The organism is Flavobacterium sp. WG21 (assembly GCF_000335775.1).
In the GTDB taxonomy this organism is placed as follows: Bacteria; Bacteroidota; Bacteroidia; order Flavobacteriales; family Flavobacteriaceae; genus Flavobacterium; species Flavobacterium tructae.
Genome location: NZ_AMYW01000006.1, coordinates 1 through 115,343, shown reverse-complemented (window position 1 = coordinate 115,343; position 115,343 = coordinate 1). Strand labels below are relative to the sequence as shown.

Here is a 115,343-nt window from a genome sequence, read left to right as displayed (position 1 = left end):
TTGTACTTATAGGCACAACTGTCTAAGTATTTGACCTGAATAGCATCCTGAGCTTTATTTTTGGATACTTGTGCAAAAGAGATAATCGAAAAAAACAAACTGAATCCTAAAATAATGTTTTTCAAAGGTTATTGGTTTAAGTTAAATTTATTTGAAAGAAAAATCACTCTAAATAACGCTTTTATAAATGGCACTTTAGGACACTTTAAAATAACTTTAACATCCTCGATCAAAGTAGTTTCTTCGTCTAAGAATTTAAAAATTAATTGTGGATTTCCTTTTTTGAATAATGACGAAAAAATACCGCTTCCCAATTCGTTATGACGATACAGAATGTCCAAAAGCAGTAAATCGTAAAACCAGAATCGGCTTCTTTTATGAAAGGCAGTCATCTTAATTGAAGTCGAAGAATAGAGAAACTTCACCAAATCAGCTGATTTTTTATCGGCACTTTTAAAAGTATAACCTGTACTGGCTTTGGTCCACCCTCCGGCGGTTCCAATATTCAAAACTCTTTTGGTATTCTTCTTCCAGAACGGATAACAAGTCATCGGGATGCTTCCCTGCTCCTTCTCTACAATATCATACTGCTCAATACCTCGTTTTTCTAAATAGATCTGAATCTCGTTTTCATACTCCGCCGTTGAAAGCAATTTCTCCGAAAATAAGGTATATTCAACCAAAGCTTCGGTTTTAGAAACCGGCAGTACATACATGAATCTTGTGTTCCCTTTTTGTTCTACCGAAAAATCCATGAAAGTAGCCTGTTCCGGGTTGAAGACTTCCTTTTCAGATTTCAAATACCAACCTACAAAATGCTGTTGCAGAACGGGATATTTGGTTTGACTTAATGCAGTTGATGAGGTATAAATACTATTCAGCAAATAATGACAAGTATACCTATTCTCTTCTGAACCTACAAAAACATGGGTTTCAAGTTCGTTGATATCAGTTACTTTCTCGTTTGAAAAAGTGACATTGGAATGTTTTGACAGCTCTTTAAAAACAAAATCATAAAAGTCCAATCCCCGAATTTGATGGTACTGATAAGGTTTCAGGTTTAAATCACGTTTGAAATTTTCGTTGGCAAACAAAGCAGAATCCCATTTTTTAAGAACAATCGAACTCCAGACGGAATCTTCTTTCTCCCAAAAACACCAGGTTCGGTCATTGGTCTTTTTCACGCCCTGATCCAGTAATAGGATCGATTTATGGGCAAAATTCCCTGACAATACCATTTTGTAAACGGTCATCAGAGCTGCTAAACCCGTTCCGGTAAAAATGTAATCGAAGTGTTTGATTTGTGAGGATTGCATCTTCAAAAATAAGGAATTTTATTTTTGCAGCTTTTCTAAAAGCAGGTTAAAATCCTTTGGATTCAAGTAACTGTTATACTGAGCAATAATTTCATACTCTTCATTCAAAACACATAAAACCGGATAAACAAGCTGTCCGTTTATGGTGCCAAGCTGCAAAGCCAGTTCATGAACCCCAACATTGTTTCCTGAAGGTTTGTATTTGAAGGTGTTTTTATTAAACGTAATCGCTCTCTTTTCTTCGGCATTAAAATCAATGAAATAGAAATCGGAATTGAGTTTTTCACTCACTTCCTGATTTTTAAACGTCGTATTTTTCATTCTCTGGCAATACTGACACCAATCGGTATGAATGAAAACAATGATTTTTCGTTTTTGAAATTGTGCCAAGCTATCCACCTCCTCAAAAGTTCTGCTTTTTAACTGGCAGAAACCGCTTGAAGTTATTCCTAAGAAAAAAATAAGTAGAAATAGCTTTTTCATTGTTTTGTTTTTTTTCAACAGATTTTAAAGGATTGCTCTTTTGCCACGAATTCACGAATTAAATTGTAAACCTATATCTGAAAAAGGTGGCAATTCATGAATTCGTGGCGAATAAAAAAACTTTTATTAATCTGTGGCTTATCAATTTATCTAAAATTGTATCGCAATCCTAAGAATCCTCGAATGGTCTGGTTTTGTCCGTAAACATAAGTGGTGTCAAAAGTTAAACCATATGGATTATCCGGTGTAACCAATACTTTTCCCGCCGAATCGTACTGTACATTTTTGTCAAAAGGATCATTCGTTCTCGAAATCAAAAACGGATTATTCTGTTTTGGAGTAAAATTCAGCAAATTCTTGATTCCCCCGTAAAGTTCAAAATTCTTCCAGCCTGTAAACGTAAACTGAATGTTCTGAATGCTGTACCAAGGTGAATTTGGATTTCTCGGATCGTACTCATTCAACAATGGCAATTTCATCGGACTGTAAACATTTCCGGTGTAATCAAGCACTAAATTCCAAGGGTTTATTTTATACGAGACACTCCAGGTTCCGGTAAATCTTTCGGTTAAGAACGGTCGCTGTGAAATTTTGTCCTGAACATTTTTATTGTCTAAAACGGTTGCCCCTAAAATAAACTTTAAACCATTGGTGAAATTAACATCAACATTCGTACTGATTCCCTGACTGAGAGCATATCCATCGATATTGTCGTAAATGATCTTATTGGGATCGGTTTCGTAGTCTGAAATGATTTTATTACTGAAACGTGTATAAAAAGCCGTTGTTTCGATTCCGACAAAAACTCCGCTCTCAAAGTTTATTTTCTGAATATAATTCAAATTAACGTTTACTGATTTTTCCGGTTTTAAATCACTTTTAAGCACCACATCTCGTGATCCCGTAAGCGCTGCATGATCTTCGGTAAACAAATTCACCACTCTGAATCCTGTTCCGGCATTTAACCTGAAAATCGTATTTTCATTTGCCTTAAAACGATACGCAAATCGGGGTGTAAAAATAGAACCATGAATAGAATTATAATCGTATCGCGCCCCTAACAAAACCTGACTCTTTGGAGAAAACGTTATTTCGTCCTGAACAAAAATTCCCGGCAACCAGGTTTTTTCGGCAATTTTTGTTGCCGGCGTATTGTCGTCGTAATAGGAATATCGGCTTGCTATTCCGGCAAGGAAATCATTACTGCCTATCTTTTTATCCCAGGTTAATTGTAGGAAGCCTATTTTTTGATTCGCAATATACGATGTCGTTCCGTAACGGCTGTCCTGATAATGTACATTCCCCGAAAACGACAGCATCAGTTTTTCTTCAAAAGGCAGTTGGTAACTTCCAATTAATTCTCCTCTTTTCGTATAAATACTTTCACCGTAAATTTCATCACCTCCGCGATATTTTCTTTCCCAACGAACATCTCCTCCCCAACGGTCTTCATACATACCACGTGCTGCTATTGTAAAAAGACGGTTGTCGTTTCGATGAAAACTCCATTTATTAAAAACCGAAATCCTTTTAGAAAGTGTCACATCGGTGAAATTATCGTTGTCTTTATCGATAACCTGATCGTAATTGAAATAGTTAACTCCTAAAAGTGAAGTGGCCTTTTTTCCGGCATTAAATTTCATTCCCAGATCGAGATTGTTTTCTAGATACGTTGTGGTAAAATAATCTGCCGAAAAAACCGGAGCGTTTGTTGGGTTCTTGGTAATAATATTGATTAATCCCCCAACAGCTTCACTTCCGTAAAGGGAAGAAGCCGGACCCTTTACAATTTCTATTCTTTCTACCAGAGAATTCGGAATTCCGGACAAACCATAAACCGTTGAAAGGCTGCTGACAATTGGCATTCCGTCGATCAGAACCAAAGTATACGGGCCTTCGAGACCATTTATATGAATGTCTCCCGTATTACAAACACCACAATTTAACTGTGGCCGAACGCCATTTATGTTTTGAAGCGCATCGTAAATACTCGGTGTTGGATTCTTCTTAAAAAAAACAGGGGAATAAACCTCAACCGGAACAGCACTTTCCAAACGTTTAACTGCTTTTAAAGTTCCCGAAACTACTACTTCATTCAATTGATTGTCTGTATCGTCCAATTCAAAATCATACGTTTGAACAGCGTCCTTCCTTACATCGATTTTCTTTTTTGAAGTCTGAAAACCTACCAATGAAACCTGAAGCGTATAATTTCCAACCGGTACATTTTCGAAATTATAATATCCTAAACTATCCGTAACCGATCTGTATTTTGTTCCCAATAAATGTACGTTTGCCAACTGCAATTGATGGCCATCACCTGAAATAATTCCGGAAACAGAATTGGTTTCCTGAGCAAATGAAAACTGCAAACAAAAGAAAAGCAGCATCAAAAATAGTTTTTTCATTATTATAAAATTAAATTTAGACAAAACTAAAAATTAAATTTGACAAATAGTGTTCCTGACGCAAAAAACTTTAATCTAACTTCAATTCAAGGTTTTGCAGTTATTTTAATCACATGAAAAGGTTATCCGATTTAACCTAAAAATGATTCATCAATCAGTTCTTTATTCATCGAAGCCCCGGCAAAAGATCCGGAAGAAACAGCCATAGCAACAGATCGCGCCTGAATATGACAATCACCACTGGCAAAAACTCCGGGAATTGTTGTTTTTTGAAACGCATCTACTTTCAACAAACCTTGTTCTGTCAATTCGCAGCCTAAAGCTTCCGGAAGTGGGCAATGCTGCACAAAAGGTGCTCTGAAATAAATAGCTTTTACTTCAATTGTCGCTTGACTTTTGAAAATAAGCTGCTGAATATTTCCGTTTTCCTGTTTTACGTCAGCAATCTCATCTTCTATAACCTTAATTTTATGTTGCTGTAAAATTTGAGATTGCGCTACGGTAAAAGTTGATTTTCCGTTCGTTAATATTCTTAAATCCTTCGTCCAGTTCGAAATTAGTTTTGCATATTCGAACCCCATATCACCATTAGCGATAATCGCTGTTTTTTCGTTTTTGACTTCATAGCCGTGACAATACGGACAATGCAATATTGAAATTCCCCAGCATTCACTAAAACCGTCAATTTTGGGTAGTAAATCTTTTATTCCGGTTGCAAATAATAACTTTTTAGAAATGAACACTTTTCCGGATTCTGTTTTGATTTCAAATCCTTCTTTTGTTTTCATTGCCTGAATTGCTAATCCGTTATAAAAATGAACGGTATCGTAAAAATCGACCTGAATTAAGGCTTTCGCCGAAATAACTTCGGGTCTTTCACCATCCTGTGTGATGAAATTATGTGAATATGGCGTTTGTCGGTTACAAGGCAAACCACTGTCTATCACCAAAACCTGTCGCAAAGAACGCCCCAGACTCATTGCTGCCGAAAGCCCGCTATAACTACCGCCAATAATTATAACATCGTATTTATTGTTCTGTATCACTATATATTATTTTTAAGAAGTTCTTGGTATGGGAAAAAGATCTTTCTTCGGGAAAAATCCATCCTGATAATCTACAATCTCATCTGGTGTACAAAGGCACTTTTCAAGCTCTTCCAGAATTTCTGTTTCTTTTATTTTCTGACCAATAAAAACAAGTTCATTGAGTCTGTCGCCGAAATTAGAAGTCCACCGTTCTTCTATAATATCCTGAAATTCAACAAAATTATTAAAGGTCATTCGTTCACTTAATGGCATGCTTGCCCACCAGACTCCGGCCCCTTCGGCTTTCATTGATCCACCGGCCTGACTCCAGTTTATCGCTTGCTCCGGTCGGGATGCCATCCACAGCAGTCCTTTACTTCGAATGATGTTGGCGGGAAAATCGGATGTGAAAAAATTCCATAACCGATTGGGATGAAAAGGCCTGGGATCCCGAAATACAAAAGAACTAATTCCGTATTCTTCTGTTTCAGGTGTATGAATACCTTCTAATTCCCGAATCCAGCCCGCTGAATTCTCGGCTTCTTCGTAATTGAACAATCCCGTGTTCATAATTTCGTTTGGATCGACTTTGCCTGAAACCGAAGTGATTATTTTCGCCACAGGATTCAACTTTTGAATAGAAGCTCTCAAAAATTCTAATGATCTGATACTAACGAGATCTGTTTTATTCAAAATGATAACATTAGCAAATTCTACCTGATCTACCAGAAGATTGACTATTGTTCGATTGTCATTTTCAAGATCGGATAAGTTTTGCTCCCGCAGCGTTTTGGCCGAACCAAAATCTTTAAAAAAGTTAAAACTATCCACAACGGTCACCATAGTATCGATGTAACTAAATCTGGACAAGTCAATATTTTCCTCTTCGTTCACAAAAGAGAAAGTCTGCGCTACCGGAATGGGTTCGCTGATACCTGTACTTTCGATAAGCAAATAATCAAACCTGCTTTCTTTGGCCAGTTTTTCAACTTCAAGCATTAAATCTTCCCGCAAGGTGCAGCAAATACAGCCATTGGTCATTTCGACCAGTTTTTCTTCCGTTCTGGACAAGGTATACTCCTTCTTCACGAGCTGCGCGTCTATATTAACTTCACTCATGTCATTTACGATAACGGCAACTTTGAGGTTTTCTTTGTTGTGAAGAATATGATTAAGAAGTGTTGTTTTTCCTGCGCCAAGAAATCCGCTTAAAACGGTTACGGGTAGTTTTTTCATTACTAAAGGTGTTTGTGGTTTTTATAATTTAGAAGATGTCCGATAATCATTCCGATACCGCCAATAAAAATCAGATCCAAATGAACATCCAGTATCATTTCACTCAGAATACTGATCCAAATCAGAGATATCGATAAAATCAAAGTTATAGCGACCAAAAGACTTGATTTTTTAATAATTTTGACAATTGCAATTAAACCTATTGAAGCAAAGGTCAAATCGATAAACGGATTATGACTAATGCCCAAAGGCAAAATAGTAAGTAGCGGAAATATCAGACAATGAACCAGACAAATGGCAGCACTTGAGATTCCTAATATATCGAAAAAAGGCGTCGTTGTTTTCTTCATTTTCAGTACATTTGCTTAATGCAATTATGTTGCAAATATAGAATTTTATTTTTAATGCAACATTGTTGCATTAATTTTTTTTAATGCTCTAAAGATGAAAACAACAAGAAATACAGCAGCAAAGACAGCGGTTTTAGAGATTTTTGACAAATCTAAAACAGCCTTGTCTCATACCGAAATTCACAAACAGATTGATGATTTGTGCGATCGTGTGACCGTTTACAGAATATTAGACCGGTTAGTAAATGAAGATATCGTTCATAAAATTGTGAATCTTGACGGTACCGTAAAGTATGCCAAATGCCATCATCATGCACAAAGAGTACACATTCACAATCACGCTCATTTTAGCTGTGAAAAATGTCTCGAAGTCACTTGTCTGGAAAATGTAAAACCGAGCTATATTATTCCGCACAATTATAAAGTAAATGAGATAAACTTCACCTTGTCAGGATTGTGTCCGAATTGTTTGAATTCAAACAATTAAGATTTAGACTTGTCTAAAAATATTGTTGTGCAGATGTAATTTATCCCTATATTTGTTCAAACAACATTTTTACAATGACCAAATCTTTAGAAGAAGTACACCAATCGGTTGCGACACAACATAAAAAAACAGGATTTAGAAAAATATTAGCCTTTTTAGGACCGGCCTACCTGGTAAGTGTCGGTTATATGGACCCAGGAAACTGGGCAACAGATATTGCCGGCGGAAGTCAGTTTGGGTATTCTTTACTTTGGGTTTTACTAATGAGTAATTTGATGGCGTTGCTGCTTCAGAGCTTAAGTGCAAGGCTTGGAATTGTGACTCAACGTGATTTGGCGCAGGCATCGCGGGAAACTTACTCCAGATCTATCAATTACATTTTATACTTTTTAGCCGAAATTGCTATTGCCGCCTGTGACCTTGCCGAAGTTCTGGGAATGGCGATCGGAATTAATCTTTTATTTGACATACCGTTAATCGAGGGGGTTTTAATTACCGTATTGGATACTTTCTTATTGTTATTCCTGATTAACAAAGGAATTCGAAAAATGGAGGCTTTTATTATTGTATTGGTGGCTATCATTGGATTCTCCTTTATATTTGAAATGATTTTTGCAGAACCTGAACTGGATAAAGTTATTTACGGTCTGGTTCCTTCAATTCCAAGTTCTGCCGCTTTGTACATTGCCATCGGAATTATTGGTGCCACGGTGATGCCTCACAATTTGTATTTACATTCATCACTTGTACAAACCCGAAAATTCGACAGAACTCCGGCCGGAATCAAGCAGGCATTGAAATACAACTTTATAGATTCGACTATCGCCTTAAACCTGGCCTTTTTTGTAAATGCTGCCATTCTAATCCTTGCAGCTGCTACCTTTTACAAAAACGGAATGTTTGAAGTGGCTGAAATTCAGGATGCGCATCAATTTCTCGAACCTTTACTGGGAACTAAATGGGCGCCTATTTTATTTGCGGTGGCTTTAATTGCTGCGGGGCAAAGCTCAACTGTAACAGGAACTTTAGCCGGTCAGATTGTAATGGAAGGTTACCTGAATTTACGCATCCAGCCTTGGGTACGAAGAATTATAACACGACTAATCGCTATTGTACCTGCCGTTGTGGTGATTTTAATTTATGGTGAAAGCGTAACAGGGAAATTATTGATTCTAAGTCAGGTTATTTTGAGTTTACAGCTTGGTTTCGCGATTATTCCGCTGATTCATTTCGTAAGCGATAAAACCAAAATGAAAGGTTTTCATATTTCAAGAACGACACAGGTAGCCGCATGGATTATTGCTTCGATTATCGTAACTCTGAATGCAAAGCTGGTGTATGACGAAATCACTTCCTGGCTGCAAAACTCTGATAACCCAACCGTACTCTGGTTGACAGTGGTTCCGCTTGCTTTTGGATTTCTGGCTCTATTACTTTACATTATTTTCAAACCTTTTGTCACTAGAATAAAGTTAAATATCGAGAATCATTCTCCACATCATTTAAAATTGGTCTATACGCCAAAAGAAAGTTATGGCAAGAAAAATATAGCCATTACAGTCGATTTTTCTAAGGCCGATGAAGTTGCACTAAACAATGCCTTTGAACTGGGCGGAATCGACGCGCAATACACCTTAATTCACATCGTTGAAACTGTTGGAGCCTTGATGTATGGAGGCAATGTCGACGATCATGAAACGACTGTCGACGAAAAACTATTATTAGAATACAAAGAGATGCTGTCCTCAAAAGGTTTCAAAATCGAAACGGAACTAGGCTTTGGAAAACCCAACAGTGTTATTCCGGAAATCATCAATCTTGGTAATTTTGACATTTTAGTAATGGGAACCCATGGCCACACCGGACTAAAAGATATTTTGTTTGGCACAACGGTAGACAAATTGAGACACAAAATTTCTATACCTTTGCTAATTGTTAAATAAAGTGGCTGAGGTTCTAAGCTGCTAAGGTACTCAGTTTTTTTAGAGTCCTTTCACTTAGTAACTCAGAACCTTAGATCCTTAGAATCTCAAAAAAATGACTTTTTCAGAAGAAAACTATCTTAAATCCATATACCACCTTACAGCTTCAAACGATGCCGAAGTGAGCACTAATGCCATTGCCGAAATGATGGAAACGAAAGCTTCATCAGTTACTGATATGCTTAAAAAATTGTCTGAGAAAGATTTAGTCAACTATAAAAAGTATCAGGGTGTTTCACTGACGGAGAATGGAAAACTGGCCGCCAAAATGATTGTTAGAAAACATCGCTTATGGGAAGTCTTTTTAGTAGAAAAACTCAGCTTTTCCTGGGATGAAGTTCACGATATTGCCGAACAGCTGGAACACATCAAATCGGAACAACTGATTAATCGTCTGGATGACTTTTTGGGAAATCCGACCGAAGATCCTCACGGAGACCCGATTCCCGATGCCAACGGACGGATTGTTAAAATCGAAAAACAATTGCTTTCAGAATTAACAGAATATCAAACCGGGGTTTGTGTGGGTGTAAAAGATACTTCCTCAGAGTTTTTAAAGTATCTGGACAAACAAGGAATTGCTTTGGGTTCTAAAATTGATCTTTTATCGAAAGAATCATTTGATTTATCCGTTAAAATTAAGGTTGATGGACGGGAATTGTCTATTTCGAATAAAATTGCCTCAAACTTGTTTGTGAAGCTGGTTTAGAGGTTTGTTATTCGTTAATGGATAAAGTTTTTTTTAGATCTCCATAAATGAGCCGAGCCTACGGGCTCTCAATCTTGTGGGAATTTATCGTTTGGACGGATTAAAATCCATCCTTACAAAATTAAAGAACGATCCTATGGCTCTCTTTTAATCATAACTTCAGAAAACTTCAGAGAAATGGCAAATGATATCGCAATAGATTTTAATTCGATAATCTGGAAACACACCATACCATTAAAGTTCCAAAGGAACGGAACATATTGTAGCAACGGATTTTAATCCGTTGATCCAAAAAATACAAAAACACAATAGAGTTCCATCGGAACGGGGCCTTTGCTTCAAACCATTTCTCTACACAATAACCGTAACGATAAATAGTATACTTTAAACAATCCCTTTCTCGATCATTTCCAGCATAACCGGAGAAGCGTTTTTAAACGTCGGTGGCTGTTCGATAATACTTCCAGCATTCTTCTTGTTCACCTTAAACGTAAAATCATTATCTGTGGTAAACAATAAAGCTGTTAAAAATGGATTTTTAATATAAGTTCCTAACACCAATAAAGCTTCATCCAGCGTATGAATACTTTCAATTTCCTCGGTTTTATATCTGGTTGTTAAAGAAATAGAGAAGGTATTATCCTCATTCAAAACTAAACGAAAATAAATATTCTTAATCTCGGTATCGCCCATTGTTTTAGCCAAAGTCAATTTTGCGAAAGTTCCCGCCTGGATGCTTTCTTTAACTCGTTCACAAAAAAGGGCAAATATTGGTTCGTACATTTTTTTAAGATTCTAAGGTTCTGAGATGCTGAGGTTCTAAGTCTTTTACCGCAAAGTTCGCTAAGATTTACGCAAAGGACACAAGAAAAATTAAAAACTTGGCGAACCTTGCGTAAATCCTTGCGGTCTTAGCGGTTATGAAAAAAAATTATTTTCCGGTAAATTCAGCTTTACGTTTTTCTAAAAATGCCGTTGTTCCTTCTTTGAAATCCTGAGTTCCGAAACATTTTCCGAATGATTTGATCTCAGTATCAAAACCATTTTTACCATCAGTATAGTTTGCATTGATCGCTTTTATGGCTTTAGCAATTGCAAATGGTGCATTTTTAATAATTTTTTGAGCGATTCCGGTAGTAAAATCCAAAAGTTCTGCTTGTGGTACTACATGATTCACTAAACCGTATTGTTTGGCCTCTTCTGCACCAATCATAGCAGCGGTCATAATCATTTCCATCGCGCGGCCTTTCCCTACTAATTGTGGTAAACGCTGCGTTCCTCCATAACCAGGAATCAATCCTAAAGTTACTTCCGGCAAGCCCATTTTAGCATTGTCTGAGGCTACTCTGAAATGACAAGACATTGCCAATTCCAATCCTCCACCAAGGGCAAAACCATTTACAGCCGCAATTACAGGTTTTTTCAAATTTTCAATAAGATCAAATAAAGTTTCCTGTCCTTCTGCTGCCAATTGCGCTCCTTCGATGATGGTATAATTGGCAAATTCCGAAATATCAGCTCCGGCTACAAATGCCTTCTCCCCACTTCCGGTGATAATGATAACACGAACATCATCATTTTTACCCAACAACTTCACTGCTTTACTTAAGTCACTGATCGTAGCTTTGTTTAACGCATTTAATTTGGTAGGTCTATTGATGGTTACGGTCGCAATTCTTTCTTCTATTGAGATTAAAATATTTTCGTAGTTCATGATGCTAATTTTATGAGTTTGTTATCGGTAAAGAAACTCTGAATGTGGTTCCTTTTCCGTAAGTTGATTCAAAGGTAATTGTTCCTTTGTAATTTTCGATGATGTTTTTGATAATTCCGAGTCCAAGTCCCATTCCACTTGTTTTTGTGGTAAATTTTGGCTCGAAAATTCTGCTGATATCCTGTTTCTGAATTCCGATACCGTTGTCTTTTACCGCAATTTCAACATCGTCGTCTATGCGTTTTACAGTCACTACAATCGATTTATGAAATTGGCTTTCCGGGATTGCCTGTGTCGCATTTTTAACAAGATTGGTGATAACCCGTATCAATTGTGTACGATCCATCTTGGAGATAATTTCCTCCTCTTCACTTTCGAAAACGATATAATCTTCATTGAAAATATCTAAAGCAAGCTCCACAACCTCAACCACGTTTAAGGTTTCGTTTTGTTGTGCCGGCATCGAAGCAAAGTTCGAGAATGCCGATGCCACCGCTGTCATGGTATCGATTTGCTGGATTAAGGTCTCTGAATAATCATTTAGTTTTTGCTTAACATCCGGTGCAGTTGGATCAAACTTGCGTTGAAAACTCTGCACAGTCAAACGCATCGGTGTAAGCGGATTTTTGATTTCGTGGGCTACTTGTTTCGCCATTTCGCGCCATGCCTCTTCACGTTCACTTTGAGCTAATTTTATAGCACTGGTTTCCAGTTTATCGACCATTCCGTTATAAGCCTTGATTAAGAAATTGACTTCCTTACTGTTAGCTTCTAAAACGATCTTCTCGTTCTTCTGGTCTAAATTAGTTTCTTCCAGTTTATCCGAAATTGTTTTTAGTGATTTTGTAATATAAGTCGATAAAAAATAAGCCAATCCAAAAGCCACAATAAGCATGAAGGAATATACCTGACTTAAACGAATCAAAAAGGTATTCAGCTCATTGTCGTAGTACCCATCGTCTTCTAAATAGGGAAGGTTTAGAATTCCTAACGGTTTGAACTTTTCGTCTTTAATCAAACTGTAAGACGATCTGTTTTTAACACCATCAATGGTTTTAATATCTACAAAACGTTTTTCGATAGAAGAACGCACTAATTTCAGAATGTATTCGGGAATTGGAGGAGCAACTTTATCAACGGCGAAAGACTCCTTTGAGGACTTCAATAATTTTCCGTCTAGACTGTAAATATTGATTTCGATTTTATGAATCTGAGCCAGTTCGTGTATTTTATCTTTAAAAATTAAATCCAGATTGGCAGTTTTTAAAGGATATGTTGTCGTGGAAAGCACATAATTAATATGTTCCTTCACTGCATTTTCTTTGCGCTCGAGACGTTCCTGATGGTATTCTTTTGCTTCGTTTTTAAACTGAATAATAGAAATAGAAGCCAATAAAAACGATGCCACAACAATCAATACAATCATCGACAGGAAAATCCTGACACGCAGCGAAAGCATAGACATTTTGAAGTTGTTAAACATAGTTTTTGTTTTGTTTGTTTCAGGTTTCAAGTTTCAGGTTTCTTTGCGTTTGGCAACTTGAAACTTGAAACCTGAAACTAAAAAACTATTTCCTCTCTCTTATTCTTTTATAAAATCTAAATCCTAACATGATCAGAACTGAGAATAAAATGATTCCGATCACACCAAAAATCCAGTTGATGGCACTTTTTAAAACTACTAAAAAAACGACCGCAAATAGTATGATGGTAGCACCTTCATTCCACAAACGCATAAAGTTATTGGAATATTTCACCTCGTCATTTTGTAATTGTTTAAAAATCTGATGGCATTTTAGATGATAGAGATACAATAGAAATACAAAACACAATTTCACATGCATCCATGGCATTTTAAGCCAGGCATTTCCTAAATCGGTAAAAAGCAGCATCCAAAAAGCAAAAATACTCGCCAAAACTGCTGACGGCCATGTAATAATGTACCACAAACGATAGGCCATTATTTTGTACTGTGCCTGCAAAATTTCTTTCTCGGGAGATGGTTTTTCACTGGCTTCAATTTGATATACAAACAAACGCACAATATAAAACAACCCTGCAAACCAGGTGATTACAAATATAAGATGTAGTGATTTTAAGTAATTGTAGTACTCCATCATAAAGTCTTTTTTCTTTACTCTTTATTCTATTTTCTATTTCGCCCAATCGTTAATCCAATTTCCAACGGTCTGGCACCACTCGTCATCGTCATTCAAACAAGGTATTGCCAAAAACTCTTCGCCTCCCTTTGCTTCAAAATCTTCTTTGGCACGCATTGCGATTTCCTCTAAAGTTTCTAAACAATCCGAAACGAAAGCTGGTGTTACAACCGCCAAATTTTTGATTCCTTTTGCTGGCATCTTATCAATCTCGACATCTGTATAAGGCTCCAGCCATTTGTCTCCCGCTAAACGTGACTGAAATGTTAAGCTATACTTATCTTCAGGAAGTCCTAATAACTTCACGACTTGCCTGGTTGTTTCATAACATTGATGACGGTAGCAAAAATCATGCGCAGGTGAAGGTGTATTGCAACAAGATCCGTCAATTTTACAGTGTGATTTCGTCACATCGGTTTTACGAATATGACGTTCCGGGATTCCATGGTACGAGAACAATAAATGATCGTAATCAAAACCAACCAAATGTTTCTGAATAGAATCAGCCAGATTCTTGATATAATCCGGTTTATTGTAAAACGCAGGAACATCTGTAAAAGTCATTTGTGGAAATTTCTTCTTACGAATTTCTTCTGCCTTAACTAAAATAGTCAAAGTCGAAGCCATCGCGTATTGCGGGTATAAAGGGAAAAGCAATACCTCTGTAACACCTTTTTCATGTAACTCCTGAAGTCCTTTTTCGATGGTCATACTTCCGTAACGCATTGCTAAAGCCACCGGTACATTTACCAAAGGCTGAACCTTTTTTTGCATTCTTTCAGAAAGCACGACCAAAGGAGAACCTTCATCCCACCATATTTTCGCATAAGCATGTGCTGATTCTTCCGGTCTTTTTCTTAAAATAATACCACGAACCAGCAAAGCTCTTAATAAATACGGAACATCGATCACGTATTTATCCATTAAAAATTCGTCTAAGTATGGTTTTACATCTTTTGGTTCCGGGCTTTCCGGAGATCCTAAGTTTACTAATAATACGCCTTTCATTATGTTTTTTTTGCTTTAGGCTTTAAGCTCTAAGCTTTAAGCTTTTAATATGTTTGTTTTAAAAAATTTCGTCAAAAGTAGCGCTTGCAGCTTTTTAGAAATATGATAAATGTTACTTTTTGTTTATGTTCTTATTTACAAAACTGATTCTTTAAAACATTATCAGTTTTTATCCTTTTTATATTTGCTGAATAGCTTTTTCAATGATTTATATTCTTCTTCTGTTCCAAAGTTATCTGTACTAATTTCCTTTTTAGAACTAATCAAATAAAACTGACTACAGGAAAGACAGATTTTAGCTACTCCTGAAATTTTTTCATTCTTTTTAAAAATTAAAATATCCCTATATTCAGGTGCACAAGCATATACATTTTCAAACATCTTTAAAGAAGATTTTTCCAAAAAATATCATTTCTTAAATATTCAACGTCTTTTTGAGATAATTCAAATTTAGAAAACCCATTAGAATTAATTGTTTTAACAAAAACATCATTATTTACTTTCTCAGGATAGTCATCAAAAAAAATCTTATCTTCAATAGTATCGTCAATTCCTTTACTATGATTATCATCCATTTCTACTTCTTTACTTTTATTCAATGAATAATATTCAACACTGTCAAAATCAAAAAACATTTTTTCTTCTTTTGATTTACAAGACAGAATTAAAAAAAGCAATAAAACTATTGAATATCTTTTAACCATTAAACATTTGCATTAATCGACATCAAATACTTTTTCGGAGTTGTAGCAAACTTCTTTTTAAATGCCGCAATAAAATGACTTCCTGTGCTATAACCAATTTTCAGTCCAACTTCGTTCACATTATACGAACCGCTATCGAGCAGTTTTCGGGCGAAATCCATTTTGTAATCAAACAGAAATCCGTAAACGGTATCGCCATAAATTTGTTTGAAACCCATTTTTAGTTTCTTCAGGTTTAGACCAATCTCATCTGCCAGTTCCTGCAAACCCGGTGGTTCAGCCATATTTGCGATGATAATTTCTTTGGCTCGTCTTATTTTCAAAACATTATCTTCATCAATCAAGAATGGACATTGTTCTGCATTTGGATCTTCGGTTCGGTTAAAATACAAACTCAGTAATTCATATCCTTTTCCCTTATAATAAAGGTTTTTTATGGACGGATGCAGGTTGTAATGAAACAGCTGACTCAACACAATAGCCATAGAGGGACTAATATTTCCTTCGTTATAATATTTTTTGTCCTTATTATCAGGACTTAAAAAAGTAATATAATCTGCTTCGGCAGAAAACAACGCGTGAAATTTTTTGATCGATACGATTACCGAAATCACCCAGGAATTTGGAGAAAGTTCTAAATTCAATGGTAATTCTTTTTGTGGATTGTACAAAAGGAGCGATTTTTCTTCTTTCAATTCCAGAGCGTACGTTCCCTGATTGAACAAAAATTTAGCGTTGCCTTTTATCCCGAAATGAAACTGTATCAGACCACTACCTACTTCGTGCTGCCCCAAAAAGAGCTCTGAACTGTCGTTTTGAAAACGGATCAGCGTAAAGTCATCTTCGATTTTAATAATTTCCTGAGAACTCATAGCGATATTTTTTTGAAACAAAAATTAGCGTAAACGGAGAATGTTATTTAGAATCACTCTAAACAAACCTTTTCTAACAACTTGATTTTGCTACAAAAATACTTCTTTTTGCATAAAAACAGCTGTTTAGAAACAAAAAAACATGTAGCGATACAAAAAGTACTTTTAGCGTTATTTTTCTAAACACTATAGTGATAATTTTGTTGCACTTTTATGAAAGTGAATTTATGGAAAACAATAACGTACCGAAACACCTTTATTTTTATTCAGTTGGTCTGAGTTATAAAAAAGCTGATGCTGAGGTCAGAGGTCAATTTAGTCTGGATGCAGTTGCCAAAACACATTTGCTGGAACAGGCTAAAAAAGAGGGAATAGAAAGTTTAATTGTCACTTCGACTTGCAACAGAACCGAGATCTACGGTTTTGCAGAACATCCTTTTCAATTAATAAAGTTAATTTGCGATAATAGTAACGGATCTGTTGATGCTTTTCAAAAAGTAGGATTCGTTTATAAAAATCAGGAAGCGATCAATCACATGTTTCGCGTAGGAACCGGCTTAGACAGTCAAATCTTAGGTGATTTTGAAATTATCTCTCAAATCAAAACCAGTTTTACCCATTCGAAATCAATGGGTTTAGCCAATGCTTTTTTGGAAAGACTGGTAAACGCCGTGATTCAGGCGAGTAAAAAAATCAAGAACGAGACAGAAATCAGTTCAGGAGCCACTTCGGTTTCTTTTGCCTCGGTACAATACATTCTTAAAAATGTAGAAGATATCGGAAACAAAAACATTCTGCTTTTCGGAACTGGAAAAATAGGGAGAAATACCTGCGAGAATTTAGTGAAACATACTAAAAACGAACACATCACCTTAATCAACCGTACGAAAGACAAAGCAGAGAAATTAGCCGGAAAACTGAATCTTATTGTTAAAGATTACTCCGAATTGCATCTTGAGCTTCAAAAAGCCGATGTGGTAGTAGTAGCAACCGGGGCTCAAAACCCAACGGTTGACAAAGCGATCCTGAATCTTAAAAAACCTTTATTGATTCTGGATTTATCTATTCCGAAAAACGTTAATGAAAATGTTGAGGAGTTAGAAGGCGTGACCTTGATTCACATGGATTATTTATCACAGTTGACAGATGAAACGCTGGAAAACAGAAAACTGCATATTCCTGCTGCCGAAGCCATTATTGAGGAAGTTAAAGAAGAGTTTATAACCTGGACTAAAGGTCGTAAATTTGCTCCTACCATTAATGCTTTGAAAGAAAAACTAAACGCGATTAAAAACTCGGAATTAGATTTTCAAAGCAGAAAAATTGCTGATTTTAATGAGGAACAAGCTGAGATTATCAGTAACCGAATCATTCAGAAAATCACTACTCATTTTGCCAATCACTTAAAAGACGACGATACCATGGTTGATGAAAGCATCGAATGGATCGAAAAAGTCTTCAAAATAAAAGCATCTTAAGGTTTTCACCATTAAGATATTAAGATTCATTAAACCAAGCTTTGTCAAGGGAATTAAGCAAAACTGATTTGAAACTTAACTTTCTTAAATTAATCACAATGCTTAATGAACCTTAATATCTTAATCGTTGAAATACAAAAAGTTCTATGACAAAAAAGGAGGTTACTCAATTGGCTTACGAAATTACCGGTTTTGCTATAAAAGTGCATAAAGCCTTAGGCCCGGGACTTTTAGAAAGCATCTATGAAAAGTGCCTCAAATATGAATTAGAACAAAATGGATACGATGTTAAACAGCAGCTGAGTGTTAAAATAGAATATTATAATCTTGAGTTGGAATCTGATTTAAGAATTGATCTTCTTGTTAATGATTGTGTCGTTGTTGAACTGAAAGCAATAGAAAATCTATTACCAATTCATGAAGCACAACTTTTAACTTATATGAAATTATTGCAAAGACCTCAAGGACTATTAATTAATTTCAATACTCTAAATATAACAAAATCAATGAAACCACTTGTAAATGATTATTTTGCAAGACTAATAGATTAACAGCTTCATTAGCTTAAAAAATCAACACAAAGCTAAATGAACCTTAATATCTTAATGGTTAAAATATAAAAATGGCAGAAAAAACAATCAGAATTGGAACCCGCGATAGCGAATTGGCACTTTGGCAAGCACACACTGTCGAGAAAAAACTAAACGATCTGGGTTATAAAACCGAAATTATTGCAGTAAAATCTACAGGTGATATTATCCTTGACAAACCGCTTTACGAACTTGGCATCACCGGAATTTTCACCAAAACGTTAGATGTTGCTATGATTAATGGTGATGTAGATATTGCCGTTCACTCGATGAAGGATGTACCTACAGCTTTACCAAAAGGTATTGTTCAGGCAGCAGTTTTAGAAAGAGCCAATGTTCTTGATATTCTGGTTCATAAAGGAAATCCTGATTTTGCCAATCCAAATACAATCGCAACCGGAAGTTTACGTCGTCAGGCGCAATGGTTCAACAAATACCCTAATCATACTGTTGTCGATTTACGCGGAAATGTAAATACCCGTATGCAAAAATTACAGGACAACAACTGGGACGGGGCTGTTTTTGCTGCAGCAGGTTTGGAGCGTATCAACTTAAAACCGGAAAATTATATCGATCTGGATTGGATGATTCCCGCACCGGCACAAGGGGCTATGGTGGTTGTGGCCATGGAAAACGACAATTATGCCCTTGAAGCTCTTTCACAATTAAACGATATTGAAACTGAGATTTGTACCTATATCGAACGTCAGTTTTTAAGAACTCTTGAAGGAGGCTGTACGGCTCCTATTGGGGCTTTGGTTCGCTATAATGAAGAGGAGGACACGCTTCACTTTCAAGGTGTTTTACTTTCGGTTGATGGAAAACAAAAACTCGAAATCAACAAGACTGTTGAAATTGGAGAGTGGAAAAAACTGGGATTCTTTGCTGCCCAGGAAATTCTGAACAACGGCGGAACAGAATTGATGCAAGCCATTAAAGAATCTTTGAAGAAATAATGAGTAAATCAATTCAAATAGTATCTACAAAAAAGCTTTCAACAGAGCAAAGACAAGCCTTAACAGCCGCTCATATTGAAGTTATTGAAGCCGATTTTATTCAAACCGAAAATAAACCTTTCGAAATAAAAGACCTCAACGATAATTTGATTTTCACAAGTCAGAATGCCGTTCATAGTGTTCTCTCCCATCCCAAATCGGAAGAACTGAAAAGCAAAAATGTATTTTGCGTTGGTTTAAAAACCAAGATCCTCTTATCAGAAAACGGATTCAATGTTGTAGCTTACACTGGTTATGCTGCCGATTTAGCCGAAATTATCACTTTAATATACCGCAGTGAAAGCTATACTTTTTTCAGCGGAAACCTGCGCAGAGAAACGTTACCCAAAGCCTTAAAAGAAGCAGAACTAAAATTCAATGAAATTCAGGTTTATGACACATCTTTGACCCCTCAAAAAATAAAAACTCCTGTTGATGCTATTCTGTTTTTCAGTCCATCAGGTGTACAAAGTTATCTGAAAGAGAATTCGATTAAAAAAGAAACCTGCTTTTGCATTGGAGAAACTACTGCAGAGGCTTTAGAAAAAATTACCAAAAATATCGTTATTGCAGATCAGCCAACGGTTGAAGATGTCATTGAAGATGTTTTACAAGAATATAAATAACAACAATAAACAAACCCGACAGGTTTTAAAAACCTGTCGGGTTTAAAATATAAACCTTATGTTAAAAAACGACCTATTTTTAAAAGCACTAAAAGGAGAAACCGTTCAACGCCCACCAGTTTGGATGATGCGTCAAGCCGGAAGATATTTACCGGAATTTAGAGCTTTACGTGATAAATATGATTTTTTCACCAGATGTGAAACTCCGGAACTGGCTGCCGAAATTACCGTTCAGCCAATCCGTAGAATTGCTCCGGATGCTGCTATTTTATTCTCTGATATTTTAGTGGTTCCACGTGCAATGGGTATTCATGTAGAATTGAAGGACAATTTAGGTCCAATTATTCCGGATCCTATTCGTACAATGGAGCAGGTGAATCAGGTTTTTGTTCCGGATGTAAATGAAACTTTAGGATATGTTTTTGATGCCATTAAATTAACAAAAGAAATGCTGAACGACGAAGTGCCATTAATTGGTTTCGCTGGTTCACCTTGGACCATCTTTTGTTATGCTGTTGAAGGAAAAGGTTCTAAAAGTTTTGATACTGCTAAAGGATTTTGCTTTTCAAACCCGGTTGCAGCGCACACTTTATTACAAAAAATTACAGATACGACGATTTTATACTTAAAAGAAAAAGTAAAAGCGGGTGTTAATGCCGTTCAGATTTTTGATTCCTGGGGAGGAATGCTTTCTCCGGTTGACTATCAGGAATTCTCCTGGAAATACATCAACCAAATTATTGATGCATTGGCAGAAGTTACTCCTGTTATTGTGTTCGGAAAAGGATGCTGGTTTGCCTTAGGCGAAATGGGTAAAAGTAAAGCTTCAGCACTTGGTGTAGACTGGACTTGTACTCCTAGAAATGCTCGTTATTTATCAGGTGGAAATATTACTTTACAAGGTAATTTTGATCCTTCAAGATTGCTTTCTCCAATTCCAACCATCAAAAAAATGGTTCACGAAATGATCGACGAATTCGGAAAAGACAAATATATCGTAAATTTAGGTCACGGAATTTTACCAAATATCCCTGTAGATCACGCTAAAGCGTTTATTGACGCTGTTAAAGAATACGGAAACTAGTTTTCAGTACGCAGTCTCAGTTTTCAGCTGCCTACCAGCAAACTGAAAACTGAGACCGAAAACTGGAACTGAGACCAAAAACTAAAAAAAATGCTCAACAAAGGCTTAAGAGACGAAGAAAAAATAAGAATTGATAACGTCCTCAAGACGTTACGATCACTTGTTTTTGTTCCTTATCCTTTGAATAATACGGAAAAAGAAAATATTGAAAATCAGCTGAAAGAAATCGGGCTAGATTTTGAAACTTTATCCTCTCAAAAAAATGAAGATTTGATCACATTCTTAATACAGCTTCATTTTGATTGGGAACATTTAGAGCAATTTGGAGACATTTTAATCGAATTCTCAAAAGATGAAAATCATAATTTTACCCATAAAGCTTTGGCTGTTTATGAATATATCCAACAAGAAAGTAAAGTTTTCTCTTTCGGGATAAATACTAAAATTGCTTCGGCCAAAAACAGATCCTAATGGTTTTTACAGATTGGAAAACAAATACGATTGCCAATATTCTTCCTGAGGAATTTTACAACCTCATCGAAAAGAATAGAAACCACATTCAAAAAACATTTCCCGTCACACTTTCTTACTGTACGGATCTCGAAAAAACGAAGCAGTTTCTTGCTTTCAACCAAGACAAAGAAAATCACAAAGAAGGATACTTTTTCTATCCAAGAGACACCAAAACCAATGCATTAATTGGCTATTTGTGCATCAAAAGCATTGACAATCGCATTTCAAAATGTGAACTGGGTTATTTTGTTGATGAAGATTATCAGGGAAAAGGAATTACTTCAAAAATGGTTTCCGAAACCTTAGATTTTTGCTTCAATACTTTAAACATGAATAAAGTATTTATCTGTACCTCAAAAATCAACAAGGCAAGTCAGCAGATTGCTTTAAAACACCATTTTAAACAAGAAGGAATATTAAGAGAGGAATTCAAAAACAGCGACGGAACATTAGAAGATGTTGTTTACTTTGGATTACTCAAATCAGAATACAATATCCATGAAAGATAAATTTTACGCTTACATACAACAATTACAAGACCAGATCTGTGCCGGATTAGAAGCGGTTGACGGAACTGCAAAATTCCGCGAAGATCTTTGGAAACGCCCTGAAGGCGGCGGTGGAAGAACACGTGTAATCGAGAACGGAGCCGTTTTCGAAAAGGGCGGTGTCAATATTTCGGCCGTTCACGGAAAACTGCCGGAAGCCATGCAGAAAATGTTTAATGTAGACGAGGCCGATTTCTTTGCCTGCGGATTAAGTCTGGTTCTTCATCCTAAAAACCCAATGGTACCAACGGTTCACGCGAACTGGCGTTACTTTGAAATGTATGATACTTCGTCTTCGCTCAGTACAGGTCCAAGAAAAGTAATTCAGCAGTGGTTTGGTGGTGGACAAGATCTAACTCCTTACTATTTGTTTGAAGAAGACGCTATTCACTTTCATCAAACCTGTAAAACGGCTTGCGACAAACATAATCCCGAGTTTTATCCTAAGTATAAAAAGCAATGTGATGCCTATTTCTGGAATGCACACCGAAACGAAGCCCGAGGAATTGGCGGTTTGTTTTTTGATTATTGCAAAGCAACCGAAACCATGTCAATGGAAGACTGGTACAATTTTGTAACCGAAGTGGGCAACAGTTTCCTGGAAGCTTATGTTCCAATTGTAGAAAGAAGAAAAAATCTGGAATACACAGCCGAAAATAGAAACTGGCAGGAAATCCGTCGTGGCCGTTATGTCGAATTCAATTTAGTTCATGATAAAGGCACGTTGTTCGGTTTGAAAACTAACGGAAGAATTGAAAGTATTTTAATGAGTTTGCCTCCGCACGTACAATGGGTTTACGATCATCATGCGGAAGCTGGAAGCGTTGAGGAAAAATTGATTCAGGTGTTAGAGAATCCAGTTGACTGGATTGAATTGCAATAAAGTCTATTTATTTTATTGTAGAAAATTTCTTTCAAAAAATAACATCCCATCAATAGATTTTTGTAGATTTAGTCTTTAAACCCATAAGGATGATTTCTATAAAAATCTGTTAGTATGGCAAGCACCTATTCTCAATTATACATTCATATTGTTTTCACCGTTAAAGGCCGGCAAAATCTGATTTCCAAAAATTGGAAAGACGAACTCTATAAATACATGACCGGCATTATTAGTAATAAAGGTCAAAAACTAATTGCTATTAACGGAATGCCGGATCATATTCATATCCTGATCGGGTTAAAACCGGATAAGTCAATATCGGATTTAGTAAGAGATATTAAGGCAAATTCTTCAAAATTTATAAATGACAGGAGGTGGGTAAATGGAAAATTTGAATGGCAAACCGGATTTGGAGCCTTTTCATATAGCCATTCCCATTTGACAAATGTTATACGATACATTGAAAATCAAGAAGAGCATCACAAAACAAAAACATTCAAAAAGGAATATATCGGTTTTTTAAAATTGTTTAATGTTGATTTTAAAAACGAATATTTATTTGATGATGTTAACGAATAATATATCATTACAAACATGCTATAAAATATATCGCTCCTCCGGAGCTTAAAAAATCTAATGCTCATATGCTATAGATATGCTGCTCCTTCGGAGCTCTGTAAAAAATAATGGAATTCTAAAACGAACACAATACCTCAAAAAAATTCTAAACCAATACATATCAGAGTCCCAACGGGATGAAATATTTGTAGATTTTTTTGTAGATTTAGTTTTTAAACCCCGAAGGGGTGACCTATTAAAAAATAATAATTCCCCTTTATTAAATTCTGAACCAATATCAGATAATTGCAATTTTTAACCAATGAATTTAAAACTGATTTATATCGTATTCCTCGGAAGCTTTTTTGGGTGTTTTGCTCAAAACGATTCACTGCTGAATCCTTATTTTAAATCCTATAACGATAAAATTACCGGCAGCGTTTATTATTTAGACACTTCAAATAGTTTTCAGATTGCTTCAGGTCCACAGGATTCACAAACATTTCTTAATCTTACTCCGAATAGAAGAGAACAGATTGGTTTTAATCTGAATTATAAAATCATTGATGTTTCTGTTGGTTTCGCTCCAAAATTTCTGAGCCAAAATAAAGGCGATTCCCATTCCAAGCATTTTAATTTCAATACCCGTTTTTACTATAAAAAATGGATGCAGTCCTTTACTTTTATCAATCAGAAAGGATTTTATATCAGTGATGATAATATAATGGCACAATTGCCCGATATGCGCACCACGAAAATTGGCGGATCTACGGCTTATGTTTTCAATCCTAAGTTTTCTTTTAAAACATTGGTAAGCCAAAACGAATGGCAGACCAAAAGCTCCGGAAGTTTTATTCCGACTTTTTCTTTTTATTATACCAATCTCAATCTAAACAATACACCGGATTCTTCAAACGCCGATATCTATGTTTTTTCGATAGCACCCTCCTATTTTTATAATTTTGTAATTAGTCAACGCGTTTTAATTGGTGCCGGAATTGCTTTAGGGGTTGGAATTAATGATATTGACGGCGATTCATCTGCGCTGTATCAAGCCGATTTTAATTTAAAACTTGCCTACAATAATGACCGTTTCTTTGCTTTTGCAAGCATCAATACAGTAAGTTTTGCCCAGGACGATAAAGTCAATCCGCGATTGAATGATAATGTTGCCACTTTAAAACTTTCTGCCGGTTACCGATTTGATCCACCCAAAAAAATAAAAGAAGTTTACGATAAAGTAAATCAGAAAATAGGTTTGTAATTTTTTAATCCAAAATCTTCATTCTAAAATCTAAAATAAAATAGTATGGCAAATGTGAGCAAAGAACAATTGAACCGCATGCAGACCGGAAAAGGATTTATTGCTGCATTAGATCAAAGTGGCGGAAGTACACCAAAAGCATTAGCACAATACGGTGTAGAGGAAAGCAGTTATACAACCGAAGAAGAAATGTACACCCTCGTACATGAAATGAGAACCCGAATTATTAAAAGTCCCGCCTTTAGCAGCAAATTTATTCTGGGAGCTATTTTGTTCGAAAATACGATGGACCGCAAAATCGATGGGCAATGGACTGCTGATTACTTGTGGGAGCATAAAAATATCGTTCCCTTTCTAAAAGTAGACAAAGGTCTTGCTGAGCTCGAAAATGGGGTACAACTCATGAAACCCATTTCTAATCTGAACGAATTGTTAACTCGCGCTGTAGAACGCAATATTTTCGGAACCAAGATGCGTTCCGTAATCAAAGAAGCCAATGTTACTGGAATTCGTGAAGTCGTTGAACAGCAATTTGCAGTAGGACTTCAAATATTTAACAAAGGCCTTGTACCAATTATTGAACCTGAGGTTGATATTTATAGCGCTGACAAAGAAAAATCAGAAGAAATTCTAAAAGCAGAAATCATCAGGCAGCTTAATTTACTGGACAAAGAAGTAAAAGTGATGCTGAAACTTTCGATTCCAACCGTAAATGATTTTTACGAAGAATTAATGTCCGATCCTCATGTGGTACGTGTAGTGGCATTGTCCGGAGGTTATACGCAGGATGAGGCCAACCAAAAACTGGCTCTAAATCACGGATTGATTGCCAGCTTCTCGCGAGCGCTTTCGGAAGGGCTAACGTTTGGTCAGTCTGATGATGAATTTAATTCAAAACTTGGAAAATCTATTAACGGAATTTATGAGGCATCGATCCTCTAAAATCAGAATAAAAAATCCCCGAAAAAGATTAGATCTCTTTCGGGGATTTTAGTTTTATATCGAGCTTTAGATTATTTACTCAATTCTTCTGCTAAATCCAACGTTTGCAGGATGATATTTTTATCTGATTTTGAAGCATTTAATTTCAACTCAAATTTCAATTTGTTATCGATCAGCTTTTTAGGAGACTGTATAGCAATATCACTAAACTGCTCTGACAATCGTTTCAATTTTTCTGAATCTTTGCCTTTTGCTTTTCCTGAATTCTCATAAGCAAATGATGCTCTTGCAAAATTTAATTTTCCGGAGATGTAATTTTTCTTTAACTCCTTTTTTGCTTCCTTAACAAAAAGTCCTTTTCCATCATTAAAATAATCTAAAGTATTGGCTATCAAAACCACATCTTTGTCTTTTTTGATAAAAATAGTCCCATAGTCTTCCGTTCCAAAAATTTCATAAAAATCTCCCTTTTGCTCCAGGATTTTTTTGCGAAGTCCCAATTGGATTAACTTATCACCAAAAGTAGGATGCGTCGAGGTAAATACCATAGAGAATAACGGAATGTTCTTCTTCACTTTTTCCTCTGTTATCTTCTCTTCGTAATTTTCATCGTACCCATATATCTTCTTAGTCACCTCAACTTCATTTACATGATACAAAAACATACTTAAATCACCATCAAAAAGCGTTGCAGTAGCTTCTTCATCTACGATTGTCGAAATTAAATCCGTAATAACCGTCAAATCTTCCTTTACTAAATACTGACTTTGAAATAAATCTGCCACTAACGTTGGAAATTTTTCCAGTGCCGCCTTAGTATTGATATGATAAGACATATATCCTAATGGGTTTTCATCCGGAAAATAGTTGAAAATATTTTTGTTGATCTTTCTGTCCGTCATTTTCGCAACAATCTGTGCCATCGGTTCAGCATATTCAATCACTTCCTCAATACGGGCGTTGTCATTCTCAAAATAAAAATCCAGATTAATTCCTTTTACCATATTTGCCGCATTATTCTGCATGGGTAAAAACTTATTGTAACTGGTGAATTTCGATAAAAGACCATAAGCCGAATTTAAACTGGTCATCGCCGAACTGTAATTCAGCCAGGACGAAATATCGGCTGCCTTATTTATTTTTTCAGAAACAGGAGCGGTGAATCCATTTTCGAATAGTGACTTGATAAAAAGGCTTTGTTGTTCGGCTTGCAAAAGATTAAAATCAGCCTCTGCTTTCTCGTATGCTGTATTAGACACCGCTACAGCTTCTTCTGTTTCTTTTGCAGCACTAGCCGCAGCCTCTTCAGCCGATTGCGCAGGTTCTGCTGTTGTTTCTGTTGAAGTTTCTGTTGAAGTTTCCTGATAAGGTTCATCTATCGCAATAGAATCCTGCGTTCTGTCTTCCCAGTCGTATGATTTTGGCTTGTATTTTTTAGTCAATTCTACCAAAACCAGATAATTATCGTTCCAGACAAATGACGTCTTTTGATTTTTTGGTGTAAAAACAGCGTATTTGCCATAATCCTGAATTACGGGAACCTCAACTGAATCTGTGTTTTTATTCTTTGTATGCTCATCAATTAAGAACTGCTTCACTGCTTCTTTGTTTTTAATGGGAAGCGTCACCTGATAGTACGGAATACTGTCCGTGAAGTTACCATGAACGGTTATCTTTTGATCCAATTTAAAAAGAGCTGTATACTTCTTAAGATCGAGGCTGGCTTTGCCTTCTTTGTATTTACTAATTAGCGGATGATTTACTATTTGATCAACGCCTACTTTTTTCGAAAGCTGATCTCCGTTAAACTGTACAAAATAATCGTAGGATTTTGAATTGATCTGTCCAAAAGTCAAATGTGTGGCTAATACTAAAAATAAAATATAAAATTGCTTCATAAATCAAGGGGTTAATTGGATTGTATTGTTCATTAAGGCCGATTTTTTAAGTACGCTGTACATACTTTGTTTTAAGAAAACGGTCTTTTTGTTTGGTGAAATTCTGCTGTTCGGATTCTCTACGGCCTTAACATCTTTATCAAAAGTATAAATCGCGGTAATACTTGCCGCTTCCAGATCTTCCTTTTTCTTTGGATCTTTTACTACTTTTTCAGGAACCGGATAGGAGGCGATCCTTTCAAAACTTTTGGCATTGCTGCTAAAATGAACTTGATTGCTCTGATTGTTTATCGTATTAACAACAGCATTGAGCGCTTTCAGATTGGCATAATTGAGTTTGATAATAAAAACATACTGATCAAAATCAGTTTTAGTGGTTACATTGGTAATACCGTCAATTTTTAAGGCTTTGACTTTAAAATCTTCCAGTTTTTTGGTGATTTCCTGTTCGTTTGGGATTTTTACACCATCAACCTCTTCCATCCACATGGCCGATTTTGTCTTAAACCATGATTTCGAAAAGTCAACCATCAGCGTATACTCTCCACTTTGGTCGTCGTGGTGTTTGATTCTTTCTGTTATTTCGAAACAGCTGGTTAGCAGTAAACAACAGCATAATGCGAGAAATTTCTTCATTAGACAAATTTATAGGTAAATATTCAAAAAAACCAGAGCCTGAAAGTTAATTCTAAATTTACATCCCCAATTGCTTTTTGAAACTTCACGAACGAAGACATAACTGCCATATTCTGCAAATTTTTAGATAATATTAACGGATTCTACCGGGGGCTAAACGCCTTATTCTGTTCCTTTTTCTTTAACTTTGTGGCACTTATTAAAAAGTAACACAATCTTCAAAAAAACAAAAAACAATACACTTTAGAAAGTAGGATTCTCCATCATATTTCGAAGAAATCGGTTGCAATCTAAAATCTAAATCTAAAATCTAAATTTTTATGTTCCCATTACAAAGAAACCGCCGTTTAAGAACCAATGAATCCATTCGTTCTTTAGTTCGTGAAACCAGTTTAAGTCCACAGGATTTTATGCTTCCGATGTTTGTTACTGAAGGAAAAGATGTAAAAGTGTCCATACCGTCTATGCCGGGAATTTACCGTCATTCTCTGGACAATACGATTAAAGAAGTAAAAGAAGCCTGGGATTTAGGAATTAAAGCGGTGAACATCTACGTAAAAATCAGCGATCATTTAAAAGACAATAAAGGTGTCGAAGCCTGGAACAAAGACGGTTTGATGCAGCAAACCATCCGCACGATAAAAGATGCTGTTCCTGAAATGATTGTAATGCCGGATGTGGCTCTCGATCCTTATTCAATTTATGGTCATGACGGGATTATAGAAAACGGACAGCTTCTTAATGATCCTACAGTTGATGCTTTAACCCGAATGAGTTTAAGTCACGCAGAAGCGGGAGCCGATTTTGTTGCGCCAAGTGATATGATGGACGGAAGGGTTTTAGCCATTAGAAAAGCATTGGAAGAAAACGGACATCACAATGTGGGAATCATGAGTTACAGTGCCAAATATGCTTCGGCATTTTACGGGCCATTTCGTGACGCTTTAGATTCTGCTCCTGTAGATTCTCAAAATATCCCAAAAGATAAGAAAACGTACCAAATGGATTATGCCAACAGAATTGAAGGAATTCGTGAAGCTTTATTAGATGTTGAAGAGGGTGCAGATATCGTTATGGTAAAACCGGGAATCGCTTATTTAGACATTGTTCGTGAGGTGAAAAATGCCGTTCATGTACCGGTTGCCGTTTACCAGGTATCTGGTGAGTACGCTATGGTAAAGGCCGCAGCAGAGAGAGGGTGGCTTGATCACGACAAAATTATGTTAGAGCAACTATATTGCATTAAGCGCGCAGGCGCCAGTATTATCTCGACTTACTTTGCCAAAGAAGCAGCAGTCTTACTAAACAAATAGCATGAAAAAAATACTATTCTTATCAGCCGTTTTAGCGTTTGCATCCTGTAAAAAAGAAACTGCAGAAACGCCAGTTGAAACTACAACAGAAGCCTATTCAGAAGGAGAAACAGTAAAAGCCAAAACTCCGGAAGAATTTGGAAAACAAATTTTTGAAGGACAGGGAAATTGTTTCTCCTGCCATCAGCCGGACAAAAAAGTAATTGGTCCAAGTATTCAGGAAATAGCCAAAATATACAAAGACAAAAACGGAGATATTGTTACTTTCCTGAAAGGAAATGCTGATCCTATTGTTGATCCGAGTCAGTTTGCCGTTATGAAGACTAATTTTCCGGTAACACAGGCGATGTCGGATGAAGAACTAAAAGCGATTGAAACCTATATTTACAGCCATTTAAAGTAAGATTATCGTTTCCTGCTGACATACTGTTGTCATTGCGTCATTTTACCTTTACAGCTTAACAAAAACAAGTAAGATGGAACAAAAATTCAATGTTATTGGTATTTCAATAAGAACGACTAACGAAAATGGACAATCGGGAACAGATATTCCGGCACTTTGGAATCGATTTATGTCAGAAGGAATTCTTCAAAAAATTCCCAATAAAACTAGTAATGCGATCTATTGTATCTATACGGACTATGAAAAGGATTATACACGTCCTTATACCACAATATTGGGCTGTGTAGTAGAAAATCTAACTGTTATTCCGGAAGGAATGGTTGCCAAAACGATCTCCGGAGTTCATTACCAAAAGTTTACTGCCAAAGGCAATCTGGCCGATGGTATTGTGATTAACGAATGGATAAAAATTTGGAACTCGGATTTAGACAGGCTTTATACCGAAGATTTTGAAATTTACGGAGAACAGGCTCAAAATCCTGAAGATGCAGAGGTTGATATTTATATTGCGATCTCATAAATACAAAAACAAAAACGGCGCTAAAATTAGCGCCGTTTTTTATGGTTTTTCTGTTACCAGATTTTAACTCTTTTATCAGGATCAATGTACATTTTGTCTCCTTTTTTAATATCGAAAGCCTTGTAAAAAGCATCAACATTTTGAATTGGCACTACAGCTCTGTACATTCCAGGTGAATGCGGATCTGTTTTAACCTGGCTTTTTATAGCCTCATCTCTTGATTTCGTTCTCCATACCGTAGCCCATGAAATAAAGAAACGCTGCTCTGGCGTAAATCCGTCAATTAATCCCGGATTTCCATTGGCTTTCAAATACAATTGCAATCCATCATAAGCTGCATTTATTCCACCTAAATCACCAATATTTTCACCTAAAGTAAATTTACCGTCAACGTGAATTCCAGGTAAAGGCTCTAAAGCGCTGTATTGCGCTGCAAGAGCTCCTCCAAGAGCTGTAAATTGTTTTAAATCTTCCGGTGTCCACCAGTCTACAAGATTACCATCAGCATTGTAACGTGCTCCTGAGTCATCAAACCCGTGAGAAATCTCATGTCCGATTACTGCTCCTATTCCACCGTAATTCACGGCTTCGTCTGCCTGATAATTGTAAAAAGGCGGTTGAAGGATCGCTGCCGGGAAAACAATCTCGTTGTAAGATGGGTTGAAGTAAGCATTTACCGTTTGCGGAGACATTCCCCACTCTGTTTTATCAACCGGTTTTCCTAATTTAGCCAGGTTCTCAGCATAAGCCCATTTTGAGATACTTCTCATATTGTCAAAATACGTTCCGCCTTCCCCTACATTTTTAAGCTCTAAAGCTGAATAGTCTTTCCATTTATCAGGATATCCGATTTTAATGGTTAGTTTTTTCAATTTCTCAATTGCTTTTACTTTGGTTTGTTGGGACATCCAAGGCAATGCATTAATTCTGTTTTCGTAAGCTAACATTACATTAGCAATCATTTTCTTTGCTTTGTCTTTTGCTTCAGCAGGGAATAATTTCTCTACATACAATTTTCCTAAGGCTTCACCGCTAGCAGTATTAATTACCTGTAACGCCATTTCTTCACGAGGACGTTGTTTTAAAGCACCTGTCAACGTTTTTCCGTAGAAATCAAAATTAGCATTTTCGATATCTGTAGTCAAAGTCGAAGCCGTTCTGTTTAATAAAGACCATTTTAAATATTCTTTCCAAGCCTCTACTTTCTTTTCAGAAAATGTCTTTTCCAAAGCAATCATATAACGCGGCTGCGCTACATTTACACTATCCAATTTTGTCATTCCAATTCCGGCAAAATACTTTTCCCATTGAATAGAAGGTGTGTTCTTTTTTAAATCAGCAATTGCTGTTGGATTGTATTGTTTTCTACGGTCTCTGCGCTCTACACGGTCTAATCTTGGAGCAGACAATTCGATTTCTAATGCCAGAATTTGTTTGGCACTTTCTTTTGCTTTTGCAGGAGATTCGCCAATGAACTGTAACATTCTGGCAACGTGTACTTCATACTTCTCACGTTTTTCTTTTGAATCTTTATCATCAGCGTTGTAATAATCTTTGTCTGATAATCCTAAACCACCCGGGCCTAAGTTAACGGTGTTTTTGTTACTGTTTTTTGCATCTGGTCCCACAAAAACACCAAAGAAACCAATACCACCTTGTGGCTGCATTTCGATAAAGAAGTTTTGAAGATCTGTTACATTTTTAATGGCGTCGATCTTTTTTAAGAAAGGCTGAAGCGGTGTAACTCCTCTTTTATTACGTCCAACAGTATCTAAAATCGTATTGAATAAAGCAATCGCTTTACCCTGATCTGTATTGGATTTGTACTTAGGATCTTTTGATGCTTCTTTTAAGATAGCAAGTGCATCATTATCCGTTTTCTGACGTAGTTCATTGAAACTTCCCCAGGAATTTCTATCACCAGGAATTTCAGTTTTGTCCAACCAGCTCCCGTTTACATATTTAAAGAAGTCTTCTTTTGGACTTACCTTGGTATCCATATTAGACAGATTGATACCGGGCTCTTTTGGTTTTGCACTTTGTGCGTTTACTGTGGTAATGGTAACCATTGCAGAAACAACGCAAAACATTGGTTTTCGTAATTGTTTGATCATTTTTCTTTGTAGTTTTTAGTATATACACAAACATATTCTAATTATTCCAAACGTCATGTTAAATTTTTCACATAAAATTGACTCTGGGAACGCCTTCAGACCGCGGCCTGCTTCTATACCGATGATTAGTTAAATGGTTTACACTCCTTTATTTTTGTAGTACACTCTTAAAATTAAAGATCTCCTAAATCTGCGTAAGAAAAAAATAGAAGAAGAACTTTACAGAAATCAAAAACGACGCTGGTTTAGCGTCGTTTTCTATGGTTTTATTTATTACCAGATTTTTACTCTTTTATCAGGATCAACATACATTTTGTCTCCCTTTTTAATTCCGAAAGCATCGTAAAAAGCATCTACGTTCTGAACCGGAACAACAGCTCTGTACATTCCAGGTGAATGCGGATCTGTTTTTACCTGATTTTTAAGGGCTTCGTCTCTCGTTTTGGTTCTCCACACAGTTGCCCATGAGATAAAGAAACGTTGCTCCGGAGTAAATCCGTCAATCAATCCCGGATTACCGTGTGCTTTTAAATACAACTGCAAACCATCGTAAGCAGCATTAATACCTCCTAAATCACCAATATTTTCGCCTAACGTAAATTTACCATCAACGTGAATACCCGGTAAAGGTTCTAAAGCGCTGTATTGATCTGCCAAAGCAGTACCAAGTGCCGTAAATTGTTTTAAATCTTCCGGTGTCCACCAGTCTACCAGGTTTCCTTCGGCATTGTAACGTGCTCCTGAATCATCAAAACCATGAGAGATTTCGTGACCAATAACCGCTCCAATACCACCGTAGTTAACTGCTTCGTCTGCCTGATAATTGTAGAAAGGAGGCTGTAAAATTGCTGCCGGGAATACAATCTCGTTGTACGATGGATTGAAATAAGCATTTACAGTCTGTGGCGACATTCCCCACTCGGTTTTATCAACCGGTTTGTATAATTTGTCGATTCCTTTTTTGAAATTCCACTTAGACAGATTTATCGTATTTTCAAAATAACTTCCTCCCTCTGCTACACCTTTAATTTCAAGGGCCGAATAGTCTTTCCATTTATCCGGATACCCCACTTTTACAGTAAGCTTGTCCAGTTTTTCAATCGCTTTTATCTTTGTAGCCGCAGACATCCAGCTCAAATTATTGATACGGGTTTTGTATGCCTGAATTACGTTATGAATCATGTCTACCGCTTTTGCTTTTGCTTCAGCAGGGAACACTTTCTCTACATATAACTTACCTAATGCTTCACCAACACTTGAGTTTACCACCTGCAATGCTTTTTCTTCACGTGGCAATTGTTTGATTGCTCCTCTTAAAGTCTTGCTGTAAAAATCAAAATTAGCGGTCTCCAAATCTGTTGACAACTCACTTGCATAAGAGTTCAGCAAATCCCATTTCAGGTATTCTTTCCACAGTGCTACTTTATTCTCTGTAAAAACAGTTTGTAAAGCTTTCATGTATTTAGGCTCTGTCACTACTATACTCTGCAATTTTGCCAAACCAAGACTTGAGAGATAAGCATCCCAATTAATGGCAGGTGTTAATTTTTGAAGTTCAGCAACGGTCATTGGATTGTATTGCAAACGACTGTCTCTGCTTTCTACACGATTCAGTCTCGGTTTTGACAATTGTGTTTCTAAGGCTAAAATTCCGGCAGCACTTTGCTTTGCTTTTTCCGGCGATTCGCCAGTAAACTGCATCATTCTCGCCAAATGAAGTACATATTTTGAACGCTTTTCTTTAGAATCTTTGTCTTCAGAGATATAATAATCCTGATCCGGCAATCCTAATCTGTTTGGATAAAGCATCACGGAGTTTTTAGAGCTGTTTTTCTCATCGGCTCCAATATAAATTCCGAAAAACACACTATTACCTTCCTGTCCGATTTCAGTCAGGTATTTTTGAAGATCAGCGATGTTTTTAATCGCATCAATTTTTTTAAAGTAAGGCTGCAATGGTTTTATACCCGCTTTGTTTCTTCCAACTGTATCTAAAATCGTTGAAAACAGGTTTACTGCTTTACCCTGATCGGTATCTGATTTGTACTTTGGATTTTTAGAAGCCTCTTTCAGAATAGACATTGCGTCTTTATCTGTTTTTTTGATCAATTCATTAAAACTTCCCCATGTAGTACGATCACTTGGAATTTCAGTTTTACTAAGCCAGGTTCCGTTTACATATTGAAAAAAGTCCTGACCGGCACTGATTTTAGGATTCATGTACGAAACATTAATACCTGGTTCTTTGGAAGTTGCATTCTGAGCATTAACTGCTGTAAACGAAACTGCTGAAAAAAGGGCGCAGAACAAAGGTCTGCTAAATTGTCTTTTCATTTATATTTAAATTTTGGTGGTTGTACAAACGTATTCCTAATATCCGGAACGTAATGTTAAATTTTTTAAAATAATTGCAAAAACTCCATTATTATAACATCAAAATAGATCTTTTGAAATATTTTCATGTTTTTATCATCGGTTTTTAACTTTATATTAGAATACTTTTTCGAATATTTGTTACACCGAATTTAAATAAAAGTGAAAGCAAAAATTCAGAATGCCGTTTCAGGAAAAATTGAAGCTATCGGATTACCGATTTTGGCTTTATGCTGGGTAAGTTTTTTTTGGGGAACCACCTGGCTGGCCTCTAAAGAAGGCGTAAAACACATGCCTGCTTTACAGCTGGCCACCATTCGTCAGTTTTTAGGCGGAATTTTATATGTAGGATATTTTCTTCTGAAAAAACAGCCCTGGCCAAAAGGCAAACAGTGGCGGACGATCCTAATTTTGTCCTTTTTGAATTTTGTATGCAGCAACGGCTTAAGTACCTGGGGTGTAAAATACATGAGCAGCGGACTTGGAGCGATCATTAGTGCTTTATTTCCGATCTGGATTATTATCATTAACTTCTTTAACGGTCAGAAAATTGCCAAAATGGCTTTGATAGGCATCCTGATCAGTTTTGGAGGGGTTTGTGTTATTTTTATGGACTATATCTCTGATTTTCTCCGACCTGATTTTCAATTCGGAATTATACTGATGACGGCTTCTACCATAACCTGGGCTTTTGGCATATTGGAAACAAAGAAGAAAGCTTCGAGTTTTAACCCCTATTTCAGTTTAGGATTGCAAATGCTGATTTCCAGTGTTTTTCTTTTTGGAATCACGGAAGCTGCAGGTATCAACATTCCGTTAAGCGAAATTCCACTGCCTTCTTTGTGGTCTATTGTATATTTGGTTCTTATTGGGTCGGTTTTAACTTTTATCGCATTTATCTATTCGCTTCAGCATCTTCCAACAGAAATCAGTAGTATTTATGTGTACATCAATCCAATTGTTGCGATGATTTTAGGCTCGTTCATCTTTGGAGAAACCCTTACGCAGGCGATCGCTATTGGTACCATCGTAACCTTAACGGGACTGTATTTGGTAAACAAGACCATTCGGAAAACCAAAAATAAAAAATTTGTTTATTGGTGTCAATCTGCTTTAGCCCTTACAGGGCTTGGTTTATTAATAATTTAAGGTCATAGCGCGTTGCGTCATGCTCATGTTTTTGGCTTTAAGCGCTATTTCACTCCCTATAACCTGTTAAAAACTAAGCGCTCTTAGGATTTTGAGAAGTGCTTTTCGTATTTTTGCCCCCAAATTGCTTTTATGAAATCTTTTCTATACAAATACCGTAAATTCTTTATTGTTCTTATTGTATTTTCAACCGTTACAATATCTTTATTTTACTCGGCTTTAAAACCGCAAAAAACTTTACCTATTTACAATCCTGCCGATGTAAATCCGGAACTGGTAGACAGCACGGTTCAATATAAAAGCAAATACCATACAATTGCCGATTTTTCGTTTGTGAATCAAAACGGAGATACTATTACCCAGAAGAATTACGAAGGAAAAATATATGTGGCCGACTTTTTCTTCACCACCTGCGGTTCAATCTGCCCAAAAATGACGACCAATCTGGAGGATGTTCAGAAAGCAGTTTTAAACAATCCGAAAGTAATGCTGCTTTCTCATACCGTATTTCCTGAGGTTGACAGCATTCCCGTACTTAAAGCCTACGCCATAAAACATGGTGTGGTCGACAGTAAATGGAATCTGGTTACGGGCGATAAAAAAGAAATTTATACGATGGCACGAAAATCATATCTGGCTGTAAAACTCGGACGTCCTGATCAGCTTTACGATATGGTGCATACTGAGAATTTTGTTTTGGTGGATCAAAAAAGACGTGTTCGTGGTTTTTATGACGGAACAAATAAGGAAGAAATTAAACGTCTTTTAGAAGACATTAATTTTCTGTGCCAGGAGTAATCCCTCAAAAGAACAATCGCGAAATTCATTAAAATCGGTCTAAAATCCCTTATTTTTAGAAAGATTTAGCATTTCCTCAGGTGTTAAATACCTTGAAATAAAGAATAATTGCCTATTTTTGCAATCTAAATTCAATCTAAATAAGCTTGCAAAATACTATCCACACTCTGAAAAAAGGCGAAAAAGCCATTATCAAAGATTTTGATATCGATCTTATTCCTCTAAAACTACTAGAAATGGGTTGTTTGCCGGGCAACTTAGTTGAATTACTGCAAATTGCGCCTTTTGGCGACCCTTTGTATTTAGACATTAATGGCTCACATGTAGCCATTCGCGTTGAAACTGCTCGTGAAATTGAAGTAGAACTTATCAAAACCAATTTGTAATGAGCATTCAAAATATCAACGTCGCCCTTATCGGAAATCCGAATACCGGAAAAACTTCTGTTTTCAATCAGCTAACCGGATTAAATCAACAAGTTGGGAATTATCCCGGAATTACGGTTGAGAAAAAAATCGGTTTCTGTAAATTACCACACAATATCAAAGCCAACATTCTGGATTTGCCGGGAACCTATAGTCTGAATGCCAGTTCTATGGACGAAAGTGTGGTTATTGAATTGTTACTCAACAAAAACGATAAATTATATCCGGATGTAGCGGTAGTGGTTACAGATGTCGAAAATCTGAAACGTAATTTACTGATTTACACTCAAATTAAAGATCTTGAAATTCCAACCATTCTGGTCATTAACATGTCAGACCGTATGGAAAGCAAAGGTATTACTTTGGATATTCCTTATCTGGAGGAAAAACTAAAAACAAAAATTGCTTTGGTAAGTTCCCGAAAAGGTTTGGGAATCGAAGAACTGAAAGAACTAATTGTTTCGTATAAAAATATTCCGCATGAGCCTTGCCTGAACGCATCGGTTATTGATCAGGCGTATTTTGAAAAACTACAGGAAGCTTTTCCGAATCAGTTATTGTACAAACTTTGGCTGGTAATTACGCAGGATGTGAATTTTTCGAACCTGGATCGAAATGAGATCAGAAGCACTTTTACCAAATCACATTCGGAGCTAAAACGCTTACAGCAAAAAGAAACGATAAAACGATATCAGTTTATAAACGATGTTTTAAAAGAAGGTTTAAAAGTAGATGCCTCAATGGCAAAGGATATCAGAGCGAAACTGGATCGTGTTTTAACCCATAAAGTTTGGGGTTATGTCATTTTCCTGGCTATTTTATTTTTGATCTTCCAGTCTATTTTCAGTTGGTCAACTATTCCTATGGATTTCATAGACAGCTCTTTTGCTTCCTTAAGCAGCTGGGTTGCCGCAGAACTGCCAAGCGGAATTCTCACCGACTTACTTTCTCAGGGAATTGTACCGGGAATTGGCGGTGTGATTATTTTTATTCCACAAATTGCCTTTCTGTTTCTGTTCATTTCGATTTTAGAAGAGAGTGGTTATATGAGCCGTGTGGTCTTTTTGATGGATAAAATCATGCGAAAATTTGGTTTGTCCGGAAAGAGTGTTGTGCCTTTAATTTCAGGAACGGCCTGTGCTATTCCGGCCATTATGGCTACCCGAAATATCGAAAACTGGAAAGAACGACTGATTACAATTCTGGTCACTCCTTTTACTACCTGCTCTGCCAGACTGCCTGTTTATACGATCATTATTTCATTGGTAATTCCGGACGAACGCCTTTTTGGAATCTTAAACATGCAGGGATTAGCGTTGATGTTATTGTATTTACTAGGTTTTGCAACCGCAATTCTCGCTTCTTATATCCTGGACAAAATATTAAAAATTAGTTCAAAGACTTATTTTGTGGTAGAAATGCCAAGCTATAAATTACCGTTATTCAAAAACGTTGCGATTAATGTTGTGGAGAAAACAAAAGCTTTCGTAGTGGGTGCCGGTAAAATTATCTTAGCCATATCGGTTATCTTGTGGTTTTTAGCTTCGTACGGTCCGGGAAAAGATTTTAATGAGGCCGAGACTATTGTAAAAGAGAGATTTGCAGATACTACCATAGATGAAACTCAGTTTGAAAATGAAGTCGCTTCGCAAAAACTGGAAAACTCTTATATCGGTTTGATGGGAAGAGCCATAGAACCTGTTATTTCTCCTTTAGGTTACGACTGGAAAATCGGAATTGCACTAATTAGTTCCTTTGCCGCACGTGAAGTGTTCGTGGGAACATTAGCCACCATATACAGCGTTGGAGATACAGATAACGAATCTACCATAAGAAGTAAAATGCAGGAAGAGATCAATCCGGAAACGGGTCATAAGATTTTTAATTTTGCTTCTGGCATATCCTTATTGCTTTTTTATGCTTTTGCCATGCAATGTGCCAGTACGCTTGCCATCACCAAGAAAGAAACCAATTCCTGGAAATGGCCTGCCATGCAGCTTGTCCTGATGAGTGGTCTTGCTTATTTTGTCGCACTTATAGCGTATCAACTTTTAAAATAAACGATCATGATACAGGAAATTATAGCTTTTATCATATTATTCATTGCCGTTGGGTACCTCATCAAAAAGTTCTTTTGGAAATCTAAAAAGAAAAAAGACTGTGGTGATCATAATTGCGGCTGTTCATAAGTGAATCATTTCACAAAGCTTCACAAAATAAACACAAAGCTTCACAGAGATTGTAAATCTTTTGTGAAGCTTTGTGCTTTCTTAGTGTGTCTCGCCGGAAAAAAAAATACATACTCCTCTATATATCAATTAAATACTAATCAAAAGGATCTGTTTTAATTTTTTAATTTGTGGTTTTAATTATACTTTTAGCAGGTTTTAAAAAACCAAACAAGTTCAACCTCAAACAACAAATTCTAAAATGAGTTCGAAAGTTTCTTTCCTTTTTCTTTTTCTCATCTGTTCCGGATATCATGGACACAGCCAGAAAAGCAATACTCCTGCAAGACTAAACGATAGTACCGTTGTTACTTCTGATGGAGTTCCTTTGTTTCTAAAAGTTTCCGGTAAAGGTGATCTCTGTATTTTTTTGCACGGTGGTCCCGGCGCATGGAGTAAATCGTTTGAAGAAATGGGAGGAAATGTTCTTGAAGATAAACTAACTATTTGCTATTTTGACCAAAGAGGCTGTGGCCGTTCCGCATCCTCCCCGGATAACAATTACAGTCTCAACAGAATGTTAGAAGATATTGAAGACATTCGTAAAACCCTGAATACCGAAAAAGTATTTATCATGGGGCATTCCTTTGGAGGAATCTTAGCTTCCGGATATGCTCAAAAATACCCTGAACATGTTAAGGGCTTAATTCTTTTGAATGCAACATTGGATATCAACGATTCGTTGCTGCATCAGATTGATTTTATGGGCAAAACACTTGGTGAAAACATAACGGTAAAAAATAATGAAACGGCACTCGATACTTTTATAGCTTCAAAGAAACGCATTAAAAAAGCAGATAAGGATTACATGATATTATCTGACAGCAAACAGAACGTAGAAAAACTCGATAGTATCGACAGTAGTTTTAAAAGAAACTATTCTTTTGGACAGCAGGCACTAAGCATGCCCGTTTACTTAAGCAATTTTACAAAACAAACTTCACTGATAAAAGTACCTACTCTTATCATCACGGGCTCTCAAGATCATAGTATTGGCCCGGATCACTACCGTTTGTTTCAATTTCCAAACCGGGAAGTAAAGATTATAAAAGGAGGTCACATTTTATATTATGAGAAGAACAAAGAATTTAAAAACGCTGTACAGGCATTTGTTCAGAAAGCCGTATTAAAATAATCGAGAGCCTAAAAATTGAAACTTAGGCTAAAAATAACTTACGATTCCATAAGCCTTCGACTCCGCTCAGGGGGACATTCCACTAGCATTCCACTAGCATTCTACTGGTGTCAGGCTGAGCGGAGTCGAAGCCTCTTCTCTATTAAAAACTGAAAACTGAGACTAAAAAACCCCTTACTTAGCCCCCTCCCATTCTGCATAAAACTGCGCCAGGAATGTTTCCATAAAACGATGTCTCTCTGCGGCAATTTGTTTACCGGTTTCGGTATTCATCTTATCCTTCAGGAGCAAAAGCTTTTCATAAAAATGATTGATCGTTGGTGCCGTGTTCTTTTTGTATTCCTCTTTTGTCATATTAGTTATGGGTGCAATTGCAGGATCATGGAGCGTTCTATTCTTAAATCCGCCATAATTAAATGCTCTTGCTATTCCAATGGCCCCAATTGCGTCTAAACGGTCCGCATCCTGAACGATATCTAATTCTACAGAAGAAAACCTCTTTTCAAAATTTCCGCCCTTATAGGAGATGTTTTCGATGATGTTTACTACATGCTGAATTATTTCCTCTGCAACTTCCTCTGATTCCAGAAATAAACGAGCTGTTTTAGGGCCAATGGTCTCATCTCCATTGTGGAATTTACTGTCGGCAATATCATGCAGCAAAGCTCCCAATTGCACTACAGTAAGATCACAGTCAGTTCCTTTGGCAATTAAAAGTGCATTTTTATAAACACGCTCAATATGAAACCAATCGTGTCCACCTTCGGCATCGTTTAATTTCTCTTTTACGAAAGCAATCGTTTTATTTATAAGTTCGGAGTTATTCATAGTATTTATAATTTGCGGTAAATGTCACACACCTCAAGCAGGTGAAACAGATTTACTCTGGTATTTTGTACTTTAAATAAAAATTGTTGATTGTCAAAGTTTTGAAACCTCAACAATCAACAATATGTTTTTCAGCTATTCTGCTTAAAGTTTCACAAATCTAAACTCTAAAATCAGAAATCTGTACTTTACAATTTGGCAGGCTCAACCCATTTAAAGATATGAGATTCTGCAGGGATTACAAGTCTTTCAGAAATTCTTGCCATACGGGCCGGTAATTTCATCAGGTAATCACGCGCTTTCTCTGCTTCGTCTGTCAAATTTGAAATTTTATCAATTTCCCATTTGTTGATTAGCTTTTGCATAATATCAACATAATCGTTAGCAGTGTAAACCCCTATACGTTGCGCTGAATCTGAAAACTGCTCAAAAGCACTGCTTATTTTCTGACCTGATTCTCTTAAAAAGTGCGCCGGCATAACGATTTTTTGTTTCATCATGTATTGAAACGCTAACATCATTTCACTTGGATCAACGGCAAAAATACGGGTAACAAACTCGCTGTAAGCATGATGGTGACGCATTTCGTCACCTGCAATCATTTTACACATTTTAGACAATTTGTTATCCCCAAATTTCTTTGCCATTTGTGCCACTCTGTTGTGCGAAACATAAGTAGCCAATTCCTGGAAGCTGGTGTACACAAAGTTTTTGTACGGATCAGATCCGGTTCCAATATCAAAACCGTCGTTGATTAAATGCTGAGTAGTCATTTCGATTTCACGCATGTTTACACGACCGGACAAATACAAGTATTTATTTAAAAGGTCTCCGTGGCGGTTTTCTTCTCCGGTCCATTGTCTGATCCATTTCGACCAGCCATTTCCACCGTTTTCTACCTGATTGACTCCTTCTACATCCATTAACCATGACTCATATGTTGGCAAAGCTTCTTCAGTGATGGTATCCCCCACTAAAGTTACCCAGAAATCATAAGGCAGTTCTTTAGCAATTTCACGTAACTCTTTTACCTCCTCAAAGAAATTTTCTCCTTCAGAATTAGGCAAAAAGTCTGACGGCTGCCAAATTTTTTCCACTGGAATTAAATACTGTTCAACGAAGCTATCCACGTTTTTTTCCAAAAACTGCATTACTTCTAATCTAATGTTTTTTATAGACATTACTTATTTAAGATTGGGATTTAAGTTTTCGTTTGTACTAAAACAAAAATCTATTTATACTCATTTACTCCTTCTACCACTGCTTTTTCTGTCAAAGCCATTAAATCGGCAAAATCATAATCTTTTACGGCCATTGCTTTATGTGCTGTAAAGGTTAAATGATTTCCTAATCCAACCGGAAACATTCCAAAACGAACCATTTTCCATGAATTATTGATACTTACCGGCACTACATAAGCAGACGGCGCATATTTACATAAGATTTTTAAACCGCTTTGTGCAAACTCTTTAGGTTTTCCTGTTTTACTTCTTGTTCCTTCAGGAAAAATTACAGCTGCTCTGGTATTTTTTTCGATATATTCAGACAAGCCTTTGATTACCGGAATCGCTTGTTTAGGGTCTTTTCGGTCGATTAAGACAGATCCTCCATGGCGTAAATTAAAAGACACACTCGGGATTCCGCTTCCTAACTCTTTCTTACTTACAAATTTACAATGAAATCGTCTAAAGTACCAAATCATTGTCACGATATCGTACATACTTTGGTGATTCGCAACAAAAATAATTGGAACTCCCTTTGGTATACCCTCTACTCCGCTAACGGTATACCTTGTTCCCACCAGATTGGTACATCTTAACAGGAAGAAATTCAGATAATCTACGCTTTTTTTATGTGCCTGATACCCAAAAACATTCAGGCAGAGCCATTGTATCGGGTGAAATACCGCCAGACAAAAACCAAAACACAAGTAATAAATTACGGAAATGGGGTACGAAATTATCTTTTGCATGCTTAAAAAATTAATGCCCAAAAGTAATAAATAAATTTTTAGCGGTATAAAAATTGAAAACAATAACCGTTTTTCTGGTTTAATTGTACCTTTGCCCTAAAATTTGCAAATTTTTTCTGAATTAAATGAACTTCACTTACCCTAAAAATGAACGCTTAAAGAGCAAAACCACAATAACTTTACTGTTTTCTGAAGGGAAATCGGTTTCAAAATATCCTTTGCGTTTGGTTTATGCTCCGGCAGAAGAAAATTCACCAGAAAAAATCAAAATTGGCGTTTCGGTTTCTAAAAAATACTTCAAAAAGGCCGTAGACCGAAATTACTTCAAACGGGTTCTAAGAGAAACGTACCGACTGAACAAACACTTACTTTTGGATAACATTTCACAGCCCTACTCATTGATGTTTTTTTATCAAACGAAAGACAGACTGTCTTATGACGAGATCAACACCAAGACCATTCAGCTTTTTGAGAAATTCCTTCAACAGGTAAATAAAACCCCTGATTCTGAAAATAAAACAGAATTGTAATTCGTTTACGACAACTTTATTTATCAAATTATACGAAAAATTATAAAAAAATTGTAGTTTTAAATTTAATTTGAAATATTATGCGCTATATTTTCTTTTTATTCTTGCTTTTTTTAGGCTTTTCGAGTTGCAGTAAAAATGAAGAACCTTCTGCTAATATGATGATTAGCGCCGTCAAGCTTCCTCCAAAAAATGAATCCGCTGCAGCGTCAGATGCACAGTATGACCCCGCTGCCCCGGATGCGCCACAGATATCACAAAAAATTATTAAGCAGGCCTCACTTCGATTCGAAACCAATGATTTAGAGGATACTTTCAAACAAATCCAAACTGCGATTGTTGCCAATAAAGCCACCATTCAGAATGATTCTGAAGGCAAAGAATATGACAACATTTACAGAACCATAACGATTCGCGTTCCCAGTGCAAACTTTGATTCTTTTATAAATGCGGTTTCTAAGGGTGTTTCGTACTTTGAACAAAAAGAGATTTCTGCAGAAAATGTTACCGAACAATACATTGACTTAACTTCAAGATTAAACACAAAACGCAAACTTGAAGCCCGCTATTTAGAGATTTTACAAAAAGCTACTAAGATTAGTGAAATATTGGAAATTGAAAAACAAATTTCAGCTATTCGTGAAGAAATTGAAGCCAAAGAAGGTCAGCTAAAATACCTCGAAAGCCGCGTTTCAGAAAGTACTGTAACAATATCATTTTTCAAAACCATAGCTCAAAAACAAGGCGTTAAGATTTCTTATGGTTCTAAAATATGGACTGCTATTCAATCCGGATTTTTCAGCCTGTCCGATTTTTTAATTTCGATCATTAGTATATGGCCGTTTATAATCGTATTTTGCGTACTTGTCTACTTTATTAGAAAAAGATTTAAAAGAAAAAAATATAATCATGTATCCTTATTTCAAGAAGAAATTCATCATACCTGCTGTTGCTGCAGGGTTTTTATTTATCGGAACCAGTTTCAAAGATGACTTTTTTGAAATTGCCAAACAAATCGAAATTTTCACTACGCTGTTTAAAGCCGTAAACACGAATTATGTTGACGAGACCAACCCGGGTGACCTGATGGACAAAGCCATTAAAAGCATGCTGAGCAGTCTGGATCCTTATACGGTTTATTTTAACGAACAGGATGTGGTGAATTTTAAAATCAACAATACTGGAGAATATACCGGGATTGGCGCTTTGATCTCAAGAAAAAAAGACCGTTTAATTGTTCGTGAACCTTATAAAAACTATCCTGCCGACAAGGCCGGACTAAAAGCGGGAGACGAAATCATTCAGATTGGTGATGTTTTGATCGCCGATTTTAAAGATGATGCTTCGCAATTAATGAAGGGAACTAAAAACACGAAAATCAACATCAAATATCTCCGACAAGGGCAAACCTTCACCACTCAACTCGTTTTGGATGAAGTCGATATTAAATCGGTACCGTTTTTTGGAAAGATCGATGCTAAAACCGGATACATTGTTCTGGCACACTTTAGCAGAAAGGCATCCAACGAGGTGAAAGACGCACTTGAAAAACTTAAAGCGGACGGTGCTACACAAATCGTACTTGATTTAAGAGGGAATCCTGGTGGTTTGCTCAATGAAGCTATTGATATCTGTAATTTATTTGTTCCGAAGAATGAGGTTATTGTAACGACAAAATCAAGAATCGAAAAACACAACAACATTTATAAAACAACTAAAGAACCTGTTGATACTGCGATTCCTTTGGCCATTTTAGTTAATGGCAGAAGTGCTTCAGCCTCAGAAATTGTTTCCGGAGCTTTACAGGATTTAGACCGTGCCGTAATTCTGGGAAGCCGCAGTTTCGGAAAAGGTTTGGTGCAGCGCTCTGTTGACTTAACTTACGGAACTCAGTTGAAAGTGACAATCTCACGATATTACACGCCTTCCGGACGTTGTATTCAGGCTTTGGATTATGCCCATAAAGACAAAAATGGTGTGGCTCAAAAAACGGATGCTAAAAATTTCAATGCTTTTAAAACCCGAAAAGGAAGAACGGTTTATGATGGTGGTGGTGTTTTACCGGATATCGAACTGGACGAAACCAAAATGAGTCCGATTACAACGGCCTTGCTAAAAAATGATGGGATCTTTGATTATGCTACCACGTACTATTACAAGAATCCAAACTTAGGAGACAAAACACCAACGATAACAGATGCTGATTACAGCAGTTTTAAGCAGTTCCTGAAAACCAACAAAATTAGTTTTGACACGGAATCGGAAGTGGCATTGAAAAATATGATGACTGCAGCCAAAAATGAAAAAATAGATGAAACTATTGCTACGGAATACCAACAATTACAGGCAGCTCTTGAAAAAAGCGAAAGCACTCTGCTGGATAAAAATCAAAAAGAGATCAGAAACCTGATACAGGAAGAACTGATTAAAAGGTATCAGTATCAGGAAGGTTTGTATCAATTTTATATTAAAAATAATTCAGAAATTAAAAAAGCAGTAAACGTATTAAATAACCAGACCGAGTATAAAACGATTTTAAAAATGTAAAAAAATGAAGCTTTACAGAGTTCTATTTCTGTTTCTTATTTACAATTTATCGGCACAGCAAAAACCTATTGAAACCATTTATTTCGAATTTGACAAGTTCGACCTTACACCGAAACAAACCGAAGTTGTAAACCGTTTTATTAAAAGTATCGACACCTCTAAAGTTGAGTCGGTACAAATATATGGCTATTGTGATGATCGCGGAAACGACGAATACAACTTTCGTTTGTCTAACAATCGCGCTGCCACCATCCAAAACTTATTGGTTCGCGCAGGCTTCAACCAGGGTAAAATTGTTATTCTGGAAGGAAAAGGCCGTGTGGTTGTTCGGCCTGACACTATCGAAAACTTACACGAAACCCGTACCCGAAACCGGCGGGTTGACTTAATTGCTGTAAAGAAAAACAGCTTTGGTAAAGGAATCTACAACTCATTCCCTAACAAACTTAAAATTGGTGACAAGATCTTTTTAGACAATATTTTATTTGATATTGGAAGTTCAAAACTTACTTCAAACTCTAAAAAGGAATTAGATAAGGTTGCCGCAATTTTAGAAAAACAAAATGGTTTAAAATTCGAAATCAGAGGTCATGTTTGCTGCACCCCTGATATCTACTCCGACGGAATTGACAGAGCCACCAATGAAAGAAGACTTTCCTGGAACCGTGCCAAAACTGTTTTTTACTACCTCAGCTCCAAAAAGATCTCCAAAAACCGAATGACTTATCAGGGTTGCGGGAATAAATACCCATTGGGAAAAGGTGATAATCTGGATCGTCGTGTTGAATTTTTGATTACTAAGATTTAGGTTGTTTTCCACAAAGTTGATAAGTCATAAAGTCTTTTTTTCCTAAAGTTTTACTCTAACAATAACTAGTAAATAGTCTTATTTAAATATGTTATGACTAATAATAAAACAATTAATTTTATCGCAATACTACAACATTAATGCTTTAGTACTAATCGTTAAAACATATCATATTACCACCCTAAAATTATTCATTTAAAAGTTGACGCTGAAGGCGTATTTAAAATAGTTAAAACGAAAATGAATAGAAGAGGATATTTTGTAGATGCTTTTTTTTATCTAAAAAAACAAAAATATAATCCAAAACTGACTAAATTAAAAAGTCTTTATCTACAAAACAGCAAGTAAAGACCTTAAGTATTATAAAATCACCTTTTAAAAACTGTTCTAAATTGATATAAAAATCTTTCTATCAATCTTAAATCTTCAGTAATTATTTCAGCAGTCCCTGACATTTCTTGTTGGAAAGGAATTATTTTATGATAGGAAGTTTCCAATTTTTTAGGTAAAGCTACATCAATCCACAAACTACCATCTTTATCTGGGGTTAATGAAATACTTTTAATTTTCCCTACTAAAATACCATATTGATTGTCCGGAAAATTTGTTAATTTTATATTTACCTTCTCACCCACTTTTAGCTTTCCTGAATTTTGAGCGGGCGCTTTTAATTTCCCTACATAACCTTTTTCTAAAAATGGAATTACTGAAAAAATAGTTTCTCCAGAGTTAATCGTTTGATTTGTTGTCCAAATTTGCAAGAAAGACACTTTCCCTGTGACAGATGACTTCAGTACAAATGCTAATTCCCAATCCTTAATAACTTTCTTTAATTGATAAAAGGCTTGTATCTTATTGTTTTTTAAATTTACTTCTTCTTTCGTGCCACTAATTTTTGCGCTTTTACCATTTTTAGAATTATCATTTAAAGAAGATTCTAATTGTGAAATGCTGCTCAACAAGTCACGGTAACCTTTTTCTACTTGAATATATCCAAGCTTTTTGTTATCAAAATCTTGAGCTGAAATAATTCCCTTATTAAATAATTCTTCATATCGATTAAAGTCCTTCTTTTGTAATTTCAACTCGTTTTCATTAAGCTTCTTCTTCTGAATCAAAAGATTTATACGTAATAAAATTTGTCTGTTTTCTTCATTTTGTGCTTCTCTTTCTATCTGAAAAGGTTTTAAATCAGCATTTAATTCATATGCAATATAGGCTGCTTGAAAAAGAGAATACGAACTTTCTATTTCACCTAGTTGCAAATTTTCTAATTTAGTAAAATCAAAAAAATCACCCTTCGGATGTTTAATTATTTCATTTTCTAGTAGATAAACATCTTTATAATTCGATGAGTTTTGTATGATCGCCAGGGGTGTATCCTCATTAACAAAAGACCTATCTTTTACCAAAATAACTTCAATTTTACCTGAAGATTTTGCAACTATTTTTTGAGGAGGAATATTAGTTGTAATTACAATTTGGGTAGAAACAATATCTGGATATTTAATTATCCAAGATATTACTAGCAAAATGAATATAAAACCCAACAATATTGAATTTCCCCATCTTAATATTGAACTAGGCGGATTAGTCAAGACGTCCCTTACTTCCTCGCTGTATACTTTCAAACCATCTTTCAATTCTTCCATGCTTTTTTTTAACTTTAATTTTTTCCCTTAAGAAATTAATCTAATTATAAAATTCTAAGCTCCCAGTTCCAATTGATTTTTAACCAACCCATAATATTTGCCTCTCAATTTTGTTAAATTATCATGAGTCCCTTGTTCAACGACAGATCCTTCTTCTAAAACAATAATATTATCTGCATTTTTTACCGTACTTAAACGATGTGCAATAATAATAGCCGTTTTCTCTTTCAAAAATGTATTTAGATTTTCAATTATTACTTTTTCATTATTTGCGTCCAAGGCAGAAGTTGCTTCATCAAAGAAAACATAACAGGGATCTTTATAAACGGCTCTTGCAATCATTAAACGTTGTTCCTGACCACCGCTTAGTCTAATTCCTGATGTTCCTAATTCTGTATTATATTTATTTGGTAGTTTTTGTATAAAATCTTCAATGTTTGCAATAAATGCGGCATTATTTAATTTTTCCCTATCTATAATTTCGTTTTGTTCAGATTCTGATATATTACCTGCAATTGTATCATCAAACATAAAAGTATCCTGCATTACTGCACCACAATTTGAACGCCAATAATCATTATTTACATTAGCTAGATCAATTGATCCTATAGAAATATTTCCTTTTGATGGTTCATAAAATTTTAGCAACAATTTCATCAAAGTAGTTTTACCACTGCCGCTTGCGCCAACAATAGCGGTTGTTTTTCCTTCAGGAATACTACAACTTAAATTTTTTAAAACATAAGGTGTTGATTTTCCTCCATATCTGTAAGACAAATCTTTTATTACAATTGTTTTATTAATTGACAATTCTTTTACTTTGTGCTGATCTAAATCATCTTCATCTTCTTTACAATGAACTTGGGACAATCGCTCCAAACTTATTTTTGCATCTTGCCAAGTTTGTATAAAACTAACGAAATTACTTAATGGTAAATTTAATTGTCCTACAATGTATTGAATGGTCATCATCATTCCTATTGTAAAGTCTCCATCAACAACTGCTTTTGCAGAAAGAAATGTAATAGTTATATTTTTTAATTCATTAACTAAAGTAGCACCAATAGACTGATATTGCGCTAATTTTAAAGTCTTTAAAGAGGTTTTAAAAAGGCTGATTTGTGTATATTCCCACTTCCAGCGATTCTTCCTTTGTGAATTATTAATTTTTATTTCTTTGACCCCATTTATTATTTGTATCAAATTCGTTTGACTTTGCGATGTTTCATCAAATCGCTTATAATCTAATTCAGCTCTTTTTTTTAAAAAGAAGAAAGTCCAAATCACATAAATTATTGAGGCTCCAATAAAAACGAAAAATATTCTTACACTGTAATATACTAAAATAAAATTGAAAACAACAAACGTGATCATTGAGAATAACATATTCAAAGATGAAGAAGAAATAAAGCTCTGAATACGTGTGTGATCTGTGATTCTTTGCAAATGTTCACCTGTATTTCTAGTGTCAAAATATGATACCGGTAATTTAACCATTTTAAACAAAAAATCAGAAATCATTTTAATATTGAATCTACTCGTAAAATGAATTAAAATCCATTCCCTAAAAATTGTTACGGAAGTTTGCGACAAAATCAAGACCAACTGTGAGATAAGAATCAAATAAATAAAAGGTACATCACGATTATTTACCCCAATATCTATAACTGATTGCATCAAAAAAGGCAATAAAAACTGAATGATTGTCCCAACTAATAAACCTATAAATAATTGGTTAATCAATTTTTTATAGGGCCTGAAATACGGAATTAAAAATTTAAAACCTTTGTTTTTAATTTTATCTTCTTCCAAAGCATAAAACTGAGCGTTTGGCTCTAGTAACAATACATAACCATTTCCATCATCTGTATTAGTCCAAGCTTTTTTAAACTCTGAATAGCTATAATCCAACAATCCCTTAGCGGGATCTGCAACATAAATTTTTGATTTAGTCGTTTTATAAACAACAATAAAATGCTTTTGCCTCCACGGACAAATAAATGGAACAGGAACATCAGTAACCAAACTCTCTAAACTGATACGCATTCCCAAAGTTCTCATTTCAATGGCTTCTGCTGCTTCTGCAATTCCAGCCATTGTTACTCCCACTCTGGTAATGTTTGTCTTATCTCTTAAAAATTCTCTTGAAAACATTTTACCATAATGTTTAGCAATCATCCTTAAACAAGTTGGTCCACAATCTTTAAAATCTAATTGTTGATAATAAGGAAAATCTTTTTTTATTGCCATCTTACTTGATAAGGATACTTTTCATAAATAACATTATCTTCATTAATCGTAAAACCAATTTCCGCATCTTTCTTAGCTTCTTTTAGTAATTTCTTAGCATTGTCTAGTTCATTAGTTTTAACTAAACAGATAGCTTTATAAAATTTTGCATCTGAAAAATTTGAGTAAATATTTAAAGCTTTATCAAATTCAATTATTGCTTCCTTCCAATTTTGCTGCTCATAAAATGTTATTCCATAATAGAACAACACTGTAGGATGCTCAAGTCCCTGCCTGTTTTTGAAAATATCATCAATGTATTCTTTAAATTTCTTCTGAGCGATACTAAACTCATTTAGCTGCAAGTAACAAAGTCCGATATAAAAATCATAAGTATGATCCATAACATAATTATTACCAAACTGAATCTTGCAATCTTCAAAATCTAATATAGCTTCTCTATAAGTTTTAGAAAAAATGCATTTAATAAAGGCTCTATAAGGCTGCCAATTTTTCGCATCATATTTCACAGCATTATCAATAAATGCCATACCTACCTCATATTTTCTTGCTTTAAAATACGGCATTGCTTTTTGTTGCCATAAATAAGCAATAGTGCTATCTCTTTTAAGTCCATCGTCCAGACAGTTTTGCCATTCGGACATTTCATAATAATAATTATGCTTTTCTGCACAATTAGTAACAAATTCTTTTACTATAATCTCTTGTCGGTTTATTTTATCGCTTATTCCTTTTTTTTCCTGAGAGTAAGAATTAAGATAAACCAACAAGAATGCAACTGCTATTTTTTTTACGTTAAATACTTTTCGTCTAAGAGTCATAATAGTGATTAATTTAATTCAGTAAATTTTGAATATGTGAAATTATAAGGTTGATTTATATACTTAAACTCACTTGTTATTGGTTCCCATTTGTATAAAACTTCAAAGTATTTTTCTTTAATACCCTCATATATTTTTATTCCACTTAGGGTTAAAATATTTTCAATACTTCCAAAATAATCTATTATTTTATCAAAATTCTGAATATCCTTCTTACACTTATTAAGGTAAAAACCAATCCTGCCGATAGCTTCATTTTTTTGTTTTGCGTTAAACGAATTAGCTTCTAAACAAGCATCTAAACATAAAAAAGTAGTGTAGTATGTATAGAATGCATGGATTAATACATAAATGGTTCTACTATCTTTATTTAATAATATCTTACCTATATTTTGTTCTTCGTCGATTTTAAAAAAATCTTTTCTATTATAAAACAATGCGCTTAAAATTATATGACCTGTTTGGTGGGCTATGTCGTCTACAAAGAAAACTTCATCATAATCATCCTGATAAGCATTAAAAAATGCAACCCCATGAGCAGATATTGCTGCGAACGAATTTGTGTTTTTAGGATTCGATTTAAAAATGACACATTTTTTGCAATTTGATTCAATTAACTCAAATTGCTCAAAAACATTTTCTTTAATTAACTTAAAAGCCTTATGTAAAAAGAGGATATTTTTTTTATAAGCATTTTCAATCTCAATTTTATTAGATTCAACTTGCTTATTATCAAAATCTTTATAAATATGCCCTAGAAATTTAACTTTGTACTTCAAAATTTCTATATTGGTGTTTTCTATTAGATCAATTGAATCAAATAATCCATTTTTATTCTTTATATAGTACCCTATTTTTGGCAGATAGGCAATTCCATCATCGTTATAAGAATAATTTAAGAATACTTCTTTTGATGATATAAAATATCCTTGCATAATTTCTTCTAAAACTAAATTGTTGTGTTTAGTTTTTGGTAAATTAAAATATGCAAATAGCAGCGGCTCTAAAAAAACATTATCATCATCAAAATCAATCTTTTCTAAAAGCAATGGATCTTCCTTATAGATTAGAATTTTAATAGTATTTATAATTTCGTTATGTCTAATATCAAGTTTCATTATTAATAAATCTTTATCTTTAAAAAATTCTTCTTCTTACATTATTTAAACTATTTTAATCATAAATAATCAAATAAGTTATTGAAATTTATAATTAAGAGGCTGTAAAAACCGCCTCTTAACTTCAAACAAATTAATATTCTGCCCCCATCCAATGCCAAAAATCGTCAGCCCATTCATTGAGCCATCCGCATGAACCCTCATGGCATTGTGCCATTCCTCCTGAAATGCTAGTTAACAACTCTTCTGAAACAGCTAATTCTGTTTTTTCCTTTAACGCGTCTAAACTTAACTTCATAATTTAAAATTTTTATGGTTATAAAATTGATTTGATTTCCTAAATTATAATTTAACAAGAACCACTATGTCGACCTAGCGTCTACATAAACTACCTAGGAATTCATATGCCAAAACTATGAAGTTAACAACGTATTTCTTATGCATTTTTATGCGAATTTACATGCGTGTTTTAAAAATACAAGTAATAATATCTTACAAAAAATATATTTTTATTTGTTAAACTAAAAAAAACACAATATGAACTGTTGTTTTATAAATAAAAACAACTTAACATTGTAAGAAAAAACTTCAATAATGAATAAAACAAAACTTATACAAGTAAGATTGTCCAAAGGACTTTCGCAGGAGGAATTGGCAGATTTAATTGGAATGACACAATCCAATTATAGCAGAAGAGAGAGTGGCCGAAAAAGCATTTCCGATATTGAGTGGAATAGGATTGCTAAAGAATTAGAGGTAAAAACAGAAGTAATTTACGAACCTGATGAAGTAAGCTCAACACTAAATAATACAACAAACATGTATCAATTTAATATCCCAGATTTTATCATGGAACACATGGAATTATTAAAAAAAGAAAATAAAAATCTTAAAGAGAAATTAAGAAAACTGAAGTAACTAAAATCTTTATCAACAGTAAAAAACAAGTACAATATCTTAATGAGTTTATATAAAAAATTATTCAAACAAACAGCAATTTATGGATTGGCAACAGTCCTTCCCAAAATGTTCAGTTTTATATTAGTTCCGCTATATACTAATCTCCTTCCTAAGTCTTCTTATGGGGAAATGACGGAAATTTTTGCCTATATGATTTTTTTTAATATCATTTTGTCTTACGGTATGGAAACCGTTTTCTTTAGATTTTTTAATACTGAATCTGATAAAAAAAAGGTTATTGAAACAAGTATGATTTCAATTTTTTGGACTACTATATGCTTTTTATTTTCAACTTTACTATTTCGAAATACAATCTCTCAAACATTTGAAATCGATGTAGAATATATAACTTACGCTATTTGGATTCTATCTTTAGATGCATCAGTAATAATTCCATTTTCTAAACTTAGAGCTAATCAAAAAGCAAAAATTTACTCTATAATTAAAATAGGAAGTGTTGTTATAAACCTAATTTTAAATGTGTTTTTTTTAAAATACCTCCCGATAATTTCTAGTACGAATCCAAACGGAATTTTAAGCAATTTTTATTTTAATGATTTTCAAATAGGTTACATTTTATTATCGAATATAATATCTAGTCTCATTACATTTCTAATACTTCTTCCGAATTATTTTAATCTGAATTGGAAATTTGATTTTAATTTATGGAAAAAAATGATGCATTATGGATTTCCAATATTAATAGCAGGAATAGCTTTTGCGATCAATGACCAATTTGATAAAATCCTACTTGCAAAAATATTACCTAAAAGTATTGCAGAATCTCAAGTAGGTATTTACGCCGCTTGCTACAAATTAGGTCTTTTTATGGTTTTATATAGAACAGCATATACTCTGGGAATAGAACCTTTCTTTTTTAGCCATGCATCAAATAAAAACGCACCTCAAACGTACGCATTGATAACTAAGTACTTTATCATCTTTGGTTCTTTCATATTATTATTTGTAATAGTATTTGTAGATGTTCTAAAAACCATCATGATACGAGACTCCTCTTATTGGAAAGCTATTGGAATAGTTCCATTAATAATTTTAGCAAACTTCTTTCTCGGTATTTATACTAATCTCTCTGTTTGGTATAAGCTTATAAATAAAACATACATAGGAGCCTACATATCAGTTATTGGAGCCATATTAACGTTAATTATAAATTTTGCACTAATTCCCACTATGAGTTATTATGGATCTGCTATAGCTACTTTAATCGCTTATGCAAGCATGATGTTTATATCATATTACCTTGGAAACAAATATTATCCAATACCTTATGATATCAAAAAAATATTATATTATTTAAGCATATCTATAGTCTTTTCTATAATTTCATTTTATTGTTTTAGAGAGAACTATTACCTAGGTATTTCATTACTTCTGATTTATCTGTACTTAATATACAAAAATGAAAAAAGTATAATATTTTTAATTATTAAACCTCGAAAAAATTAGCCTCTTAATAAAATCATATTCCAAAAGATAAACAACTGAATCATTGCAATTAAAGGAAAATCAACCACGAATCATCTCAATATGCTCAATATCATCTTCCAGATACATTTCGCTGGTTTGCACGAATCCGTGGCTTTCATAGAATTTTTTTAAATACAATTGAGCTCCAATCGTAATCGCATCTTTATCAAAATTTGATTTTATGGCTGCAATTGCTTCACGCATCAGATCATGTCCCCATTTTCGGTCGCGGTAATTGGCATCTACCACCACACGTCCGATCGAAGCATTATCAAAACTAATCCCCGCATCGAATAAACGTACATACGCTACTGTTTTGCCGTCGTACTCGCCAATTAGGTGTAATGCTTTCTTGTCTTTGCCATCCAGGTCTAAATAAACGCAGTTTTGCTCAACTACAAAGATCTCACTTCGTAATTTGAGTAAATCGTATAGCTCGTTTACATTTAACGCCTCAAAAGGCTTTATTTTCCATTTTAGCTCCATTTGCTCTCTGTTTATTGTTTTTGTCTTATTGTTTATGGTTCTAACTTACGCTAAAAACAAAATTATACCAAATATTCTTAACTATAAATCCCGATTACAATCTGCAATCGGGATTTATACTTTATGATGAAATGAGAATCTTATTTTTTCTTCATAATGATTTCCATGCTCTTGAACTCTTCCCCATTTTTTACATCAAACATTTCCATTTTACGTGTTTTAGCATCTACAATGGTATAAATTTCTCTGTAGGGTGTCTTTTTGCCGTTTACGGGATTAACCATGTCCCCTTTTAGCTCCATACTTTTGGTACTTTCATCGTACTTACCCATTGCCACCAGCATACCGGTTCCCATATTATCGATAAATGTGGTGGTGTATTCTTTACTGGCATTGTTGTAAGCTAATGTACTTTTACCTTCAAAAGCTTGCCCCATCATGGTTCCCTGATAGTTCGATTCCTGATAACGTCCTCCAAGAATCATTTTAACGTTTGCTGTTGAAGTGGCTTTTTCAGGTTTCCCGTTTGGTTCTGACCAGAAAGTCATGTCACAATTCCAGGTTCCAACCTCATCCGCCATTAATTTATGAGGAGCCCCCGGGGTTGCATACTCTTGCCAGGCTTTCATTTGTGCTGCCGAATCAACCGGTTGTTCTGCTATTGGTTCTTCTTTTTTAATACTATCAGAAGTGCCTACCGTTTCAGTTGCTGTCTTTGCCTCTTTTTTACAGGAAGCAAAACACATGACTAGTAATAATGCTGCAATTAAATTTTTCATAATGATCTGTTTTAATGTTAGTTGTAAAACAAAATTAAGAAAAATTAGTTTGTCACCTCATTACTAAAAACTTAACAGGATTTCTATAAAAAGCTGCAAATTGATAATTTTGGCATTGGGCTTTTGCCCTTTCAGGGCGCTAACAAACTTTTACATGCTTCATAGTGCGTTGCACTATGCTTTAGCTGAAGCTCTTTCAGAGCGACGGATTTACCTCTTATCAATTTTAACTGATTTTATTATCGCTTCCAGATCCAGCATTAGGTCACGTTCTTCGTTGGAGGGCGAATAACAAAATCCCTCGATAACCAGAATTCGGTTATACATTTCGTCAACAATGGCATAGTTGATAAAAGGTCCGGCCATAAAATCATTCTTAAGCTCCCAGGTGCCTTTAGTTTCAAAAGCTTTTTTTCCATCTAATAAAATCGTCGAGAAATAGGGAGCATAAGCCTCTCCTGTAATCATACGTGTTTTGGGTTCCTTGCCTTTGATATAGTAACCAACAGAATCCCGCATTCGGATAATGTTGTCTACTACATTTGAGCTTTTCTCAAAACTGCGAATCGGAATTTGATAGATGAGCAGACTGGTATTTCCGCTAATGATGTCTTTTTTAAGCCAGATAAAGTTCTTTTTGTGCAACATGTATTCATATCCAACGGGTATCTGAAGATCGACATGAAATTTGTTTTTTATAATGGCCGGATTCAGCAGGGATTTGCTGTTGTCCTCCTGAATTTTTTTGATTTCGGTATCGCGGATTACCTTAATAATTTGTGCTGAATTGAGTTCGATACTGCAAATAATATCATCTACCGATTTTCCGTAAATTCTAAAAGTATTATGAGGCAGCGAGGCGCTGTGTGTGACTTCGAACTTATCAGCAGCAGCTTTTTTTACCACAATAATGCTGCGGCTGTCGGTAACAAAACCTTCCAGCAAACGAGCCGGATACTGATTGATGGTAAATATTGGTTCTTCCTGTGTAAGTCCTAAAACCGGCGAGGCAAATTTATTTCGAATGCTGTCGCCCACTTCGCCATACCACAATTGATCGTCTATAATGACGGAAATAGTATTGGTTTTTCCAGACACAGATTCAATCTGCTTGTCATTTTTAAAGCATGAAATGAACAGCAGCGGAAGTAGTACTAATAAAAAATGGGTTTTATTCATTCTCTTAAGTTATGAAATAAAACCCAAATTTATATAAGATTTTGAATTATCCGTTTATTTTAAGTTTCATTCCGGGTTTAATGTCTCCGTCTTTAATATTATTCCATTTTTTAATATCGGAAATGGTTACTCCCGGATATTTTTTAGAAATACTATACAACGAATCTCCTTTTTTAACGTAATAGTCTTCACCCAAAGCTTTCGATGTTGCTTTTTTCTTAAACGAATCAATTGAATTGTTTGACGCAATAGCGGTTGTTACAGCATTCTCATCTACAATTTCAGGAACTGCTTTAGAAATCACTAATGTTTTTCCTAAACCAATATTATTTGAAGTTAGACTATTAAGTTCTTTCAACTCCGCAATAGTCGTACCGAATTTCTTTGCAATACTGCCTAAATTGTCTCCGGCAGCTACTACATATTCCTGCGGTTGTGCATTATTTTTATCTTTATCATCTGCTGAAGCAATAGCCTCCTCTGATTTTTTATCTATTGCAAGTGTTGCTTTAGCTTCTTTAGGATTTTTAACAACTGCCTCTATTTCAGATTTAATTTTTAAATTTCTTCCAAAGGCCACTGAATTTGATTTCAGATTGTTCCACTTCTTAAGATCTACAATGCTTACGTTATACTTTTCGGCAATTGCTCCCAGATTATCACCTTTACGAACTTTGTAAAACTGAATTTCTTTAGGAGATTCTTCTTTTTCTTTGGCTTTCGCAATGTATTTTGCTCTTGGGGCTGTCCTCATCGCCAATTGAACCGGAATGGTTTTGTTCTGCGATTGGTAAGCCACATAGGCATAAATTTTGTCTTCGTTTGACACAAAGGTGGCAATTTTATCTTTGGGTAAACGCAGATAATGCTCCTCTCCCTGATAAAACGGAACTACATTTAGTTTATAGGATGGATTTAAAAGCTGAATTTGAGATTGCGGCATGTCTAACAAATCAGCAATTTGTTTGAATGACATTTGGCTTTTGATCTGAACGGTATCCGTTTCAAAATTTTTAACAACGGCTCTTTGTGGATTAATTCCGTGTTCTTTATGGTACTCAAAAAGGTACATGGTGGCTAAAAAAGCGGGTACATAACCTTGAGTTTCTTTTGGAAGATGGCTTCGAATGTCCCAATATTTTGTTTTTCCACCGGAACGACGAATGGCCTTGGTCACATTTCCTGGTCCTGAGTTGTAAGAGGCCAGAACCAATTCCCAGTCACCAAAGATGCTGAACATTTTAGTCATATATTCTGATGCCGCGGCAGTTGCTCTAAGCGGGTCACTGCGTTCATCGATATAAGAATCTATTTTAAGAGCGTATTGTTTTCCGGTTCCGTACATGAATTGCCAAAGTCCGGTGGCGCCCATTTTAGAAACTGCTTTAGGATTTAAAGCAGATTCTACAACGGCTAAATATTTAATTTCTAAAGGCACATTTTGTTTGGCAAAAGCGTCTTCAAAAATTGGAAAGTAATATTCTGATAAAGACATCAATCGTGAAAACGATTTTTTACGATTCTTAAGAAATGACTTTATGATGTTTTCTAATCCCTGATTGTATTCAATATTAAAAGGTGATTTCCCATTCATTGCCTGCAATCGCTGTTTTAGCAAATCTGTAGGCAGTTCTTCATCGACTGTTACATCTGTGTTAATGGTTTGAATGTCTTTTGTTAAATCGTCGTAAATATCGAGACTTACTAATTCGTTCATCCAAAGACTGTCAACACGTGTTGCCAGTTCATTTTTTTTGAAGGTACTTTTAACAGAATCTAAATACGATATTTTTACAACCGGTTTAATTTCAGCATCTGCTTTTGCAACATTCTGTGCGACCACAGAAATAGAAAAAAAAGCGGAAACCACTATTGCTATTTTTTTTACAATCATATAACATTTTTTTAAAATTCTATAATTCAATAAATTACAGAAACCTTAGTTTTACAAACTTAAACAGTTTATTGAAGAAAACTATGTAAAAAAATGTTAATTGTGATTTTTTAGTCCAAAATCGCGGCGATTCCAGGTAAAATTTTACCTTCTAACATTTCAAGCATAGCTCCACCTCCGGTAGAAACATAACTCATTTTATCTTCAAAACCGAACTGTTTTACTGCTGCAACAGAATCTCCACCACCCACTAATGAGAAGGCACCATTTTCTGTAGCTTCAGCAATATAATCACCTAAAGCGATCGTTCCTTTAGCAAAGGACTCCATTTCGAAAACTCCTAATGGGCCATTCCATAAAATTGTTTTTGACTCCAGAATTACTTTTTTAAAGTTTTCCAAAGATTTAGGACCTGCATCAAGACCTTGCCATCCGTCAGGAATTGCGTTTACATCTACTACCTGAGTATTTGCAGTATTAGAAAAACTATCTGCCGCAATTACGTCAACGGGAATGTGAACCTGAACTCCTTTTTCTTTGGCTAATCTCAAAATTTCAAGTGCTAAATCCTGTTTGTCATCTTCACAAATAGATTCTCCGATTTTACCACCCAATGCTTTAACGAATGTAAATGTCATTCCACCACCGATGATCATATGATCTACTTTGTCTAAGATGTTTTCGATAACGGTAATTTTTGAAGATACTTTCGAACCTCCAAGAACTGCTGTTACGGGTTTTTCACTATTTTTAAGTACTTTATTTAAACTTTCTATTTCTTTTGCCAATAAGGTTCCAAAACATTTTTCAGTTGGAAAAAACTGGGCAATAATTGTGGTTGAAGCGTGTGCTCTGTGTGCTGTACCAAAAGCATCGTTTACATAGATGTCTCCTAATGATGCTAATTCTTTTGCAAAAGCAACATCTCCGGCTTCTTCCTCAGCATGAAAACGTAAATTTTCAAGCAACAAAACTTCTCCAGGCTGTAAATTTGCAGCGGCAGTCTTTGCTACTTCTCCAACACAATTTTCAGCAAATTTCACCTGAACTCCCAAGATTTCAGAAGCTGTTTTTAAAATGTGCTTTAACGAATATTTATCTTCTGCTCCTTTTGGTCTGCCTAGATGCGACATTAAAATTACACTTCCTCCTTGTGCTAAAATTGCATCGATAGTTGGTTTTGCCGCTTCGATACGTGTAGCATCCGTTACATTAAAGTTTTCATCCAATGGCACATTAAAGTCCACACGGATAATTGCTTTTTTATTTTTAAAGTCGAAATCGTTTAGAGTTTTCATTTGATAATTTTTTAATTTTTTCTGATAGAAAAACAAATATAGAACTTTTAGGGTTGCAACAAATTTGAAAAATATAAAAATAAACCCGCTGTAACAGCGAAAACGATATAATTTATGAAAAAAAACAAATTAACTTTAAAAACGCTAAAAATGTTTGTTTAGTCGTGAACCGGACTTTGTGTACAAGGACAGTTACTGATGGCTTGCAAGAAATCGAAACCAATAGTTACCGAGTGTGTCCCCGTGTTGTAATTCCCTAAATTGTTAAACATTACCTGATACGAATACCCAAAGTAGAACTTAGATTTCATAAAACCTACCATTGGCCCAACGGATAATGGTTTTGGGAACTGATCGTTTAAGAAACGGTACGAAACCCCAATCCAGTAATAATCCTCGTAACGGTTGTAACGTCTGTACTTGAAGTTAAAATCGGTTGTAGAACGTTTATCACTTGCGAAGTATTGGTAGTAAAGCGATGGTTCGTATTCGATACGGCTGTTTTCTCCGTCTTTAAAAACAAATCCTGTATATACCTGATAATTGGAAAGTAAACTTGGCTCTACTCCTCTGTATTTGTTTGTGTTTTTCTTTAATACGTTATTCGCATTAAAACTGATGTAGAATCCTTTGTTACGGTACAAAGCACTTACATCAAAGTTGCTGTTTGCGGTATATCGATTGTCGGTTACACTTGGATCTAAAATAGGATGCTCGATGGTGTTATTGAATTCATCAATATCAATACGGAAACTATTAAAGTTGTACGAAAGTCCGAAAGACAAGTATTGTTTCGAATAATAATCCAGAATAATGTGGTGCGCAAAGGAGATCTTAGCTCCAGTCTGACGCGTATACCCATTCTTATCATTGTACACATTGATACCCACTCCTGAACGGTCCAAAACTCTAAAATCGGCATAAAGCGACTGGTTGTCCGGTGCATCTTTTATCCCTACCCATTGGGTAAGTCCATTGGCTCTAATTCTAAGGTTATCGCCGATACCAGCGAAGGCCGGCGAAATAACAAAAGGATTATCGGCTAAATACTGTGTAAAAACCGGTAGGTTTAACTCTTGGCTGTAACTTGTTGTTACAGCCATGAGTACTAAAGATAAAATAAACTTTTTCATTGTAATAATTTTTTTAGATAACATCATTAGGGGCTCTTATTTTGTTATCTGTATAAAGTGAAATGTCCTACAAACTCACGTGCATCTTTCTCGTCATTTAATTTAAGAACATACCAGTAATCTCCTGATGGTAATTCGGCACCATTGTATCTACCGTCCCATTTTTGTCCGTAACGGTATTTGGCAATTACACGACCGTATCTGTCGAAGATTGAGAATTCAAGGTTGTTGTAAATGTTTGTACAACCAGGCCCCCACGTATCATAAACACCATCTCCGTTTGGAGTAAAGTAGTTGTCAAGACACACATCCACATAAACTGCATGAACTGTAATTGTTGCTGTACATCCGTTTTGATCTCTTACTACTACTACATAATCTCCTGTTTTGTAGATTTTGTATTTGTTAGAAGAAGTAAACGGCTCTCCGTTGAAACTGTACTCGTAAGCAGGTGCTCCACCGGCTGCAGTAACCGAAATGATGTTCATTTCAGGTTTTCCTGTTGACTCAGCAAGTGTTAACTTCTCATAAGCTCTTATTTCAAAACTTGCCGTTGGTACTTTACATCCATTCGTATGTCTTGCTACAATGTAGTGCGTTCCAGGAGCAATATTGGTAAAGATATTTGCTGCCTGCCAAGGACCTACATCACTATCAAGTGAATAATCTATTTGTGTAAGATCTGTATTGCTCTCATCCACTGTAACGATTACCATATTTGTTTGAGCGTTGTTCACACAATCGTAATTGGTTACTGTAGTTGGATCAAGAACAACCGGTAAAGGCATGTTTTCTACAAATTCATTCACACATCCCTGAGCATCCTTAACGTAAACCGTATGAACTCCTCCTGAAAGATTATTAAAATCAAATATAGTTTGAGTTGCCGTACCTTGTGTATACGTTCCGTTTTTATTGTCAAGACTTACACTATATGGCGCAGTACCTCCTTTAACTTCGATACTGAATGCTCCATCTTTATCTCCTTTACAAACTTCCGGAATCATAGAGTTTGGAAGTTCTGTAACGATTAAAGGTTTTGGCTGTGTAATTTCGATCTCATCGATAACATAACAACCATTTTCATCCTGAGCTATAACCGTATATTTACCTGGTGCAAGTTTATCAAATGTGTTTTTAACATCAAACTGATCTAAATCCGGTGATATTGCATATTTAATAATTCCTGTACCACCTGTTGCAGCAACTACAATCTGACCGTTACTTTCTCCAAAACAAGAAACATTGGTTGGTGTAAATGTAGCCTGAATAGCTGTAGCAGGTTGTTTAATTTCGATAGCGCCTGATGTCGCAGGACAATCACCACTAGCTACTTTTACAACATACGTTCCTATTGGAAGATCTTCGAATCTACCAGTAGGCTGTGCCGGTCTAACCACACCACCTGCAGTATTTTCTAAAGTATAGATATAGTTTCCTAAACCACCTTTTGCATTTGCTACAATAACTCCTGTAGCTTCGCCCATACATTTTACTACTGCATTGGTCACATCTAATTCTATTACTAATGGCTCTAATGGATCGATTTTAACTTCGTTAGAAATTTTCGCCACACAACCTTTAGCATCTTTTACATAATATTGGTATTTACCCACTGGTACCGCGAAGGTAACAGAAGTTGCAAATGAACCAGTTGTTGTTGTAAAAGTCTGATCGGTACTGTATGTATATGGACCAGAACCTCCTGTTGCACTTAACGTAAGTGTTGATTGTGTATTACAAGTTTGTGTCGTTGCCAGCACTAAACTTGGAACTACTTCTGTTGGTTCTGTAATTACAACATTTGCTGATGTTGCAGAACATGTAAATCCGTCAGTAACTGTGATACTGTAAGTTCCTGCCGGTAAGCCTGTGAAAACAGGGTTACTTTGTGGACCTGATGAAACAACCGGATTTTCTGACAACATATTCAAGGTGTACATATAGTTACTTCCCTGACCACCTGTTGGAGGGTTTACCGTAATTATTCCAGATCTGTCTCCAAAACATGGTAATACTGAAGCTGTTGCTGTTGCACTAACCACAATTGGATCAGGAATCTTCAATGATTGTGTTGCTGATGCCGGACATCCTTTACCGTCTTTAACATTAACTGTGTAATTACCCGCAGATAGTCCGGTAAAATTACCGTTAGTATTATTTGCAATAACTGCTCCGTTTAATACTAACTCATATTGGTAATTCGTATCCCATCCACCTGTTGCGGTAGCTGAAATTTCGCCATCATTATTACCTGCCACACAAGTGATTTCAGATTTTGTTGTGGTTACAACTAAAGCAGCAGTAGGCTGTCCTATTGAGAAAATAGTTGAAACTGAACAATATGGTTTGCCTACTAAAGTAGCGTTTACCGTATACTGACCTGCACGAAGACCTGTAATAGAAACCGGACCAGCATTTGCTGAACGAGTTAATGGAACATTTACAGGACCTGTAATTGTGTAATCAAATATACCTGCATCATCACTTGGAAGTTTTTGATTGTCAACAAAAGTTAAGTTCACACTTCCATCAGCAGTTCCAAAACAAATTTCAGCTACTACCGGAGTAGCTTTAATCTCGAATGTATTTGGATTAGTTACATAATGGGCTTTCTCAATTTTACATCCAGTTAACGAATTCTCAACTGTAATTAAATAGTTACCAATTGGTAATGCTGTAAACACTCCTGTCGTGTTAGTATCAGTAAAAGTACTTCCGCCTATTCCCTTAATAGTGTAAACTATTTGAGTCGGTGTAGGTGTACCGCCCGTTACAACAGCTTTAACAGTAATGTCTTCATTATTTACACAAGTAATTTCTTTATCTATTGTTACCGTAATATTGTCTAAGCTAATAAAAGGCACAATTTTCATTATTCCTGTCGATGATCCAATACATCCTTTACTATCATAAACATTTACAGTATAATCTCCACCTGCAAGATCAAATACAGTATAAGTATTTGAAGTACTATTTTGAACTTCAACTCCGTTTCTCATGAATTGATATAAAACATACGTACCAGATCCTCCAGTTACAGTATTTACTGTAATTGTCGCATTTGTATTTGTGTTTGTTCCTGCTGTACAGCCAAATTGAGTAAATACAACATTACTAACAACAATTGGAGTCGGTTCAAGAATTTCAACATCTTCTAAATCTTTACAACCTCTTCCAGATGTAACTGTTACTGTATATTGACCTTTTGGTAATCCTGTGAACACATTTGAAGTTTGATTAGGTCTAAGAACTGGTCCCGCTGTAATACTGTAATAGTAAATTGGGTTGTCATTTCCACCTGTTTCATCAATAGTTGCAGTGATCGTTCCATTAGTAAATGTATTACAAGTAACATCTGTGTGTGCTAAAGTAAATCCTTTAATTGGAGTCGCAGGTATAATTTCAAATTTAACGGTTCTGGTACAACCTGTAGTCACATCTGTTACAGTAATTGTATGGTTTCCAGGACCGATATTGGTAAATATTCCTGATGTCTGACCAAAGTTTCCGTTTAAGCTATAGCTATAATTTGCTGGGGTTGAACCTCCAGAAGCTGTAGCTGTAATAGCTCCATTGTTAGTGTTACAGTCTGGTAAAGCTGTGATCTTAACATCTAAAGTCAGAGCTGGGAAAATATTAACTACTGCTGCCGTTTTTACTTCACAACCATTTCCATCTTTTACAGTTACATCATAAGTACCAGATGTATTTACTGTAAACGTTGGGCTGGATTGGAATCCACCACCAATACTATATTCGATAGGTGCTACACCTGTAACTCCTGTAATCGTAAAGGTATACGTTCCGTTTAATGGATCCGGACATTGGCTAAATGGTGCCACTGACGGAGTTGTTGGTAATGCATCTTCCACAATAGTTTGAGATTTCATTACCGGACATCCGTTAAGGTCTTGTACATAAATATCCCAATTTCTATTGGCTCCGTTGTTAGTATCAACAGTAATAACATTATTTGTTCCAAAAACCGTAGGAGCCGCTGACAATGAAACAACTGCAGCATAACGATAAGCAGGAGTACCTCCAGTTGCTGTAATCGTTATTTGAGCCGTTTTATTGTTACAATTTGTATTTGTAGCAGTAGATGTAAAATCTAAAGCCGATGGCTGCTTGATCTCAAAGTTTACCACCTGATCCTGACATCCAGATATCCTGTCTACTACTGTAAACGTATAAATACCTGCAGCTAAACCAGTGTAGCTTATAACATCACCTGTTTTAGTCGCTGTTCCGGCAACTGGTGCCAATGAATAGATATAATCAGCAGGCGTAATATAACCGCTTACAACAAATGATGCCGTACCGGTGCTTCCTCCATTACATAACACATCAGTTATCAACTGAGTAGTCGCTTTAATTTTATCAGATTCTTTAATCACAATAGCTTTTGTTGTACTACAACCATTAGCATCAGTAACTTTAATTTGATAAGTATTTGGTAATAATCCAGGGAAAATACCAGTTGTATTATTAGTAACAGCCGCTGCCGGTGAAACTATTTCGTATTTGTAAGGCCCTACACCACCTGTAACTGAATTTACTGTAGCAATAGAAACTCCTCCCATAGTATTACAATAAATTGGTGTTGCAGTAATATCCATATCAGTAGGAGGCGTGTAAGGATTTACCGTTACGTTTCCTGAAACTCTACATCCATTGGCATCAATTACCACATAGAACACTGTTTTAGGAGCCGTTATAGTGCTTACATTTAATGTTGAAGCATCTCCAAAAGTAACACCATTATCAAAACTGTATTTATATCCTGGTGTACCATTAGTAGCCGTTAAAGTTACTACAGCATCCTGTGGTGTATTAGTTACAGTACATCCAAATGGAGTAACTGCAGCACCAACATTCAAAATAGTTGGCTCTGAAATAGAAACTGTTTTACTCACTACACATTTCTTAGCATCTCTTACGTATACTGTATAAGAACCTTGACCTAATGTTCCGAAAATATTCGATGCCTGATATGTTGTACCATCAATACTATATTCGTAAGGAGCAAGTCCGCTACCGGCAGTAATTGTAATGCTTCCGTCGTTTCCTCCGTTACAACTTACGTTGAATTCCGAAGTAGCTATAGTAGGCATCACGATAGGATTCACCACTACAGGTTTTGAAACTGACTGACAGTTTTTACTATCTGTAACTCTAAAAGTATAGGTACCTGCAATATTCGTTGTGTATGGAGATGTTGTTGGTGTAAAACCACCTCCATTAAATGAAACTTCATAGTTAGTATACACAGTAGATCCTTGCGTAGCTGTTAATGTAACAGTCGCCATATTAGGAGCAGCACAAGTTAAATCCTGAAGTACAGCGTCTAATAATAATTTCTGATCCAATTGGTAAACATATGGAGTTGTTGCATCACAACCGTTAGCATCTCTCACGTAGAAAGTGTATGAACCCGGTGCGTTAAGCACAAAGTCTGGGCTTGTTTTAAATCCATTACCAATACTGTATGTTAATGGACCAACACCATGACCTACCAAAGTAACATTTACTGGAGAACCATCGTAACAAACACCCGTAATTGGGTCAATTGATGGCAGAGGATCTGTCGCAATAGTCAATGGTAACTGAGCAATACATCCGTTAGCATCTTTTACATAAGCAATCCAAACTTTAGATGGATCTAAAACTGCGCTTGGACTAGTATTGTAAGCTCCTGCTGCCGGTGCCGTTGGGCTCACAGCATAAGCGTAAGTATAACCAGGCGTTCCACCTGAACCTACAACGCTTACTTTTGCACCAAAATTACAATTCGCATTAACATTAGAAACTAGTGTTAATAGTAATGGTGTTGCCGGTTCGCTAACATCCACATTTGCTGTTGCAACACAACCAGTAGCTACGTCAACAACATCTATTTTATAATTACCTACTGCTAAATTAGTAAGTGTAACTTTAGGATTAGTATGTGTACCCGCAACCGCAACTCCGTTAATAGAATACGTATAAGTTCCTGCAAAGTTACCTACAGTGAACTCAACAGAACCATTAGGTGTTGCTGCTACTTCGTTACAGCTTACATCTTTTAGTAATTGACCAGAAACGGTAATATTGGTTACTGGTTTAATTGTCAATGATTTCTGGAATGAACATCCATTAGCATCTGTCACTTTGAAAACATAAGTGCCTGGCAATAAACCATTGAAAACATTCACCGTTCCGTTATCAACTGCGTTTGCAGTTGGTGAAACGATTTCATATTTCGTAATCGCATATCCACCCGCTACCGTAACTGTAATACTTGTTGCAGGAGCATTACAAGTAATTGCAGCACCCGTAAAAGTTAAATCGGTAATTTTTTGGTATGGATTAACTGTTACTGTATTATCAAATAAACATCCGTTAGCATCTTTTACATAATAGTGAATAGTCTGTACTGCACCATTATCTAAGACTGTTAGTGTATTAGCGTCAAAATAATTAGCAGAACCATCAAAATTGTATTTGTAAGGTGCTGTTCCTGTACCAGCTGTAACATTTACTGTTACCACAGCCGGCTGTGCAACATTACTTGCATTACAAGCGTAGTCTGTAACCGCTGCAGTAGCCGCTAATGTTAGTGGCTGACCTACTGTAAATGGTTTAGATGCTGAACATCCTCTACCTGAAAACACCGTGATTGTATAAGTGTCAGCAGGAAGATTTGAGAATACATTATTTGTTTGTGCCATTCCTAGCGGAACAGGCAAAATAGAATAGGTATAAACCGGGTTATCGCTTCCTGCAGCTAAGTTTACGGTAATAGTTCCGTTACGTGAGCCATTACAAGTAGCATTCGTTACTACAGCATCAAAATCTACCGGTGTTGGTGCAGAAAGCTCAACCGGAGCTGTTGCAGTACATAGCGTATTTGTATCTGTAATCGTTATGGTGTAAGTTCCGGCAGGAACTCCCGAAATAACATTACCAACAACAGTTCCAACAGGAGGCGCAATACTATAAGTAAACGGTCCTGCACCACCAATTGGTGTTAATGTTATAACTCCGTCATTGTTCGCACAAGTCGGCAATGCTGTTATCACTGGTGTTACACCTAGTGGTTTATCAATCGTAATTGATTTAGTATCAATACATCCGTTTGCGTCTTTAATTTTAATTGTATTTAATCCTGAATTAAGACCCGTTACGTCATATGGTACAGCTGTTGTAATAGTAACAGGTGCATATACGCCACCGTTTACACTAATTTCGTAAGGCGAAATTCCTGCTGTAGTAAGAGAAACTCTAACCACATAGGCTCCTTCAGCCACACATTTATTTACAACTGATAATGCAATAACCGGACTAGGATCCAGGCCTATTGTTGTATTAACTCTGTCTATACATCCTTTTGCATCTCGCACAACAATATCCCAATTTTGTCTTGTAGTATAATCTAAAACCAAAACATTACTAGTTCCAAAAGTTGTTGGCGTAAATCCAGGAGCACCCGCTGCGTACTCATAAGGTCCCGTACCACCAATAGTGGTTAGTGTAACTTGTGCACCAACATTACAAGTAGCATTTACATTTTTTGTAATTGTTGTTTTAAGCGGTTGAACCGGTTGTGATACTGTAAAACTAAATGTAGTAGAACAAAGTGTTCCTCCTGCCTCAGTAACTCTTAGAACATAATTTCCTGCTTTCAATGTTGAAATAGTTCCAGAAACCGGGCCACCTAATGGACCAGTTAATGTGCTATTAATTGCCGGTGAAACCGGTAACAAGGTTAAAGCATTTAATACTTCATAATTTACTGTAGTAATTGATGGATCAAAATCCCTAACAGTAAACGTCAATATTCCTGTTGAAGTTCCATTACAAGTAACATCTGTTACAGTTGTTCCTGTAACTTTTATACTTGATGGTGGTGGAGGCGTTGTAAATTCTAAAATAGAAATACAATCATTAATATCTTTTACTTGTAAAAAGTAAGTCGTTCCATGTTTTAAACCTAAAAAGGTATAAGTTGGACTCGTTTGTGCAGGGCTTTCTGTTAAAGGTTGTCCAAAAATAGAGTATTTATAATCCGGCGTACCACCTGAAGTAGTTACGGTAACATTCACACCCGTAGCACAATTATTTGAATCTGCAACAGCGCTCATCTTTAAGTAAGGAGGAGTCTCAATTCTCAATTTACCACTTCTGTATTCACAACCATTTGCATCAACAACAGTAATATAATAATCTCCAAAATTCAATCCTGCAAATTTATAAACAGGTGTTGGATTTACTGTAGATGTTTCTGTGTAGGTTGCAATTTGTGTAAAAGCATTATCATATAATGTATATACATACGGAGCTGTTCCTCCTGATGTTACATTAACATCAAAACTACCAGGCGTATTTAAATTACATAAAATAGCATTACGTACGATATTAACAGCAATTGGAGCTGGATTAACCAAAGTAATAGTTGCAGGTACCGAAGTACATCCTTTAGCATCTTTTACTACATAAGTATACGTTCCGGAAGCTAATCCTCCAAAAACTTTTGTAGTTACAAAAGTAGTACCTCCATCAATACTGTACGTAAATGGAGAAACTCCGGCTGTAGCTGTCAATGTTACAGAACCATCTGTATAACCGTTACAGGTAGGATCAACTTTTGCAGCAGTTCCTGTTACTGTTTGTGGTGATGTTACTACAACTTTGTTGGTTATTTTTGTACATCCACTAGCATCTGTTACCTGGAAATAATAATCTCCGGCAGTATTTGTTGTAAATGTATTTCCAATCAAATCAGGAGATGTTCCAAAAGTCACACCATCCGTAGAAACTAAATAAGTGTAAGGCGCTAAACCTCCTCCGGCATTAACTGTAATTGTTGCATTAACAGGAGCAGCACAAGTAATGTCTTTTACTAAAACTGCACTGGCTGTTAAAACAGAATTTACTGTCACTGTAACCGTATCTGTACAGTTATTTGCATCTTTTACCGTAATCACATAAGTACCCGGTGACGTTACTGTAAAAGTATCTGCAGGAGATGGTGCAACACCACTGCTAATAGAGTAGGTTAAAGGAGCAATACCTCCTGTTCCCACAGCTTTGATACTAAATGAAGTTCCTGTAGAGGTACATTGGTTAGTAACCGAAGCCGTAACATCCGGAACTGCATCTTTAATAATTGCTGCGTCTAATTTAATCACACAACCATTTGCATCTTTTACCCAAACATCCCAATCTGAGATAGCAGGGTCAAGATTAGCGGTGTTACTTGATTTATAATCTGTCGATACAGGAGCCACATTATTGTGTACAAATGCATAAGAATATGCTGGCGTTCCACCAGTAGCATTAACTGTTACCTGTGCATTTGGAACATTACAATTAGCATTTACAATTGTAAGCGTTCCTCCTAATGGATTTACTGGCTCTGTAATCGTTATTGATTTGTTTGCCTTACAATTTGTTGTATTATCTGTTACTTCAAGGTTGTAAGTACCCGCAACTAATCCGTTTAAGGTAATCACATCTCCTGTTGTTACATTTGTATATGGTAATCCTGCAGGAGTAGATATTATTACTACCGCATAATTTCCTGTAGCACTAAATCCGGAAATACTGAATTTTGCAGAACCGGTATTTCCTCCTTTACATAAAACATCGCTTAATTTTGATTCAGCAACTGCAATTGGAGTTAATGGAAGGACTGTATAAGACTGAATAGCAAAACATCCGTTTGCATCTGTTACTTTAAAAGTATAAGTGTCTGCCACTAATCCACTAAATACTCCAGTCGTAGCACCTGTTACGTTTGAAGTTGCAGAAGCTGGTGCTGTGATAACATAAGCTAAAGCTCCTACTCCATTTGTTGTTGTAACCGTTACTGTACTGGTAGTACTTGCAGCTGGTGAGCATAGAATTGCACTACCTGATATTGAAACAATAACAGGAGGGTCTAATTTTTTAATTGTAATTTGTTGAACTGCAGTGGTACATCCTTTAGCATCTTTAACAGAATAACTAATAATTTGATCTGCTCCGTTATCGTTTACTGTTAACGTATTCGCAGCAGTGTATCCGCTTCCGTTAAAACTGTACGTATAAGGAGCTGTACCGTCTGTTGCTGTAATGGTAACAGTCGCAGATTGTTTCGTATTGGTAACACTACAAGTAAAGTTAGTAGCAGTAGCACTTGCTGTTAATTTTACAGGTTCACCTATTGTAACATTAACACTTCCGGTACATCCTTTACTGTCTTTTACATAGAAAGTGTAGTTACCTGCTAACAGATTTTCAAATAATGAAGCCGCTGCAAAAGTAACATTGTCTTTACTATAGGTATATCCACCTGAACCATTAGCACCTGTTAATTGAACAGTACCTGTTGCAGAACCGTTACATGAAGCATCCACTTTTACAGCAGTTACTGTAGGAGGTGCAATAGGAGCAACAGTCGCAGATGTTGTCGTAGAACATCCGTTTGCATCTGTAATTGCAAATGTATATTTATCAGCATTAGCAGCAGCAACAGAAATTGTAAACGATGTTCCGGTAACATTAATAACTCCACCTGGAGTTCCTGTACCCTTCGCTACAGTATAGGTATACGGAGTTTTTCCTCCGCTAATATCAACTTTAATCGTTGCATTTGGAGTTGCACTACAATCTAATTCTTTAGTAACCTCTGCTAAAGCACCAACTTTAGGATAAACTACTACAGGAACTGCAGCAGCTGTTGTACAACCATTTTTATCTTTTACCGTTACGGTATAAGATCCTGCACTTACTGTAAAAGTATTGCTAGTCTGGAAATTAGTTCCATCAATACTATACGTTAAAGGCACTAATCCTGTAGCAGTAGCTGTAATGGTAAAACTTGAAACGGATCCTGTCTGACATTGATTGTCAACCACCACACTGGTAATAACCGGTTTAGCGTCAACATCAATTTTTATAGGGAAATTATCCAAACAACCGTTTGCATCTTTGATATAAACAACCCAGTTTAATACTGTTCCGTTAACCGTATCAACTGTTAGAACATTATTTGAAGCATAAACCGTAGGAACCGGAGCACTTTGTCTTGCTACAGCATAAGTATAATTTGGTGTACCACCTGTTCCGGTTGCTGTAATCTCAGCTGTAAATTTGTTACAATTTACTGTAGTAGCTACGGCAGTAACATCAACAGCTGCAGCTGACTGCGTTAAAGTTACTGTATAAGAAGACTGACATTTCGTTAATCTATCTGTTGCAGTAATAGTATACGCCCCTACAGGCTGAGCAGTAGGAACTGCAACGGTAGTTGTAGCTGCACTTACACCAGTTGCTTGCTGAATGATTGTATTGGCAGCATTTTTAATAACATAATCATATCCGTTTGCCTTAACACCATTTACGGTAAATTCAATAGTTCCGGTAGAACCAAAACATTGAATATTTGTAAGTACTGAACCACCTGTAACAATATCTGACGTTGCTTTAATAGTATGTCCTTTTGTGAATGAACAATTAGTAGCCGTATCAATTGCCTCGAAGATATAATCTCCCGGAGTCAGTGATGTAAAGTTTCCTGTTGTATTTACCGCAGGGGTAAATCCGGCAGGACCAGAAATAATCTGATAAGTAACATTTGCTGTACTTCCTGTTTTTACCGCTGTCAAAGTTACACGTCCACCAGCCGGAACTGTAGAACAATCATATCCACTATCAACAATAGTGATATCTGTAATTGGTTCTAAAGCACCAATTGTAATTGATAATGGTCCAAACTGACAGTTATTTGCATCTCTAACATATGCCGTAACTGTTCCGGCAGCTGTTGTTGAGTAAGTATTCGTTGTTGTAAAGTTTGCAGTTCCGTTGAAACTGTAAGTATAAGCACCTGTTCCTCCAGAACCAGTAACTGTAACTACCGCTGGTACAGTACTTGGTGTACCACATTTAATAATAGTAGCTCCAATAGTTCCAGACACTGCAGTTGGCTGCGTTAATGTAATATTTCCAACAGCAGAAGTACATCCTTTACTGTCTCTTACTTGATAAGAATAGCTAATATTTGGATCTAAACCGGAATATAATGAAGTTGTTGACCAACCTAAATTATTAAAATTGTACTCATATCCGCCTGAACCTCCTGCTCCAACTAGCTGTACACTACCATTTTTAAGACCATTACAAGTAATTTGTGTTGGATTAGCAGTAACTGTTGGATTTGTAATTGGACTAATTGTAGCATCTATATAAGCTTTACATCCTTTAGAATCTGTAATTTCAAAAGTATAAAGTCCGGCTGTTGGTGCAGGATAATTAAACGTATTACCTGTAACATTTACACTGCCGCCATAAGCGCCTGCGTCTTTTTTAACTTTATAAGTATAGGCTGCAACTCCATCTGTAATGTCAACTTTAATCGTTGCATTTGGAGTTGTACAATCTAATGTTTTTGTAATAGAGGCTGCTGCTTTTAACTCAGGAGCAATTACAATTCCGTTTATGGTAACCGGACAATTATTACTGTCAGTAACTGTAATAGTATGTGTTCCTGCTCCAACATTTGTAAATGTATTGCTGGTTTGTGCAGGTGCACCATTTAAACTATACGTTAGAGCTCCTGTACCTGTAGCCGTAACAACAAGAGTTGCTCCTTTAGTCCCGGTAACACAATAATCACTAGTAGCAGCTAAAGATGCTGTTGGCATTGTTGGTGCAACAACATTAACCTGTGCAGATGCGCTTGAAGAACATGTATATGCATCACGAGTTACAACTGTATAGGTACCGGTAGGAACATTTGCAAATACGCCAGAATTCTGGAATGCAGTTATTACCGTAATACCATTTGCTGCTCTTAATTCATATTGATATGCTGGTGTTCCACCTCCTGCAACTGCTGTAATAGTTGCTCCTGTAGTACAAGTAGCTGTTTTTGTAACACTTGCCGTAATTGTTAATGCAGCAGGAGTACCTACTGGCTGATCGAATGGGAAACTACAAGTTCCCGCTTTATCATCATAACGAATTAAAATATTATACGTTTTACTCGTCAAGTTTTTAACGGTAACCGGTGAAGTTTTAGAATTTACCCATGTTGTACCATTATCTAAAGAGTAATCAAATCCATAAGTGGCATCAAAATTTTGTGCAGATAATGTAATCTCTCCATTATTAGCACCATTACAGGTTACGTCTTTATGACCTACAATTGAAGCCTTAAAGGCTTTATCTGTTCCAATAACAACTGGGAAATCTTTCTCAGCTCCACAAACCTCCGGAATCTGACGTACCCAAATATCATCAACCGCTAAATCATTACCAGAAATAACCTGGCTGTATGATAAGATAACAAAGTCAAGAGAAGTATTATTTCCAGGATTTAAAGTTAATACCTGGCCACTTCCAAGATCAGTTGTATTATGCCATTTCTCATCTCTAGGAATACTTTGTGTATCCTTTGATGCTCCTGGTATAAGAACTCCGTTTTTCTGAAGTTGTATGGTTAATCTTGGAGAAGGTAAATTATTATTTTTACTCAATAAGTTAAGCATATAAAGTGATACCTGTATGTCCTGATTTGGAATAACATCATTGATGGTTTTTTTATACAAAACACCACCTATTGGTACCACACCTCCAACATTAACGGCTAAAAATCTTCCGTCTTTTATTTGTGGTGTATTATTAATAACTGCCGTATTATCTTTAGGCAGATTCCAGTTAAAACCAGCTACGTGCTGTGGCAACAGAGCCTGAGTCACAACATATTCCCCATCATTAAGCAAAATTGGCATATAACCTCCAATACCGCAATCTTCAACAGCATCTTGCTTTTCCCAACAATAATTAGGGTGAATACCCGGAGTAGTTGTATCTGGCCCTCTACCAAAATCCTCTGTTAACAAGTTACTGTAAGTAGGTACGGTAGTAACTTTGTACTTAACTTTTATAGTATGAGTCCCGGAAGGAACATTTGTAAAGACATTATTTGTAATTGGCGTGTTAGGTACACCGTTAATATAATACTCGTACGTATAATTATTTGACGGATTTGTAACCGTAACCGTAGTTGATGCCATACCATTACATCCAAAAACAGGATCAGCCACAGTGATCGTCGGATCAGCAGGTTTTGGATCTAAAGTAACCTGATAAGGAATTTCGAATATACAGCCTAAAGCGTCTTTAACCTGTAGAATAAAATTACCCGGCAACACGTCTTTTTCATTTGATGCCTGCCATGTAAGACCACCATCAAAACTAAATTGATAAGCAGGAGTTCCACCCTGAACGTTATTGATACGTAGTTTACCTCCCTGGTTTGCACCACTACCGTCAGGTAATGTACATCCGGCCAAAGCAGCAACTCCAGCAGAAGCCGAAATAGCAGAAGTTGGTCCCGTAATTGTTATCTTTTGTACAGGATCTGTACAATACTTGATTGGCGTTCCTATACCATATCTGACAACTACATCATAAGTTCCCGGCTGTAAATTAGAAAAAACAGGATTAGACTGAAAACTAACACCACCATTAATACTATACCCCATTGTGTACCCGTTTGCTCCGGCAGTAAGTTTTACTTCTATCTTAGAGCTTCCATCATAACAATTACTATTGGTATGATCAATAGTATAAGCAGGTTTTGTATTATCAGGAACTGTAATTGTTCTTGTTATCGTACAGTTGTTTTTATCTACAATTTTAATGGTATAAAGTCCCGGAGCTGTTACCACAAACTCATTACTGGTTTGAAAAACAGTATCGCTGTTTATAAAATAGTTGTAAGGTGAATTACCTCCTTCTGTTGTGATTCTGATTTTTCCATCACTACATGCAGTAAGAGGTTCTACTAAAGCAACTGTCGCTTTATACTCATTCCAAACCTTACCAACATATATGTACTTAGTATCTTTACAACCGTCATCAGTTGTAACTTCTACGACATAATTCTGGTCTGTATTTAAATTATCAAAAGTATATTCAGAATCTGGTACGGGTCCAACATTCGATAATAAAGTTCCATTATTATAAAGTTTATAATAATATTGTGCATTAGCATCGTTTACGGCTACTTTAATTTTACCTTTTTCACCATAACACAATGGCTGTGTTACCTCTTGTACTACGTTAAAATTCCTTTGTCTGATTTGAATATTTGGAACTGTAAAAATACACGTGTTACCTGTTACACCTGCCAGTCTAATATATACTGTATAGAAGCCCGCAGTCGTAACATTAAATACATTACTAGCCTGATAAGTTGTTCCATTAATACTGTACTCATATCCGGCAGGAACACCTCCTACTGTAATCGTACCAGCTTTACCACAAATAATGTCCGTATGTTTCTCTGTAGGACTTAATGAATTGGTGAAAACATTAAAATAAAAACGGTTAAAACAACCACCGGCATAGTTTAATGTTAATCGATATTGTCCGGCAATTTTAGCCAAATAATTTGGTCCCGTTGCAACCTGAGTCCACGAACAAGAAGTTCCTTCGTTAGCACAATTTGGACTACTTGGCGCTGTACAGCTTGCTTCATCTAGTTTTTCCCAAACAAGAGTAGAACCATCTGAGATATGCGTTTCAATTAGTCTCGAATCATTTGCACCGCATAAGAAAAGATTAGGTAACTCTTTTCCGTTATTTGGACAAATTAAGACCTCTCCTTTATACGGAGCTTTTGCATAAGGAATTACAGGGTTCGTATTTGTAGCACCAAATCTGGTTACTGTAATGGCCTGATAAATTGATCTACAAGGTGCCGCAGCCAAATTGTATACATAATAAGTTCCCGGATCTTTAACAGTAAGTGTCTGTCCTGTTCCGATTTGTTTTGTACGGGCTTCGTCACTATACCAGGTATAACTTGTATATCCGTTTGCTGCAACTAAATCTACAGTGTCTTTACATAAAGTAACGTTTGCTGTATACTTACAACCATCAACACCTACTAAAAAGTTAGTCGCTTTTGGAGTTAATATACATCCTGTATTGGTATTGACACTCGGATCATCTGAAATTTGGAAATCAGGATTTAAAGTTCCTTTATAAGTGGCATATGCAGAGTTATCGATACTATTAGAACATGCTTCACTCAAGGAATTACAATCCGGAACAACTTTAACTTTAAAGCTAATCACTTTTTCTGTTAGAGTATTGGCTTTAACAACAGAATCATCTACTTTAAAAACAATACTTCTGGTTGCAGGATCATAACTTTGTACTGATACACCAGCTGGCAGTGGGTTTAAATCTCCCGGATAATTAAATATAATATTGATTGGAAGCTGATCTCTAATGGTTAAAGATTTAGCATCATCATTACCTGAGTTTCTAATACCAATTTCATAATTTAATTGTTGTCCCAGTACTACATTCTGGCCTCCAATATCCGTTCCTGCCGAATTTTTAACAATTTTCGTCAGTACAATATGAGGCTCAATAATATCTACCGCAAATGCATTAAAATAATAAAAGTAAACGTCCTGAGTACTTCCTAATCTAATATTTGCCGAAGTCTCATTATTATCAATAACAATACCTCCCGGTTTCAAAAGGGTACCGGGATTATTAATATTTAAAATACCCGCATCATACCCCAAGGTGTTGGTACTGGCAGGGTTTCGATTCAAGAAATCTTCTGTTTTATCCGTAGCCGGATCAACGTAAGTTACACTACTATTAAAGAAGTTATTTGAAGCTCTGATAGCTGTATTTGCTGCATTTGTAGCACTAATTGGAATTCCGTTAATTTGCAGATAATCCCCTGCAATCGGCTGATCTCCCTCTAAAGCAGCAAAAGCGAATTTTACACGAACCGGGCCTTTAGGAATGGTCTTAAACCCTGAAACAGGAATATCTAAAGTAGTTGCCCCTCCAATTCCGCTAAAACCGTCAAATGATGTAATATATTTAGCTGGCAAAGTTGGGTCTTCATAAACGATAAAAATAGACCAACCTGCTGATAAACCTGTTCCTCCATTAGAACCTTCACTAGACTTAACATTTGCAACGGTATACAAACCTTGTGCATTAGCCTGTCCGGTCACTAAAGAAGTAATATCTGCATAACATGCATATGCTTTGTTATTGTCACCACCAATTGGGGCTGCATTAGCATCATACACGATCTGACCTGTAATATCATTATAACCACCTGTTGGTAGTTTAAGCTTTACTTTTTCAATGCCTGTACGATCATTTTGCTGTAGGATCGCTCCCCAATACAAACCTGCATAAACAATTTTATAACAAGCCGGTTTTGGTACAGTTAAAGTCGCACTACTCGAACTGAAAGTACTGTTGTCATTATCGATATCAATATATTCCATACTGAAATCAGAATTGTATCCGGAACCATTATAGGCATCTTCCGGATCCCTGTTATTGGTATTTCTATTTAGAATATTATTACCAATAAGCAACATGTCTCCTTTTAGCCTCTTGTCAAATCTCGGAGTAAATGACTTAAGATTCTGAGAAATTACAACGTAACTTTGAAAAAAAATCAAAGCTAATAAAATCAATCTTAGGTTAGTAGGTTTTTTCATAATCTTCATTTTGTTTTTGCCTTCTCTTTTATTTTTTAAGGGGCGTTAAAAAATAAATCAAAGCATTCTGAAACATTTATAATAGATGTCCTTCTCAAAAATAAAAAGGACGGGGCTTTATTCTCAATAATTGTATTAATTCTCCACTTTCACAATTGCCATTTTCCCGTTGTATGGCTTAGTACCTTTTGCTTCCAGTGCTTTTGTAGCTTCTGACAGTCCGTCGAATTTCTCATAATAGATGTAATACTTACTTGTCGTTACATTGTAGAAGAAATTAACATCTGTACGTCCTGCTGCAACTGCTTTAGCTAGGAACTGATCGCGTTTTTCAACACTACTGTGAACCGCAATAATTAAATAATATCCACCATCAGCATTCTTAATATTTTTGATAATCTGCATATTTGATTGGTCTTCACCAAAATCAAAATCACTTGCTGTTAGAGGCGTACTGCTTAATTTTGTTGTTTCTCTAATACGCTTAAGAGCGGCAACATCCTGTGCATATCGACCCTGATCATTCTCATATGCTGCACGTTTGATTCGACGTTTTTTCTCAATTTCAGTCTCGGCCTTGATACGTTCTAAATTAGAAAGTAATGTTGCGCTATCCTGTTCCATTTTCAATTGTGCTGCTTTTAACTCGTTTATCTTTTCCAGATAAGCCTTATTCAAAGCATCGTTTTTATTAGGAAACTTTTTAAGCCTTTCATTGTATAGATTAGTCAACTTCGCAATTTCATCTTTCTGTGCTTTATTTACTTCAGCAAGTTGAGATTTTAAAGCTTCTAGCTGACTGTTCTCAGCCGCCACACTTTTGAAAGGTTTTGGTTCTTTATAAATTCCTTTTTCACTTAAATCATTCTCTTCTCTTAAGTCGTTCAAGTCTTTTTGTTTACTTGCCACTGTTGTATTAAACTGTGACAATAAATCTTTCTGCATTTTACTTGCGCTCTCGATAGACTGAGATAAGTTATCTATTGCTTTCGCTGTATCATCTTTTGCAAGTGCATCGGCAGCAAGTTTAGCCTGAAGAGCTTCCGCATCGGCTTTAGCTTTAGCATCGGCAGCTAATTTTGCCAAACGAGCTTCTTCTGCTAATTGCAACTGTCTTGTTTCTTCCTCAGCTTTTAATCTTTCTGTTGCTTCAGCATCGGCCTTCGCTTTTTGATCCGCCAATAACTTCGCTTGTGCAGCTTCCATATCAGCTTTCGCTTTAGCATCGGCAGCTAACTTCGCTTGAAGAGCTTCCGCATCAGCCTTAGCTTTAGCATCGGCAGCCAACTTCGCTTGAAGAGCTTGGGCATCTGCTTTCGCTTTAGCATCAGCAGCTAACTTCGCTTGAAGGGCTTCTGCATCTGCTTTTGCTTTAGCATCGGCAGCCAACTTCGCTTGAAGAGCTTCTGCATCGGCTTTGGCTTTAGCATCAGCAGCTAACTTCGCTTGAAGAGCCTGGGCATCTGCTTTTGCTTTAGCATCAGCAGCTAACTTCGCCTGAAGAGCTTCTGCATCTGCTTTTGCTTTAGCGTCTGCTGCTAACTTCGCTTGGAGAGCTTCTGCATCGGCTTTGGCTTTAGCATCTGCTTTCGCTTTGGTATCAGCAGCTAACTTAGCCTGAAGAGCTTCCGCATCGGCTTTCGCTTTAGCGTCGGCAGCTAATTTTGCTAAACGAGCTTCTTCTGCTTCCTGTAATTGTTTTGCTTCTGCATCTGCTTTCGCTTTCGCAGTTGCTTCTGCATCCGCTTTTACCTTCGCATCCGCAAGTAATTTAGCTTGTAAAGCTTCCATATCCGCTTTCGCTTTAGCATCAGCAGCTAATTTTGCCTGAAGCGCTTCTGCATCCGCTTTGGCTTTAGCATCAGCAGCTAATTTTGCCTGAAGGGCTTCTGCATCCGCTTTTGCTTTAGCATCGGCAGCCAACTTCGCTTGAAGAGCCTGGGCATCTGCTTTGGCTTTAGCATCAGCAGCCAATTTTGCCTGAAGGGCTTCCGCATCGGCTTTCGCTTTAGCATCGGCAGCTAATTTTGCCTGAAGAGCTTCAGCATCCGCTTTGGCTTTCGCATCGGCAGCTAACTTCGCCTGAAGAGCCTGGGCATCTGCTTTTGCTTTAGCATCGGCAGCTAATTTTGCCTGAAGAGCTTCCGCATCCGCTTTGGCTTTTGCATCGGCAGCTAATTTTGCCTGAAGGGCTTCCGCATCGGCTTTCGCTTTAGCATCAGCAGCCAATTTTGCCTGAAGAGCTTCTGCATCCGCTTTTGCTTTGGCATCAGCAGCCAATTTTGCCTGAAGAGCTTCTGCATCCGCTTTGGCTTTAGCATCGGCAGCTAATTTTGCCTGAAGAGCTTCTGCATCTGCTTTTGCTTTGGCATCAGCAGCTAACTTCGCTTTAAGAGCTTCTGCATCGGCTTTCGCTTTAGCTTCGGCAGCAATTCTGGCTTGTCTGGCTTCTTCATCAGCTTTGGCTTTAGCTTCAACAGCTTGTTTTTCTTTTAAGGCAGCTTCTTCAGCGGCTTTAGCTTTCGCATCAGCAGCTAATTTTGCTTTATTGGCAGCATCTATACTTGCCTTAGTTTTTGCAGCAGCAGCAGCAGCGGCTTTCGCTTCAGCAGCCAGTCTCGCCTGAAGCGCATCTGAATCTGCTTTGGCTTTAGCATCTGCAGCTAAAATTGATTGTAAGTCTGCAGCTTCTGCTTTCGCTTTTGCATCTGCTTTACGTTTTGCTTCTGCAGCATCAGCTTTCGCTTTTGCATCTGCTTCTAGTTTTATTTTCAGAGCTTCCGCGTCGGCTTTTGCTTTAGCATCGGCAGCTAATTTTGCTTTTGCAGCGGCTTCCGCATCAGCTTTTGCTTTGTCAGCGGCTAATTGAGCCGGAGTTTTTTGTGGCGCTGTTGCCGGTTTATTTTCTGCAGCAGTTTTTGCTTTAGCAGCTTCAGCATCAGCCTTTGCTTTAGCATCTGCGGCCAATTTCAATTTCATTGCTTCGGCATCAGCTTTAGCTTTATCAGCAGCGAGTTGTGCCTGTGTTTTTTGTGGCGTCGTTGCAGGTTTATTGGCGTTGGCAGCATTTGCTCTTGCCGCTGCCGCTGCATCTACTCTCGCTTTATTATCTGCAGCTAATTTTATTCTGCGGGCTTCAGCATCGGCTCTAACCTTATCAGCAGCCAGCTGAGCCTGTGTTTTTTGTTCTGCAGCAACAGCTCTGTTTGCCGTTGCAGTTTGTGCTCTAGTCGCTGCTGCAGCATCGGCTTTTGCTTTTGCATCAGCGGCTATTTTTATCTTAATTGCCTCGGCATCAGCTTTGGCTTTATTGTCTGCTTCTAATTTTGCTTTTGCTGCCGCTGCTGCATCAGCCTTCACTTTTTCGGCTGCCGCAAGTCTCACTTTTAGCGCTTCTGCATCGGCTTTAGCCTTAGCATCCGCAGCCAGTCTCGCTTTTTCTGCACCATCAGTTCTCTCAGCGGTTGTTCCTGATGATGGTTTAGCCAATACCGGTTTTGGTTTAGCCGGATCTATTAAAGAGCCTTCTTCATCATCACCATAGTAATAGTTTTTATTTTTAAATTTATAAGCAATTGTAAATTCATGAGAACCACCCATATTGGTAAAATTTCCCATGCCTTTTTCATAGTTGTATTCAAATGCGATACTTGGAGAGATATTAAATCCAAGACCGGCAGAAATCCCGTATAATGTATTGTATCCGGCTTGAGCCCAAACTCCTTTTGGAATTGCAATCATTGCAAGTCCGGAAATTACTGTCTTACCTTTTTTAACTTCTGTTTTTACAATTCCTGAAAATTTACTTCTGTCAAAAAAGCCATAACTATCAATATATCCTGTATACATGGCATGTAACTGAATCGCTCTTTCAGGATCTTCTTTTACAATTCCACCACCGAAATTATAAAGGATAAGATTGTTTACCGCTAATCCAAAGTCAAGGAACTCTGTTCCGTAATTTACTCCAGGATTAACTGTAAGCAAAGTATTTGATGGATAATCACCCATTAAAATATTTGGATCATCTGAGATGATTTTTCCTTTATTTAAACCGCTTTGGTATACTCCAACATTTAAACCAAAAGTTAAATTACTGTCTTGCTCTAAAACAATGTTATGCGCAAAGTTTCCAATTCCTCCAAAGACCGTCATTAAACCATAATTTTGCTGAAACAGACCAAAAGCAAAAGCTTCATTCTCTCTGAAACGGCCCGAATAATTAGCTAAATAGGTGTTTGGTGCATTCTCAAACTGCACCCATTGCCTTTTATTATAAAAACTGGCATAAGCATTTGTTTCACGAACAAAGCTAAAAGCCGGGTTAATTAAATATCGATTAAACTTTAAAGAATTTCTAATAGGTAACGAAAACGAAACAACTCCATCCTCATTTTTGTCCTGAGAATAGAGTGTATTTGAAAAACCGTAAAATAGTGTGATGAATAGTAAAATTTTCTTCATATTACCTTATTACAGTTATTGATCCTTTTTTTTCACCATTGTCGGATTTAATGACATAGTAATATACCGGATTAACATTTTTAAAATCTTTTATAAACGTATTGGTTTCAGGATTATAATCACTACCTAAACCGTCATACATAATTTCACCATTAGAGCTCATGATTATTATTTTCGTCTGGACTGTTTTATAAACATCCGGAATATTCCAATAAGGATTCTGGAGACTTACAACATTAGGAATCACTGTTGTCGACGCCATTGGTCCCGTAACTTTAAAACTAAACTCCTGAGAAGAAATACAGCCCGATGCCTGAGAAATTTTAACTTTATAATTACCAGGAACAGATACAACATAAGAACTTGATGTTGCACTTGCAATTGCGTTTCCATTTAAAAACCATTCAAAAGTAGGATTTGAAGCATCTGTTGTAACTGAAACATTCAGAGTCTCCCCCTCGTTTAATGAAGTGGTTTCCGGAGCATCTATACTCGCATTAAAGCTATTACTTTTCAGATCGATAGTTCCTGTAGCACTACATCCTCCAAAATCAACCTGCACAGTATAAACTCCCGATGCATTTGCATTAATACTACGGGTAGTAGCACCAGAAATTATCGCTCCGTCTTTCTTCCATACATAAGTGTTTCCGGAAGTAGCTGTTAAAACAGTTCCTGATCCGGATGCACAAAATGGGTTTCCTAAACTAGAGCTAATGGTAACTGCCGATCCTCCCGATCCTGATGTGGTTACATCAACACGATTAGAGCTAAAATTTACATCAGAACATAAACCATAGTCAATTTCGGCATAATATTTTCCGGCAGAATTTACAATCAAATCTTTAGAACTTTGCCCAGCAATTACAGCACCATCTTTGTACCATTTGTATTTTAGATTGGAGTAATTAGCAGGTGACGAAGCCTGATCAGAAGGTGTAGGGTTATAAACGGAGAGTGTAAGATTTCCGCCAGCACAAAAAGACGCTGTTGGCTGTTTTTCGTTAATATAAAACGAACTTACATAAGTACTGTAATAAACAGAAAAGGTTGTATTACCAACGGCGTTCTTAAATCTTGGGCTATTTACTACAGGTGTAGTATTTAAGCTCTTAACGCGTAAACTGTACACATCTGATCCTTTTAGATTAGTAGGAACCGCAAATTTAATTGTTTGTTGCTTTAAAGCAGCGTCATCTGTAACCGAAAGTGTTGTAGTAGCTGTTGGGTTTGTAAAACTTCCAGTCTCATCAGAAAGTTCTACGGCAAAAGTTGTTCCAGCGGGAAAATCCACGTAGCTGAAAGTTGCAAAATATTCATTAAACACAACGCCATTGACAATAAAACCAGCGCAGATTCTCTCAAAGGGAAGCTGCTGTGGTCCTATTACTGGCGTTTGGGCATATGAATTTAATTTAGTTAAAACAACTAAAGAAAACAAAAGCACTATTTTGGTAAAATTTGGGGTAATTTTTTGAATCATATAGTGCGTGTTCTTGCTAAATCTATGTCTTCAAAAAAGAGGATATCAATAAATGTTTCAGAAAAATCGTACTTATAGTTCTCGATAATATCTTTTGCAAGAACTGAAAAAGAACCGGTTAAAAACGAATTTTCTTTGCACTCTGAATTCTGATGTTTCACTTCAGCTGCCATAGAAAGGCTATCCTTGGGGATGGATAGCCCTGCTAATAACTGATTAGAATTATCTAATTCGCCGATACATACTTGATCAGCATTTTTTATCTTTTGGTTCTCACAGCCTCTTATTTCGCTTATTGCTTCAGTAGAAGTAGGTCGTTCTACTGTGGTATTTTGAGCATATAAACTAAGCGAAATAGGGAAAACCAAAAATATTATATATATAAAATATTTTTTTCTAGATGTTGCCATTATGTCTTGATCTTTATTTGTCCGGTATTAAGACGAATACATAAATTGTGTCTGGGGACTTTATTAATAAAATTTACGCTGAAATAAAAATCGAAATCTATTATCTGTTGCTGCTAGACGCTGTAATTTTTCCTAATTGCAATCTGAAATCTGGTTTCTTAGGATTGAAAATATCAATGAAAGTCTCTCTGTTGTTACTTTGAGAATACACATTGAAAAATACACTATTTCCGTACCAGCTTTCTAAGTCTTCATTGTTTGAGTTGTACTCTGTAAAGATATTTCCGTTACATAGGTTAAAGTACATTTCTTCAAATTTGATTTTCTTAAGATTAGCATCATTAATTTCTGTTTTACTGTCTAATAAAACAGCTGGATTAAATCCGGAAATTACACTACGCTTCATTTCAAGAGAAGCATTTTCAGCTACAAAAACAGCTTCTTTTACTAATCCTGACTGAATATCAGCTTTGATGTTTTCGCTGTCATTAAGCATAGTGATATTAGTTGCAACAACTAAAGTTTGTTTTTTAGTAAAATCTGTTTCACTTTTCTTTTCGAAAGATTTTACTTCCATACAACGAGAACCGTCTTTATTACTTGATAAATAAGAAGATCTTACTGCTAATGAATTGTACAAACGACATTGTACACCCTGAGTAAATTTGTAATCGTCATTGATTGATTTATAAGATACAAATTTAGTAGCGTTTACATCACCTCCAAAAAAGGCAAATGAGTCACCGCCAGAGTAGCTTACCATAACGTTGTCAAGTACTGTTTTAGATCCAACACCGGCAAAAGTTATACCGTTGAAAGTGTCCACACCTTTTACTTTTTTACCTGCAAATTCAACTCTTACGAATCTTAAAATTCCTGAATTAGCAGCAGCATTATCACCACCGTAAGTTGTTAAACTAGGATCAAGATCTAAATTGTAAGAACCAACATTTCCAAATTTATTAATTGGTGCATCGCCAAGAATTACGATTCCACCCCAGTCTCCAGCTTTTTTCTGGCTACGGTTTGAAGTAAATACAATTGGGTCAGTCTCTAAACCATCGGCCATAATTTGGGCACCTTTTGTTACAACAAGAGTTCCTTTTGTTTCAAAATCACCAATGATTAAAGTTCCTGGTTCAATAGTTAAAACTGCATTGTTCGTCACATAAACATTACCTTGCAGTACGTAAATATTCTTTTTCAGCAATTTAGTATTAACAGAAATATTTCCTGCTAAAATTTGGTTTGCTTCTCCATACTCTACTTTGTTAGGCTTAAATTCGGTCCAGTTGTTCAACCAATTGTTGTAGCCCATAATTCCTTTCTCTTGTTGAGCACTCATACTCGTAACTGTCAAAAGAACGCAGATCATTTGAGTAATTTTTTTCATGATAAGGGGGTATTACAGTTAATAATAAATTTGGGTATGCGTAAATGAAAAAACTCGTCTCGAATTTTCTGATAATACTCAGAACTTTTCGAGAGAGTTGTTTTTTATTTCTTTTCTAAAAACATCTATATAAATTTAATCATCTATATAGACATTGACAAAAAAAGTTTTAAAAATTATAAATATTACATTTCGTTCAATTCGTTGAACTCGTGTAAAGATTTCAATGTGCTTTCGTAGAATAAAATTGCGGCGATTAAGTTTCCTTTATCAGAATACGGCATCATCTTTCTTTGAAATTCTACTGTTGTATCTAAAAATGTTGTTGTACCAACAGCCTGTCCATCTAACACTTTTTTGTGTTCGTTGTCGTCCGGAATACCTAAGTCGGCCATTGTAACTCCCGGTTTTGTTACCAAAGCAATGTAAGGAAGAGTTTTTACTAAAACTTTAATACGCTCGATGTACAATTCTAAAAGTTCTCCTTTTTGCATACCACTCAGTTCTTTTTGATCATGGTATTTGCGAATAATCGCAGTTGTACTGATTATACTTCTTGGAGCATTTTTCGCCTGAGCCGAAATGGCACCAGTCGTCATAAAAAAAAGTGCACTTAATAAAATAATTTTCCCTTTCATAGATTCTTAGTTTATAATTGGTTGTTCATAAAAACAAAAATATAGAAATTAACTTAAACTGCAACTTTATTAATTTCTTTTTTCAAAAAAAAAGCTTAAAAAAAGCTTAAAAACCAGCGTTATGTCGAGAAAATGTGCGTTTTAACGAGGTTTTAGTTAAAATTGACTTGATCTTAAAGGGTAAGATATTGGCTATAAAAACAAAACAATACGCTATAGTATTAATCAAAAAAAGCTTTCGTTAATCGTTATACAGCAAAAAACTATTAACAAAAAAGTCTTAATATCTCCACATCTTGCTATGTTTATTAACAAAAGTTGGTTAACAAACGTCAAAAAAACAGTCCGAAATCTTCATGATTATTAGAAATGTCTCTGTATGGATAAACTTTTGAGCTAAAATTTTTGACTACATCATTTTCTTCTATCTTTGCTTCATGCAATTTTCTCAAATTTTAGGTCAGGATTACATCAAAAGTCACTTGATAAAAAGTGCAGCTTCCGGACGAATTCCGCATGCACAACTATTCATTGGGCCGGAAGGAAGTGGCACATTATCAACAGCAATTGCCTACGCACAATATATTTTGTGCAACAACACAGGAGACGAAAACTCAAACGGAAATGATTCCTGCAATTTGAAATTTCAAAATCTCTCTCATCCCGACTTGCATTTTATTTATCCGACAGTGACCACAGAGGATGTCAAAACAAAACCCAAAAGTTTAGATTTTATTCAGGACTGGCGCACTTTTATACAGGAAATGCCTTATGGAGGTTTGTTTGACTGGTACAAAGTACTTGGTGTTCAAAACAAACAGGGAGAAATTCGAGTTGAAGATGCACAGGAAGTTTTGAAATCATTTTCACTAAAATCATACGAAGGCGGTTACAAAATTATGATTATCTGGATGGCCGATAAAATGAATATTGCCGCCTCCAACAAACTTTTAAAATTACTCGAAGAACCTTCAGACAAGACTATTTTTATTCTTATTTCTGAAAACGAAGAAGATATAATTCAAACCATCCGATCCCGTTGTCAGGTTATTCACTTTAACGGACTTCCCGAAAAAGTAATTGCAGAAGCTTTAGTTTCTAAAGAAAATATCGACGAAAAATTAGCTTTTAAAATCGCACATCAGGCACAGGGAAATTTTAGTAAGGCCTTACATCTCATAAAAGAAGATGATTCAGAGTTACCTTTCGAACAATGGTTTGTCAACTGGGTTCGTGCTGCGTTTAGAGCGAAAGGAAATGCAGCTGCCATTCAGGATTTAATTTCCTGGAGTGAAGAAATTGCCGGTCTGGGACGTGAAAGTCAGAAAAAATTCATCCAGTTTTGCATGGAAATGTTTCGACAAGCCTTGCTGCTTAACTATCAGGCTCCTACTCTTGTGTACATCGAACCAAAAGTAGATAAATTCAAACTCGAAAATTTTGCACCTTTTGTCAACGGGAACAATATTCACGAAATTTTCAAAGAACTTTCGGATGCGATGTATCATATCGAAAGAAACGGAAATGCAAAAATAATTTTAACCGACTTATCTATAAAACTGACTCGTTTAATCCACAAAAAATAGTTATCAAATGAATAATGTTGCCTCCATTTTACTATTAGCATTTTTAGCTTTAACCTTCTTACAGTCCGGATACGAAAAAATATTTTACTGGAAAGACAATGTCGAGTGGCTTAAAGGACATTTTGCCAAAACAAGACTTAAAAACCAAGTACCACTTGCCTTGCTTCATCTTTTAATTATGGAATTAATCTCCGGAATTTTATGTATTGTCGGAGCGATACAATTGCTCACCGACAGTGGCCGGGAATTTGGTTTATACGGAGCTATATTTTCATGTATCACATTGCTAATGATGCTTTTCGGACAGCGGTTAGCCAAAGATTATGACGGTGCAAGAACCATAGTTATCTATTTTATTCCGGCAGTAATGGCGGTTTACTGGTTGAACTAATCTGACATAATCGTACCGCTTTAAAGTGAATAAAAAATTAAAATTAAATCGTCACAGATTCAACATTCGTAAAACAAAGTTGAATTGAAATCAAAAAATAAAGTTGTGGCAAAAAATAAAATTTACAGTAAAAAAATGAATGCAAAACACCCATCAGAGTCCCTTACAATCTTAACCGATTTAGTTTTACCAAGTGAAACAAATCCTTTAAACAACCTTTTTGGTGGCGAATTATTAGCCCGAATGGATCGTGCCGCAAGTATTGCAGCCCGCAGACATTCCCGCCGAATTGTAGTTACGGCCTCTGTAAATCACGTGGCTTTTAACAGAGCCATTTCGTTAGGAAGTGTTGTAACGGTTGAAGCAAAAGTTTCAAGATCTTTCAAAAGTTCGATGGAAGTTTTCATTGATGTTTGGGTAGAAGACCGCGAATCTGGTAACAGAACCAAAGCCAACGAAGCCATCTACACTTTTGTAGCCGTAGACGATACCGGCAGACCTGTAGAAGTACCTGCTATATTGCCTGAAACTGAACTTGAAATACAACGTTTTGATGCTGCTTTGCGTCGTAAACAACTTAGTTTAGTGTTAGCCGGGAAACTAAATCCTTCCGATGCCACAGAATTAAAGGCTTTATTCTTGTAGTACAAATTGTGACAATTTGGAACAATCAAACTTCGAAAAAAGAACTATTTTTACAAAATATAAGCCTGCCTAATAAAGATCAAGAAGTTAGTATCTTCTTTACATTTATTTGAAAGAAAAAAATAACAATTTAGACATTTAAGAAAAGATGAGTTCAGACAAAGAAGCCAAATTAAAAGCGTTACAACTAACGCTTGATAAACTTGACAAAACCTACGGAAAAGGAACCGTAATGAAAATGGGCGACAGAGCCATTGTGGAGGTAGAAACGATTTCTTCTGGCTCACTTGGTGTTGATTTAGCCCTTGGAGTAAATGGATATCCAAAAGGAAGAATTATTGAAATATACGGTCCTGAATCCTCTGGTAAGACCACTCTAACCTTGCATGCAATAGCCGAAGCTCAAAAAGCCGGCGGAATAGCTGCTTTTATAGATGCTGAACATGCTTTCGACAGAAATTATGCTGAAAAATTGGGTGTCGATATCGAAAACTTAATCATCTCGCAACCGGATAACGGAGAACAAGCGCTGGAAATTGCCGAAAATTTAATTCGTTCAGGAGCAATTGATATTGTGGTAATTGACTCTGTTGCTGCATTGACTCCAAAAAGTGAAATCGAAGGTGAAATGGGAGATTCAAAAATGGGTCTTCATGCACGTTTAATGTCACAAGCATTAAGAAAACTTACCGGAACCATCAGTAAAACAAACTGTACCGTTTTCTTCATCAACCAGTTGAGAGAAAAAATTGGTGTTATGTTTGGTAATCCTGAGACCACAACGGGAGGTAATGCTCTAAAATTCTACGCTTCGGTACGTTTAGATATTCGTCGTTCTTCGCAAATTAAAGACGGTGAAAATGTAATTGGAAACAGAACCAAAGTTAAAATTGTAAAAAACAAAGTTGCTCCGCCTTTCAAAACTGCCGAATTTGATATCATGTATGGAGAAGGAGTTTCTAAAACAGGTGAAATTCTTGATCTTGCTGTTGAATTTGAAATCGTTAAAAAAGCAGGTTCCTGGTTTAGTTATGGCGACACCAAATTAGGACAAGGTCGTGATGCTGTAAAAGCTTTAATCAAAGATAATCCGGAATTAGCGGACGAACTTGAGATTAAAATCAAAGCACATATCAAAGAATTAGCAGACGCTTAAAATCATTAAAAGTATTACAATCAATACTTTACATACAACCCGATCGTTTCCAAAAAATGATCGGGTTTTTTATTTAAAAAAATATGCATTTACTGACGCAACCATTCCGCAACCGAGCCATCTTAGTAAGAGACAAAAGATTTGACTGGTACTTAGCCAAAAGTATCTGATCAAAGGTTTTTCTTTAAATTTGGTTGGTTTGTTCAATAAAAATCCGTTAGTTTTTTGGTTCTAACGGGTTTTTATTCTTTTTTTTCACCTTTTCACGCAACCTTTTTCATTTTTTACGCTCTATCATAGTATATCATTAACTTGAGTTTTGTTAAACTCTTTAGTATCAACCTAAAATATTTTAACCATGAAAGAGAGAATAGAAGTGTTGTACAACAAAAACCGTAAAAAAACCAAATTGAAATTGAGAAAAGTATTGCGTTTTATTTCCGAAAAAATAATTCATAGATAATCATTATTGAATATAAAATGGAGTAATTTTAATTCAAAAGAAAACCCGGCAATTTTGAAAATTTTGCCGGGTTTTATCCTTAAAATGAGTTACTACTCTTTGTTTTTAAACTTCAGTAAATCTTTATAAATCATCTGTCTCACCTGATCTCGCAGTTCTTTTCGATGGTCAGCAGTCAATCCGTCTGTAGAAACAAAAGGAAGTACCTTTGCACGCATTTTTCCGGGACTTCCACTGAAAAAAGTATATGAAAACCTTTCCTTGTTATCTGCAAAAACAATCGGAACGATCGGAATCTGGTGCTCGATTGCCAGACGAAAAGCACCGTCCTTAAACTCATCCAGTAAAATAGATTCATCGTCAGGAACTCCACCTTCAGGGAAAATACAAATACTAAGCCCTTGATTCAACCTGTTTTGCGCTCTTTTAAAAACCTCATTTTTACTTTTCGAAGAACTTCGATCAACTAAAATACAGGTTCTTTTATAGAAAAATCCAAACAAAGGAATCTTCGAAAGTTCTTTCTTTCCAACAAAAACAAACGGATTTTTAACCAGAGCCAGCATTAGCATAATATCGGTCATCGAAGTATGATTGGCCACGATCATATAGCTCTTATTTCGAACCAGCTTCTCTTCACGCTCGACTTTATAATAAAAACCCATCCCGAAAAGGATAAATTTAGCCCAAATGCGGGCCATTTTAAAAAAATAGGGGTAACCCTTCTCTGATGCTATAGAAACTAGCAAAAACGGCAGCATAATCAATATCGGAATGGCCATTAAAATATAAAACCATACACGCCATAAAACCCAAAAAACAACTTTTAATCCTTTCATGGTTTCAAATGTAATAAATCAGAAATGAATTTGGATTTTTCGCTCCTTAGAATTTTTAAATCTTACTCTTTTCTCCAAAATAAAACTTAAAATCAATGAGATGTTTGATAAACTTTGCCCACTTTGTAAAAAACTTTGCGACCTTTGCGGTTAAAAAAAATAAACTTGCAATCTTTGTGATTGAAAGATTAAGAAAAAACGAGAATGGCAAAAATACTTACCGGTGTTCAGAGTACTGGAACGCCACACTTAGGCAATTTATTGGGAGCAATTATTCCTGCAATCGAATTATCAAACAATCCGGCAAATGAATCCTTTTTATTTATCGCTGATTTACATTCGATTACACAAATTAAAGACGGTAAAACTCTTAGAGAAAACACCTACAGCACTGCTGCCGCCTGGCTAGCCTGTGGTCTAAATCCTGATAAAGTAACCTTTTACAGACAATCTGATGTGGTACAAACGACAGAATTAACCTGGTATTTAAGCTGCTTTTTTCCTTTTCAGCGTCTGACTCTGGCACATTCGTTTAAAGATAAAGCCGATCGTTTAGACGACGTTAACGCCGGACTTTTTACGTATCCGATGTTAATGGCTGCCGATATTTTATTGTATGATGCTGAATTTGTTCCTGTTGGTAAAGATCAATTGCAGCATTTAGAAATCACTCGTGATGTCGCTTCGCGTTTCAACCACCAAATGGGAGAAACCTTTGTAATTCCGGAAGCTAAAATTCAGGAAGACGGCAAACTGATTCCGGGAACAAACGGTGGAAAAATGAGTAAATCAGCTAACAATCTGATCAATATTTTCCTTGACGATAAAACAATTCGTAAACAAGTAATGAGTATTGAAACCGATAGTACGCCACTTGAAGAACCTAAAAACCCGGACACTTGTAATGCTTTTGCCATTTATTCCTTGCTGGCAACCGAAGTGCAAATCGCCGAAATGAGAGCCAACTATTTAGGAGGAAACTATGGATACGGTCACGCCAAACAGGCTTTGTTTGAACTGATTATAGAAAAGTTTAAAACCGAAAGAGAACGATATACTTACTACATGAACAACCTTGAAGAAGTAGATGCTTTACTGAAAAAAGGAGCATCAAAAGCTTCCGTAATTGCTGATGGAGTTTTAGCCAAAGTAAGAGAAGTTCTTGGATTTAGTAAATAAACATCTAAACCGACGGGTTTTAAAAACCCGTCAGGTTTAATTCAAATTAAACGGCCTCAAACAACTTTCCGGGTAATGGCCGAATGACTCCTTTCAGTTCCATGTTTAAGAGAATTCCCGAAATTTTATAAATAGGAAAATCACACTGCAGCGCAATAATATCAAGCAATTCTTTACCGTTTTTTAGCAGAAAATCATACACCTTTTGCTCCTCTGTTTCCAACTGAATAAAGAGCTGTTTTTGAACCGGTTTTGCCTTTGTATCCACATTCCAATTCAGCATATATACCAAATCAGCTGCACTCGTTAACACATTGGCGCGTTGTGTTTTAATTAGATTATTACACCCCTGACTGTATTTATCTGTCACACGTCCGGGAACAGCAAAAACATCGCGATTGTAATCATTGGCAAGATTTGCGGTAATCAGTGAACCACCCTTTTCAGCAGATTCTATAACAATCGTTGCTTCAGTCATACCCGCTACAATACGATTTCTACGTACAAAATTTTCCTTATCAGGATTTGATGTACTCCAAAACTCGGTTATAAAACCACCATTTTCTTCCATTGGAACAATAAACTTCTTATGCGATTTTGGATAAATCTGATTGAGACCATGTGCCAGAACTCCAATAGTTTGCAGATTAAAATCCATCGCCCGCTGATGTGCTACGATATCTACACCATAGGCAAAACCGCTAACGATTACGGGATCGAGAGGTGCCAGTTCTTCAATTAAATTTCGGCAAAACTCCGTTCCATAGGAGGTAATCTGGCGCGTTCCCACAATACTGATTATCCGTTTATTTGCTAAATTTATGTTTCCCGAGCTAAAAATCAGGACAGGAGAATCAATACAATGTTTTAAGCGTTCCGGATAGTCATCCTCTTTAAAAAAAGACACTTTAACCCCACTAGATTTCATAAATTCCATTTCCTGATTCGCTTTGTCAAAAACCGATTTATCCTTAAAACTCCGTAATAAAACCGATCCAACACCATCAATAGCAGTAATTTGACTCCCCTTACTTTTAAAAACAGCTTCTGCACTGCCAAAATAATTAAGCAGCTTTTTAGCCATTATATCGCCAACTCCATCGACTTTTAATAAGGCTAATAAATAGAATAAATCCTGATCCGGCATCCGTGTAAAATATTATGTAAAATAAGAAAAACTAAAACTTAAAATTTGAAGCACAAATATCATAAAAAGAAAGTCTAATCCTGTTAAATTTTAATATAAATATGGTTTCAAAACATACACGCCTTAAAAACTACCTATTAACTATTTGAAAAAGAATTGTCTATAAAAATAAAGCAATTGTTAATAAAAATTGTGAATAACATTTTGATAAGTATTCTGTAGTTGTAACTTTGTTACTATGAAAATCGAAAATTACATAGCACAGTTACTGTATCGTTATCAGTGTGTAACGGTTCCAGGGTTTGGAGCATTTTTAACAGAAATTCAATCGGCAAAGCTGAATGAAAGCACAAATTCTTTCTTTCCACCGACAAAAATGATCTCTTTCAACGGTTATCTAAAAAATAATGACGGATTGTTAGCAAATCATATCGCACAAGCTGAAAAAACTTCTTATGGTTTTGCAGTAAGCGCCATTGCTTTTGAAGTCGTGAGCTGGAAAAAAACACTAGAAGAAAATGGTGTTGTAGCACTTAAAAATATTGGTGAAATTCGATATAATGCTGATCAGAAAATGGTATTCACTCCTAATGATCAGACCAATTTCCTAACAAGTTCTTTTGGACTAAGTCCATTTGTTTCTCCACTCGTTAAAAAAGAGAATTTCGAACGAAAAATAGAAGAAATTTCGGAAGGAGATGCAATTTCCCTATACGAAAATGAAGAAGGAAGAACAACAAATCCACTTTTGAAATATGCTGCAATACTAGTCTTAGGACTTGGAATTACAGGAAGTATCGGATATCCTTTATATCAAAATCAAATCGCCGCCAAAACACTTGTTGTAGAAAGCAGTGTGCAGAAAAAAGTGGAGAACAAGATTCAGGAAGCGACTTTCTTTATCCAAAATCCTATGCCTGCTGTAACACTCTCAGTAGATACAACAAATGTAGAAACAGCTGCTGAAAAAACAATGCCTTACCACATTATGGCCGGTGCATACAGAAGTGAAAAAAATGCCAGAAAAGCTTATAATCAATTAGTAAAAGATGGTTACGAAGCCAGAATGCTGGGCGAAAACAAACACGGATTATTCCCGGTTCTTTACGGTAGCTATGCAACAATGGCTGAAGCCGAAAAAGCACAAAAAGAAATACAAAAAGGAGAAAATCCAGATGCCTGGATTCTTGTACAGCCTTTATAAAACTAAAAACAGCCCGTTCCTCTGAATGGGCTTTTTATTAGTTCGCTATTATTTCTGCATCCTGCGAAAGAATTACTTTCTTCCCTTTATATATTTTCAGTCTTGCCGGAGGAGAATTCTTTTCGCCCAAAACGATAATGGCACATTCATAAACATTCCCATCCTTTTTAAATTCATACTGGTGATTGCCGCCAATACCTTCAACGACTAATACTCCACCATTAATCACTAAATCAGGCTTTTCAGTCATTTCCTTTTGAATGGACCATGATGCGTATCGATAGTTATTAAAACCTAAATGATCGATCCTAATTTTAAATTTAGAAGTCTTCAGAATACAAATTGGATCCTGAAAAAAAGCAATACTAGGATCCAGATTTTTCTTTTGCGATGCAATTAGCTTGTTTTTAAGTTCTATTTCGGCTTTCGATTGATAATTTACGGCCGTTAAACGGCCTTCAGTATCAAGCCAAATCTTACCGTGAATTAGCATAATTCCGCGTAAACCCATATCATTCCATCCATTTGCCGGCGTCGATTTTATAATTTCGTTTTTTAACGTAACATCAAAAATTTCATAATAACGTTTTATAAAATCTGCTTTATTCGCAATATCGGGTATAGGATATACGCGCTCTAACGGATAAACCACCGCATCAGCAATGGCTTCTTTCTTATCATTTTTGACATTTTCAATGAACTTTTTAACCCGTTTCTGATAATCGATGTCTGAATCCTGGGCAACCATAAAACCGCTGCAAAAAAATAATACTACTAAAAATAAATTGCTTCTTTTCATCTCAAATATTTTTAATTAATTATTAATCCGACAATTACAATCAAATATAGCAAATTTATGATAGTTGTAATCGAATTGAAATTGGGTAATAAAACAAAAAATCCCATTCTTTCGAATAGGATTATGTTTAACGTGGAACAATTTTAGCATCCTGATTAAGGATTTCTTTTCCGTTTTGATAAATGGTTAAATTAGCTGGTGCTGAATCTTTTGTACCTAAAACTGTAATATAACACTGGTACAAGTAATTTCCTTTTTTAAAATCGTAATGGTTATTACCTCCTGTTCCATCGTGAAACCATTTTCCGTTGGTAATGATTAAATCCGGTTCTTCGCTCATCGATTGTTTTATCGACCATGAAGCATATCTGTAATTATCATTTCCTAAGTCATCAATTCGAACTCTGAATTTAGATGTTTCTATGATAATTTGTGGCTCTTTAAACTTTGCAATTGACGGGTGAAGTTTACTTTTTTCAGAAGCTATCAATTTGTTTTTGAGATCACTCTCCACTTTTGACTGATAATTTATTGAAAAAACTTTTCCGTCAGTATCCATCCACAAAGTTCCCTGATTTAGCATTATGCCACGCCAGCCTACTTCTGACCAATTTTTTGCCGCATCCGATTGTGAAATTTCGGCTTTCAGTTTAGCATCAAAAATTTCAGCATATCTTTTTACAAACTCTGCTTTATTCTTGATAGACGGAATTGGATTATCTCTTCTTAAGGGATATTTAATAGCCTCGGCTACAGCCTCTTTCCTATCATTTTTTACATTATCAATAAATTTTTTGATAAACTTCTGATATTCGGGTCTCAAGTCCTGACCTGATATATTTTGAACCATAATGCCAATGAGGAGAACGTACAGTAACTTTTTCATAATTCCTATTTTACATAATGTTTTTATAGTAGATTCCAAAATTTCATCAGAACTTTCAAATTCCACAATCTAACAATCTAACAATCAGTTAATGCTTGCTTTAAACATCTTCAACTCATCCCACGTAAATTCATCACCATACTTTTCTTTTAGCGGACTTAAAGATTCTTCACTATAAAACTCGAAAGCTTCACGCAAGGCCAGGATTTTATCATACGGTAAAACATCAGAAATCTCGACTTTTTTAGCCTGAATTAGTTTAACCAAATGCATTTCAACTGTTTGCACTGTAAGTTTACGAATTCGGGCAATATCCTGAATCGAATTTTTCTCCAGCCATAAATCAAGGGTTTCTTCGATGGTTGTTTTCTTTTCGGCCTTTGGTGTGCTTTTATCTAATTTACGTGCCGTATAACGAACTGTAGGTTCTTCAGATTTAAAAATATCAGTGTTTGACATATTAAATTCCTCGCGGATCTTTGCAACCTTGTCAATTTTGTAGTTTTTAATCGCTGTAGACGACAATTTCTCTTTACAGATGGTTTCGCCTGCCACGACAATTTCGATGAGTAATTTGGCCTTCATTAAGCGCAAAACAGCTTTCGTTTGCAAATCATCCAAAAAAGCGAGCTCTTCGTAGAACTCTTTTACTTTTTTAAATTTCTGAATTTCGGCCATTTTATTCAAAAGATCCGTAACCAGTTTGTCCATTGGTTTAAAAAAATAATCATAAGCTGCCACTACCCTTTCCTGTACAAAAAAGAGATCGACAGTTTCTTTATTGAAAATTTTGTTAAGCTGATTAACGAATTTTTGTGCAGGATCTGCTAACGAATCTATTATTTCTAAACGCTTATGTGCCCATGCAGAATGTTTTGATTTTTCAGAAGCAACTGCATTTTCGTTATAACTAAAACGGTGATTGCGCCACTCCTGAGCCAAATCAGCCCAATTAAAACTGCTAATCAAATAGTTATGAATGAAATTTTTAGTTTCAAAATGCAAAGAATGTTTTAAAACTTCTTCTGTTGCTTTGTTCAAAGCATAATCCATCACATCCTGATCGTTCGAAATACCATTCATTTGCAGCGGAGACAACAAAATAAGCCCATTTAAGGACGTTAAACGTGATAATGCTACATAGGCTTGTCCGGGTAAAAAAACTTGCGATACATCGAGCGCAGCTTTCTCAAAAGTTAAACCCTGACTTTTATGCACCGTAATTGCCCATGCCAGCTTAAGTGGATAATGTGCAAATGTGCCCAAAACTTCTTCTTCAACTTCTTTGGTGAGATCGTTTACTTTGTATCGGATATTTTTCCATTCGTATTTTTCAACTTCAATGGTTTTATCCTCCTCAGGAAAATGTATGAATATTTCTTCGGCCGAAAGTGACTTTACAACGCCCATTTTTCCGTTGAAATAACGCTTTTCAAAAGACAAATCATTTTTGACAAACATAACCTGAGCACCCACTTTAAGTTTCAAATTTTCCTCAACCGGAAAAATTTTCTCCGGAAAATCCCCCACAATAAATGGCTGATAAGCGAATTCATTTCCGGCTAAATCGCCAATTGCCTGCTCGTTAATCGAATCGGCTTTGGCATTATGCGTGGTAAGTGTAATATATCCGGGATTATTTTTTAAATCAAAATCAGGTTTCACATATTCATTTAAAACCTGAATATCCTGAGGCGTAATCTGATTGTTTCGAAGATTATTCAAAACCGAAATAAAAGTATCATCTGACTGACGATAAATCTTTGATAATTCAATATATAACGGCGGATATTGCTGAATTACATGCGAATGAAAAAAGAATTTTCCTTTGTAATAATTGCGCAAAGTTCGCCATTCTTCATCTCTGATAACCGGCGGAAGCTGTAACAAATCTCCAATAAAAAGTACCTGAACACCTCCAAAAGCACGGGTATTTTTACGTACCGTCTGCATCATAAAATCAATTGCATCCAACAGATCAGCGCGTAACATACTGACTTCATCGATAATCAAAAGCTCCATATTCCTGATTACGTTACGCTTCACATTATTCATTTTAAAGTGTCGACGTAAAGTTTCCTTATTCTCAAACTTCAATGTTTCAGTAAACTGGGAAGCCTCTTCGTATGATGGAATAAAGGCTGAAAATGGTAACTGAAACATCGAGTGAATCGTAACACCTCCGGCATTCAGCGCCGCAATTCCGGTTGGAGCCACAACCACAGTGTTTTTATGCGTAGTGGCAATAATTTCACGCAAAAGTGTAGTCTTCCCGGTCCCCGCTTTACCGGTCAGGAAAATAGATTTTTGCGTCTGATTGATGAATTGTAAAGTATAAGCTGCTGCTTCTGAAACGTTTTGCATTAGGCGTAAATTGAGAGCTAAAAGTATCGTATTTTTATAAAAGAAAAAACCTAAATCTTGACAGATTTAGGTTTTTAAATTTAGTTAGTTAGTCTGGTATTATTTTTTAGCTTCCTCTTTTACAGCTGGTTTTTCTTCTGTTTTTGGAGTCGCTTTATATTTGTCATTCAAAGCTTTAACGATATCTTTTGTGATATCGAATTTCTCTTCAGCATACAAAATTGAAGCAGCATCTCCAGTACCATAGATATAAGAATAACCGTTTTTCTTACCGTATTCTTTGATGAATTTCTTCACTCCACTTACCAAAGAATCCATTTCAACACCGCTTTCTTGTTGTAATTGTTGAGACAAAGCTTGTTGTGCATAACCCAATTGTTGTTCTCTTTTTTGTAATTCAGCACCTCTTTGTTGTGCCCATGCCTGACCGTTTGCTTGTGCCTGACTTTGAAAATTAGCAGCGTCTTGTTTAAAACGTGTAATCTCAGCTTGTAGTTGTCTTCCTTTTTCTTCTGCCTGAGCTTTGTATTTAGCTTCAAGGTCTTTTGCTTCAGTGTATTCTTTCATTAAAACTGAAGTATCTACGTAAGCTGTTTTTACTTCCTTAACTTCCGCAGTTTTGTCACTACATGAAACAGCGAAAATTGAAAGTGCGATAATTACTAATGCTTTTTTCATTTTTTTAAATCTCTATTTTTTTTTTATTGTATTGAATGAAGACAAAAATATAAAAAAATAAATAGCATCAAACTAAAGTTTAAAAAATGCTATAATTTTATGATATTACTTTTATTTATTGAGGAGATTTTTACCATAAAATATCATTATTAAAAATGACTTTCACAGCCTTTTTTTAAGGCGTTTTCTCAAAAATAACAACACAAATACTCGCCTTTCATTAGAAGGCGCCTTAAACAAGCTTATTTTAAGTTTTAGGGCAATTTAAAGCGTAAATCCGTTAAGAATTGTTCTTTTTTACCGTTGCGCTTCATATGATCGCAAAACCATAAAATTAATCCAGTCAAAAAAATTTATTTTTCAATTTTTGCATTCACAAAACAAAACTTAGCAAAAAAATGAAGCACTTTTCTAAAACCTCGAATTTCTAAAAAGAAACAACAAAATTTCCAGAAAAATGCTCCATTTTTACTGCATTAATTTTATTTATGGACTGGGATTTTACCATAAAAGATCACTATTAAAAGTGGCTTTCATAGCTTTTATTTAAAGCGATTTCTTAAAAAAGACAATACAAACCCTCGTATTCCCTAAGAAAGCGCCTTAAATGCGCTTATTTTGCGTTTTAGCTGTTTTTTAAGACATAAATGTGCGATGAATACTCTTTTGTTCCCGATGCTTTTAAATTGGATCGCAAACCAATAAAAAAGGCCTTAATGAAATTCATTTTTCCCGTTTTGTATTTTTCAGATAAAAGACTAACATAAAATGAATCGAATTTCATCGGAAGCACTTTTTCTAATTTCATATCTACTTTTCCAAAAAGAGACTGAATGGCTTTTTTTGAGAAATGCCAAAAGTGAATTGGCACATCATAAGCAGCCCAAAATTCATTGTAATATTTTGCATCAAACGATTTGAAATTTGGAACCGCAACAATTAAAGTTCCAGTTGGTTTTAATAAACGTTTCAATTCCTGAATTTGTAATTCTAAATTTGGCACATGTTCTAGAACGTGCCACATGGTAATTACATCAAAAGAATTATTTTCAAGAGCATCAATTCCGTTTACAAAAGAAATTCCTTTTTCTATTGCAATATTTTTTGCTCTCTCGCTTGGTTCCACTCCAACTGTTTCCCAACCATCATTTTTTGCTGTCAACAAAAAATCTCCGGTTCCGGCACCAATATCTAAAATCCTTCCTTTTTGAGATTGCTCTCCATTAATCAAATTCAGCTTATTTTTTAAAGCAATACTTTTTACAAAGTGATAAGCTTTTTCGAACAAAGATCTTTTATTGTCGGTATGAGAAATATAATCTTCGCTTTCGTAATATCTTCCAAGATTTTCTAAAGCGGGTTGTGGAGAAGTAATCAGCATATCCAAAGTTTCATCGTAATACAGATCAAAAATTTCTTGAGATACAGAATGGTCTTTTACAGTAAGAAAATGTTTTTTGTTTAAAACGTTCATTTTTAATTATAGGTTTTTAATAGAATTTGGCAACGCGGTTGTTACATCACATATACTAATGCAACAAGTATTAATTAATTTAAAATGCTTTACTACGCATCTCATATATATTTTTTTAAATAGTTTTACGATTTTCTTCAAGTTTAACAAGTCTTCTCAAAGTAGTTTCACGTGGAACATTTTTTTATTTCAGATACCTTCTCTTCAAACAATCCAACTTAATAAAATTCAAACCCCAAACTTGAAACCTTGAAACTTGAAACCTTGAAACTTGAAACCTTCAAACTTGAAACCTGAAACTTGAAACCTGAAACTTGAAACCTGAAACAAAGAAAATCAAAACAAATAAAGACGCACCTATTGGCACGTCTCTAATTTTTTATCTTCCCATGTAAATCAATAAAACAGAAATATCACTTGGAGAAACTCCGCTTATTCTTGAAGCTTGAGAAATAGTTACAGGACGGATCTTGCTTAACTTTTGTTTAGCTTCAATCGACATTGATTTAATTTTATCGTAATCGAAATTCTCCGGTATTTTCACTTCTTCCAAACGAGTTAGTTTATCCGCATTATTTCTTTCCTTTTCAATATAACCGGAATACTTCACCTGAATTTCTGCCTGCTCTAAAATTTCCTGATCCAAATTATTCTCCTCCACATAAGCTTTCACTTTTTCAAACTTAAGCATATCGTCTAAATCAATTTGCGGACGAGAAAAAACTTTAAACATTTTATCCCCCTGTGTAATCGGAGCAGTTTCTTTAGCTTCTAAAATCGGATTTGTTTCTGCAACAGAAACACTGGTCTCTCTAAAAAAGGCAACCATCTTTTCAGATTCATTTAATTTCTTTTCCATTCGACGCAAACGCTTTTCAGAAGCAAGACCAATTTCGTGCGACATTGGCGTCAATCTAAAATCGGCATTATCCTGACGCAACAAAGTTCTATACTCTGCTCTTGAAGTAAACATGCGATAAGGTTCTTCTGTTCCTTTCGTAATCAAATCATCAATCAATACTCCGATATAAGCTTCATCACGTTTCAAAATCAACGGCGCTTTTTCATGTACTTTCAAATGTGCATTTATTCCCGCCATCAAACCTTGAGAAGCGGCTTCTTCATATCCGGTTGTTCCATTAATCTGTCCGGCGAAATATAATCCTTCTACTAACTTTGTTTCCAAAGTATGTTTCAATTGTGTCGGTGGGAAATAGTCATACTCGATTGCATAACCCGGACGAAAGAATTTCACATTTTCAAAACCGACTACAGAACGCAATGCTTTAAATTGAATATCCTCCGGAAGTGAAGTCGAAAATCCATTCACGTAAACTTCACAGGTATTCCAACCTTCCGGTTCCACAAATAATTGATGACGCTCTTTATCTGCAAAACGATTAATTTTATCTTCTATCGAAGGACAGTATCTTGGACCAAGACTTTTGATCCTTCCGTTAAACATTGGCGAACGATCAAAACCATCCCTCAAAATATCGTGAACATCCAATGACGTATACGTCATGTAACAAGAACGCTGATGCGTTAACGGTGAAGTCAAATCAGAATAAGAAAACTTATCCGGCTTTGCATCACCTTTCTCTTCGTTCATTTTTGAATAATCCAAAGAACGTCCATCCACTCTTGGCGGCGTTCCTGTTTTCATTCTTCCCGCTTCAAATCCTGCACGAACTAAATCTTCAGTAATTCCCGTTGCTGCACTTTCTCCTGCTCGCCCTCCACCAAACTGTTTTTCTCCAATATGAATTAAACCGTTCAAAAAAGTTCCGTTCGTCAAAACAACAGACTTCGATCTAATCTCCACTCCCAATGAAGTTTTGATTCCCTTTATCTTGCCATCCTCAATAATCAAACCTTTGACCATCTCTTGGTAGAAATCCAAATTTGGAGTTCCCTCCAGCATCATTCTCCATTCTTCAGCAAAACGCATTCGATCACTTTGAACTCTTGGCGACCACATTGCCGGCCCTTTCGATTTATTCAACATCTTAAATTGAATAGCCGTTCGGTCAGAAACAATTCCTGAGTATCCGCCCAACGCATCAATCTCACGCACGATCTGTCCTTTTGCAATTCCTCCCATCGCAGGATTACAAGACATCTGTGCGATGTTCTGCAAACTCATTGTAACCAATAAAGTTTTGGATCCCAAATTTGCTGCCGCTGCCGCGGCCTCAGATCCTGCATGACCAGCACCAACTACAATAACATCGTATTCTTCTAAAAACATTTTGTTTTATTATTCTCTTCAAACCGTTTAAGGCGATTCTCAGAATTAATTTTCTTTCCTTTTGTTCCACGTGGAACGTGGTTTTTCTTTTTCAAGTTTCAAGTTTCAGGTTTCAAGTTTCAGGCTGAAGTTTCCTTGTTCAAAATACAAACTAAAAACTCCACTCAATTTTTAAACCTTTTTTTAAACTGAACCTCTATAATTCCCTAAGACTATTGTTTCACGCAAAACAATCTAAAACCCTTCTTTATCAAAAATTACTAGTTCCACGTGGAACATTTAATTCTTTTATACACAGAATAAACTGTTTATTTTTATGTTCCACGTGAAACACTTTAATATAATAACCTTCTTTTACTCTTTAATGTTTCACGTGGAACACGTAAAACTAAATTTAAAAAAGGTAATCTATCTACTGTTCCACGTGAAACATAGCAATCTTTTCATCTTCTTTAGATCGCATTAACTCCGCTTCAGCATCACTTTTATCTTTATATCCACAGTAATGTAATATGCCGTGCGCTAAAACTCTCTTCAATTCTTCAGTAAAAGAAACATTAAAATCTTTAGCATTATCTTCTACTCTTTCAACAGAAACAAAAATATCTCCGTTAAGTTCGTTCCCAACTGTATAATCAAAACTGATTATATCTGTTAACGTATCATGATTTAGATACTCTACATTAATCTTATGAAGATACTCATCATCACAAAAAATGTAATTTATCTCTCCTTCGTTTTTGTTTTCAGAAACGATAACAGCACTTAACCAATCAGAAAAAGCTTGTTCGTTGTCTAAAGTAAATTCGGTTTCGTAATTAAAATTGATCATTTTGTATTAAAATATTCTTGAACTTTTTGATTAAAATTCGAGCGCAAAGGTAGTGATTGTCTGTTTAATATCTCCACACTGTTTAAATATTCCAGTAATGAACTCGGCAGTGCGTTTGTTCTATTAGGAAATTCAGTCTTATTAGTTTCAGATTGACGCTTCGTATCTTGGCCTTGTTGCTGAACTGCGTTGTTTAATTTTAGTAATTCTTGCTGAATATTAAGAATACGCTGCAAGTTCTCATTCTTAAAACCTTTATTTAAAATTTGCTTTTCAGAAGCTTTCATCTGATCGATTACAGATTTACCTTCAGAATCTAATCCTTTTTTAGCAAGTTCTTTTTGCAAGGCTTCACGCAATTTTACTTGCTCTTTGTAAATTTCCATGATTGCTTCAGCATCTCCTTCTCCATCATTGTCCTTCATCTGCCCATTACTTTGACCTCCATTTTTATTTCCCTGACCCGTTTTACCATCACCATTTTTACCTTTACCATCCTTACCATTACTTTCTTTGCCTTCACCATTTTTTCCTTCACCCGGTTTATCCCCCGGTTTTTCTCCTGATTTATTCCCAGGTTTATCTCCCGGCTTACTACCAGACTTCATACCTTCTTTCATCTTATCTCCTAAACCTTTTTGTTTTTGGATAATATCCGGTAATTGCATTCCTTGTCCATCACCCGGTTTTGGTTTTCCAGATCCCGGTTTGGACATAGACATCTGCATATTATTTAATAAATCACTCAGAAAATCTGCCAACTTATTTGCAGAAGAAACTGCATACTGCTGATGCGATACTCCTTTTGGAACCTGAACATCGCTTAAACTTTCAATGGCTTTATCAATATTGTACTGCACATTTCCAATTTCTTTGGTTACATCTTCGGCAACTTTAGCATTACGAAGTGATAAAGCAAATAAACTGTCATCCACATATCTGAACTGTTGTTTCAAATTTTGCTGAATCTTAATGTTCTTCGTATACGCTGACGAACCTAATTTCATTGTTCTAAATTGTTTCATCACATCTTCCTGCGACAAAGAATAGGCTAAAAGATTATCCAGAATCTGACGAAGCATTGCAACATCTTCTTCCATTTGTTCCTGTTCTCCACCTTCCATACCGGCATCCATTTGTTCTGCCATACTTTTCATTTTTTTAGCAGCACTCTTTTGCTTAGGTTTGGCTGATGCGGAATTCTTTTTGCTCAATTCTTCTGAAGCTTTCTGCAAATCATTCTTCACCTCTTTTTCCTTTGAAGCATCATTCGGAATGTCAAGTGGAGCTTTTAATGTTTTGTTTTCTTCTTTCAGATTCTTTAAATCTTCCTGAATTTTATCAAACTCTTTATTGATATCTTCTTGTTTGTCCTGTGTATTTTCTTTGTCTTTATTTGAAAGCTGTTCTTGTTTGTCTGCGAGCTTGTTTAACTTTTCAGCAACTTGCTCTGCTTTCTTGGATACATAAAAACGCTTTGTCAATTCAACCAATTGTTCTAAATTACGGGATTGGTTTTTACTAATCTGTTTGAATTTTTCCATCTTATCAAACAGATCTTCGCTATTCAACTTGTCATTTAAATTCTTCAATTCCTCCATTAATTTCTGGTTTTTCTCCAGATCTTTTTCAGCATTGGCCAATCTCTTTTGCAAATCTTCAGCTGTTTTATCTTTCTTATCCGATTGAAACTTATCCAGATTTTTATTCATCTTCTCTGTAAATTGTTTCATCAATTCGTCTTGTTGTTTCTGACGCTTGATAAAATCATTTACTTTTTGCTGATCTTTAAACTCTAAATTTTCTTTCTCTTTACCGGCTTTCTGAATCTTGTCCATCTCAGAAAACTGTTTCGTTTGATTCTTTAAAGACTTCTCTAAACTATTAATGTTCTCATTCTGCTGTTGCAATTCCAGATCATGAATTTCATCAGTGGTAGAAACACGATCAGAAAAAACAGAAGACTTTGTACTTTTAAAACCATGTGGTGCATCGTTATCAAAAACTTCAAAATAGTATTCATAAGATACTCCCTCCTGCACTGCCAGATTACTTGGAAAGTTAAAAACGAACTGATCAAATACTCCAGACTTCACAGGTATTGTTCCACGCTTAGCAGTGTTGGGTTTGTTTCTTTCATAATACACAACCTGTAATTTAGACAAACCATAATCATCACCTAACCTACCCAAAACATAATTTTTATCTAACTTCAAACTATCCGGAGCTGGTACAACATGGATTGATGGGTGCTGATCTTTTATCACTGAGAGCTGATAATCCAGTTTTTCGTAGTTTTTAACCTTATTATTCGAGGTAAGAATTTGATATTCTGTATTTTGACTGATACTTTTAGCCAATTTAAACTCATTTTGGTCTCTATTAAACTTAAAAATAGAATTTTCGTCCTTCCAAACGATCTCCTGAGTAGATTGTGTTTTCATTTTCCAGGTTACCAAAGTTCCTTCAGGTAGAATTGCATTACCTGTTCCCTGAATAATTTCTGCTTTCTTTTTTAAGTAAGATGGAAAATTAAGTACCATCTCGAAGTTCGCAATTGATGGAACTGTGATCACTTTCAATTCGTATTCTTCTGATGAAACTGTATTACCTTCAAAAGAGAAAGAAACATTTTCAACTGGTTTTTCTACTTTGAATTCAAACTTTCCCGGTTGAGAAGATTCCATAAAATAACTTTCATTCCCTATATGAATCATCACATTTTCGGGAACGATCTTACCAACAGATTCCATCTTGATAACAAAATCTTTGTTTTGCTCTGTTTGTAAATTCTGATTTAAAACAACGAATTTAAAAGGTGCCGGGGGTAAAAACGTGGCATTAAAGTGCACTACTCTATTTAAACTTTGCGAAATAATAGTACTGTTTCCTGAAATATAAAACACGGCAAAAAGCAAAACCGGAACGATTGCTAATGGCAAATACTTTTTGTTGTTGTTAAAATTAATAGCATTACCGAACGGAATCGGTTGCAAAGAATTGGCTTTTTGTTCTATTGAAGCCAGCATTAATTCTGAACTTTCGGCTGTATTTCCTGAAGCTGATAATTGCAAAAAGTTAGTCAGCTTATCACTTACTTCCGTAAAATGGTTTCCAATAATAGCCGAAGCCTGATTGTAATCTATTCCCTTTTGGAGTTTAAATAATTTAAAAACGGGAAATAAAATAAATCTAAACAAAAGAAAAACTTCTACTCCAATAAATAACCAAAACAATACGGTTCTTCCAAATGGTTTCAACCATAGAAAATACTCTATAAAAAGTGTAAAAAGAAAATACAATAATCCAAAACCAATAAAAAGAAGTCCTCCTTTTATCAATTCATTCGTATAATATTTTTTTATAAACGCTTCTAATTTTTGATATATGGCAGATGTTGTTTTCAAAATGAATCTCTTTTATTTATAACCTATAAAAGTAGTAAATTTAATAATACCTTTTAAGATTCTAAGTTACTAAGACGCTAAGCTTTTAGGAGGCAAAAATCTGAAATCGACATTCTAAAATCTAAAATCATAAACCGTATCTTTGCATCAAAATTTAAACAAATGTCAAAGCAAGTTCGTGTGCGTTTTGCACCAAGTCCAACTGGACCATTACATATTGGCGGTGTTCGTACTGCCCTATTTAATTATTTATTTGCAAAAAAACATAACGGTGTTTTTTATCTGAGAATTGAAGATACAGATCAGACTCGTTTTGTTCCAGGTGCTGAAGCTTATATTATGGAAGCACTGGAATGGTTAGGAATTGCTCCGGAAGAAACGGTTGGGAAAAATGAAAAATTTGGTCCGTACAGACAAAGTGATCGTAAAGAAATATACCAAAAATATGCCGATCAGCTGATCCAGTCTGGCTGGGCATATTATGCATTTGATACTCCGGAAGCACTGGATGCACACAGAAAGCAACACGAAACTGAAGGAAAAACGTTTATATACAATCATCATAACCGTGAAAAGTTAGATACTTCTTTGGTAATTTCTGTCAATGAAACTGCTACAAGAATTGCCAATGGTGAACATTACGTCATTCGTTTTAAAACTCCGGTTGATGAAACTTTACATTTAAAAGATATTATTCGTGGTGATGTAAAATTTGAAACCAATTTATTGGATGATAAAGTATTATTCAAAAGTGACGGAATGCCAACGTATCACTTAGCCAATATTGTAGATGATCATTTGATGGAAACTTCACATGTAATTCGTGGTGAAGAATGGCTTCCTTCTATGCCTCTTCACGTTTTATTGTACAGAGCTTTTGGCTGGGATGCTCCTGAATTTGCACACTTACCTTTGATTTTGAAACCGGTTGGAAATGGAAAATTATCTAAAAGAGACGGTGACAAACTAGGATTTCCTGTTTTTCCATTGGAATGGAAAACTGAAGAAGGCATTTCATCCGGATACAGAGAAAAAGGATTCTTCCCGGAAGCAGTGGTAAACTTCCTGGCTTTGTTAGGATGGAATGATGGAACGGACAAGGAAATATTTTCTTTAGAAGAATTAGTAGCTTCTTTTGATTTGAACAGAGTACATAAAGCGGGAGCAAAATTTGATCCCGAGAAAAACAAATGGTTCAATCATCAGCATCTTATCCAACAAAATGATACCGATTTAGCAAAAAGCTTCTCTCCTATTTTGGTTGAAAAAGGCTTCTCTTCCTTCGTCTCCGCTCAGGAAGACATTGCAAAACTTACAAGAATTGTATCACTTATCAAAGAAAGAGCAAATTTCGTTTCAGAATTTTGGGATTTAACAGATTTCTTTTTCCAGGCACCTACGTCTTATGATGAAAAAGCAAGTAAAAACTGGAAGGAAGAGACACCTGCCTTAATGCAAGAATTAATTTCGGTTCTGGAAAATATTGAAGATTTTACTTCTGCAAATATTGAAACCATTGTAAAAGACTGGCTGACTAAAAATGAAATTGGTATGGGGAAAGTCATGCAGCCCTTCAGACTTAGTTTGGTTGGAGCACTCAAAGGTCCTCACCTATTTGACATTGTTGAAATAATAGGAAAAGAAGAAACTATTTTGAGAATTCAAAAAGCAATTTCAACTTTATAAACAGAATTCCATTTAAAAATAGAAACGCTAGGTAACATCAAACAAATGTTCTTAGCGTTTTTTTAATGTTTTAAAAATTTAAATTGGAAGAATATTCGTAATTTACAGCATCAAAAACTAAATCAATATCACCATGAACACAGCATTTATTATCATTTTAGTCCTGGCATTTTTTATACTAATGTCCTCCTTCTTTACCGTGAAACAACAATCGTCTGTAATTATAGAAAGATTTGGAAAATTTTTAAGCGTAAGGAATTCAGGATTACAACTTAAAATTCCTTTGGTTGACCGATTGGCCGGACGTGTTAATCTTAAAATACAACAGTTAGATGTTATTATTGAAACCAAAACCAGAGACAACGTTTTCATAAAAATGAAGGTTTCGGTACAATTTAAAGTTATTCAGGAAAAAGTATATGATGCTTTTTATAAGTTAGAATATCCACACGATCAAATTACTGCTTATGTATTTGATGTGGTACGTGCCGAAGTCCCTAAACTAAAACTGGATGACGTTTTTGAAAGAAAAGATGATATTGCTATTGCGGTAAAAAGAGAATTGAACGAAGCGATGACTACTTATGGTTATGATATTATCAATACTTTAGTGACTGATATTGATCCTGACATTCAGGTAAAAAATGCCATGAACAGAATTAATGCTGCTGACAGAGAAAAAACTGCTGCTGAATTTGAAGCTGAAAGTTCCAGAATCAGAATCGTTGCAAAAGCAAAAGCCGAAGCGGAAAGTAAACGTTTACAAGGTCAAGGTATTGCAGATCAGCGTCGTGAAATTGCAAGAGGTCTTGTAGAAAGTGTTGAAGTTTTAAACAATGTTGGTATCAATTCTCAGGAAGCTTCTGCCCTAATTGTAGTTACACAACATTATGATACGTTACAAGCGATTGGTGCTGATGCCAATTCGAACCTAATCTTGTTACCAAATTCTCCACAAGCCGGAAGTGATATGCTTAACAATATGGTTGCTTCTTTTACAGCTTCTAACCAGGTTGGTGAAATGATGAAAAAAACAAATAAGAAAATTGAGAAAATAAAACCAATCGAACCACAACAATCCGGCTATGAAGATGATATTCAACCGGAAATAAAATAATTAAAAAAAGAAAAAGAGGCTTATTTGCCTCTTTTTTTCTTTATAAACCAATTGATAATATAGGGTAAAATGGATTGTAAAATTTGTGGATACGAATTAAAGAAATACTCTTTATAAGAAGAAAATACTCCGTTAATTACATTTTGTGGTGTTATAGACTCCTTCGTTTTTTGAAAACTTAATACTAATTTTTGGTAATTAATATCTTTCTCCAATTTCAGAATTTCTAAATCTCTCTCGATTTCAGCGTATGATGAATATTTTTTTGTTTCCATAATTAATCATTAAAAAATATTTCTGAAAATTTCTCCAAAATTGGCCCTTCTACAAACTTATCTTTTACAAAGAAAAGTAGTATTGTTGCCAAAAGATAGATCCCTCCTACTGTCAGAAATCCTAAAGTGTAACTTCCAAACAAATTACTAAAAGCGAATGCTGCTGCTACAGATCCAAAAAGTAATACCATTCCAACACACAATAATATCAAAGTAAACTTAAAAATCAGAGTGGTCGATTTCATTGCGACCTTAAAACCCCAAAGTTTATAGTAGGCCAAATGACTGTCGAGATAAATTTTAGCCTGATCCTGAATATTTTCAGTATTCTCTTTTAATTCTTCAAAAGCCATAGTTGTAGTTTTGGTTAAAAAAAGAAGCACAAAACTTATGATTTAAAAATTGTCATTAAATTATTCTAAGAATAAAATAATCGAAACAATCCAACAAATCATTCTAAGCTTTGTGCTTCCGGATTATTATTTCTGAAGTTTAGCGTTTTGTGCTTTTAAATCAGCCAGTTTAGCTTCTAAGAAACTAATTACTTCTTCTGTTTTATAACTCATATTTGAAAGCAGCTCTCCATAAGTTCCGTCTAAATTTTCTTTTGCATGTGTAAACTTTTCACGCAGTACTTCAGAACTAGCTGAAAGTGAATCTTTTAAATTATGCGCCGCATCATCTAAACCTTCTTTCAGTTTAGCACGAGTTTTAGATCCTTTATCAGGAGCAAATAAAATTCCAATCGCTGCACCAGCGGCCGCAGCACCTATAATTGCTGCTACAGTATTTAGATTCTTTGACATAATATTTAATTTAAGTGATTAATAAAGGTACTCTTTTTTTAAACTATAAAATATTGACTTGATGTTATTTAATAAAAGTTAACACAAAATTTAATACGCATAAGCTACCGCTTCATACTTTCCATCAGCTTTTTCAACAATGCTCACAAATGGGTATCCGTTAGAAGCCGATTTTGTTTTTATTCTCATAGCGGTCTGCTTCTGATTTGCAAGTGGCGACTCCCCTTTTGTCTTTGTTGACACTCCTGAAAAATTAGCCACCTGTTTCAAACCAGCTGTTTTCTCCTGAGGTAAAACGGTAACCAATTTGTAATCTGATTTAGAATCAACCAGAACTTTATCGGTTATTTTTTTAGTTTCTTTTGTTTCTTTATTGGTCAATTGTGAAACTGCGTACTTACTAATTTTCTGTTCTTCTCTACTCCCATCTAATGAATAATAAATTAAATCATTTTCCTGTTTGATGAAATTAACATCCAATTGCTCTCCATTGTGTTTTGTAATTTGGTGCGTTTGACCAATTGCAAGATTTGCAAATAAAAACGACAGTGTAATAATAATATTTTTCATAACTAAATAAATTTAAAATTGTTTACAGTCAAAAATTGAAAATCAAAATTTGAAACTATCAGTATGAATAATTCTATGATTTTTAACACTATGAAACTATTTTGAAAAAATACTTATCTCCTAAAATATTATCAAAATGAGATCACAATGAAAATTAGAATATAAAACGATTGGCAAGAATTCATTTCTAGAATTAAAACTAAAGCAAAAATGAATCATTTTTAAACTTTAGCCCAACTCACTTTTCGATTCTCAGCTTTCGTTTTAAATTATCGAAAAACATTTTCAATTTGACATTTGCATAAAAATACGAACTTTATAAACAATTGTGTGTTAATAACCCGTTAAACTGAGAAAAATAACATCAAAAACTAAAATAAAGGCCGTAAATCAACGATTATTCAATAAATGAGTTACGACATGGAAGAAATAAAAAATTATTTTAAAATCACTCTATTAAAGCCATTTTTAATCTAAAACATCTATAAATTTTAAAAATAAAATAGTTTTTATAAATAATAGATAAAAACATAACAAAATTAAAATTTTATAATTAAAATAAATCACAAGCTAATTGGTTAAAATTCCCATTTAAATCTCTCTTTTGAACCAAATTTATCTTCCGTTTTACAAAAATTAGATAACTGCGAATTTTATGAGCAATAATGGGTTCTTCGTCTAAAAATTCTACCCTAAAAATAGCTAAAATTAATATTAGCTTTATTTTTTGAATCATTTTTTTAAAAGATGATAAATAACTCCACTGATTATTTTTTCTTTCTTAAATTTAATTTATGAAAGTCAATTTTAATCTATAAAAACTATAAAATTAATTCATTATATAATTTTTACAAATAATAAATAAAAACTTAATTATAATAAAACTTAATAGATAAAATTAATTATTATAGTTTTCACTTTTCTATTTTGCTTCAAAAGTGATAAAATTGAATAAATTCTTTGAAAAATTTGCAAAATCGGTCGAATTCATAACTTTTTCCAT

91 protein-coding genes (1 of these 91 running past the window's edge) are annotated in these 115,343 nt (G+C 35.6%); 37 read left to right on the top strand and 54 right to left on the bottom strand.

Translation table 11 applies throughout. The features are described 5' to 3' along the window. From C245_RS0106835 to C245_RS0106805, 7 genes are all read right to left on the bottom strand, one after another. On the bottom strand, positions 1–125 hold the beginning of the coding sequence (locus C245_RS0106835; protein WP_017495841.1) for a tetratricopeptide repeat protein. The gene continues 676 nt to the left of window position 1, outside the view; only the first 125 of its 801 coding nucleotides appear in the window; the start codon lies at positions 123–125; its stop codon lies off the left edge, out of view. A 3-nt stretch (positions 126–128) separates the two neighbouring features. After that, on the bottom strand, positions 129–1,316 hold the full coding sequence (locus C245_RS0106830) for a lycopene cyclase family protein (protein WP_017495840.1): 1,188 nt from the start codon (positions 1,314–1,316) through the stop codon (positions 129–131). 18 nt (positions 1,317–1,334) lie between these two features. Further along, entirely contained in the window at positions 1,335–1,799 is a 465-nt protein-coding gene (locus C245_RS0106825) for a thioredoxin family protein (RefSeq protein ID WP_017495839.1), read from the bottom strand. 146 nt (positions 1,800–1,945) lie between these two features. Further along, positions 1,946–4,207, bottom strand: coding sequence for a TonB-dependent receptor (locus C245_RS0106820; RefSeq protein WP_017495838.1), 2,262 nt, complete (start codon positions 4,205–4,207; stop codon positions 1,946–1,948). A gap of 131 nt (positions 4,208–4,338) precedes the next feature. Then, on the bottom strand, positions 4,339–5,253 hold the full coding sequence (locus tag C245_RS0106815; protein WP_017495837.1) for an FAD-dependent oxidoreductase: 915 nt from the start codon (positions 5,251–5,253) through the stop codon (positions 4,339–4,341). Between the two features lie 12 nt (positions 5,254–5,265). Next, entirely contained in the window at positions 5,266–6,471 is a 1,206-nt protein-coding gene (locus C245_RS22775) for a GTP-binding protein (RefSeq protein WP_017495836.1), read from the bottom strand. Between the two features lie 2 nt (positions 6,472–6,473). Next, complete coding sequence (locus tag C245_RS0106805) at positions 6,474–6,821, bottom strand: MerC family mercury resistance protein (RefSeq protein ID WP_017495835.1); 348 nt, start codon at positions 6,819–6,821, stop codon at positions 6,474–6,476. Between the two features lie 94 nt (positions 6,822–6,915). On the opposite strand from C245_RS0106805, the gene C245_RS0106800 reads away from it, so the two are divergent. The 3 genes from C245_RS0106800 (at position 6,916) to C245_RS0106790 (ending at position 9,999) form a co-directional block, all read left to right on the top strand. Then, complete coding sequence (locus tag C245_RS0106800; protein WP_017495834.1) at positions 6,916–7,308, top strand: Fur family transcriptional regulator; 393 nt, start codon at positions 6,916–6,918, stop codon at positions 7,306–7,308. A 74-nt stretch (positions 7,309–7,382) separates the two neighbouring features. Next, positions 7,383–9,251, top strand: coding sequence for an Nramp family divalent metal transporter (locus tag C245_RS0106795; RefSeq protein WP_017495833.1), 1,869 nt, complete (start codon positions 7,383–7,385; stop codon positions 9,249–9,251). Positions 9,252–9,345: 94 nt separating this feature from the next. Then, complete coding sequence (locus C245_RS0106790; RefSeq protein ID WP_017495832.1) at positions 9,346–9,999, top strand: metal-dependent transcriptional regulator; 654 nt, start codon at positions 9,346–9,348, stop codon at positions 9,997–9,999. A gap of 384 nt (positions 10,000–10,383) precedes the next feature. Here the strand turns inward: C245_RS0106790 and C245_RS0106785 are convergent, their stop codons facing one another. The 8 genes from C245_RS0106785 to C245_RS0106750 all read right to left on the bottom strand — a co-directional run bounded on the left by C245_RS0106785 (position 10,384) and on the right by C245_RS0106750 (position 16,456). Further along, complete coding sequence (locus C245_RS0106785; RefSeq protein ID WP_017495831.1) at positions 10,384–10,782, bottom strand: hypothetical protein; 399 nt, start codon at positions 10,780–10,782, stop codon at positions 10,384–10,386. A 148-nt stretch (positions 10,783–10,930) separates the two neighbouring features. Next, on the bottom strand, positions 10,931–11,713 hold the full coding sequence (locus C245_RS0106780) for an enoyl-CoA hydratase/isomerase family protein (protein ID WP_017495830.1): 783 nt from the start codon (positions 11,711–11,713) through the stop codon (positions 10,931–10,933). 10 nt (positions 11,714–11,723) lie between these two features. Beyond that, positions 11,724–13,139 carry an ATP-binding protein gene (locus C245_RS0106775; RefSeq protein ID WP_017495829.1) on the bottom strand — a complete coding sequence of 472 codons (1,416 nt, stop codon included), beginning with the start codon at positions 13,137–13,139 and terminating at the stop codon, positions 11,724–11,726. Positions 13,140–13,281: 142 nt separating this feature from the next. Next, positions 13,282–13,830, bottom strand: coding sequence for a CopD family protein (locus C245_RS0106770; RefSeq protein WP_017495828.1), 549 nt, complete (start codon positions 13,828–13,830; stop codon positions 13,282–13,284). A 36-nt stretch (positions 13,831–13,866) separates the two neighbouring features. After that, positions 13,867–14,880 (bottom strand): ferrochelatase, encoded by a 1,014-nt coding sequence (gene hemH, locus C245_RS0106765; RefSeq protein ID WP_017495827.1) that lies wholly within the window; start codon positions 14,878–14,880, stop codon positions 13,867–13,869. Positions 14,881–15,042: 162 nt separating this feature from the next. Further along, entirely contained in the window at positions 15,043–15,282 is a 240-nt protein-coding gene (locus tag C245_RS0106760; protein ID WP_157495790.1) for a hypothetical protein, read from the bottom strand. Further along, positions 15,264–15,584: a hypothetical protein gene (locus tag C245_RS0106755; protein WP_017495825.1), complete on the bottom strand. Its 321-nt coding sequence runs from the start codon at positions 15,582–15,584 to the stop codon at positions 15,264–15,266. Before C245_RS0106755 ends, C245_RS0106760 begins: the two co-directional genes overlap by 19 nt. Then, positions 15,584–16,456 carry an AraC family transcriptional regulator gene (locus tag C245_RS0106750; RefSeq protein ID WP_017495824.1) on the bottom strand — a complete coding sequence of 291 codons (873 nt, stop codon included), beginning with the start codon at positions 16,454–16,456 and terminating at the stop codon, positions 15,584–15,586. The genes C245_RS0106755 and C245_RS0106750 overlap by 1 nt, the downstream gene beginning before the upstream one ends. A gap of 227 nt (positions 16,457–16,683) precedes the next feature. Between C245_RS0106750 and hemA the strand changes: the two genes are divergently transcribed. From hemA to C245_RS0106695, 11 genes are all read left to right on the top strand, one after another. Then, a complete protein-coding gene (gene hemA / locus C245_RS0106745) occupies positions 16,684–17,934 on the top strand; it encodes a glutamyl-tRNA reductase (protein ID WP_017495823.1) in 1,251 nt (416 codons plus the stop codon). Between the two features lie 146 nt (positions 17,935–18,080). After that, entirely contained in the window at positions 18,081–18,485 is a 405-nt protein-coding gene (locus C245_RS0106740) for a GxxExxY protein (RefSeq protein WP_017495822.1), read from the top strand. Between the two features lie 71 nt (positions 18,486–18,556). Next, on the top strand, positions 18,557–19,480 hold the full coding sequence (gene hemC / locus C245_RS0106735) for a hydroxymethylbilane synthase (RefSeq protein WP_017495821.1): 924 nt from the start codon (positions 18,557–18,559) through the stop codon (positions 19,478–19,480). After that, positions 19,480–20,145: a uroporphyrinogen-III synthase gene (locus C245_RS0106730; RefSeq protein WP_017495820.1), complete on the top strand. Its 666-nt coding sequence runs from the start codon at positions 19,480–19,482 to the stop codon at positions 20,143–20,145. The genes hemC and C245_RS0106730 overlap by 1 nt, the downstream gene beginning before the upstream one ends. 58 nt (positions 20,146–20,203) lie before the next feature. Beyond that, the gene (gene hemE, locus C245_RS0106725) at positions 20,204–21,229 is read left to right on the top strand and encodes a uroporphyrinogen decarboxylase (RefSeq protein WP_017495819.1); all 1,026 of its coding nucleotides are present in this window, start codon (positions 20,204–20,206) and stop codon (positions 21,227–21,229) included. Positions 21,230–21,319: 90 nt separating this feature from the next. After that, positions 21,320–21,700, top strand: a complete 381-nt coding sequence (locus C245_RS0106720; protein WP_017495818.1) for a hypothetical protein — start codon at positions 21,320–21,322, stop codon at positions 21,698–21,700. Then, the gene (locus C245_RS0106715) at positions 21,700–22,251 is read left to right on the top strand and encodes a GNAT family N-acetyltransferase (RefSeq protein WP_017495817.1); all 552 of its coding nucleotides are present in this window, start codon (positions 21,700–21,702) and stop codon (positions 22,249–22,251) included. Before C245_RS0106720 ends, C245_RS0106715 begins: the two co-directional genes overlap by 1 nt. Next, positions 22,241–23,173 carry an oxygen-dependent coproporphyrinogen oxidase gene (gene hemF / locus C245_RS0106710; protein ID WP_017495816.1) on the top strand — a complete coding sequence of 311 codons (933 nt, stop codon included), beginning with the start codon at positions 22,241–22,243 and terminating at the stop codon, positions 23,171–23,173. Before C245_RS0106715 ends, hemF begins: the two co-directional genes overlap by 11 nt. 114 nt (positions 23,174–23,287) lie before the next feature. Then, positions 23,288–23,752 carry an IS200/IS605 family transposase gene (tnpA, locus tag C245_RS0106705; RefSeq protein WP_017495815.1) on the top strand — a complete coding sequence of 155 codons (465 nt, stop codon included), beginning with the start codon at positions 23,288–23,290 and terminating at the stop codon, positions 23,750–23,752. A 301-nt stretch (positions 23,753–24,053) separates the two neighbouring features. Then, positions 24,054–24,995, top strand: a complete 942-nt coding sequence (locus C245_RS0106700; RefSeq protein ID WP_017495814.1) for a DUF4421 family protein — start codon at positions 24,054–24,056, stop codon at positions 24,993–24,995. 54 nt (positions 24,996–25,049) lie between these two features. Next, positions 25,050–25,937: a fructose bisphosphate aldolase gene (locus C245_RS0106695; protein WP_026109919.1), complete on the top strand. Its 888-nt coding sequence runs from the start codon at positions 25,050–25,052 to the stop codon at positions 25,935–25,937. A gap of 71 nt (positions 25,938–26,008) precedes the next feature. On the opposite strand, the gene C245_RS0106690 is transcribed toward C245_RS0106695, so the two are convergent. Beyond that, positions 26,009–27,835 (bottom strand): hypothetical protein, encoded by a 1,827-nt coding sequence (locus C245_RS0106690; protein ID WP_017495812.1) that lies wholly within the window; start codon positions 27,833–27,835, stop codon positions 26,009–26,011. Positions 27,836–27,838: 3 nt separating this feature from the next. Continuing rightward, positions 27,839–28,471: a hypothetical protein gene (locus C245_RS0106685; protein WP_017495811.1), complete on the bottom strand. Its 633-nt coding sequence runs from the start codon at positions 28,469–28,471 to the stop codon at positions 27,839–27,841. A gap of 320 nt (positions 28,472–28,791) precedes the next feature. On the opposite strand from C245_RS0106685, the gene hemB reads away from it, so the two are divergent. The 3 genes from hemB (at position 28,792) to C245_RS0106670 (ending at position 30,707) form a co-directional block, all read left to right on the top strand. Next, entirely contained in the window at positions 28,792–29,784 is a 993-nt protein-coding gene (gene hemB / locus C245_RS0106680; RefSeq protein ID WP_017495810.1) for a porphobilinogen synthase, read from the top strand. 1 nt (position 29,785) lies between these two features. Then, positions 29,786–30,187 carry a c-type cytochrome gene (locus C245_RS0106675; RefSeq protein ID WP_017495809.1) on the top strand — a complete coding sequence of 134 codons (402 nt, stop codon included), beginning with the start codon at positions 29,786–29,788 and terminating at the stop codon, positions 30,185–30,187. Between the two features lie 73 nt (positions 30,188–30,260). Beyond that, positions 30,261–30,707 (top strand): GyrI-like domain-containing protein, encoded by a 447-nt coding sequence (locus tag C245_RS0106670; protein ID WP_017495808.1) that lies wholly within the window; start codon positions 30,261–30,263, stop codon positions 30,705–30,707. Positions 30,708–30,760: 53 nt separating this feature from the next. On the opposite strand, the gene C245_RS0106665 is transcribed toward C245_RS0106670, so the two are convergent. Both C245_RS0106665 and C245_RS0106660 read right to left on the bottom strand, forming a co-directional pair. Then, positions 30,761–32,821, bottom strand: coding sequence for a M13 family metallopeptidase (locus tag C245_RS0106665; RefSeq protein WP_017495807.1), 2,061 nt, complete (start codon positions 32,819–32,821; stop codon positions 30,761–30,763). 273 nt (positions 32,822–33,094) lie between these two features. Further along, entirely contained in the window at positions 33,095–35,155 is a 2,061-nt protein-coding gene (locus tag C245_RS0106660; RefSeq protein ID WP_017495806.1) for a M13 family metallopeptidase, read from the bottom strand. Positions 35,156–35,356: 201 nt separating this feature from the next. On the opposite strand from C245_RS0106660, the gene C245_RS0106655 reads away from it, so the two are divergent. From C245_RS0106655 to C245_RS0106635, 6 genes are all read left to right on the top strand, one after another. Then, on the top strand, positions 35,357–36,343 hold the full coding sequence (locus tag C245_RS0106655; RefSeq protein ID WP_017495805.1) for a DMT family transporter: 987 nt from the start codon (positions 35,357–35,359) through the stop codon (positions 36,341–36,343). A gap of 132 nt (positions 36,344–36,475) precedes the next feature. Continuing rightward, on the top strand, positions 36,476–37,141 hold the full coding sequence (locus C245_RS0106650; RefSeq protein ID WP_017495804.1) for an SCO family protein: 666 nt from the start codon (positions 36,476–36,478) through the stop codon (positions 37,139–37,141). A gap of 146 nt (positions 37,142–37,287) precedes the next feature. After that, complete coding sequence (locus tag C245_RS0106645) at positions 37,288–37,527, top strand: FeoA family protein (protein ID WP_017495803.1); 240 nt, start codon at positions 37,288–37,290, stop codon at positions 37,525–37,527. Continuing rightward, positions 37,527–39,626: a ferrous iron transport protein B gene (gene feoB / locus C245_RS0106640; RefSeq protein ID WP_017495802.1), complete on the top strand. Its 2,100-nt coding sequence runs from the start codon at positions 37,527–37,529 to the stop codon at positions 39,624–39,626. The genes C245_RS0106645 and feoB overlap by 1 nt, the downstream gene beginning before the upstream one ends. 6 nt (positions 39,627–39,632) lie before the next feature. Further along, positions 39,633–39,755, top strand: a complete 123-nt coding sequence (locus C245_RS23990; protein WP_081603518.1) for a FeoB-associated Cys-rich membrane protein — start codon at positions 39,633–39,635, stop codon at positions 39,753–39,755. Positions 39,756–39,996: 241 nt separating this feature from the next. Continuing rightward, positions 39,997–40,929 (top strand): alpha/beta fold hydrolase, encoded by a 933-nt coding sequence (locus C245_RS0106635; protein WP_017495801.1) that lies wholly within the window; start codon positions 39,997–39,999, stop codon positions 40,927–40,929. 174 nt (positions 40,930–41,103) lie between these two features. Here the strand turns inward: C245_RS0106635 and C245_RS0106630 are convergent, their stop codons facing one another. The 3 genes from C245_RS0106630 to C245_RS0106620 form a co-directional block, all read right to left on the bottom strand. Then, positions 41,104–41,757, bottom strand: coding sequence for an HD domain-containing protein (locus C245_RS0106630; protein WP_017495800.1), 654 nt, complete (start codon positions 41,755–41,757; stop codon positions 41,104–41,106). A 188-nt stretch (positions 41,758–41,945) separates the two neighbouring features. After that, complete coding sequence (locus tag C245_RS0106625) at positions 41,946–42,938, bottom strand: acyl-ACP desaturase (protein ID WP_017495799.1); 993 nt, start codon at positions 42,936–42,938, stop codon at positions 41,946–41,948. 50 nt (positions 42,939–42,988) lie between these two features. Beyond that, the gene (locus tag C245_RS0106620) at positions 42,989–43,729 is read right to left on the bottom strand and encodes a 1-acyl-sn-glycerol-3-phosphate acyltransferase (protein WP_017495798.1); all 741 of its coding nucleotides are present in this window, start codon (positions 43,727–43,729) and stop codon (positions 42,989–42,991) included. Positions 43,730–43,854: 125 nt separating this feature from the next. Between C245_RS0106620 and rnpA the strand changes: the two genes are divergently transcribed. The 4 genes from rnpA (at position 43,855) to C245_RS0106600 (ending at position 47,614) form a co-directional block, all read left to right on the top strand. Then, positions 43,855–44,259, top strand: a complete 405-nt coding sequence (gene rnpA, locus C245_RS0106615; RefSeq protein ID WP_017495797.1) for a ribonuclease P protein component — start codon at positions 43,855–43,857, stop codon at positions 44,257–44,259. Between the two features lie 158 nt (positions 44,260–44,417). Beyond that, positions 44,418–45,251, top strand: coding sequence for a DUF4349 domain-containing protein (locus tag C245_RS0106610; RefSeq protein WP_232424336.1), 834 nt, complete (start codon positions 44,418–44,420; stop codon positions 45,249–45,251). Then, the gene (locus tag C245_RS0106605; RefSeq protein ID WP_026109918.1) at positions 45,169–46,806 is read left to right on the top strand and encodes a S41 family peptidase; all 1,638 of its coding nucleotides are present in this window, start codon (positions 45,169–45,171) and stop codon (positions 46,804–46,806) included. Before C245_RS0106610 ends, C245_RS0106605 begins: the two co-directional genes overlap by 83 nt. A 4-nt stretch (positions 46,807–46,810) precedes the next feature. Beyond that, positions 46,811–47,614, top strand: a complete 804-nt coding sequence (locus C245_RS0106600) for an OmpA family protein (protein ID WP_017495794.1) — start codon at positions 46,811–46,813, stop codon at positions 47,612–47,614. Between the two features lie 368 nt (positions 47,615–47,982). Here C245_RS0106600 and C245_RS0106595 read toward each other — a convergent pair whose 3' ends face one another. The 5 genes from C245_RS0106595 to C245_RS24225 all read right to left on the bottom strand — a co-directional run bounded on the left by C245_RS0106595 (position 47,983) and on the right by C245_RS24225 (position 53,753). Next, positions 47,983–49,266, bottom strand: a complete 1,284-nt coding sequence (locus C245_RS0106595) for an HlyD family secretion protein (protein WP_017495793.1) — start codon at positions 49,264–49,266, stop codon at positions 47,983–47,985. Positions 49,267–49,320: 54 nt separating this feature from the next. Further along, on the bottom strand, positions 49,321–51,516 hold the full coding sequence (locus C245_RS0106590; RefSeq protein WP_017495792.1) for a peptidase domain-containing ABC transporter: 2,196 nt from the start codon (positions 51,514–51,516) through the stop codon (positions 49,321–49,323). Beyond that, the gene (locus tag C245_RS0106585; protein ID WP_017495791.1) at positions 51,507–52,337 is read right to left on the bottom strand and encodes a M48 family metallopeptidase; all 831 of its coding nucleotides are present in this window, start codon (positions 52,335–52,337) and stop codon (positions 51,507–51,509) included. The genes C245_RS0106590 and C245_RS0106585 overlap by 10 nt, the downstream gene beginning before the upstream one ends. Positions 52,338–52,345: 8 nt before the next feature. Continuing rightward, positions 52,346–53,455 carry a hypothetical protein gene (locus C245_RS0106580; RefSeq protein WP_017495790.1) on the bottom strand — a complete coding sequence of 370 codons (1,110 nt, stop codon included), beginning with the start codon at positions 53,453–53,455 and terminating at the stop codon, positions 52,346–52,348. Between the two features lie 133 nt (positions 53,456–53,588). Further along, on the bottom strand, positions 53,589–53,753 hold the full coding sequence (locus C245_RS24225; protein ID WP_017495789.1) for a hypothetical protein: 165 nt from the start codon (positions 53,751–53,753) through the stop codon (positions 53,589–53,591). A 296-nt stretch (positions 53,754–54,049) separates the two neighbouring features. Here C245_RS24225 and C245_RS0106570 point away from each other — a divergent pair, with 296 nt between their 5' ends. Beyond that, positions 54,050–54,373, top strand: a complete 324-nt coding sequence (locus C245_RS0106570; RefSeq protein WP_017495788.1) for a helix-turn-helix transcriptional regulator — start codon at positions 54,050–54,052, stop codon at positions 54,371–54,373. Between the two features lie 42 nt (positions 54,374–54,415). Further along, complete coding sequence (locus tag C245_RS0106565; RefSeq protein WP_017495787.1) at positions 54,416–55,882, top strand: lipopolysaccharide biosynthesis protein; 1,467 nt, start codon at positions 54,416–54,418, stop codon at positions 55,880–55,882. 60 nt (positions 55,883–55,942) lie between these two features. On the opposite strand, the gene C245_RS0106560 is transcribed toward C245_RS0106565, so the two are convergent. The 12 genes from C245_RS0106560 to C245_RS0106505 form a co-directional block, all read right to left on the bottom strand. Continuing rightward, entirely contained in the window at positions 55,943–56,389 is a 447-nt protein-coding gene (locus tag C245_RS0106560; protein WP_017495786.1) for a GNAT family N-acetyltransferase, read from the bottom strand. Between the two features lie 140 nt (positions 56,390–56,529). Continuing rightward, on the bottom strand, positions 56,530–57,168 hold the full coding sequence (locus C245_RS0106555; RefSeq protein WP_017495785.1) for a DUF1579 domain-containing protein: 639 nt from the start codon (positions 57,166–57,168) through the stop codon (positions 56,530–56,532). Positions 57,169–57,378: 210 nt separating this feature from the next. After that, a complete protein-coding gene (locus tag C245_RS0106550) occupies positions 57,379–58,347 on the bottom strand; it encodes a DUF4837 family protein (RefSeq protein ID WP_017495784.1) in 969 nt (322 codons plus the stop codon). A 46-nt stretch (positions 58,348–58,393) separates the two neighbouring features. Beyond that, on the bottom strand, positions 58,394–60,241 hold the full coding sequence (locus tag C245_RS0106545; RefSeq protein ID WP_017495783.1) for a LysM peptidoglycan-binding domain-containing protein: 1,848 nt from the start codon (positions 60,239–60,241) through the stop codon (positions 58,394–58,396). Between the two features lie 110 nt (positions 60,242–60,351). Continuing rightward, the gene (gene pgk / locus C245_RS0106540; RefSeq protein ID WP_026109916.1) at positions 60,352–61,539 is read right to left on the bottom strand and encodes a phosphoglycerate kinase; all 1,188 of its coding nucleotides are present in this window, start codon (positions 61,537–61,539) and stop codon (positions 60,352–60,354) included. A gap of 158 nt (positions 61,540–61,697) precedes the next feature. Further along, complete coding sequence (locus tag C245_RS0106535) at positions 61,698–62,672, bottom strand: type IX secretion system membrane protein PorP/SprF (RefSeq protein ID WP_026109915.1); 975 nt, start codon at positions 62,670–62,672, stop codon at positions 61,698–61,700. Positions 62,673–62,716: 44 nt separating this feature from the next. After that, positions 62,717–80,197, bottom strand: coding sequence for a T9SS type B sorting domain-containing protein (locus C245_RS0106530; protein WP_017495780.1), 17,481 nt, complete (start codon positions 80,195–80,197; stop codon positions 62,717–62,719). A gap of 135 nt (positions 80,198–80,332) precedes the next feature. Then, positions 80,333–84,661 carry a type IX secretion system membrane protein PorP/SprF gene (locus C245_RS0106525; RefSeq protein ID WP_017495779.1) on the bottom strand — a complete coding sequence of 1,443 codons (4,329 nt, stop codon included), beginning with the start codon at positions 84,659–84,661 and terminating at the stop codon, positions 80,333–80,335. 1 nt (position 84,662) lies between these two features. Beyond that, entirely contained in the window at positions 84,663–86,144 is a 1,482-nt protein-coding gene (gene sprC, locus C245_RS0106520) for a gliding motility protein SprC (RefSeq protein ID WP_017495778.1), read from the bottom strand. Continuing rightward, the gene (locus C245_RS0106515) at positions 86,141–86,554 is read right to left on the bottom strand and encodes a hypothetical protein (RefSeq protein WP_017495777.1); all 414 of its coding nucleotides are present in this window, start codon (positions 86,552–86,554) and stop codon (positions 86,141–86,143) included. Before C245_RS0106515 ends, sprC begins: the two co-directional genes overlap by 4 nt. A 100-nt stretch (positions 86,555–86,654) precedes the next feature. Next, on the bottom strand, positions 86,655–87,947 hold the full coding sequence (locus C245_RS0106510) for a hypothetical protein (RefSeq protein ID WP_017495776.1): 1,293 nt from the start codon (positions 87,945–87,947) through the stop codon (positions 86,655–86,657). 185 nt (positions 87,948–88,132) lie between these two features. After that, positions 88,133–88,585 carry a hypothetical protein gene (locus C245_RS0106505; RefSeq protein WP_017495775.1) on the bottom strand — a complete coding sequence of 151 codons (453 nt, stop codon included), beginning with the start codon at positions 88,583–88,585 and terminating at the stop codon, positions 88,133–88,135. A gap of 437 nt (positions 88,586–89,022) precedes the next feature. Between C245_RS0106505 and C245_RS0106495 the strand changes: the two genes are divergently transcribed. The 4 genes from C245_RS0106495 (at position 89,023) to recA (ending at position 92,363) form a co-directional block, all read left to right on the top strand. Beyond that, a complete protein-coding gene (locus C245_RS0106495; protein ID WP_017495773.1) occupies positions 89,023–90,171 on the top strand; it encodes a DNA polymerase III subunit delta' in 1,149 nt (382 codons plus the stop codon). Between the two features lie 7 nt (positions 90,172–90,178). Continuing rightward, a complete protein-coding gene (locus C245_RS0106490) occupies positions 90,179–90,562 on the top strand; it encodes a DoxX family membrane protein (protein ID WP_017495772.1) in 384 nt (127 codons plus the stop codon). Between the two features lie 135 nt (positions 90,563–90,697). After that, positions 90,698–91,207: an acyl-CoA thioesterase gene (locus C245_RS0106485; RefSeq protein WP_026109914.1), complete on the top strand. Its 510-nt coding sequence runs from the start codon at positions 90,698–90,700 to the stop codon at positions 91,205–91,207. Between the two features lie 148 nt (positions 91,208–91,355). Further along, positions 91,356–92,363 (top strand): recombinase RecA, encoded by a 1,008-nt coding sequence (recA, locus tag C245_RS0106475; RefSeq protein WP_017495770.1) that lies wholly within the window; start codon positions 91,356–91,358, stop codon positions 92,361–92,363. 555 nt (positions 92,364–92,918) lie between these two features. Here the strand turns inward: recA and C245_RS0106465 are convergent. Beyond that, positions 92,919–93,665 (bottom strand): 1-acyl-sn-glycerol-3-phosphate acyltransferase, encoded by a 747-nt coding sequence (locus C245_RS0106465; RefSeq protein WP_017495768.1) that lies wholly within the window; start codon positions 93,663–93,665, stop codon positions 92,919–92,921. Between the two features lie 204 nt (positions 93,666–93,869). Here C245_RS0106465 and trpS point away from each other — a divergent pair, with 204 nt between their 5' ends. Next, positions 93,870–94,844 (top strand): tryptophan--tRNA ligase, encoded by a 975-nt coding sequence (gene trpS, locus C245_RS0106460; RefSeq protein WP_017495767.1) that lies wholly within the window; start codon positions 93,870–93,872, stop codon positions 94,842–94,844. Positions 94,845–94,890: 46 nt separating this feature from the next. On the opposite strand, the gene dprA is transcribed toward trpS, so the two are convergent. Beyond that, positions 94,891–95,991 carry a DNA-processing protein DprA gene (gene dprA, locus C245_RS0106455; RefSeq protein ID WP_017495766.1) on the bottom strand — a complete coding sequence of 367 codons (1,101 nt, stop codon included), beginning with the start codon at positions 95,989–95,991 and terminating at the stop codon, positions 94,891–94,893. Positions 95,992–96,229: 238 nt separating this feature from the next. Here dprA and C245_RS0106450 point away from each other — a divergent pair, with 238 nt between their 5' ends. After that, on the top strand, positions 96,230–97,195 hold the full coding sequence (locus C245_RS0106450; protein ID WP_017495765.1) for an SPOR domain-containing protein: 966 nt from the start codon (positions 96,230–96,232) through the stop codon (positions 97,193–97,195). A gap of 37 nt (positions 97,196–97,232) precedes the next feature. Here the strand turns inward: C245_RS0106450 and C245_RS0106445 are convergent, their stop codons facing one another. From C245_RS0106445 to C245_RS0106410, 8 genes are all read right to left on the bottom strand, one after another. Then, positions 97,233–97,994 carry a hypothetical protein gene (locus C245_RS0106445; RefSeq protein WP_017495764.1) on the bottom strand — a complete coding sequence of 254 codons (762 nt, stop codon included), beginning with the start codon at positions 97,992–97,994 and terminating at the stop codon, positions 97,233–97,235. 127 nt (positions 97,995–98,121) lie between these two features. Next, a complete protein-coding gene (locus C245_RS0106440; protein WP_051041437.1) occupies positions 98,122–98,880 on the bottom strand; it encodes a hypothetical protein in 759 nt (252 codons plus the stop codon). Between the two features lie 84 nt (positions 98,881–98,964). Continuing rightward, on the bottom strand, positions 98,965–101,244 hold the full coding sequence (locus tag C245_RS0106435) for a helix-turn-helix domain-containing protein (RefSeq protein ID WP_017495762.1): 2,280 nt from the start codon (positions 101,242–101,244) through the stop codon (positions 98,965–98,967). A 99-nt stretch (positions 101,245–101,343) separates the two neighbouring features. After that, positions 101,344–101,922 carry an OmpH family outer membrane protein gene (locus C245_RS0106430; protein ID WP_017495761.1) on the bottom strand — a complete coding sequence of 193 codons (579 nt, stop codon included), beginning with the start codon at positions 101,920–101,922 and terminating at the stop codon, positions 101,344–101,346. A gap of 625 nt (positions 101,923–102,547) precedes the next feature. Next, entirely contained in the window at positions 102,548–103,396 is an 849-nt protein-coding gene (locus C245_RS0106425; RefSeq protein WP_017495760.1) for a bifunctional 2-polyprenyl-6-hydroxyphenol methylase/3-demethylubiquinol 3-O-methyltransferase UbiG, read from the bottom strand. A gap of 379 nt (positions 103,397–103,775) precedes the next feature. Continuing rightward, positions 103,776–105,647: a tRNA uridine-5-carboxymethylaminomethyl(34) synthesis enzyme MnmG gene (gene mnmG / locus C245_RS0106420; RefSeq protein ID WP_017495759.1), complete on the bottom strand. Its 1,872-nt coding sequence runs from the start codon at positions 105,645–105,647 to the stop codon at positions 103,776–103,778. Between the two features lie 412 nt (positions 105,648–106,059). Further along, entirely contained in the window at positions 106,060–106,479 is a 420-nt protein-coding gene (ybeY, locus tag C245_RS0106415; protein WP_017495758.1) for an rRNA maturation RNase YbeY, read from the bottom strand. Further along, positions 106,476–109,886: an ATPase gene (locus tag C245_RS0106410; protein WP_017495757.1), complete on the bottom strand. Its 3,411-nt coding sequence runs from the start codon at positions 109,884–109,886 to the stop codon at positions 106,476–106,478. Before C245_RS0106410 ends, ybeY begins: the two co-directional genes overlap by 4 nt. Positions 109,887–110,048: 162 nt before the next feature. On the opposite strand from C245_RS0106410, the gene gltX reads away from it, so the two are divergent. Then, complete coding sequence (gene gltX, locus C245_RS0106405; RefSeq protein WP_017495756.1) at positions 110,049–111,572, top strand: glutamate--tRNA ligase; 1,524 nt, start codon at positions 110,049–110,051, stop codon at positions 111,570–111,572. A gap of 133 nt (positions 111,573–111,705) precedes the next feature. Next, a complete protein-coding gene (locus tag C245_RS0106400) occupies positions 111,706–112,689 on the top strand; it encodes an SPFH domain-containing protein (RefSeq protein WP_017495755.1) in 984 nt (327 codons plus the stop codon). A 20-nt stretch (positions 112,690–112,709) separates the two neighbouring features. Here C245_RS0106400 and C245_RS0106395 read toward each other — a convergent pair whose 3' ends face one another. From C245_RS0106395 to C245_RS0106375, 5 genes are all read right to left on the bottom strand, one after another. After that, on the bottom strand, positions 112,710–112,964 hold the full coding sequence (locus C245_RS0106395; protein WP_017495754.1) for a DUF6327 family protein: 255 nt from the start codon (positions 112,962–112,964) through the stop codon (positions 112,710–112,712). Between the two features lie 2 nt (positions 112,965–112,966). Further along, the gene (locus C245_RS0106390) at positions 112,967–113,317 is read right to left on the bottom strand and encodes a hypothetical protein (RefSeq protein WP_017495753.1); all 351 of its coding nucleotides are present in this window, start codon (positions 113,315–113,317) and stop codon (positions 112,967–112,969) included. A gap of 126 nt (positions 113,318–113,443) precedes the next feature. Next, complete coding sequence (locus C245_RS0106385; RefSeq protein ID WP_017495752.1) at positions 113,444–113,770, bottom strand: YtxH domain-containing protein; 327 nt, start codon at positions 113,768–113,770, stop codon at positions 113,444–113,446. Between the two features lie 90 nt (positions 113,771–113,860). After that, positions 113,861–114,340, bottom strand: a complete 480-nt coding sequence (locus C245_RS0106380; RefSeq protein ID WP_017495751.1) for a hypothetical protein — start codon at positions 114,338–114,340, stop codon at positions 113,861–113,863. Between the two features lie 553 nt (positions 114,341–114,893). Continuing rightward, complete coding sequence (locus C245_RS0106375; RefSeq protein ID WP_017495750.1) at positions 114,894–115,076, bottom strand: hypothetical protein; 183 nt, start codon at positions 115,074–115,076, stop codon at positions 114,894–114,896. Positions 115,077–115,343 lie beyond the last annotated feature (267 nt).

Coding starts and splice junctions, on each gene's coding strand:
- C245_RS0106830 (WP_017495840.1), bottom strand. CDS start 1,316: ATGCAATCCTCACAAATCAAACACTTCGATTACATTTTTACCGGAACG.
- C245_RS0106825 (WP_017495839.1), bottom strand. CDS start 1,799: ATGAAAAAGCTATTTCTACTTATTTTTTTCTTAGGAATAACTTCAAGC.
- C245_RS0106820 (WP_017495838.1), bottom strand. CDS start 4,207: ATGAAAAAACTATTTTTGATGCTGCTTTTCTTTTGTTTGCAGTTTTCA.
- C245_RS22775 (WP_017495836.1), bottom strand. CDS start 6,471: ATGAAAAAACTACCCGTAACCGTTTTAAGCGGATTTCTTGGCGCAGGA.
- C245_RS0106805 (WP_017495835.1), bottom strand. CDS start 6,821: ATGAAGAAAACAACGACGCCTTTTTTCGATATATTAGGAATCTCAAGT.
- C245_RS0106800 (WP_017495834.1), top strand. CDS start 6,916: ATGAAAACAACAAGAAATACAGCAGCAAAGACAGCGGTTTTAGAGATT.
- C245_RS0106795 (WP_017495833.1), top strand. CDS start 7,383: ATGACCAAATCTTTAGAAGAAGTACACCAATCGGTTGCGACACAACAT.
- C245_RS0106790 (WP_017495832.1), top strand. CDS start 9,346: ATGACTTTTTCAGAAGAAAACTATCTTAAATCCATATACCACCTTACA.
- C245_RS0106785 (WP_017495831.1), bottom strand. CDS start 10,782: ATGTACGAACCAATATTTGCCCTTTTTTGTGAACGAGTTAAAGAAAGC.
- C245_RS0106780 (WP_017495830.1), bottom strand. CDS start 11,713: ATGAACTACGAAAATATTTTAATCTCAATAGAAGAAAGAATTGCGACC.
- C245_RS0106775 (WP_017495829.1), bottom strand. CDS start 13,139: ATGATTGTATTGATTGTTGTGGCATCGTTTTTATTGGCTTCTATTTCT.
- C245_RS0106770 (WP_017495828.1), bottom strand. CDS start 13,830: ATGGAGTACTACAATTACTTAAAATCACTACATCTTATATTTGTAATC.
- hemH (WP_017495827.1), bottom strand. CDS start 14,880: ATGAAAGGCGTATTATTAGTAAACTTAGGATCTCCGGAAAGCCCGGAA.
- C245_RS0106755 (WP_017495825.1), bottom strand. CDS start 15,584: ATGGTTAAAAGATATTCAATAGTTTTATTGCTTTTTTTAATTCTGTCT.
- C245_RS0106750 (WP_017495824.1), bottom strand. CDS start 16,456: ATGAGTTCTCAGGAAATTATTAAAATCGAAGATGACTTTACGCTGATC.
- hemA (WP_017495823.1), top strand. CDS start 16,684: ATGGAAAACAATAACGTACCGAAACACCTTTATTTTTATTCAGTTGGT.
- C245_RS0106740 (WP_017495822.1), top strand. CDS start 18,081: ATGACAAAAAAGGAGGTTACTCAATTGGCTTACGAAATTACCGGTTTT.
- hemC (WP_017495821.1), top strand. CDS start 18,557: ATGGCAGAAAAAACAATCAGAATTGGAACCCGCGATAGCGAATTGGCA.
- C245_RS0106730 (WP_017495820.1), top strand. CDS start 19,480: ATGAGTAAATCAATTCAAATAGTATCTACAAAAAAGCTTTCAACAGAG.
- hemE (WP_017495819.1), top strand. CDS start 20,204: ATGTTAAAAAACGACCTATTTTTAAAAGCACTAAAAGGAGAAACCGTT.
- C245_RS0106720 (WP_017495818.1), top strand. CDS start 21,320: ATGCTCAACAAAGGCTTAAGAGACGAAGAAAAAATAAGAATTGATAAC.
- C245_RS0106715 (WP_017495817.1), top strand. CDS start 21,700: ATGGTTTTTACAGATTGGAAAACAAATACGATTGCCAATATTCTTCCT.
- hemF (WP_017495816.1), top strand. CDS start 22,241: ATGAAAGATAAATTTTACGCTTACATACAACAATTACAAGACCAGATC.
- tnpA (WP_017495815.1), top strand. CDS start 23,288: ATGGCAAGCACCTATTCTCAATTATACATTCATATTGTTTTCACCGTT.
- C245_RS0106700 (WP_017495814.1), top strand. CDS start 24,054: ATGAATTTAAAACTGATTTATATCGTATTCCTCGGAAGCTTTTTTGGG.
- C245_RS0106690 (WP_017495812.1), bottom strand. CDS start 27,835: ATGAAGCAATTTTATATTTTATTTTTAGTATTAGCCACACATTTGACT.
- C245_RS0106685 (WP_017495811.1), bottom strand. CDS start 28,471: ATGAAGAAATTTCTCGCATTATGCTGTTGTTTACTGCTAACCAGCTGT.
- hemB (WP_017495810.1), top strand. CDS start 28,792: ATGTTCCCATTACAAAGAAACCGCCGTTTAAGAACCAATGAATCCATT.
- C245_RS0106675 (WP_017495809.1), top strand. CDS start 29,786: ATGAAAAAAATACTATTCTTATCAGCCGTTTTAGCGTTTGCATCCTGT.
- C245_RS0106670 (WP_017495808.1), top strand. CDS start 30,261: ATGGAACAAAAATTCAATGTTATTGGTATTTCAATAAGAACGACTAAC.
- C245_RS0106665 (WP_017495807.1), bottom strand. CDS start 32,821: ATGATCAAACAATTACGAAAACCAATGTTTTGCGTTGTTTCTGCAATG.
- C245_RS0106660 (WP_017495806.1), bottom strand. CDS start 35,155: ATGAAAAGACAATTTAGCAGACCTTTGTTCTGCGCCCTTTTTTCAGCA.
- C245_RS0106650 (WP_017495804.1), top strand. CDS start 36,476: ATGAAATCTTTTCTATACAAATACCGTAAATTCTTTATTGTTCTTATT.
- feoB (WP_017495802.1), top strand. CDS start 37,527: ATGAGCATTCAAAATATCAACGTCGCCCTTATCGGAAATCCGAATACC.
- C245_RS23990 (WP_081603518.1), top strand. CDS start 39,633: ATGATACAGGAAATTATAGCTTTTATCATATTATTCATTGCCGTTGGG.
- C245_RS0106635 (WP_017495801.1), top strand. CDS start 39,997: ATGAGTTCGAAAGTTTCTTTCCTTTTTCTTTTTCTCATCTGTTCCGGA.
- C245_RS0106630 (WP_017495800.1), bottom strand. CDS start 41,757: ATGAATAACTCCGAACTTATAAATAAAACGATTGCTTTCGTAAAAGAG.
- C245_RS0106625 (WP_017495799.1), bottom strand. CDS start 42,938: ATGTCTATAAAAAACATTAGATTAGAAGTAATGCAGTTTTTGGAAAAA.
- C245_RS0106620 (WP_017495798.1), bottom strand. CDS start 43,729: ATGCAAAAGATAATTTCGTACCCCATTTCCGTAATTTATTACTTGTGT.
- rnpA (WP_017495797.1), top strand. CDS start 43,855: ATGAACTTCACTTACCCTAAAAATGAACGCTTAAAGAGCAAAACCACA.
- C245_RS0106610 (WP_232424336.1), top strand. CDS start 44,418: ATGATGATTAGCGCCGTCAAGCTTCCTCCAAAAAATGAATCCGCTGCA.
- C245_RS0106605 (WP_026109918.1), top strand. CDS start 45,169: ATGTATCCTTATTTCAAGAAGAAATTCATCATACCTGCTGTTGCTGCA.
- C245_RS0106600 (WP_017495794.1), top strand. CDS start 46,811: ATGAAGCTTTACAGAGTTCTATTTCTGTTTCTTATTTACAATTTATCG.
- C245_RS0106595 (WP_017495793.1), bottom strand. CDS start 49,266: ATGGAAGAATTGAAAGATGGTTTGAAAGTATACAGCGAGGAAGTAAGG.
- C245_RS0106590 (WP_017495792.1), bottom strand. CDS start 51,516: ATGGCAATAAAAAAAGATTTTCCTTATTATCAACAATTAGATTTTAAA.
- C245_RS0106585 (WP_017495791.1), bottom strand. CDS start 52,337: ATGACTCTTAGACGAAAAGTATTTAACGTAAAAAAAATAGCAGTTGCA.
- C245_RS0106580 (WP_017495790.1), bottom strand. CDS start 53,455: ATGAAACTTGATATTAGACATAACGAAATTATAAATACTATTAAAATT.
- C245_RS24225 (WP_017495789.1), bottom strand. CDS start 53,753: ATGAAGTTAAGTTTAGACGCGTTAAAGGAAAAAACAGAATTAGCTGTT.
- C245_RS0106570 (WP_017495788.1), top strand. CDS start 54,050: ATGAATAAAACAAAACTTATACAAGTAAGATTGTCCAAAGGACTTTCG.
- C245_RS0106565 (WP_017495787.1), top strand. CDS start 54,416: ATGAGTTTATATAAAAAATTATTCAAACAAACAGCAATTTATGGATTG.
- C245_RS0106560 (WP_017495786.1), bottom strand. CDS start 56,389: ATGGAGCTAAAATGGAAAATAAAGCCTTTTGAGGCGTTAAATGTAAAC.
- C245_RS0106555 (WP_017495785.1), bottom strand. CDS start 57,168: ATGAAAAATTTAATTGCAGCATTATTACTAGTCATGTGTTTTGCTTCC.
- C245_RS0106550 (WP_017495784.1), bottom strand. CDS start 58,347: ATGAATAAAACCCATTTTTTATTAGTACTACTTCCGCTGCTGTTCATT.
- C245_RS0106545 (WP_017495783.1), bottom strand. CDS start 60,241: ATGATTGTAAAAAAAATAGCAATAGTGGTTTCCGCTTTTTTTTCTATT.
- pgk (WP_026109916.1), bottom strand. CDS start 61,539: ATGAAAACTCTAAACGATTTCGACTTTAAAAATAAAAAAGCAATTATC.
- C245_RS0106535 (WP_026109915.1), bottom strand. CDS start 62,672: ATGAAAAAGTTTATTTTATCTTTAGTACTCATGGCTGTAACAACAAGT.
- C245_RS0106530 (WP_017495780.1), bottom strand. CDS start 80,197: ATGAAAAAACCTACTAACCTAAGATTGATTTTATTAGCTTTGATTTTT.
- C245_RS0106525 (WP_017495779.1), bottom strand. CDS start 84,661: ATGAAGAAAATTTTACTATTCATCACACTATTTTACGGTTTTTCAAAT.
- sprC (WP_017495778.1), bottom strand. CDS start 86,144: ATGATTCAAAAAATTACCCCAAATTTTACCAAAATAGTGCTTTTGTTT.
- C245_RS0106515 (WP_017495777.1), bottom strand. CDS start 86,554: ATGGCAACATCTAGAAAAAAATATTTTATATATATAATATTTTTGGTT.
- C245_RS0106510 (WP_017495776.1), bottom strand. CDS start 87,947: ATGAAAAAAATTACTCAAATGATCTGCGTTCTTTTGACAGTTACGAGT.
- C245_RS0106505 (WP_017495775.1), bottom strand. CDS start 88,585: ATGAAAGGGAAAATTATTTTATTAAGTGCACTTTTTTTTATGACGACT.
- C245_RS0106495 (WP_017495773.1), top strand. CDS start 89,023: ATGCAATTTTCTCAAATTTTAGGTCAGGATTACATCAAAAGTCACTTG.
- C245_RS0106490 (WP_017495772.1), top strand. CDS start 90,179: ATGAATAATGTTGCCTCCATTTTACTATTAGCATTTTTAGCTTTAACC.
- C245_RS0106485 (WP_026109914.1), top strand. CDS start 90,698: ATGAATGCAAAACACCCATCAGAGTCCCTTACAATCTTAACCGATTTA.
- recA (WP_017495770.1), top strand. CDS start 91,356: ATGAGTTCAGACAAAGAAGCCAAATTAAAAGCGTTACAACTAACGCTT.
- C245_RS0106465 (WP_017495768.1), bottom strand. CDS start 93,665: ATGAAAGGATTAAAAGTTGTTTTTTGGGTTTTATGGCGTGTATGGTTT.
- trpS (WP_017495767.1), top strand. CDS start 93,870: ATGGCAAAAATACTTACCGGTGTTCAGAGTACTGGAACGCCACACTTA.
- dprA (WP_017495766.1), bottom strand. CDS start 95,991: ATGCCGGATCAGGATTTATTCTATTTATTAGCCTTATTAAAAGTCGAT.
- C245_RS0106450 (WP_017495765.1), top strand. CDS start 96,230: ATGAAAATCGAAAATTACATAGCACAGTTACTGTATCGTTATCAGTGT.
- C245_RS0106445 (WP_017495764.1), bottom strand. CDS start 97,994: ATGAAAAGAAGCAATTTATTTTTAGTAGTATTATTTTTTTGCAGCGGT.
- C245_RS0106440 (WP_051041437.1), bottom strand. CDS start 98,880: ATGAAAAAGTTACTGTACGTTCTCCTCATTGGCATTATGGTTCAAAAT.
- C245_RS0106435 (WP_017495762.1), bottom strand. CDS start 101,244: ATGCAAAACGTTTCAGAAGCAGCAGCTTATACTTTACAATTCATCAAT.
- C245_RS0106430 (WP_017495761.1), bottom strand. CDS start 101,922: ATGAAAAAAGCATTAGTAATTATCGCACTTTCAATTTTCGCTGTTTCA.
- C245_RS0106425 (WP_017495760.1), bottom strand. CDS start 103,396: ATGAACGTTTTAAACAAAAAACATTTTCTTACTGTAAAAGACCATTCT.
- mnmG (WP_017495759.1), bottom strand. CDS start 105,647: ATGTTTTTAGAAGAATACGATGTTATTGTAGTTGGTGCTGGTCATGCA.
- ybeY (WP_017495758.1), bottom strand. CDS start 106,479: ATGATCAATTTTAATTACGAAACCGAATTTACTTTAGACAACGAACAA.
- gltX (WP_017495756.1), top strand. CDS start 110,049: ATGTCAAAGCAAGTTCGTGTGCGTTTTGCACCAAGTCCAACTGGACCA.
- C245_RS0106400 (WP_017495755.1), top strand. CDS start 111,706: ATGAACACAGCATTTATTATCATTTTAGTCCTGGCATTTTTTATACTA.
- C245_RS0106395 (WP_017495754.1), bottom strand. CDS start 112,964: ATGGAAACAAAAAAATATTCATCATACGCTGAAATCGAGAGAGATTTA.
- C245_RS0106390 (WP_017495753.1), bottom strand. CDS start 113,317: ATGGCTTTTGAAGAATTAAAAGAGAATACTGAAAATATTCAGGATCAG.
- C245_RS0106385 (WP_017495752.1), bottom strand. CDS start 113,770: ATGTCAAAGAATCTAAATACTGTAGCAGCAATTATAGGTGCTGCGGCC.
- C245_RS0106380 (WP_017495751.1), bottom strand. CDS start 114,340: ATGAAAAATATTATTATTACACTGTCGTTTTTATTTGCAAATCTTGCA.
- C245_RS0106375 (WP_017495750.1), bottom strand. CDS start 115,076: ATGATTCAAAAAATAAAGCTAATATTAATTTTAGCTATTTTTAGGGTA.